The organism is Aerosakkonema sp. BLCC-F183, assembly GCF_041929145.1.
Taxonomy (GTDB): domain Bacteria; phylum Cyanobacteriota; class Cyanobacteriia; order Cyanobacteriales; family Aerosakkonemataceae; genus Aerosakkonema.
On the sequence record NZ_JBHFNU010000087.1, the window covers coordinates 173,015 to 288,357 of the forward strand.

At 44.8% G+C, this 115,343-nt stretch carries 101 protein-coding genes and 1 pseudogene (2 of these 102 running past the window's edge); 51 read left to right on the forward strand and 51 right to left on the reverse strand.

Annotated elements, in window-relative coordinates; translation table 11 throughout:
• On the reverse strand, positions 1-950 hold the 5' portion of the coding sequence (locus tag ACE1CD_RS25720) for a methyltransferase (protein ID WP_374826684.1). The gene continues 169 nt to the left of window position 1, outside the view; only the first 950 of its 1,119 coding nucleotides appear in the window; its start codon is at positions 948-950; its stop codon lies beyond the left edge, outside the window.
• Between the two features lie 579 nt (positions 951-1,529).
• Between ACE1CD_RS25720 and ACE1CD_RS25725 the strand changes: the two genes are divergently transcribed.
• The 3 genes from ACE1CD_RS25725 (at position 1,530) to ACE1CD_RS25735 (ending at position 6,788) form a co-directional block, all read left to right on the forward strand.
• A complete protein-coding gene (locus ACE1CD_RS25725; protein ID WP_374826685.1) occupies positions 1,530-3,089 on the forward strand; it encodes a hypothetical protein in 1,560 nt (519 codons plus the stop codon).
• A gap of 220 nt (positions 3,090-3,309) precedes the next feature.
• A complete protein-coding gene (locus tag ACE1CD_RS25730; protein ID WP_374826686.1) occupies positions 3,310-5,427 on the forward strand; it encodes a hypothetical protein in 2,118 nt (705 codons plus the stop codon).
• A 92-nt stretch (positions 5,428-5,519) separates the two neighbouring features.
• On the forward strand, positions 5,520-6,788 hold the full coding sequence (locus ACE1CD_RS25735; RefSeq protein WP_374793444.1) for a lipid-A-disaccharide synthase: 1,269 nt from the start codon (positions 5,520-5,522) through the stop codon (positions 6,786-6,788).
• Positions 6,789-7,046: 258 nt separating this feature from the next.
• Here the strand turns inward: ACE1CD_RS25735 and ACE1CD_RS25740 are convergent, their stop codons facing one another.
• The 7 genes from ACE1CD_RS25740 to ACE1CD_RS25770 form a co-directional block, all read right to left on the reverse strand.
• On the reverse strand, positions 7,047-7,628 hold the full coding sequence (locus tag ACE1CD_RS25740; protein ID WP_374826688.1) for an ABC transporter permease subunit: 582 nt from the start codon (positions 7,626-7,628) through the stop codon (positions 7,047-7,049).
• 108 nt (positions 7,629-7,736) lie between these two features.
• On the reverse strand, positions 7,737-8,936 hold the full coding sequence (locus ACE1CD_RS25745) for an RNA-guided endonuclease InsQ/TnpB family protein (RefSeq protein ID WP_374826689.1): 1,200 nt from the start codon (positions 8,934-8,936) through the stop codon (positions 7,737-7,739).
• Positions 8,927-9,541, reverse strand: a complete 615-nt coding sequence (locus tag ACE1CD_RS25750) for an IS607 family transposase (protein ID WP_374826690.1) — start codon at positions 9,539-9,541, stop codon at positions 8,927-8,929. Before ACE1CD_RS25750 ends, ACE1CD_RS25745 begins: the two co-directional genes overlap by 10 nt.
• Positions 9,542-9,994: 453 nt before the next feature.
• Positions 9,995-10,375: a hypothetical protein gene (locus ACE1CD_RS25755; protein WP_374792831.1), complete on the reverse strand. Its 381-nt coding sequence runs from the start codon at positions 10,373-10,375 to the stop codon at positions 9,995-9,997.
• A 207-nt stretch (positions 10,376-10,582) separates the two neighbouring features.
• Positions 10,583-11,383: a PspA/IM30 family protein gene (locus tag ACE1CD_RS25760; RefSeq protein ID WP_374826691.1), complete on the reverse strand. Its 801-nt coding sequence runs from the start codon at positions 11,381-11,383 to the stop codon at positions 10,583-10,585.
• Between the two features lie 286 nt (positions 11,384-11,669).
• Positions 11,670-12,389 (reverse strand): PspA/IM30 family protein, encoded by a 720-nt coding sequence (locus ACE1CD_RS25765; RefSeq protein ID WP_374826692.1) that lies wholly within the window; start codon positions 12,387-12,389, stop codon positions 11,670-11,672.
• Positions 12,390-12,752: 363 nt separating this feature from the next.
• Positions 12,753-14,063 carry an SPOR domain-containing protein gene (locus ACE1CD_RS25770; protein ID WP_374826693.1) on the reverse strand — a complete coding sequence of 437 codons (1,311 nt, stop codon included), beginning with the start codon at positions 14,061-14,063 and terminating at the stop codon, positions 12,753-12,755.
• Between the two features lie 170 nt (positions 14,064-14,233).
• Between ACE1CD_RS25770 and ACE1CD_RS25775 the strand changes: the two genes are divergently transcribed.
• Entirely contained in the window at positions 14,234-14,491 is a 258-nt protein-coding gene (locus ACE1CD_RS25775; RefSeq protein ID WP_374826694.1) for a hypothetical protein, read from the forward strand.
• Between the two features lie 363 nt (positions 14,492-14,854).
• Entirely contained in the window at positions 14,855-15,211 is a 357-nt protein-coding gene (locus ACE1CD_RS25780) for a hypothetical protein (RefSeq protein WP_374792841.1), read from the forward strand.
• Between the two features lie 346 nt (positions 15,212-15,557).
• Here ACE1CD_RS25780 and ACE1CD_RS25785 read toward each other — a convergent pair whose 3' ends face one another.
• Both ACE1CD_RS25785 and ACE1CD_RS25790 read right to left on the reverse strand, forming a co-directional pair.
• A complete protein-coding gene (locus ACE1CD_RS25785; protein WP_374826695.1) occupies positions 15,558-17,888 on the reverse strand; it encodes a DUF4335 domain-containing protein in 2,331 nt (776 codons plus the stop codon).
• A gap of 179 nt (positions 17,889-18,067) precedes the next feature.
• Positions 18,068-18,658: a DUF3038 domain-containing protein gene (locus tag ACE1CD_RS25790; protein ID WP_374792844.1), complete on the reverse strand. Its 591-nt coding sequence runs from the start codon at positions 18,656-18,658 to the stop codon at positions 18,068-18,070.
• A gap of 777 nt (positions 18,659-19,435) precedes the next feature.
• On the opposite strand from ACE1CD_RS25790, the gene ACE1CD_RS25795 reads away from it, so the two are divergent.
• Positions 19,436-21,025: a glycoside hydrolase family 57 protein gene (locus tag ACE1CD_RS25795; protein WP_374792846.1), complete on the forward strand. Its 1,590-nt coding sequence runs from the start codon at positions 19,436-19,438 to the stop codon at positions 21,023-21,025.
• Positions 21,026-21,352: 327 nt separating this feature from the next.
• Here the strand turns inward: ACE1CD_RS25795 and petA are convergent, their stop codons facing one another.
• The gene (petA, locus tag ACE1CD_RS25800; protein WP_374792848.1) at positions 21,353-22,342 is read right to left on the reverse strand and encodes a cytochrome f; all 990 of its coding nucleotides are present in this window, start codon (positions 22,340-22,342) and stop codon (positions 21,353-21,355) included.
• A 121-nt stretch (positions 22,343-22,463) separates the two neighbouring features.
• Positions 22,464-23,003 (reverse strand): cytochrome b6-f complex iron-sulfur subunit, encoded by a 540-nt coding sequence (gene petC / locus ACE1CD_RS25805; protein ID WP_374792851.1) that lies wholly within the window; start codon positions 23,001-23,003, stop codon positions 22,464-22,466.
• A 226-nt stretch (positions 23,004-23,229) separates the two neighbouring features.
• Between petC and ACE1CD_RS25810 the strand changes: the two genes are divergently transcribed.
• Both ACE1CD_RS25810 and menB read left to right on the forward strand, forming a co-directional pair.
• Positions 23,230-23,538, forward strand: coding sequence for a DUF3067 family protein (locus tag ACE1CD_RS25810; protein ID WP_374792853.1), 309 nt, complete (start codon positions 23,230-23,232; stop codon positions 23,536-23,538).
• 26 nt (positions 23,539-23,564) lie between these two features.
• On the forward strand, positions 23,565-24,398 hold the full coding sequence (menB, locus tag ACE1CD_RS25815) for a 1,4-dihydroxy-2-naphthoyl-CoA synthase (protein WP_374792855.1): 834 nt from the start codon (positions 23,565-23,567) through the stop codon (positions 24,396-24,398).
• A gap of 188 nt (positions 24,399-24,586) precedes the next feature.
• Here the strand turns inward: menB and ACE1CD_RS25820 are convergent, their stop codons facing one another.
• Entirely contained in the window at positions 24,587-25,126 is a 540-nt protein-coding gene (locus ACE1CD_RS25820; protein WP_374826696.1) for a hypothetical protein, read from the reverse strand.
• Between the two features lie 226 nt (positions 25,127-25,352).
• Here ACE1CD_RS25820 and ACE1CD_RS25825 point away from each other — a divergent pair, with 226 nt between their 5' ends.
• Positions 25,353-25,574: a type II toxin-antitoxin system HicB family antitoxin gene (locus ACE1CD_RS25825; protein ID WP_374826697.1), complete on the forward strand. Its 222-nt coding sequence runs from the start codon at positions 25,353-25,355 to the stop codon at positions 25,572-25,574.
• A gap of 4 nt (positions 25,575-25,578) precedes the next feature.
• Positions 25,579-25,788 (forward strand): hypothetical protein, encoded by a 210-nt coding sequence (locus ACE1CD_RS25830; protein ID WP_374792861.1) that lies wholly within the window; start codon positions 25,579-25,581, stop codon positions 25,786-25,788.
• 123 nt (positions 25,789-25,911) lie between these two features.
• Here ACE1CD_RS25830 and ACE1CD_RS25835 read toward each other — a convergent pair whose 3' ends face one another.
• Positions 25,912-27,294 (reverse strand): ATP-binding protein, encoded by a 1,383-nt coding sequence (locus tag ACE1CD_RS25835; RefSeq protein WP_374826698.1) that lies wholly within the window; start codon positions 27,292-27,294, stop codon positions 25,912-25,914.
• 200 nt (positions 27,295-27,494) lie between these two features.
• Here ACE1CD_RS25835 and ACE1CD_RS25840 point away from each other — a divergent pair, with 200 nt between their 5' ends.
• Entirely contained in the window at positions 27,495-27,923 is a 429-nt protein-coding gene (locus ACE1CD_RS25840) for a hypothetical protein (protein WP_374826699.1), read from the forward strand.
• Between the two features lie 100 nt (positions 27,924-28,023).
• Here ACE1CD_RS25840 and ACE1CD_RS25845 read toward each other — a convergent pair whose 3' ends face one another.
• The 11 genes from ACE1CD_RS25845 to rpmI all read right to left on the reverse strand — a co-directional run bounded on the left by ACE1CD_RS25845 (position 28,024) and on the right by rpmI (position 32,790).
• Positions 28,024-28,491 (reverse strand): hypothetical protein, encoded by a 468-nt coding sequence (locus tag ACE1CD_RS25845; protein WP_374826700.1) that lies wholly within the window; start codon positions 28,489-28,491, stop codon positions 28,024-28,026.
• A 1-nt stretch (position 28,492) separates the two neighbouring features.
• Positions 28,493-28,957, reverse strand: coding sequence for a hypothetical protein (locus tag ACE1CD_RS25850; protein WP_374792870.1), 465 nt, complete (start codon positions 28,955-28,957; stop codon positions 28,493-28,495).
• Between the two features lie 35 nt (positions 28,958-28,992).
• Positions 28,993-29,208, reverse strand: a complete 216-nt coding sequence (locus tag ACE1CD_RS25855; protein ID WP_374792872.1) for a hypothetical protein — start codon at positions 29,206-29,208, stop codon at positions 28,993-28,995.
• Between the two features lie 161 nt (positions 29,209-29,369).
• Positions 29,370-29,570 carry a type II toxin-antitoxin system RelE/ParE family toxin gene (locus tag ACE1CD_RS25860; RefSeq protein WP_374826701.1) on the reverse strand — a complete coding sequence of 67 codons (201 nt, stop codon included), beginning with the start codon at positions 29,568-29,570 and terminating at the stop codon, positions 29,370-29,372.
• Between the two features lie 92 nt (positions 29,571-29,662).
• The gene (locus tag ACE1CD_RS25865) at positions 29,663-29,848 is read right to left on the reverse strand and encodes a hypothetical protein (RefSeq protein ID WP_374826702.1); all 186 of its coding nucleotides are present in this window, start codon (positions 29,846-29,848) and stop codon (positions 29,663-29,665) included.
• A gap of 193 nt (positions 29,849-30,041) precedes the next feature.
• Positions 30,042-30,278 (reverse strand): DUF2283 domain-containing protein, encoded by a 237-nt coding sequence (locus tag ACE1CD_RS25870; RefSeq protein WP_374792878.1) that lies wholly within the window; start codon positions 30,276-30,278, stop codon positions 30,042-30,044.
• Positions 30,279-30,291: 13 nt separating this feature from the next.
• Positions 30,292-30,558: a hypothetical protein gene (locus ACE1CD_RS25875; RefSeq protein ID WP_374792879.1), complete on the reverse strand. Its 267-nt coding sequence runs from the start codon at positions 30,556-30,558 to the stop codon at positions 30,292-30,294.
• A gap of 121 nt (positions 30,559-30,679) precedes the next feature.
• On the reverse strand, positions 30,680-31,210 hold the full coding sequence (locus ACE1CD_RS25880) for a tetratricopeptide repeat protein (RefSeq protein ID WP_374792881.1): 531 nt from the start codon (positions 31,208-31,210) through the stop codon (positions 30,680-30,682).
• A 108-nt stretch (positions 31,211-31,318) separates the two neighbouring features.
• Positions 31,319-32,116, reverse strand: a complete 798-nt coding sequence (locus ACE1CD_RS25885; RefSeq protein WP_374826703.1) for a transporter substrate-binding domain-containing protein — start codon at positions 32,114-32,116, stop codon at positions 31,319-31,321.
• Between the two features lie 30 nt (positions 32,117-32,146).
• On the reverse strand, positions 32,147-32,500 hold the full coding sequence (gene rplT / locus ACE1CD_RS25890) for a 50S ribosomal protein L20 (protein WP_374792884.1): 354 nt from the start codon (positions 32,498-32,500) through the stop codon (positions 32,147-32,149).
• A gap of 92 nt (positions 32,501-32,592) precedes the next feature.
• Positions 32,593-32,790, reverse strand: a complete 198-nt coding sequence (gene rpmI / locus ACE1CD_RS25895; RefSeq protein WP_374792886.1) for a 50S ribosomal protein L35 — start codon at positions 32,788-32,790, stop codon at positions 32,593-32,595.
• Between the two features lie 449 nt (positions 32,791-33,239).
• On the opposite strand from rpmI, the gene ACE1CD_RS25900 reads away from it, so the two are divergent.
• From ACE1CD_RS25900 to ACE1CD_RS25910, 3 genes are all read left to right on the forward strand, one after another.
• Positions 33,240-34,223, forward strand: coding sequence for a hypothetical protein (locus ACE1CD_RS25900; RefSeq protein ID WP_374826704.1), 984 nt, complete (start codon positions 33,240-33,242; stop codon positions 34,221-34,223).
• Between the two features lie 71 nt (positions 34,224-34,294).
• Entirely contained in the window at positions 34,295-34,879 is a 585-nt protein-coding gene (locus ACE1CD_RS25905; protein WP_374792890.1) for a DUF2269 family protein, read from the forward strand.
• Positions 34,880-35,095: 216 nt separating this feature from the next.
• Positions 35,096-35,305: a hypothetical protein gene (locus ACE1CD_RS25910; protein ID WP_374792892.1), complete on the forward strand. Its 210-nt coding sequence runs from the start codon at positions 35,096-35,098 to the stop codon at positions 35,303-35,305.
• 4 nt (positions 35,306-35,309) lie between these two features.
• Here ACE1CD_RS25910 and ACE1CD_RS25915 read toward each other — a convergent pair whose 3' ends face one another.
• On the reverse strand, positions 35,310-35,984 hold the full coding sequence (locus ACE1CD_RS25915; protein WP_374792894.1) for a cysteine hydrolase family protein: 675 nt from the start codon (positions 35,982-35,984) through the stop codon (positions 35,310-35,312).
• Positions 35,985-35,988: 4 nt separating this feature from the next.
• Between ACE1CD_RS25915 and ACE1CD_RS25920 the strand changes: the two genes are divergently transcribed.
• From ACE1CD_RS25920 to ACE1CD_RS25960, 9 genes are all read left to right on the forward strand, one after another.
• Positions 35,989-36,384: a glutamyl-tRNA amidotransferase gene (locus ACE1CD_RS25920; RefSeq protein ID WP_374826705.1), complete on the forward strand. Its 396-nt coding sequence runs from the start codon at positions 35,989-35,991 to the stop codon at positions 36,382-36,384.
• Between the two features lie 142 nt (positions 36,385-36,526).
• On the forward strand, positions 36,527-37,747 hold the full coding sequence (locus ACE1CD_RS25925; RefSeq protein ID WP_374826706.1) for a BMP family ABC transporter substrate-binding protein: 1,221 nt from the start codon (positions 36,527-36,529) through the stop codon (positions 37,745-37,747).
• Positions 37,748-37,836: 89 nt separating this feature from the next.
• Positions 37,837-38,949, forward strand: a complete 1,113-nt coding sequence (locus ACE1CD_RS25930) for an ABC transporter permease (protein ID WP_374826707.1) — start codon at positions 37,837-37,839, stop codon at positions 38,947-38,949.
• A 168-nt stretch (positions 38,950-39,117) separates the two neighbouring features.
• Positions 39,118-40,068: an ABC transporter permease gene (locus tag ACE1CD_RS25935; RefSeq protein ID WP_374792902.1), complete on the forward strand. Its 951-nt coding sequence runs from the start codon at positions 39,118-39,120 to the stop codon at positions 40,066-40,068.
• A 64-nt stretch (positions 40,069-40,132) separates the two neighbouring features.
• Positions 40,133-40,840 carry an ROK family protein gene (locus ACE1CD_RS25940; protein ID WP_374826708.1) on the forward strand — a complete coding sequence of 236 codons (708 nt, stop codon included), beginning with the start codon at positions 40,133-40,135 and terminating at the stop codon, positions 40,838-40,840.
• Positions 40,841-41,194: 354 nt separating this feature from the next.
• Positions 41,195-42,205 carry a BMP family protein gene (locus ACE1CD_RS25945; protein WP_374792906.1) on the forward strand — a complete coding sequence of 337 codons (1,011 nt, stop codon included), beginning with the start codon at positions 41,195-41,197 and terminating at the stop codon, positions 42,203-42,205.
• Between the two features lie 58 nt (positions 42,206-42,263).
• Positions 42,264-44,951 carry a cache domain-containing protein gene (locus ACE1CD_RS25950; RefSeq protein WP_374826709.1) on the forward strand — a complete coding sequence of 896 codons (2,688 nt, stop codon included), beginning with the start codon at positions 42,264-42,266 and terminating at the stop codon, positions 44,949-44,951.
• Positions 44,941-46,302 carry a response regulator gene (locus ACE1CD_RS25955; protein ID WP_374826710.1) on the forward strand — a complete coding sequence of 454 codons (1,362 nt, stop codon included), beginning with the start codon at positions 44,941-44,943 and terminating at the stop codon, positions 46,300-46,302. The genes ACE1CD_RS25950 and ACE1CD_RS25955 overlap by 11 nt, the downstream gene beginning before the upstream one ends.
• A 72-nt stretch (positions 46,303-46,374) precedes the next feature.
• Positions 46,375-47,070 carry a cysteine hydrolase family protein gene (locus tag ACE1CD_RS25960; RefSeq protein ID WP_374826711.1) on the forward strand — a complete coding sequence of 232 codons (696 nt, stop codon included), beginning with the start codon at positions 46,375-46,377 and terminating at the stop codon, positions 47,068-47,070.
• Between the two features lie 37 nt (positions 47,071-47,107).
• On the opposite strand, the gene ACE1CD_RS25965 is transcribed toward ACE1CD_RS25960, so the two are convergent.
• On the reverse strand, positions 47,108-52,666 hold the full coding sequence (locus ACE1CD_RS25965; protein ID WP_374826712.1) for an AAA family ATPase: 5,559 nt from the start codon (positions 52,664-52,666) through the stop codon (positions 47,108-47,110).
• Between the two features lie 752 nt (positions 52,667-53,418).
• On the opposite strand from ACE1CD_RS25965, the gene ACE1CD_RS25970 reads away from it, so the two are divergent.
• Positions 53,419-53,805 (forward strand): hypothetical protein, encoded by a 387-nt coding sequence (locus ACE1CD_RS25970; protein WP_374792916.1) that lies wholly within the window; start codon positions 53,419-53,421, stop codon positions 53,803-53,805.
• A gap of 6 nt (positions 53,806-53,811) precedes the next feature.
• Positions 53,812-55,623: an ATP-binding protein gene (locus ACE1CD_RS25975; protein WP_374826713.1), complete on the forward strand. Its 1,812-nt coding sequence runs from the start codon at positions 53,812-53,814 to the stop codon at positions 55,621-55,623.
• 137 nt (positions 55,624-55,760) lie between these two features.
• On the opposite strand, the gene ACE1CD_RS25980 is transcribed toward ACE1CD_RS25975, so the two are convergent.
• The 10 genes and pseudogenes from ACE1CD_RS25980 to ACE1CD_RS26025 form a co-directional block, all read right to left on the reverse strand.
• Positions 55,761-57,242: a mechanosensitive ion channel domain-containing protein gene (locus tag ACE1CD_RS25980; protein WP_374826714.1), complete on the reverse strand. Its 1,482-nt coding sequence runs from the start codon at positions 57,240-57,242 to the stop codon at positions 55,761-55,763.
• A 149-nt stretch (positions 57,243-57,391) separates the two neighbouring features.
• Positions 57,392-60,925 carry an adenylate/guanylate cyclase domain-containing protein gene (locus ACE1CD_RS25985; protein ID WP_374826715.1) on the reverse strand — a complete coding sequence of 1,178 codons (3,534 nt, stop codon included), beginning with the start codon at positions 60,923-60,925 and terminating at the stop codon, positions 57,392-57,394.
• A gap of 107 nt (positions 60,926-61,032) precedes the next feature.
• Positions 61,033-61,164: a hypothetical protein gene (locus ACE1CD_RS25990; RefSeq protein ID WP_374792924.1), complete on the reverse strand. Its 132-nt coding sequence runs from the start codon at positions 61,162-61,164 to the stop codon at positions 61,033-61,035.
• A gap of 163 nt (positions 61,165-61,327) precedes the next feature.
• A complete protein-coding gene (locus ACE1CD_RS25995; RefSeq protein WP_374826716.1) occupies positions 61,328-64,528 on the reverse strand; it encodes a response regulator in 3,201 nt (1,066 codons plus the stop codon).
• Positions 64,525-64,944, reverse strand: coding sequence for a four helix bundle protein (locus tag ACE1CD_RS26000; RefSeq protein WP_374826717.1), 420 nt, complete (start codon positions 64,942-64,944; stop codon positions 64,525-64,527). The genes ACE1CD_RS25995 and ACE1CD_RS26000 overlap by 4 nt, the downstream gene beginning before the upstream one ends.
• Before the next feature lie 137 nt (positions 64,945-65,081).
• Entirely contained in the window at positions 65,082-68,438 is a 3,357-nt protein-coding gene (locus ACE1CD_RS26005; protein WP_374826773.1) for a GAF domain-containing protein, read from the reverse strand.
• A gap of 10 nt (positions 68,439-68,448) precedes the next feature.
• Positions 68,449-68,517 (reverse strand): annotated as a pseudogene (locus ACE1CD_RS26010) (hypothetical protein); the annotation flags it as partial.
• A 214-nt stretch (positions 68,518-68,731) separates the two neighbouring features.
• On the reverse strand, positions 68,732-69,298 hold the full coding sequence (locus ACE1CD_RS26015; RefSeq protein ID WP_374826718.1) for a chemotaxis protein CheW: 567 nt from the start codon (positions 69,296-69,298) through the stop codon (positions 68,732-68,734).
• Positions 69,299-69,420: 122 nt separating this feature from the next.
• On the reverse strand, positions 69,421-69,783 hold the full coding sequence (locus tag ACE1CD_RS26020) for a response regulator transcription factor (protein WP_374792933.1): 363 nt from the start codon (positions 69,781-69,783) through the stop codon (positions 69,421-69,423).
• Positions 69,784-69,879: 96 nt separating this feature from the next.
• Complete coding sequence (locus ACE1CD_RS26025; RefSeq protein ID WP_374826719.1) at positions 69,880-71,169, reverse strand: response regulator; 1,290 nt, start codon at positions 71,167-71,169, stop codon at positions 69,880-69,882.
• 635 nt (positions 71,170-71,804) lie between these two features.
• Here ACE1CD_RS26025 and ACE1CD_RS26030 point away from each other — a divergent pair.
• A complete protein-coding gene (locus ACE1CD_RS26030) occupies positions 71,805-71,963 on the forward strand; it encodes a hypothetical protein (RefSeq protein WP_374826721.1) in 159 nt (52 codons plus the stop codon).
• On the opposite strand, the gene ACE1CD_RS26035 is transcribed toward ACE1CD_RS26030, so the two are convergent.
• Positions 71,947-74,220 (reverse strand): ATP-dependent helicase, encoded by a 2,274-nt coding sequence (locus ACE1CD_RS26035; RefSeq protein WP_374826722.1) that lies wholly within the window; start codon positions 74,218-74,220, stop codon positions 71,947-71,949. The genes ACE1CD_RS26030 and ACE1CD_RS26035 overlap by 17 nt on opposite strands.
• A 93-nt stretch (positions 74,221-74,313) precedes the next feature.
• Here ACE1CD_RS26035 and ACE1CD_RS26040 point away from each other — a divergent pair, with 93 nt between their 5' ends.
• Positions 74,314-75,702, forward strand: a complete 1,389-nt coding sequence (locus ACE1CD_RS26040) for a serine/threonine protein kinase (protein ID WP_374792940.1) — start codon at positions 74,314-74,316, stop codon at positions 75,700-75,702.
• On the forward strand, positions 75,699-77,369 hold the full coding sequence (locus ACE1CD_RS26045) for a glycosyltransferase family 39 protein (protein ID WP_374826723.1): 1,671 nt from the start codon (positions 75,699-75,701) through the stop codon (positions 77,367-77,369). The genes ACE1CD_RS26040 and ACE1CD_RS26045 overlap by 4 nt, the downstream gene beginning before the upstream one ends.
• Positions 77,370-77,489: 120 nt before the next feature.
• Here the strand turns inward: ACE1CD_RS26045 and ACE1CD_RS26050 are convergent, their stop codons facing one another.
• Positions 77,490-78,584: a RuBisCO accumulation factor 1 gene (locus tag ACE1CD_RS26050; RefSeq protein ID WP_374792944.1), complete on the reverse strand. Its 1,095-nt coding sequence runs from the start codon at positions 78,582-78,584 to the stop codon at positions 77,490-77,492.
• A gap of 133 nt (positions 78,585-78,717) precedes the next feature.
• On the opposite strand from ACE1CD_RS26050, the gene ACE1CD_RS26055 reads away from it, so the two are divergent.
• From ACE1CD_RS26055 to ACE1CD_RS26075, 5 genes are all read left to right on the forward strand, one after another.
• Positions 78,718-78,984 carry a zinc ribbon domain-containing protein gene (locus ACE1CD_RS26055; protein WP_374792946.1) on the forward strand — a complete coding sequence of 89 codons (267 nt, stop codon included), beginning with the start codon at positions 78,718-78,720 and terminating at the stop codon, positions 78,982-78,984.
• 10 nt (positions 78,985-78,994) lie between these two features.
• Entirely contained in the window at positions 78,995-79,942 is a 948-nt protein-coding gene (locus tag ACE1CD_RS26060) for a response regulator (protein WP_374793446.1), read from the forward strand.
• A gap of 103 nt (positions 79,943-80,045) precedes the next feature.
• Complete coding sequence (ubiE, locus tag ACE1CD_RS26065; protein ID WP_374792948.1) at positions 80,046-80,750, forward strand: bifunctional demethylmenaquinone methyltransferase/2-methoxy-6-polyprenyl-1,4-benzoquinol methylase UbiE; 705 nt, start codon at positions 80,046-80,048, stop codon at positions 80,748-80,750.
• A gap of 116 nt (positions 80,751-80,866) precedes the next feature.
• The gene (locus ACE1CD_RS26070; RefSeq protein WP_374792950.1) at positions 80,867-82,096 is read left to right on the forward strand and encodes a DUF445 domain-containing protein; all 1,230 of its coding nucleotides are present in this window, start codon (positions 80,867-80,869) and stop codon (positions 82,094-82,096) included.
• 116 nt (positions 82,097-82,212) lie between these two features.
• The gene (locus ACE1CD_RS26075; RefSeq protein WP_374826724.1) at positions 82,213-86,409 is read left to right on the forward strand and encodes an AAA family ATPase; all 4,197 of its coding nucleotides are present in this window, start codon (positions 82,213-82,215) and stop codon (positions 86,407-86,409) included.
• A gap of 1 nt (position 86,410) precedes the next feature.
• On the opposite strand, the gene rsgA is transcribed toward ACE1CD_RS26075, so the two are convergent.
• The 5 genes from rsgA to grpE all read right to left on the reverse strand — a co-directional run bounded on the left by rsgA (position 86,411) and on the right by grpE (position 91,758).
• Positions 86,411-87,514 carry a small ribosomal subunit biogenesis GTPase RsgA gene (gene rsgA / locus ACE1CD_RS26080; RefSeq protein WP_374792954.1) on the reverse strand — a complete coding sequence of 368 codons (1,104 nt, stop codon included), beginning with the start codon at positions 87,512-87,514 and terminating at the stop codon, positions 86,411-86,413.
• A complete protein-coding gene (locus ACE1CD_RS26085) occupies positions 87,511-87,768 on the reverse strand; it encodes a sulfurtransferase TusA family protein (protein WP_374792956.1) in 258 nt (85 codons plus the stop codon). The genes rsgA and ACE1CD_RS26085 overlap by 4 nt, the downstream gene beginning before the upstream one ends.
• A complete protein-coding gene (gene dnaJ, locus ACE1CD_RS26090; protein WP_374792958.1) occupies positions 87,765-88,898 on the reverse strand; it encodes a molecular chaperone DnaJ in 1,134 nt (377 codons plus the stop codon). The genes ACE1CD_RS26085 and dnaJ overlap by 4 nt, the downstream gene beginning before the upstream one ends.
• A 51-nt stretch (positions 88,899-88,949) precedes the next feature.
• Positions 88,950-90,914, reverse strand: a complete 1,965-nt coding sequence (gene dnaK, locus ACE1CD_RS26095; RefSeq protein WP_374792960.1) for a molecular chaperone DnaK — start codon at positions 90,912-90,914, stop codon at positions 88,950-88,952.
• A gap of 118 nt (positions 90,915-91,032) precedes the next feature.
• Positions 91,033-91,758: a nucleotide exchange factor GrpE gene (grpE, locus tag ACE1CD_RS26100; protein WP_374792962.1), complete on the reverse strand. Its 726-nt coding sequence runs from the start codon at positions 91,756-91,758 to the stop codon at positions 91,033-91,035.
• Positions 91,759-92,011: 253 nt separating this feature from the next.
• On the opposite strand from grpE, the gene ACE1CD_RS26105 reads away from it, so the two are divergent.
• From ACE1CD_RS26105 to ACE1CD_RS26125, 5 genes are all read left to right on the forward strand, one after another.
• The gene (locus ACE1CD_RS26105; RefSeq protein WP_374792964.1) at positions 92,012-92,212 is read left to right on the forward strand and encodes a hypothetical protein; all 201 of its coding nucleotides are present in this window, start codon (positions 92,012-92,014) and stop codon (positions 92,210-92,212) included.
• Positions 92,213-92,626: 414 nt separating this feature from the next.
• Positions 92,627-94,639, forward strand: coding sequence for a GspE/PulE family protein (locus ACE1CD_RS26110; RefSeq protein WP_374792966.1), 2,013 nt, complete (start codon positions 92,627-92,629; stop codon positions 94,637-94,639).
• Between the two features lie 152 nt (positions 94,640-94,791).
• On the forward strand, positions 94,792-95,892 hold the full coding sequence (locus tag ACE1CD_RS26115; RefSeq protein WP_374793448.1) for a type IV pilus twitching motility protein PilT: 1,101 nt from the start codon (positions 94,792-94,794) through the stop codon (positions 95,890-95,892).
• A 223-nt stretch (positions 95,893-96,115) separates the two neighbouring features.
• Positions 96,116-97,345 carry a type II secretion system F family protein gene (locus ACE1CD_RS26120; RefSeq protein WP_374792968.1) on the forward strand — a complete coding sequence of 410 codons (1,230 nt, stop codon included), beginning with the start codon at positions 96,116-96,118 and terminating at the stop codon, positions 97,343-97,345.
• Positions 97,346-97,432: 87 nt separating this feature from the next.
• On the forward strand, positions 97,433-98,020 hold the full coding sequence (locus ACE1CD_RS26125; RefSeq protein WP_374792970.1) for a hypothetical protein: 588 nt from the start codon (positions 97,433-97,435) through the stop codon (positions 98,018-98,020).
• 73 nt (positions 98,021-98,093) lie between these two features.
• On the opposite strand, the gene ACE1CD_RS26130 is transcribed toward ACE1CD_RS26125, so the two are convergent.
• Entirely contained in the window at positions 98,094-99,095 is a 1,002-nt protein-coding gene (locus ACE1CD_RS26130; RefSeq protein ID WP_374792972.1) for a saccharopine dehydrogenase-like oxidoreductase, read from the reverse strand.
• Positions 99,096-99,364: 269 nt separating this feature from the next.
• On the opposite strand from ACE1CD_RS26130, the gene ACE1CD_RS26135 reads away from it, so the two are divergent.
• From ACE1CD_RS26135 to ACE1CD_RS26180, 10 genes are all read left to right on the forward strand, one after another.
• A complete protein-coding gene (locus ACE1CD_RS26135; protein WP_190465588.1) occupies positions 99,365-99,574 on the forward strand; it encodes a DUF2997 domain-containing protein in 210 nt (69 codons plus the stop codon).
• 38 nt (positions 99,575-99,612) lie between these two features.
• The gene (locus tag ACE1CD_RS26140) at positions 99,613-99,999 is read left to right on the forward strand and encodes a DUF1257 domain-containing protein (RefSeq protein ID WP_374792974.1); all 387 of its coding nucleotides are present in this window, start codon (positions 99,613-99,615) and stop codon (positions 99,997-99,999) included.
• Positions 99,999-100,529 carry a ferredoxin gene (locus ACE1CD_RS26145; RefSeq protein WP_374792976.1) on the forward strand — a complete coding sequence of 177 codons (531 nt, stop codon included), beginning with the start codon at positions 99,999-100,001 and terminating at the stop codon, positions 100,527-100,529. Before ACE1CD_RS26140 ends, ACE1CD_RS26145 begins: the two co-directional genes overlap by 1 nt.
• A 165-nt stretch (positions 100,530-100,694) precedes the next feature.
• Positions 100,695-100,979, forward strand: coding sequence for a PqqD family protein (locus tag ACE1CD_RS26150; RefSeq protein WP_374792978.1), 285 nt, complete (start codon positions 100,695-100,697; stop codon positions 100,977-100,979).
• Positions 100,963-101,460, forward strand: a complete 498-nt coding sequence (locus ACE1CD_RS26155; protein WP_374792980.1) for a lasso peptide biosynthesis B2 protein — start codon at positions 100,963-100,965, stop codon at positions 101,458-101,460. Before ACE1CD_RS26150 ends, ACE1CD_RS26155 begins: the two co-directional genes overlap by 17 nt.
• A complete protein-coding gene (locus tag ACE1CD_RS26160; RefSeq protein WP_374826725.1) occupies positions 101,457-103,313 on the forward strand; it encodes an asparagine synthetase B family protein in 1,857 nt (618 codons plus the stop codon). Before ACE1CD_RS26155 ends, ACE1CD_RS26160 begins: the two co-directional genes overlap by 4 nt.
• Before the next feature lie 246 nt (positions 103,314-103,559).
• Positions 103,560-104,477, forward strand: coding sequence for a serine/threonine protein kinase (locus tag ACE1CD_RS26165; RefSeq protein WP_374792984.1), 918 nt, complete (start codon positions 103,560-103,562; stop codon positions 104,475-104,477).
• Positions 104,478-104,497: 20 nt separating this feature from the next.
• Entirely contained in the window at positions 104,498-105,640 is a 1,143-nt protein-coding gene (locus ACE1CD_RS26170; protein WP_374792986.1) for a 50S ribosomal protein L11 methyltransferase, read from the forward strand.
• Positions 105,641-105,719: 79 nt separating this feature from the next.
• Complete coding sequence (locus tag ACE1CD_RS26175; RefSeq protein WP_374826726.1) at positions 105,720-107,549, forward strand: ABC transporter ATP-binding protein; 1,830 nt, start codon at positions 105,720-105,722, stop codon at positions 107,547-107,549.
• Positions 107,550-107,591: 42 nt separating this feature from the next.
• Entirely contained in the window at positions 107,592-108,719 is a 1,128-nt protein-coding gene (locus ACE1CD_RS26180; protein ID WP_374792990.1) for a nucleotidyltransferase family protein, read from the forward strand.
• A gap of 96 nt (positions 108,720-108,815) precedes the next feature.
• Here ACE1CD_RS26180 and ACE1CD_RS26185 read toward each other — a convergent pair whose 3' ends face one another.
• The 5 genes from ACE1CD_RS26185 to ACE1CD_RS26205 all read right to left on the reverse strand — a co-directional run bounded on the left by ACE1CD_RS26185 (position 108,816) and on the right by ACE1CD_RS26205 (position 111,334).
• Positions 108,816-109,196, reverse strand: coding sequence for a YiaA/YiaB family inner membrane protein (locus tag ACE1CD_RS26185; RefSeq protein WP_374792993.1), 381 nt, complete (start codon positions 109,194-109,196; stop codon positions 108,816-108,818).
• A gap of 122 nt (positions 109,197-109,318) precedes the next feature.
• Positions 109,319-109,681: a hypothetical protein gene (locus tag ACE1CD_RS26190; protein WP_374792995.1), complete on the reverse strand. Its 363-nt coding sequence runs from the start codon at positions 109,679-109,681 to the stop codon at positions 109,319-109,321.
• Between the two features lie 94 nt (positions 109,682-109,775).
• Complete coding sequence (locus tag ACE1CD_RS26195) at positions 109,776-110,096, reverse strand: hypothetical protein (protein ID WP_374826727.1); 321 nt, start codon at positions 110,094-110,096, stop codon at positions 109,776-109,778.
• Positions 110,097-110,132: 36 nt separating this feature from the next.
• Positions 110,133-110,465, reverse strand: a complete 333-nt coding sequence (locus ACE1CD_RS26200; protein WP_374792999.1) for a CHAT domain-containing protein — start codon at positions 110,463-110,465, stop codon at positions 110,133-110,135.
• Positions 110,466-110,494: 29 nt separating this feature from the next.
• Positions 110,495-111,334 carry a pentapeptide repeat-containing protein gene (locus tag ACE1CD_RS26205; protein ID WP_374793001.1) on the reverse strand — a complete coding sequence of 280 codons (840 nt, stop codon included), beginning with the start codon at positions 111,332-111,334 and terminating at the stop codon, positions 110,495-110,497.
• A gap of 234 nt (positions 111,335-111,568) precedes the next feature.
• On the opposite strand from ACE1CD_RS26205, the gene ACE1CD_RS26210 reads away from it, so the two are divergent.
• Genes ACE1CD_RS26210 through ACE1CD_RS26220 form a run of 3 tightly spaced genes read left to right on the forward strand, consistent with a single transcriptional unit; the run spans position 111,569 to position 115,080 of the window.
• Positions 111,569-112,969 (forward strand): P-loop NTPase fold protein, encoded by a 1,401-nt coding sequence (locus ACE1CD_RS26210; RefSeq protein WP_374793003.1) that lies wholly within the window; start codon positions 111,569-111,571, stop codon positions 112,967-112,969.
• The gene (locus ACE1CD_RS26215) at positions 112,969-114,036 is read left to right on the forward strand and encodes a hypothetical protein (RefSeq protein ID WP_374826728.1); all 1,068 of its coding nucleotides are present in this window, start codon (positions 112,969-112,971) and stop codon (positions 114,034-114,036) included. The genes ACE1CD_RS26210 and ACE1CD_RS26215 overlap by 1 nt, the downstream gene beginning before the upstream one ends.
• A gap of 12 nt (positions 114,037-114,048) precedes the next feature.
• On the forward strand, positions 114,049-115,080 hold the full coding sequence (locus ACE1CD_RS26220; RefSeq protein ID WP_374793007.1) for a CBS domain-containing protein: 1,032 nt from the start codon (positions 114,049-114,051) through the stop codon (positions 115,078-115,080).
• 137 nt (positions 115,081-115,217) lie between these two features.
• Here ACE1CD_RS26220 and ACE1CD_RS26225 read toward each other — a convergent pair whose 3' ends face one another.
• Positions 115,218-115,343, reverse strand: the 3' portion of a protein-coding gene (locus ACE1CD_RS26225; RefSeq protein WP_374793009.1) for a Uma2 family endonuclease. It continues 435 nt past the right edge of the window; only the last 126 of its 561 coding nucleotides appear in the window; its start codon lies beyond the right edge, outside the window — the gene reads right to left on this strand; the stop codon is at positions 115,218-115,220.

Sequence of the window (115,343 nt, forward strand, 5' to 3'; positions counted from 1 at the left end):
ACAGGGCCATCTTCGTTATCGGAGGAGATGGAGTTGAAGATGATTACCGAACCACCTGGTTCCAATGCTTCATAAGCTTTACGAAGCAAGAATGTGTTTTCTTCTAATGTCCATATGACTAGCACATGGATAAACATGAAACAATCATGGCCTTTGGGAAACTCGTCAACGAAGATATCAACGCCACGAACGTGAATGCGATCGGTTAGTCCGTGTGCATCGATTTTCTTTTGTGCGATCGGACAGCTAGCAGGAATTTCCAGCAGGGTGATATCCAAGTTCGGATAAGCAGCAGCTACAGTTGTGGCGTTGGTAGCATCTCCACCACTCACATCTACCACCTTCTGGAATTTGGAAAAGTCAACATTTTTGATCAACAATGGATTGGCCAACCTTGACCAAGAACCCATATAGTTGTAGAATACCTTTTCGATTTCTGGGTGTTCGATAAAGCGATGATAGAGATCTGGCCCTTCTCCTGGGAACTGTCTCAAACCCACGTTGCGATTTTGGCGCAAGGACTCTACAAAATCTAGCTGTCCTACATAAACAATGCGAGCCTCAAACAGAACGGTATCGTAAAATTCTTGCCAAATGCCATCCACAAACAGCATTTGCATTACAAAACTGTTCCGATATGTATCGCCCTCTTTAATAACAAGTTTTAGAGCAGTTAAACCTAGCATTAAACACTTCGTCGGGTATGCTTCTAGGTTCAGCCGATCGCCAATTTCTTCTTTGGTAAGATCGGGTTCTCTAGAAAGCAATTCAAATACTCCCAACTCACAACCTGCATAGAGATATTGGAAAGCAGCGTGACCAAATAGCAACATGGTCAAGTCGCTCATTTTTAAGGAATCTTTGTTGTCCTTAAGCAACCTGAGTGTTTCCCCATCTACAGATGTTTTTTGAGAATTCGCTACATCCAAAAAGTTAAGTAAAGTCGTCATATTTACTTCTATCCTTTGTCTTCTCTATTTGGGGAAGGTTTCTGGGCTTATTAGTCATACCTAATCGTTTTTAAAGACTCTTTATAAACATATTTAATTGAGTCATTAATTAGCTCGTTTAGGTATCATTGTTGACTATCATCGCACCCTATTTTTAGATCCGTCAATACCAGCAGTCGCTGAGACTGCGATCTGCCAACTAATCCTTCTCATTCCTCCCAACACCCATCGCAGTCATCTGTTTTGTCCAACATAAGTGTTATTTCAAGACTGCTTTGCTCGGAGAAAAGTAGGAAAAGTATAGCAATTACATATATTTTTTGGTTACGCAGTACGGCAAAGTAACAAGTTTACTCAAAAATTGTATTTTAATACTCAATTACGAGAGCCAAGGTAGTATACGGTCGTGCCGACTTATGCCGAATATATCAAATTCAAGCTTTGAGAGGCCGATCCTAGAGGATTTTGGATTTTGATTTATTAGATAATTTAAATTTTAAATAGCTGAGTTTGCTGATAAAATTTATACTCAAACTCAGCTAAGTATGGGTTACCCAACTTTAATACAAGTAGAGACTGATGAACACGATAACCACCGAGATCCCGATCGCAAACCCAGGCTTTGAACTACCTTTTCTGGGAGACAACGAATTTACCGTTCAGGATGTACCCGGTTGGCAAATATACGACCCATCTGGGTTGATACTGATTCCCTTCGTTTCCAACTATGCCGTCTTAAATCCCGCCACCTACTCGTATCCGGGACAAGCGCCGCAAGGCAATAATGTGGGGGCAATTTTTTTGGGGCTCGACCCAGGTAGTGGCGAGGTGGCATTAACGCAAACCCTCAGCAGTGTATTGGAAGCCAACACGACCTATAATTTACAGGTGAAAGTGGGCAATGCCGCCCCGGATGAGTTTACTCCTTTTGGTTTCCCAGGCTACCGAGTCGAATTGTTGGCAGGCGATCGAGTAATCGGCCAAGACAACAACACTCAAAACCCCATCGAAGGCAGTTTTGGTATTTCGACCGTCAAATATACCGCCGCAGCCAATGACCCCAATTTGGGTCAACCTCTGCAAATTCGATTGTTTAATATTTTGCAAGGTACAGGTGCAGAAGTCGGCTTCGATGATGTCAAGTTAGAAGCAACTAAAACTACTATTGTCAACGCCGGATTTGAAGACCCTCCCCTTGTCAAAGGCGGCGAAGTCTCCTATTTAGTCATACCTGGTTGGGAAATCTACGACCCATCCGGCGTCATCGATCCGAACGAGGGATCGGGTCCTGCGGTATTCAATCCCGCACCGATTTTTTATCCCAACGGGGTATCGGAAGGCAATAATGGCGGCGGTCTTTTTAACACCAAAGGGCCGGGAAGTGGCATCCTGGGGATAACGCAGAAACTGCCCCTGACATTAGAAGCTAATACCGTCTACAATTTAAAATTTGATGTGGGCAATATCGCCCCCAGTCCCGATTTCTCCGCACTCGCGGGTTTCCCCGGTTATACGGTGCAACTGATGGCGGGCGACCGCCTGATTGCCCAAGACTACGATACTGTCAGGCCGGCGGAAGGTGCTTTTGTTCCCTCTTCCCTCACTTACAGCGCTGCTGCTAATGACCCGAATTTGGGCAAACAACTGGAACTGCGAGTGCTGAATTTGTCACTGGCGGAAGGTCAAGAAGTTAGTTTTGATAATTTCCGCTTAGATATTACTGGACTTCCGAAAGGATTGTTTAACGAAGCGTACTATCTGCAAAATAACACCGATGTCGCTGTCGCTGTAAGCTCTGGCAAATTTTCTTCGGGATTCGCTCATTTCGGTGCTTTTGGTTTAAAAGAAGGTCGGACATCCATCTCGCCATATTTCAACGAAGCTGCTTACTTGGAAACCTACAGCGATGTGGCAGATGCTGTCAGCATAGGCGTTTTTTCTTCTGGTCTGCAACACTTTATCGATTTTGGCTACGAAGAGCAACGCTACTCGCCTATGTCCGCAGGACAGATGGGGAACGCCCAAGATGCTTATTTGCAAAGATACACCGATGTCGCTCAAGCTGTAGCAGCAGGAACTTTCATCTCCGGTTACGATCACTATCTCCAGTCAGGCGCAGCTGAAGGCCGCATTTTCTAGAATGTTGATTTAGTTAGGAATGATGCAAAGAACCCGGTTTCTATGAAAAATTGTCGCTTGGGGATGATAAAACCAAGAAACTGGGTTTCTTTGCCCCGAAAACAGCTGGCTCGATCGTTTATTTCCGTAAATATCTGTATTATCTAGCCTAACTAATTTTTAAGTTTATGATAAATTTGTAAGTGTTTATACTTAACAAGAGGATTCAAGGTGAGGAGTGATGAACATTATAACCACCGAGATACCGATCGCAAACCCAGGTTTTGAACTACCCTTTCTGGGAGACAACGAATTTACCGTTCAGGATGTACCCGGTTGGCAGGTCTATGACCCATCAAACCTCATATTAATACCCTTCGTTTCTAACTATGCCGTATTGAATCCTGCCACCTACTCTTATCTAGGTGAAGCGCCGCAAGGCAATAATGTGAGTGCAATTTTTTTGGGACTCGACCCAGGTAGCGGCGAGGTAGCGCTAACCCAAACCCTCAACAGTGTGTTGGCACCCAACACGACCTATAATTTACAGGTGAAAGTAGGCAATGCCGCCCCGGACGAATTTACTCCTTCCGGCTTCCCAGGTTATCGAGTGGAATTGTTGGCAGGCGATCGAGTAATTGCCCAAGATAATAACACTCAAAACCCTTTAGAAGGCAATTTTGCACTTTCCACAGTCAAATATACCTCGTCAGCCAATGACCCCAATTTGGGCAAGCCTCTGCAAATTCGATTGTTTAATATTTTGCAAGGTACAGGTGCAGAAATCGGTTTTGATGATGTCAAGTTAGAGGCTACTACTCCGACCGTCATCAACAGCGGGTTTGAAGATCCCGTTCTGGCGGACAATGATTACACTACTCAACTGGTTCCAGGTTGGCAAGTATATGACCCATCCAACCTGATTAGCGTACCGGGGGTTGGTAACTATGCAGTGTTAAATCCTGCCACATACTCTTATCCACAAGAAGCTCCTGAAGGCAATAATGTGGGAGCTATTTTTTTGGGGCTACCACCAGGAAGCGGTGTCGTTGGCTTAACCCAAACACTTCCTACTGTCTTGACGGCTGACACCACATATCAGTTAAAAGTTAAAGTCGGTAATGCCGCACCCGATGAATTCACCTCTCCCGGCTTTCCTGGGTATGCGGTGCAGCTGTTGGCTGGCTCTCAAGTAATTGCCCAGGATAATAACACCCTCAATCTGCCGGAAGGGACTTTTGGCGAATCAACTGTCACTTATTCGGCTGCTGCTAATGACCCCAATTTAGGCCAACTATTGCAAATTCGTTTGCTCAATATCTTGCAGAACAAAGGTGCAGAAATTGGTTTCGATGATGTCAGATTCGACATTACCAAACTGCCGCCAAAGTTATTTGACGAAGCATATTATCTGCAAAATAACCCCGATGTGGCGGAGGAGGTTAAGGCGGGCAAAATTACTTCTGGATTAGCGCATTTTAATTTATCCGGTCGGAAAGAAGGCCGCACATTGATATCGCCCTATTTCAACGAAGCTAATTACTTGCAAAAATATAAAGATGTGGCAGATGCTGTCGCCGCAGGGGTTTTTTCTTCTGGGCTGGAACACTTTATCTATTTTGGTTACGATGAGGGACGGGCTCCTGATGTAGGAGTTCCCGGTTCGGGCGATCTTTATTTACAAAAATACCCTGATGTAGCGACAGGAATAGCAAACGGAACTTTCAAGTCTTGGTACGATCATTTTCTCCAGTTTGGCTTGAAGGAAGGACGATCGCCCACTTATTTCTACCCTGACGATTATGAAGGGTATTACCCCGATGTCGCTGCGGCTGTAGCAGACCCAAACGACAATATAGTATCGGCTTTCGATCACTTTGTCCAAATTGGGCAATATGAAAATCGACTTCCCATTTTCAGCGGTACTAGCGGTAATGATGTCGTACAAGCTTTTGGATTAAAGCCATTTTTATTCGGCATTGATTTTAAGGTGCTGGGCTACGATCCTGTAGATTATATATCGGCAAGTACTGGTTTGGGCGAGATCGATATTCTGATCGGTTCGCCTGGTGCAGAGGTTTTTCAGCTGGGTCACGGTACTTCCCCATCTAATCCCAATGGCATCCAGTATTATATTGGTGGCGGTGCAAATGACTACGCGATAATTCGCAATTTCGAGAAAGGAGTTGACGTCATCGAGAGCGTAGATCCTAACCTTGTGCAACAAGTTCAAGATGGAAATCTCAGACTCTTTTCCAGGGGTGACTTAGTTGCGGTTTTGGAAGGGGTAACAACTCAATTGACTCGCACGAGTGGAGGTGATTTCGTTTTCCTACAGGGAACTGTTTTCTTCACCTAAAAAGGTTTTCATGTCGATCGTTCGCGGTTCGTTGCACATTGTTTATTGTCGATTACCATTAACTATGAACTATGAAAGATGAACCGCAAACGATGAACGCCGATATCGTAATTCTCTCAAATGGGCCTGGGGAGTTGGCAACCTGGGTGCGTCCGGTGGTGCAACAACTGCGACAACTACTGGGATACGATCGCTCTCAAGTACGCATCTCGGTGGTGCTATCCCCTTGTCCCAATGCTAGCGGCAAAGAGGTGGAAATTGCACGCAGTTACCCTGAAGTCGATCGAGTTCAAGGTGCAGAACATTTTTTTCCATTTTTATTATGGGGTAAGACTCCTGAAGATTGGGACTGGCGCGATCGCGGTGCGGTTCTTTTTTTAGGTGGCGATCAGTTTTTTACTGTGCTAATTGGCAAGCGTTTAAACTATCGTACCATCGTTTACGCTGAATGGTCAGCGCGTTGGCATAATTGGATCGATCGATTTGGCCTAATGAAATCGGAAATTCTTGCTAAAGTTTCGCCAAAATATCATCGGAAATTTACTGTCGTTGGGGACTTAATGGCAGAAGTCCCAGTTGAAAGGATAACAGAAAAAGACGCTCAATCTCATCTAGAATTAATTGGTTTATTACCGGGATCTAAACCAGCAAAGTTATTTCAAGGTCTGCCTTTTGTATTAGCGAGCGCCGAACGTATCCACGCTGCACGTCCTCAAACTCGTTTTGCGATTTTTCTTGCTCCCACTTTGGATATTCAAACATTAGCACGTTTTGGCGATCGCCAGCACAATCCTCTCATTCAGCGTCTGGGATGGGGAAGTGGTGAATTAGTTATACCTCCTCACCCAGAACTTCCTTTTATCAAAACACCAAGCGGTTTGCTGGTACAATTATATACGCAATCACCAGCCTACAAATTGTTATCTCAATGTCGTTTATGTCTGACTACGGTGGGTGCTAATACAGCTGAATTGGGCGCTTTAGCAGTACCCATGATTGTGTTGCTTCCCACGCAACAACTAGATGCAATGCGAAGTTGGGATGGTTTGCCTGGACTGCTTGCCAATTTACCCGGTTTCGGTTCTATTTTTGCTAAAATTATTAACTGGTCGATCCTCCAACAAAAACGTTTGTTTGCATGGCCGAATATTTGGGCAAAAGCCGAAATTGTGCCGGAACTTGTCGGTAAATTGCAACCTCAAGATGTAGCAGACTTGGTTTTGAATTATTTGAACAATCCTGTCAAATTGGAGGATATGCGCGATCGTCTTCGCCAAGTGCGAGGCGAAGCAGGTGCAGCGCAAAAGCTAGCACAGATAGTTTCTGAAGAACTTTCATATGAGAAAATATCTGTGGCGTAAAATTGATGGGTCTTTCGAGTTTATGGTGGAAAATATTTGTTAGTGTTACCCATGTGTGATATCATATCCGGTTACATTGGTAGCCGAAAAAATTTGCGATACGTGCTTCGCACACGCTTCGCGATCGCATCTGCGTTCCGAAGCGTTCATCTATCTTTATCTGCGGTAAAAATTTAACCCCTGATTCCCGCTGATACTCCTCAACATCATTCATCTACTACCGATGATAACCGCACACAATATGATCGTGGCTTAAGTTTACAGGTTATTTTTTTCATCGCTTCCAAATGGACGCATGACGAGATATCCTGCTAAATCCAAGACCCCATCTAATAAAAAGCCAATAATACCAATATACAGTACTCCCTTGAGTACTTGTTGAGTTTCATTGCTATTATAGGCATCCCAGATGAAAAAGCCTATTCCTCTACTACCAACTAAAATTTCTCCTGCGATGACGGTAAACCATGCTAATCCTATCCCTATTCTCAACCCAGTAAATATATGTTCGATCGCAACTTTCATCCCATTTTCCTCTCGCCGAGACTTTCTCACCCCTGTTGCTGTGTTAATGGCAATTTGCCAAATAGCACTGAAAAATACGAGGAAAAGTACGCTGCTGAGGTTATCTTTAAATTGGATTAGCGCGATCGGCAATAACGCGATCGCCGGAATACTCGCCGGGAACTGCAAAACTCTCTTTAATATCTCGTAGATTATATTATTCTTTCCAATCACGATTCCTATGCCAACCCCCAAAACAGCTGCTGGTATGTATCCTTGGCATAACATTTGCAGGCTGGCCAAAATTAATGAATAAATGTTATTTCCTTGCTCCATAACCTACTTTAAACTTCTTTGTGTGAAACTTTCTTTAAAGAAGGGGGAAACCGTTTGACGAAACCTACTAAAATCTACGTTAGTAGAAATGCAATGTAGTTCCCATCTTTATAAAGGTAAAACCTTTAATGGGGCGACGGCTGCCCTCGCTATCCCTTCTGCTGTGTAAGCATTAGGGAATACTTTTCTAGCGATCTGTAGAGAGCCATTAATATCTGCATTTATCTTTATTCCAGAGTGGGACTGGAACAATCCTCGCTTTACACGCTTACCTAGATAAGTTTCATGTTGACAAGGAGATTCTAGATCTAAAGCAGATGTCTTGCTGGTATAAGATTCCTCAGTCACAATCACCTTAATTCCTGCTAATTGACATTTATAAGTTAGTTGGTCAATAAATTTGGCATGAGGAATATGTGTAAATGACTGATTATTCTGCTTGCCTATATTGATATTCTGCTTCCAGTTATCGTTTTTGCCAATAACTAAAGTACCAATACCATGAGCTTTGATAGTATTAACGATCTGCCTACTTGTGTTGTGTAAATAGTTGTCAACATAGTTATTCCTATAAGCGGTTAGTGATTGAATACGTTGACTAGATTTGCGTCTGTCTCCTAATTGTGATTGCAGTTTGGATTTAGTTTTGTTATAGAACTGATTGACACTTTTTAGCGGTCTTCCGTTAATTAATAGTGGTCGAAAGCCACCTTTATTTGATGTCAGTGCCACTAAATTGGTTAAGCCAAGGTCAATAGCAGCTATATAATTACTATCAATTTGCTGCTCCTCTTGCTGCTCATAAACAATTTCTACTATGTAACAAGTCGGACGAGGTACTAATCTTACTTCTACAACATTATCTACTTTTGTAGGTATCTTAATATCACTCATTGACAAGTGACAAATTCCTTGCTTCAGTTCAGCTTTGGATATTGATTCGTGATAGTAGATAACAGCATTACGTCCCTTGGTCTTGTGCTTATATCCTGGTATTCTAGGTTCTCCTAAGAACTTTGATGGACACTTATTCCATTCTTTATGTGCTTCAAAGTATCCAGTCCAAGTAGAGACTAAACGCTTAACGATCTGTTTGCTAACTTTGGTGGGTAATGCTCGATAATCAACCGAATTCTTGACTAGATGATAAAGTTCAGCCAGTTTATACTTCTTGCCTGTAGCAAAGAAATATTGACGACATATATAATTGGCGGCATTATATAAATTCTTAGACAAGAATGATAATTTATCTATTTCTTGCCAGTGTTGATGTGTATGCTTAATAATATGTCTTTCCACTAAGAGCATTTCTGACTTCTCCTTTCTCCACTTCTCTTGCCATAGATTTTGGCACTAAAGGAAGACATTAGAGATAACATATCTTCTATTAATTCTGCTTCATAGCTTTTTGGTAATGTCTCTTCGATGTATTCAACTTCTACACCATGTGACTCAAAGAATAGTTTAAGTATGTTGAAATTAAACCTGATTAAACGGTCTTTATGCTCAACAATAACTTTCGTTATCTTGCCTTCGATAGCTAGCTGCATTGCGCGGTTTAGCTTGGCTCTAGAATCGTTCATCCCAGAACCTACTTCAGTAAATACGTAAGATACTTTGTAATTCTTCTTAGCTGCGTATTCAGTTAGTCTTGTATTTTGGCGGTCTAAGTCGCCTTTGGTCTTCTGTTCTGCTGACGAGACTCTGCTGTAAAGCAATACAGACTGCTCTTTAACTTTTACCGCTGTTTCAATGCCTATGAATTTGATGATATCTGACTCTCTGTATCTTCTTTGATTACCAGGAGTCCGAATTGCTTGTAATTTGCCAGATTTGTCCCAAAGTCTCAGTGTTTGAATGCTGACATTAAGCGCAACACAAACCTGAACAGGGGTCAGTAACTTCTCCTCCATTGGTCATTTCCTCAAATATAGAGAACCAATGGTCGTAATGAGCTTGGAACTCTTCAAGTGTTGGAACTTCACCGAGTTCAACGCTATGAGGATATACGGTTCCATCATCCAGTTCAAATTCCGTCTTTGTAACACGGACTACTTTCTTCCTTTGCATAGTAAATTGCTCCAGAGTACATTTATTATAACATAGCATTAGAAGATTTTGTGAGGATTTAGTAGATATTATGAGGTTTATGCTTTACTGTTACCAACCCCTTGACAGGATCTTTTTTTTAAATTATGATAATCTTGATGAGGAAGAACTATCTTGTAATATTTGATTTTGGTAATATCTCCATTATTTAAGAATACCACCAAATAGCACCCCTGTACAGCCCTATCTACCCTATTCTTTAAAGTCGGCCCAGCGGCACAGGTCTTTTTGACTTTTGACTTTTGACTTTTGACTTTTCAATTTTGACCATCGCGGCGTCCCAGCTCGTAGATGCCACAGCCAATACAGGCTAACATACCAACACTAATTGCCCAGCTGCGTCCCAAAGAAAGTTCTACGCCCCAGTTGCACAAACTGCCCACAAGCAAAAATGGAATAATACTAAAGATAGAAGCGTAAAATGAGTTTTGAGCTTCTCTAGCACGACGGGTGCGTTCAAATTCTGCGTCCGAAGTATAGAGCGATCGCTCAGCAAAATTAAACCAGCGTTTCAGTTGCTCCATCAGCCACTCGCTGACTGACCAAAAGCCCAGATACAAAGCCAGCGACCACAAACCCGTACCGGCGATCGCAGTGGCATCCAACGCCAACTTAAAAGGAAAAAGTTCTTGGAGCATAGGGCAAAGAGCGGTTGGGAGGAGTTAATGGAGTAATATTGCCGAATTCGTTGACAGCACTTTTGCGATTGTAACGGAATTTGAATACCAATAGACTCAGCCCATCGAAAATACAGCCTGGACATTACTCTAAACCCAGTCTTAACTAGAAGAATAGAAGTAACTATCCAGACTGATATTGTTGAACTATGCGATCGCAGCTCCAACCTAGAGCCCATCGATTTGCTTTCGCAGCTCTTCCAAGTCCCGGTCAACTGCCGAACTGGATGAGGAAGCAGATGGAGAAGTAGATGATGAAGTAGATGATGAAGTATTTTGTGCAGAACCGGGTAAAGCCGCTGGTGGTGAAGAACCAGTCAAAGCTGCTTTCATCGCCATTAATTCATCATCAACATCGCTACTGCCTTCCAGAGCAGCAAATTTCTGTTCTAGAGTAGTACCGGTTAATTCTTGTGCCGACTGAGCCCGCGCTTCCATCATCAAAACCTTTTCTTCCATCCGCTCAAAGGCACCCATAGCGCTGCTGGTACCTAGCTTACCCACCGCTTGTTGCAGCTGCTCGTTAGCTTTTGCCGCCGCCACCCGCGCCTTGAGCATATCCTTCTTCGTCTTCGCTTCGGAAATCTTACTTTCCAGAGCGATCAAATTGCGCTTGAGTGTATCCACCTGAGTAGTCTGCTGATCCAAAGTCTGCTTGAGGGCAGTTGCCGTATCGGCAAGAGATTTTTTCCGCAGCAGAGCTTCTCTGGCAAGATTTTCATCTCCTTTTTGCAGAGCCAGTTGAGCGCGACTTTGCCAGCCATTCGCTTCGGATTGAGCTTGATTGTACTGTTGCTCGGTGCGTTTTTGAGTAGCGATCGCCTGAGCAACTGCTTGGCGCAGTTGCACCAGGTCTTCCTGCATATCAACGATCGACTGTTCTAAAATTTTTTCCGGGTCTTCAGCTTTGCTGACAACATCGTTGAGATTGGCCCGGATTACTCGGCTCAGACGGTCAAACAGTCCCATAACTTTGTTTTTCCTTTTGGGGTGTACGAGGTCGGATGAAAGCCAGGTTTCTGGCAAAGGCTGACTTGCCGGAAAATGGAGTTAACTGTATGCTCAATTCGGTTAGCCCGAAACCATCATCCATATAGTTTCAAGTGTAAGAGGCTCTCTACAGGGAATTAGAAAACCTCGATCGAGCGATGGAAAAAAAAGATTGCTTATATTCCAGTTTAAAAACTTCCGACAGGGATCTGCACGTTAGTGCCTCGACTCAACCTAGAGGAATTAGGCAGTTTTCTAGTTTTCACTACATTTGGGCGTTTTTATGAGCAGATGACTGACTCGACGGTAACTGCGCGGCATTGTTACCGTTGAGCATATTTGCCTTCATCGCCTCCAGTTCTCTGTCAACCTCGCTACCGCCTTCTAAGGCAGCAAATTTCTTTTCCAGATCGTCAGTTCCCAGTTGCGCGATCGCCTCTGACTGCGCTTCCAGTTGCAGGACTTTCTCCTCCATTCTCTCAAACGCACTTAAAGAACCGCTGGGGTTGAAGCGCCCCATCATCTCATTTACTTTCTGAGATGCCTGTGCAGAGCGAGCGCGGGCAATATACATATCTTTCTTCGTTTTTGCCTCGGCGATTTTGCTCTCCAAAGTTCTCAAATCTTGTTTGAGCCGATCGATAATGGTGTTTTGGCTTTCCAACTGCCCCTTCATAGCAGAAGCCGTTTCTTGGTAAGATTTGCGTCGCGTCAAAGCTTCCCGGGCTAAATTTTCATCGCCTTTTTGCAAAGCCAGTTGAGCGCGGTTGTACCAAGAATCCGCGTTAGACTGAGCATTGCTGAGGTCTCGTTCGGTGCGTTTCTTGGTAGCGATCGCTCCAGCTATAGCCTGCCGCAGATCAACCAAATCCTCCTGCATATCCAGAATTGTCTGTTCCAGAATCTTTTCTGGATCTTCCGCCTCACCGATTAAATGATTGATATTGGCGCGAATCACCCGCAGCATACGGTCAATCAGTCCCATATCCGCTCTCCATTCCCTTGGTGCTTGAAAGTTGAAAGGGCATCAGCCGCAAGACTACCCTCATAGTATCTCGCTCTTTAACCAAAAAGTAAAAAGGAGGCAGGGGGGCAGGGGGGCAGGGTCGCGGGGTCGTGGGGTCGCGGGGTCGTGGGGGAGTGGGGGAGCGAAAGAATTAATATTTTCCCTTTTCTTTTTGACTTTTGACTTTTGACTTTTGCCTTTTGCCTTTTGACTTTTGACTTTTGACTTTTGCCTTTTGCCTTTTGCCTTTTGCCTTTTGACTTTTGCCTTTTGACTTTTGACTTTTGACTTTTGCCTTTTGCCTTTTGACTTTTGACTTTCCCTAACCCCTAACCCCTGCTTCTAAAGACGATAAACCTGAGCCGATATCCCTTGTTTTTGCAGTTCGCGAACCTTTTTTTGCGCTTGGGACTCAGAGGGGAAAGAAGCGACTTGGATGCGGTTGCCTTGGGGCAAGCGGCGGACAAAGGCTTCAGGGATTGTCTTTCGGACTTGTGCCAGAGAGCGATCGCTATTTTGTGCAGTCACAACCAAAAACTTATTCTCCTGTGCCGGTGTAGATTTAGCTTTTGGTGGATTTGGCTTGTTAGCAGCAGGTGCCAACCTAGCAATTCCTTGAGTAGCCTTGTTGGATTGGGCTGGTGGCGGCAGAGTAACGGGACGCCGATCCCCAAGCTGGGGCAAAACACCTGATTGAACTGACGAGGGTAACAGTGCTGCCGGTAAATCTATAGGTATAGCGTCAGCCACGGGACTGGGCAGAGGTACAGGTAGATTTACCGGCAACTGAGAGCTAGGTGTTGGTAATGGTGGAAGTTTTGCCAAATTTTTCGGCTTGAGGGTACTCAAGCTTCTCAAATTCAAATCCACAAATTCTTGGGAAGCCAGATTCGGCGAATTGGGAATCCCCTTTTCTCTTGCTTTTGTTTCCCCAGCACTTAGGTTTTTTTCCGCAGAGTTGGCAGCTGTTAAATTCCCAGATGCAAAAAATCTGCCCACAGATAGGTGACTGAGGCTGGACGGATTCATTGCTATGTAGCCCAAGGTGGCGCTGGAGAGCAATAACAGCAACATCGAGCCAACTCCCAAGGGACTGAGCAGGTTATCTGCAAAACTGCGTTCTGCTTCGACGGTCGCTTTTTGTTGTCCCAGATGTTCTAACGATGCTGGTGATGGTTCCAAGTACTCGCTGGGCGGCATCGGTGCAGTAACCGGAGTGACAAAATTGCCCTTTGCTCCTGCCAAAATAGGGGAATGTTCTAAATTAGGGGTTGAGCTGGGATCGATCGCAAGATCGGGCATTGCGATCGCCCCATTTGAGGTATCCGATTCGCGATCGCCAACTTCAGCTTCAATAGGAACATCATTTTTGCTCGTAAATGGTGGCAGGCTTTCAGGCGCTGTCGTTGCTGGAATTGGCGCTTCAGTTCTGCCGATTGTGGCTGGAATCGAGATCAGATCTAAAGTCTTGCGAACTTGGGGACGCCCAACAGGACGGGGTGGAACAGCTTTGGCAGGGCACAAACGCCGATATCGGGCTAGTTCATCCTCCAGCTGCACGTCCAAGCTAGTTAAAACACCTTGCAGGACAGGCGAATAGGGCTGAGTTGCTGATGAAGTGGCTCTTGGCTGGGTGGGGGACAGTTGACTCATTACACACTCCTAACCGGATATTTATCAGTAAAAAGTAAAAATCAAATAGCCTTAACCGAAGTTTTGCTTTTTTTACCTTTTACCCTAGCTGTTTTTATATCTCTCAGTGACATTTTAGGATTTTTGGAAAACCAGGTTCACTTACCCCACTCATTCTCATTGGGTAAGCGATGGCCATCTCTTCCGCTGTTGCAAGTCAAGCAGCCACATCAGCCAGCAAGGTCATTTTATTATCGGTAGAACAGGCAGCAGTCAATCTGCCAGATGTGACAACCTTGCGGGTTAGTTACAAGCCCCATCCCCTCGTGGGTGGGGCAGTTGATCGGTGCTTACGCACTTGTGGGCCACAAACCGAGTTGACAGAGCGGGGCATCCTAATTTTCCGTTACTTTTCGATCGTGACTTCTAACCTCTCACCTTGGATATGAGTATTCACCAAAAATCGCATTTTAGAGTAAAATTGTAAATCTTACTCTATCTTAAGATATATTTATTTTGGATTTGCCTTTTTGAGGACGAGCGAGCATCTCACACAAAAAGACCAGTTGACGTTTCCCTTGATCCCAAATTACTTTCTATAGAAATCCGTACAGTTATTCTCCAAATTTGTATAGTTTTCTTAACCGAAAAATGAAAAAAATCTAAAATTTATTTTTATTTGGGGATCGCTAAAACCCAGACAGGCTCGTGAGTTGATGGCTTCTATGGCTGCTGAGGGATTTGTCATAAATATAAAAGAAGATTAGAAAACTTACGCACCCAGGGGAACTCCTAAAAGGGAAAGAGGTTTCATGACTGTAAATCCTGTGGCTTCAGCCTGTCGGTCTTGTCGGTACTACACGCCAGAGGGACGCCGGGGCGGCAATTGCGAACAACTAGGCGTACACGTTCGCAGCACCTGGAAGGCTTGTTCTCTGGCGATCCCACCATTTGCTCCTTCTTGGGAAGGTTTCCAAGAGGTGCTGGATTGGCAAAAGGAAATGCTCTTGTTGCAGGAAGTGCTGCCCTTAGAAAGTTCTGAGTTAAAGGTTTCCGAGGCAAAAAGTGCCTCCACCCCTGGAACTGAGTTGCGTACAAAGATAGCAGATTGGGACAGCAGAGAAGTAGAGGAGCAGAGGAGGAGAGGGCAAACAGAGTTAGCTCTATGAATGCAACCTGGTATGACAAAAATGAAACCGCAAATGCTGAAGCATTGATTGTGTAGCCACACGGGAATCAACCCCTCTCGCTCAATATTTCAGTAATTTTTCAAATGGGTTGTTAATAAAGGCACATTAAAATCAATATAAATTTCCGTAATCTCCTAAACAATCTGCGAGTCTTATGGAGCCAAAAAAACTACTGTTTAGTCGGAAATTTAGATTTATTAAAGGGTTGCATTCACAGTCGCACCTTTTCCAGAAAAGAAGGTGCGACTTTTGGTTTAGCTTTTGTAACATTTCGGCGATCGCAATGCCCAAATGTCAAGCAGACGAGTTGCCGAATTCTCGTGGGTCAATTTAAAGATTCCAAGAATGTTTCGACCTTACCATCGGGGCTGAGAACTACTCGAATTTTAGGGCTGTGTTTTCCTTCAATAGGAGAAACAAAACTTTCACCCACCAAAGGCATCTCGGTGCGATCGATATAAGTTTTTGCCAATTGGCCCAGAGGAATTATCTGACGGATCGACCCATCATGATTTAATGTCAGACTGTATTCCAAACGTTGTGTCAAGCTTGCCGGAGGTTGCCAGCGACTTTGGAAATAATTTCTCGCCTCTCCTATTTGGGGGATCGCGTCAAACAGAGTGGTGCTGCTATTTCCCCTCGCTACAGCAGTGGCGCTGGGGCTTGGCTGGGCGGCGGGAGAGTTACTTCGCGCCCCAGCAGGCGGTTTAACATTAGCAGTTTGAGTAGGAGCTGTCGCAATTTGAGGCAACTCCCGAATGGGAGGCGGTGTAATCGGAGGAAATTCCTGAGTGTCAGGCGGTTTAATGGCGGGCATCTCCTGAGTGGGAAGCGGTGTGATGCGAGGTACTTCCTGTGAGGGTGCTGTAGCAATGGAAGGTACATCCTGGGCGGGTGGTGGAGTAATGCGCGGTAACTCTTGGGCGGGTGGTGTGGCGATGCGCGGTAACTCTTGGGCGGGTGGTGCGGCGATGCGCGGTAACTCTTGGGCGGGTGGTGCGGCGATGCGCGGTAACTCTTGGGCGGGTGGTGCGGCGATGCGCGGTAACTCTTGAGCGGGTGGTGCGGCGATGCGCGGTAACTCTTGGGCGGGTGGTGCGGCGATGCGCGGTAACTCCCGCGCTGGTGGCGGTGTGATTCGCGCCATTGGCTGAGTGGGAGTAGCTGTAACTTGAGGAGTTGGTTTGGATTTGGCTGAAACTGAAGCACCAGATGCCGTTGCAGTAACAGATTGGTTAGAACTGGATGCGACGGGACGTTCTTGACGTTGCGCTGGTGTTCGTGAAGGAGTTGGCTGAACTGAAGTGCGATCGCTCGGTTTTGAGGTTTGTACGATCGCACCATTAGGTGCGGGCGTCGCTGCTGTTGGTGAAGGAATAATTTGAACAGTCGTGCGCTCGGTGACAGGTTTTTGAGATCTTGTTTGACTTCCAGTTCCTGACTGCGATACATCGGAATTAAGGGGGAGTTTATATTGCTCGGACTGGGATGGACTGGAAGGAGGTGCTTGCCCATTTATACTCGCTGAGGGTGCAGTCGTAGAATTGGGCGGTGCTGGGGCAGTCACCGACGGGGGAACACTGGGAGTGGGAGATACACCACTTCCAGGTGATACTGTCGCTCCGGGAGTGGGAGGTACAGCACTTCCAGGTGGTACGATCGCTCCCGGAGTGGGAGATAGTGAAGATGCCGATGGCGGTAGTGCTGGCAACGTTTGCGGCGAAGACAGGGGTGGCGTTGGTACTCCCGGTGTTGGTACTCCCGGTGTTAGTAGGGGTGTGGGAACAACAGCAACTTGTGGCTGTTCGGTGGGAGTAGGCTGTGAAGTTGCTACGGTTGGGGATGTTTCTGGGTTAGTAGTTTTTCGATCCAGCATTTTCACCGCAGCTGTGCTTATGCCCACCGTCACCAGAGCCAGAGCGGCAATTTTTGCCCATACGACAGGAGTTTTAGTTCCTGCTGCGCTATTTAGATTGGGCAATAGCTCTAGTTCGGAGGTGTACTCATCTAAAGCGGTGGCTAAGTCAAATAATTGCAGCAAACTGAGATGAATAACCGATCCCGAACTCTCTGTAGCCAAGGAACCCAAATACAGGTCGTGAAAAAGCAAACCATTTGGTTGCAGGAAAATTTCGTCTGTTCGATCGACTGAAGCAGCTGTAGGATTGTTGCTGCTTTCTATTCGATCTGACTGCAAATGCTCTAAGTCTGTCGAGACAGAGCTTAGATCTGAGGATTGGGATATGTGATGTTGTGGAATTTCTTCACTATCTGCGCGATCGAATTCGGATATTTCCAAGGTGGCAGTTGTGTCCGCAGAACTGTTGGTCGCTCTGCCATCCGTGTCCGGTAATTCGGTTTCGTCAGTAGGTGCTGATGCCAATAACGAGGCATTCAAACGATCGGGCGATTGTCCGATAAAATCTTGCACATAGGTTTGAACTACGTCACAGAGCGCTTGCAGCTGGGTTCGATCCCCACGCACGGTAACTCGTTTTTCCTCTGGCACTCGCGGATCGTCGAAGTGCAGCGTAAACTTTAGCCGCTGCACTAGGGGGCGACCAACCCAGCGGGATAAGGGCGATCCCTTGGCTGCAATTTCTAGGGTACAGGTGGGTGGGGTGTAGCGTCGCAGAACTGAGGTGGACGAGTGCATAGGTTAGGGGTTAGGGATTAGGGGTTAGGAGTTAGGGGTTAGGGCGTCGGAAAAAGGGGAAAGGGGAAAAGGGGAAAGATTTATTCTCCCGCTCAATAGCTCCCCCACTCCCCCGCTCAATAGCTCCCCCACTCCCCTATCCACTTTTTGACTTTTGAATGAGTGACTTTTGACTTTCTCTATTTTTTACTTTTTCCCAGGAGTGCTAACCAAAGACGGCGGTGACCGCCGGGACTGCTATAAAACAGCAGATCGATCGAGAGTTTGAGAGCCAAATGTGTGAGAACTTCAGAAGAACAGTTGTCGCCATCCTCCATGCGCTCTTGGTATTTGTTCGTAAAGGTATCTATATAATCTCCAAGCAGGGCAGCTTGATGGGGTTTTTGGTTTTGCTCGGTTAGCTGTTCTAGGAGGGCGACGGCGCGACGGATTAGCTCTTGGTGTTGTTTGGCTAGGTGACAGATAATCAAAACTAGCGATCGCGCTTCCTCTACATCCAACTTTTTACGTCCTCCCTGGCTTTTGCGTAAGGGACTGGACTGGCGCAGACGCCACAAGGAAACTCGATCGGCAACGATTGACTCTAAATTCAGCTGCGCCGCAGCTGCGAGTATTGCTTCCGAACCAATTCCCGCTAATGCTTCTAGAGCTAGCAAAACTAAATCCAGCTGGGCTTTGATATTATCCAACTGCGTTGGGTCTGGCGAGGCGTTTAGAGTGAAGTCCTCCCAGTTAGGGGTTGGCTTAGCGGACAATGCTTTCGAGCGCATACCTTCAGAATAAAAGAGAAGACAGTCGATCGTCTGTCAGTTACAAGTTCTGATACAGGAGAGTGCCTGAGTTGAACGGATTTACCAGGATAAAAGGGGATTGCTAATTGGGCAATTGGGTATAGAACATAGGGTATTGGCAATTTGCGATCTGTTGATTTTCCTCTCCTGGGCTCTCCTGCTGTGAAAGTTCCTTTGTCAGAAAGATATTTAAATTTAAATGCACAATACCTTATTTAGATCGATTTATTGAAAAATTGGGTTGAAAACCCCCTCGTTCTACGACGGCTTTTAGTAAAATTGAACGCAAGCGGAACACAAGATGTAGTTGTGGCATACGAACTTACTCGCTGGATAAAGACTGATGCCACCAATCCTCTTGGGTTGCCCCAATGCCTCACTACCCTCTAAAAAAAATATGGCATAGGTGGGAGAAAATAGAAATTAAATACCGTAGGGAATACGGAAATGCACGCTTGGGGACTATTCCTAAAGAGTGCTTGCTGTAAAAGGTGTCGTCGGACTAGATATGAAACTGTAAGACCAAAGCTCAGTTTACTTAGTGGCGGCTGGATTCAGCCCAAGAATCCTCGTACCTTTAGGTCGAGGAGTGTCAAGGTTTATCCCAAAGAGCGATAACTATGAACCGCGAACCGGGAACAAAGCCATTCAGGTGATAATTCGGATACTACCGCTTTGGCCTTAAAATCTTAAAATACTGTAAAGCCCTTTGCGTCCGGCGTCCGTTCGACCTCAATTCACCTCAATCGAATCATTATGGCTATTGGCTATCTCGCTCTTGTACTTCACGCCCACCTGCCCTTTGTCCGACATCCCGAAAGTGACTATGTGCTGGAGGAAGAGTGGCTTTATGAAGCCATTACCGAAACCTACATTCCCCTATTGCGGATGTTTGAGGGATTGAAACGAGACGGGGTTGAGTTCAAAATGACTATGAGCCTGACACCTCCTTTGGTGTCAATGCTACGAGATCCCTTGTTGCAAGAGCGCTACGATGCCCACTTAGCCAAAATGGAAGAACTGGCCGAAAAGGAAATTCTACACAATCAGCATCACGGTCATCTTCGTTACCTATCGGAATTTTACGCTCAAGAATTTCACGAAACTCGTAAGGTTTGGGAAAGCTATAATTGCGATTTGGTTGGCGCTTTTAAACAATATTTAGATAGTAACAACCTGGAAATCATCACCTGCGGTGCTACCCACGGCTATCTGCCACTGATGAAAATGTACCCGCAGGCTGTTTGGGCTCAAATTAAGGTAGCCTGCGAACACTATGAGGAAAACTTTGGACGCCCTCCTAAAGGTATTTGGTTGCCGGAGTGCGCTTACTATAATGGATTGGAGCGGATGCTAGCCGATGCCGGTCTGCGCTATTTCCTGATTGACGGTCATGGGGTTCTCTACGGTAGCCCCCGCCCCAGTTTTGGCACTTATGCTCCTGTTTATACTGAGGCAGGTATCGCTGCTTTCGGTCGCGACCACGAATCGGCGCATCAAGTTTGGTCTACTCAACTGGGGTATCCGGGAGATCCGGAATATCGGGAGTTTTATAAGGATTTAGGTTGGGAAGCGGAATACGAATACATTAAGCCCTACATTATGCCGAACGGGCAACGCAAAAATATCGGTATCAAGTACCACAAAATCACCGCTCGGGGTATGGGCTTGGCAGAAAAAGCTCTTTACGACCCGTATTGGGCGAGGGAAAAGGCGCTAGAACACGCAGGCAATTTTATGTATAACAGGCAGCAGCAAGTGCAGCATCTCTACAAAGCTATGCAGCGGCCTCCTATTATTGTCTGTCCTTACGATGCGGAGTTATTCGGTCACTGGTGGTTTGAAGGGCCTTGGTTTTTGGATTTTTTGTTCCGCAAGTCCTGGTACGATCAAAAAACTTACGCGGTGACTCATTTGGCAGACTATCTCCGCACTCACCCGAAACAACAAGTCTGCCGTCTGGCACAGTCAAGCTGGGGTTATAAGGGATTCCACGAGTATTGGCTCAACGATACTAATTCTTGGATTTATCCGTACCTGCACAAGACGGCAGAACGAATGATCGAGTTAGCCGCTGGAGAACCGGTGGACGAATTGGAGTGGCGGGCGCTGAATCAGGCGGCGCGAGAATTGCTGCTTGCCCAGTCTTCTGATTGGGCGTTTATTATGAGGACTGGTACGATGGTGCCTTATGCGGTACGCCGGACGCGATCGCATTTGATGCGTTTCAATAAGCTATACGAGGATATTAAGGCAAGTAAAGTTGACAGCGGTTGGCTGGGAAAAGTTGAGGCAATTGACAATATCTTTCCGAATATTAACTATCGCATTTATCGCTCTATGTAATAGCTAGGCTTATCGCTCCCCACTTGTACGATCGCGTTAAGTGGGGCAGACACACGTTACGATCGGTGAGTTTGTTAACTTTATAGGAACAACTTAAAAGCTTAATCTATCTGCGATCGCTAACCTACTTAACCACTCCTACACTTATCCCGTGAGGTTATCTTCTTGGCACTTTTTTCACGGTTTAATTCGATGTTAGCTTATCGCAGGGAAAGCCTATATTTTTGCAAAATATCTATAAAAGATTGTGTGAATTTAGAATTGAAAAAGGACAGGCATATTGCCTGTCCCCAAAAAATTATTTTGTCGATGTGTGTCAAGTCAAACCTAGAAGTTCATCTCGGCGGCTTGCACTTTCTCGATTTGTTTCTTCTTCAGCACCAGTAAAACTTGGCTGAGCATGATGCCGGCGAAGAATATCATCAGCCACTTGATCCGCGAGGCGCTTTGCAAGACGATTTCGGTGTCAGCCTGACCGAATCCACCCACATTGGGGTTTACGGTTAAGGCTTCGCCTGCGGTTACGGGTTGACCTTCAGTAACGATCAATTCTGGGCCGGCGGGAATCGTATCGACGACTGTTTCGCCTGCTTCGGTTGTAATTGTTACTTCAGAGCTGCCGTCTTCAGCTTTGGCAATCTGAGTGATGGTACCAGCGGCGGAAGCGTTAAATACGTTATTGTTGGTGCGATCGCCGGTGGGGTAAACTTGACCGCGACCCCGATTGCCACCCACATGAACGGCGTATTTGCCATAGTGGATATTTTTGTCGGTTTCGGGATTGGGGGAAAGAACTGGGAAGACAATTTCTTGATATTGCTCGCCCGGTAGAGGCCCGACGATAATTACGTTATCCTGACCTTCTTTGTAGGTTTGGTAATACAGATCCCCGATTTTTTCTTTCATTTCCTCCGGAATGCGGTCTTCCGGGGCAATTTTGAAGCCTTCGGGCAACATCAGGACGGCACCGACGTTCAAACCGCCTTTGGAACCGTCGCCGATTACCTGCTGCACGCTGGTGTCGTAGGGAACTTTGACGACGGCTTCAAATACTGTGTCGGGGAGAACGGATTGGGGTACTTCAACTTTGGTGGTTTTAGCAGCCAGGTGACAGTTGGCGCAAACAATCCGCCCTGTGGGTTCGCGGGGCGTTTCGGGGGCGGTTTCTTGTGCCCAGAAGGGGTAGGCGGCAGCTGGCTTTGGAAGTGCTAAATCGCTGGCGAAGAAGAGGGTAAAGGTTGCGATCGCCAGCAGTGCTATTTTGGTAATCGCCCACTTACTGCTGAAGCGTATCGCCGATAAACAAACTTTTTTCATCTGTAATAACAACGATTCCGTGACCAATGTCAATTCAATAGGTATGCTCTCTGAGCAAGTCAATTTGAGATTTTGGATTTTTGATTGAATCTAAAATCTCAAATCTAAAATCTAAAATCGCTTACGCCCACCAGGGTTCTTCGCCGGTGCGGAAGTCAGTTTCTGTCCAAGGTGTCAAGACGAGTTTGTCGTCTTGAACGTTGGCGTGAACGAGTGCGAGCGATCGCGGTGCTGGCCCGCGCACTACCTTTCCGGTGCTGTCATACTGAGAACCGTGGCAGGGACATTTAAATTTGTTCTCGGCGACGTTCCAGGGTACGACGCAGCCCAAGTGGGTGCAGATGGCGTTGATTCCGTAATCGGCTATCGTTTTGTCTTCTTTTACCACAATGTAGGTGGGGTCGCCTTTGAGTCCTTGGGCGAGGGTGCGCGAGCCCGGATTATGAGCGGTCAAAAACTCACTCACTACGATCTCGCCACCGAGAGCGTCTTTGGCGGTGACGCCACCACCACCACCACCACTAGATGGGGGGATAAAGTATTTGACTACCGGATAGAGGGCTCCCAGTGCCGTTCCCGTGATGGTGCCAAATGTTAGCAAATTCATAAACTGACGACGCCCCATATCGGGTGCGTCAGCAGATCCCGAAACTTGAGCCATAACTTATGCTTGAGTGTGTATCTTTGTCAAGATTTCTGAGTCTAAGCTCAGATTTTTCCCACCATGCGTCGCGAACGTGCAATCTGCCGCTCTCTGGCAAGGTCTCAAAAATGCTTTGAGAAACTGGTTTACAACTATCTCAGGGGTATTATTACATTTTTTGACGCTCGTCTCATAATCTAGAGGCACGTTGTCTCGATCGAGAAAATTTTTACAGGTTTGGACTATGACCGGACAAGACTTACGCCAAATCATACTAAATAAATGGGGATACTCTTACGATGTGCAAGTGCGGCGCATTCAGGGCAAGATTTTTGTGCAGATTATGTGGAAATATCTGGAACAGGCGTCTTTTCCGCTTTCAGAGGCCGAATATATGGCGCATCTAGATACTATTGCCAGTTATGTTGAGGCTTGGGGTGCTAGGGCGCAGGTGGAACAATATATTGTGCAGACGCGGGAGCGCCCCCGACTCGGTAAGGCGGTGAGTATTCCGATTGATTTGGGCGATCGCTCTTCGGAGTGGATAATATAAGATTTCTGTCCTCTACACAATTATCTATGCAAGTTGAATGGCAAACTGCTAAAACCTACGAAGATATTCTTTACCACAAAACGGACGGCATCGCGAAAATTACTATTAATCGTCCCCACAAACGCAATGCCTTTCGTCCCAAAACTGTTTTTGAACTTTACGATGCTTTTGCCGATGCCCGCGAAGATACGAATATCGGTGTAGTGCTTTTTACTGGTGCTGGGCCTCACACGGATGGTAAGTATGCTTTCTGTGCTGGCGGCGATCAAAGCGTGCGGGGAACGGCTGGCTATGTGGACGATGCTGGTGTGCCGCGTTTGAATGTGTTGGATTTACAGCGGCTGATTCGCACGATGCCGAAGGTGGTGATTGCGCTGGTAGCGGGATATGCGATCGGGGGCGGTCACGTATTGCACATTTTGTGCGATTTGACAATAGCAGCAGACAATGCAATTTTCGGTCAAACGGGGCCGAAAGTTGGTAGCTTTGATGGTGGATTTGGTGCTAGTTATTTAGCCAGAATTGTGGGGCAGAAAAAGGCAAGGGAAATTTGGTATTTGTGTCGGCAATATGATGCCAAACAAGCTTTAGAAATGGGTTTGGTTAATTGCGTAGTGCCAGTGGAGGAGTTGGAAGAAGAAGGGATTAAATGGGCGAGGGAAATATTAGAAAAAAGTCCGATCGCGATTCGTTGTTTGAAAGCTGCTTTTAATGCCGATTGCGATGGACAAGCTGGTTTGCAAGAGTTGGCGGGAAATGCAACTTTACTGTATTACATGACTGAGGAAGGTGCGGAGGGGAAACAAGCGTTTTTGGAGAAACGGAAACCGGATTTTCGCCAGTATCCTTGGTTGCCGTAGAACCTCACCCCCTAGCCCCCTCTCCGTGAACGGAGAGGGGGGACAAGAGAGAGAAAAGTAGTTACTACGGAGGCGTAGGAGCAGTGATAATAAAAACTTATTTAATCGTAGGGTGGGTTAGGCACGGGCGATAATTTCAAAACTTTCAACCAATAATTAAGTTCCCGTGCCGTAACCCACCATCCCAGCTATCTGTAACATATACAAACATTTTCCACTATCAACCCGAAAGATTCAGTGGTTTTAAAAGCGGCTGGCTGAGTCAGCAAGACTTCATCAACTTCATCAATGAAAGCAATTGCTAGTTCTGGGCTAGAATTTGCCAAAGCACTTTCATACCATTCATGTATTACCGCATCAAGCCTATCTATAGCACCAGTTTCTAAACCGATTTGGCGAAATTCATTTTCTACTTCTGCGATTATTTCGCTTAATTCCGCAGCGTCAAATACTTTTAGCCATTCATAGGGATGATTGGGGTCAATTTGCTCTCCTAAGCGCAATCGGTAAGCAATATTTATCAGTTCAAATACAGTTTTAGAAACATTTGTTGCTTTCACCCAAAAAGCCATTTGTTCGCGTGGTAACAAAGCAAAATAGCGATCGTTGTGATTGATGGTTACAGGACGTTCTAATGCGATATCCAGAATACGTTCTGGTTGGCGATTTAATTCACTTGCGGTAACTATTTCATCACCGTAAACATTTGTTGAAGTTTCGATCGGCATAAGCTTTACATCTCTTGTTGGGGGCGAAAGGCTGGTTAAGCTATCTAAGTAATATTGTAGATATATGGTGGGCGATCGACATTCAGCGTTGTTCGGTTGAGTGAGATACTTTAGAAACCAGCTATACTGAAGCTTGGGGATGAGGCAAAGAAGTGGTGCGATCGGGATTTATGCCAGCTAAATTACCGTATATCAATCTTAAACTGGAAGATGAGGCAGAAAAGCAATGAAAGACGATCGCATCAACGTATTCTATAGCGAAGAAGATGAAGGTTATATTGCCGATATCCCTGACTTAAAATACTGTTCTGCTTTTGGCGAAACACCAGAGGAAGCAGTGCGGGAAGTGCTAATTGCGAAAGCTGCATGGCTGGAAACCGCGAAAGTTGAAGGAAAACCGATTCCCCTGCCTAGATATCGACCAGCTATATACCAAGTGGGAATATAAAATTATGTTGGAACTTACTATGATTCAAAAACCCCCTCTTCCCGATCTAGAGAAAGTCAAGCAAACTGTTAGTAGAATGCGCGAAGTCTGTCGCCAGTTCGATCGTCTTAATTTAGCGCTTGATGAACTGATTGCCCAAATAGAAGCGGATATTCGGAATAGTCCATTGACGGCTTATCGCTTGGGAAGAATGAATAAATCGGATAAATTATGAAAGTCGATCGCATGGTGTTGTATTCGCGATCGCCTATGGAAAACTGGTTTTTTTGTTGTTAATTTCGATATTTTTTGACGGATATGAAGAAACCCTTTGTCTGCGATTATTTTAGCTTCTAAATTATCTCATATACCGACTTTTAACATACTCTTTTATGACGGTATTTAAGCTAAAAAAAGTTGTTTTTTCCTCCTCCTTTCCCTCGACTAATAACCGCCTTCCTAGCGATCGCATCGCATTCACTAAATCCGATACCGATAATTCAACTATCTTTAAAATATCCGGTAAAGCAACAGGTTTGCCTTCCTTAGCTAACTGAGTCATTACTAATATTTCCTGCTGCGTTAAACGCTGAAATTGTTGGTCTAGTTGCGCTTGTAAAGATTCATCTAATATTGGCGCATCGCATTGCAAAAAATCAGAAACACTACCTGCAAATATATCTTCGATGGTACTGGCGGTCAATTCTAACCAGAGAGGATTGCCTTGGTAGATATCAATCAATGTTTCCCAAGTATCTTCATCTGATAAGTTACGCTCTTTCAGAATTTCTTTTGCTGCTAATCCTAAACTGCCTAAAACGAATGTTCGCACGTAGTTATTACTTTTCTCTAACTTGGCAATTTCTCTAGGTTTCTCCCAAGTATTGAGTAACAAACAACTATGATGATTGACTTCGGCAATTAATTTAAAAAATAACTGATAATCTTCATATCCAGTTTTATATTGACCCGCGAGTTGTCCGCTAGCAAAAAGCATTTGTAGGTCATCGAAGATAATTAAACAGCGATGCTGGCGTAGGTAATTGAGGACTTGGGATATTTGCGTTTCGATGTGTTGGGGAATGTCTGCTTCGTGGGGGAAGATTTGCAACAGATTGGTGAGTGTTGCGTTGAGTGTTGGGGAAAAGCGCAGACTGCGATAGATAATATAATCGAAGTTGGTTTTGATTTGTTCTATTAGTTGTAATGAAAGGGTAGTTTTGCCAATTCCGCTAATTCCGAGAAGCGCAATAAGACGAGTGCGATCGCATATTATCCAGTTTTCCAGGGTGGCGAGTTCGGTGGTGCGATCGTAAAATCTAAAAATTTCCGGCGCGTCACCTAAATCGATGTGCGGTTGAGTTGGGGTTTGTTGGGGTTGTTGTGTGGGGGAGTGCGATCGATGTTTATCTGTAAAAATATTAATATTATTAATTGTTGGATGATTTTGGCAACCTTTTGAATCTATCTGGGAAAAATTTTTGCTTCTTATGTTTTTGAATATACTTTTAAAATTAGCTTTAGTAACTTTTTCACCTAATCCTGATGATAGAAGGTTCCATAATTCATGTCCGACATTTTTTACATGACTTTCACTAAAACCATTATCTTTAGCAATTTCTGGGTAGGTTTGACCTTGGACAGTACCTTTTAATACAGTTTTTTGCAAACGATCTAAATGTTTTCCGGTTTTGGAAAAGACTAGATCATCTGCCAGTTCTAAGATTTCCGCAATATCCATACACCCAATAAATACTAAATTGAGGCTTATTATACCATACTTTTCGTACTTTTCGTACTTTTCATACTTTGAATGGGTGACGAAATGCCGTACTTTTCATACGGTAAAGTAGCGATCGCTTTCTTTAGGATAGGTTTGTCCTGAAACTATTAGGTTCGCAATCAACCATTTTATTGATGCGACAAAATTTAGGAGGTTAGATGGCAAAGTATCATTTAAAAAATAAACCGCTGGGAATTCTGCTATTCTTGTCAACCTTTGGTATGTCTTTGAATATCAATTTGGGACAAATAATTGATCAAAAAGCAATCGCTTATGAACCACATGAATTTGTATTTGTATCGGGCTTAAGCAATTTAGCAAGTATGTCTCAAGAGCAAGCAGATCAAACCTGTAAATACAACTTTCGTGAGCTTCGACAGCTAGGAATTTTCGATGACCTAGTTGAAAAGAATACTTGGCATATATGGGCGCACCGTAATAATCGGCAGTGTGTGATGAATGTTCATGTTAATAACCCCAGATATCGCAATAGTTATTGGACGCCAAGCAATAACCGTAATAAGCGTTTTCCGATTCGGATTCCAATATTTTCCGATGGGGAAGTTGATAGTATAAGGGCTTTTTGATGAAAGAGTTAAAAGGGATACCAGGCACTCTCATCTTTCTCCCCAAATGCGATCGTACTTCCATCTTCCCCCCAAAAAGCGATCGCACCTAAAAACTCAACTACTCATCAATAGCATTAGCGGAACTAAACTCGATCGGACGTTTGAGAATTTGACCGACAACTCCGTACCGATCTCCTGTTAATCCATCAAGTTCGTGTTCGATATCTTCTAACCAGCCAAGTTTACTTGTCCACTTTCCATTAGGTAATTGTCTGGCTGCATGAGTTGGAATACCATTAGAGTCAACATATATAGCTATTTTCTGATATCCAGTTTCCAATATTTCATCATGATCTGGTTCATATCCTAGCGTTTGATAAGCTTGAATATAAGCTTCTAGAGTCTCTTCTTGAGGAACACCATCAGGCCAATAAAATTGCTCTCCCGGTATAGGTTGCCACCAGCGATCGTCCTCTTCTACAGCCCATGCAAAACAGTTATATTCCTCTGACTTTGGACTGGTAACTTGATAATCAGTGCGAGACAAATTAGGCCATTTAATTTCAAGTTCAGGTCTTATATACATTTTATTCGATCGCGTAGCCTTGGTTTCTACCCCACTCTATCCAAGCTGATGCCATCTGCTTGACTCTTCCTCTTTGTTCTGGCTTAATAGGATTTTCACCTGTAATTGCACTCAACGCTGCTAACCAGTAAAGTGGATTCTTTTTCAGTTCTAACAGCAACAGGGGCAAGATTTTGGTTCCCATACTAATAATTTCCCGATAATGAGGATGCTGAGACATTTGGGCAGTAGAAGACATTCCAGCAACTTCATTTTCCCATTGCTTAGCAAGGGTATAAAACTTATCTACTATTTCTGGGTCAAGTTCGGCATTTTTCGTAGTATTTGGGATAGAAGCTTCTCGCTGTGCGACCAAGTTATCCAAGCTTATTAAGAGCAACTCTTCTATCGATACATTGAGGTCAGCGGCGACTTGTTGTAGCTTGTGCAAACGCTCATCTGAAATTGCAATTGTGATAGTATTCATCTGATTTATAAATTAGCCCGTATCTAAAAAAACAATCATTCTTTACTGTAAAGTTTATGTCCTGGCATTCGCACACTATCCACAATTTCTTTGAAAGATTCAAAGTAGCTTTCTCTTTGCTTTGATTCTTCTTCCGTAACTTCTTCTTCTATCCAGCCTTTCAGAAGTTTCATTGCCGCCAGATTCTTTTCTAATTGTTCTGCTTCTGTTTTTCCTCTGTGTTTTAAAAAAGGTGTCAAAGAACTACTCATAGTTTTAAAGTGTTCCCTAAGATTCAGATTTAATACCTAAAATAGCATTTTTTACCGTCATTAGCTACTGAGCGGGAAACCTTATAGTTAAAAGCGATCGCACTTTTCCATCTTTCTCCAAATGCGATCGCTTAGCCTGCCGTAGGTATATCACCATTCACTTAATAATCATAAATTTCTCTCCGGTGTCCAATCTGGTGAATAGTAATAACCTTTAAATCGTCATTAAAGGAATAAATCACCCGATAATCGCCTACCCTTAGTTTAAAAAATCCTGCTAGATTAGCCGATAACGGCATTGGAGTGATTTCTTCAAAATTTTCAGCCAACCAATTAATTTTCTTGTCGATCCGCTCTCGCATCGCTTGAGCTAATTTCTCTTCATTAGCAAGAGCTTATGCTGTCACTTCAATCGAATAGCTCATTTACGATTGTATACCGATTTTCCATCGATTCAGCCAGCCAGAATGCTGCTTTCTTCTGCTTGTGTACGCTTCAGTGAATCTAGCAATTTTTGTTTTACTTCTGTCTTAACTTCTAAACCTATATCAGGATCGCCAAAATATTCCTCTAAGCACTGTTCAACGGTATGCCGGATCAAGTCCCGCAGTTGCTCAACATTCATGTCTTTGACTTGCATATTTATCTCCTAGTCTGTGGGATTATCACTAATGTTTCTTTACATTTGTGGCTATTATTGTATTATACCATAACTTAAACTTGCAAAAAAAGTTTCCGCGAAGCTTACCGATCGCATCCCTTTTTTCTTCACCTTCCTAGTGATCGCACTTCCATCTTTCGCCAAAATGCGATCGCATCTATTGTACTTATCTTTATAAAAGAGCAAGTCGATGGATTACACCAACAGAAGCATCCTCGACAATTATTTCTTGTAGTTGTTCACCCAAAACTTGCGAAGCATCAAGGATTTCTAATCCAGCTAGTTTGCCATCAGGACTGTAATCAGCAATAATATCTTCTGTCAGTTCTCGATTTTCGGCTGTCCCTGGCGCTAATGGCAGTAACTCTATATAGAGTACATCAACTTCTGGATCGTAGTGGATCTTCATAGTTTTCTTCCTTCTAGTTGAAATAATAGACGTTTACTGTTACTACTAGAATTCTTCCCGGTTCCTCGGTAAAGATTGGCTTAACAGCTTTATAGCTGTAAAACTGTTGATTAATTGGCGAGCGATCGTTAAAATCAAATTGAGCGCGAGCCGAAAATTTACCTCGTTTGGCAGATTCCCATGAACCAGAACGAATGGCTGCAATAACCTCAACTTCTTCAGCACCCCGCAGTAGCATTCTCTCTCTGGAATGGGTCGAAAAGTAAATAGGTTTTACCATCCAGTTTAACCTCTTATCATTTAACAAGATAGTTTTTCTAGACAAGAAACCCGGTTTTTCTAAAAAACCGGGTTTCTCGAACATCTTAAAACTAGCTTGGTGGGCATTGCCCACCCTACTTTTAACTGGATGGGACGAGTCGTTTGCGGAGGGATTCGGCGCGGCGCTTAGCAGTGGAATTGTTGGGTTCGTACTTCAAAGCTTCGTCGTAAGATTGCAGTGCTTGTGCGGTTAACTTCTTTTTCTCGTAGGCATGACCTAAATTGTTGAGTGCAGTGGGATAATTTGGCTGGAGCTTTAGGGCTTCTTTGTAGTTGCGAATTGCCGCGTCGTATTGCTCTAGGGCAAAGTAGGCAAAGCCCAATCCGTTGTAAATGAGGGCAGTATTTTCGGGTGCTTCCTCTTCGGCGGCTTTAAGTGCCCTTTGGAAGACTTGGACGGATTGTGCGAACAGCTTTTTATCGAGATAAATGCTGCCCAATTCGTAATACTCTTGAGCTGTACCTTTCTCATTTTTCAGCTTGTTTTGCAGGCGCGTAAGTGTGGTTTCAACTTTGCGAGTTTTGAAGACTTGCTGAAAAATCAACCAAGCGGTTCCAGATAGCAGTGCTAGCAATATAGAGATATAAACAATGGGAAGCTGGCTTTGCATAGGTTTTTAAAGGGGGAATTTTCAGTGTTGGGTGTTGAATGCTGAGTGCTGAGTGGGAATTTTTGGTTTTGTAGAAAACTCAAAACACATTCCTCACATCTCAAAACTTTATTTTAAGGTATCCCAAGGCAGTCCCCAATAGATAGCTCGTTGCTGTAACCAACCGTCGGATTTCCAACGATCGATCGCCTGATTGACCCGCCGTCGCAATTCATCGTACTGCAATCCCTTGGGCATTACTACAGCTAGGGGTTCGGCGGAAAGCAGGGTTGGCACTAAGCGATATTGGGGATATTCCTGTACCCAACCGGTGAGGATGCTGACATCGGCGGCAAAAGCAACTGCGCCGCCAGCTTCGAGGAGCGATCGCGCTTGTTCATAGGATGCCACACCGACGAGCTGGGCGGCGGGTAACTGATACCGCAGTTTGGGGATGGTACTGGAACCGTACAGAACGGCAATTTTCGCTTGCCGAACATCATCGAGCTGTTGCACTGTGGCATCTTTTGTCACGAAGGCGATGCCATCAAAATAGTAGGGGGGGCTAAAATTAACCAAGCGGGCGCGGGGTTCGGTGGCCGTGACTCTGGCAATGGTAAGATCGACTTTGCCCCGCAATACAACGTCAAGGCGATCGCGATTTGCCACTGGCTCGAACTTGACAGCATCGGGACGCCCCAACAATTCTGCTGCCAAACCTCGCGCCAAGTCAATTTCTAATCCTTGCAGGTTGCCCGTCGCATCCCGAAAACCCAGAGGACGCAAGTTATCTTTTACACCAACAATTAAGTAGCCCCGTTCCTGAATTTCTTTGAGTTCGGCGGCATTGCTGGCAAAAGGCAAAAGTGTTCCCAGGCACAGCCAGGGAACTAGGTAAAAAGGCAAAACAAAGAGCAGATTTTTCAATCCTTTTTTTTGACTTTTGACTTTTGACTTTTATTTAGCTTTGGAAGCCAATTCGACAACTTTGCCGAAACTCTCCGGATCGAGGATGGCGAGTTGGGCGAGCATTTTGCGATTGAGTTCGATGTTGGCTTTTTTTAGGTTGCCCATCAATTGGCTGTAGCTGACGCCGTGCTGATGCGCGGCGGCGTTGATGCGGACGATCCACAGACGGCGGAAATCGCGCTTGCGTTTTTTGCGATCGCGATAGGAATTCCGCAACGCCTTCATTACTTGTTGATTGGCTGTGCGAAACAGCGTGGAGTGGGAACCGCGAAATCCTTTCGCCAGTTTGAGAACTTTCTTGCGACGTTTGCGAGCAACGTTACCGCGTTTTACTCTTGTCATATCGATTTTGGATGAGAGGATTTTAGATTTTGGATTACTTGTGTAGGTGCATTAGGCAAACTTAGTGCCGCGTAACGCACCGCCAGGAGTCCCTAGAGATAGGGAAGCATCAGGCGCACGTTTTCTTCGTCTCTTTCGTCCACAACTGCTGGGTTAGATAGATGACGTTTCCGCTTGGCGCTTTTGTGTTGTAGCAAGTGGTTCTTAAAAGAGTGGCGGCGCATGATTTTGCCGCTTCCGGTTACTCTGAACCGCTTTGCCGCCGATTTGCGAGTTTTGACTTTTGGCATGGGCTTACCTTTCTCGGACACAATCTATTATGCTACCATAAGCTTTATCTGTAATCAAGTAGATTCGAGTAATTGTAACAGATAGATATTCACAAATATAATAATTTAATTTTATTCACCGAAAAAAAGGGGTTTTAAAGCTTCCCATTTCAAAGGGAATCATCAAAAAATTTGGGTTTTTCGGGTTTATGGTGGAAAATGTTTGTGTATGTTTGCGATGGTGGGTTACGGCACGCTCGGAAAGGGAGAGGGAAGAGGGGAAATTTTGACTTTTGAATGCCTGACTTTTGACTTTTAGATCGCCCGTGCCTAATCCACCCTACGATTAGATAAGCTTTTATTATCACGACAAAAACTCATTGCAGAGCAAATCCAAAATCCCAAATCCCAAATCTAAAATCCTTGCTAGGTTGACTGGCGATCGCTGACCAATTACCAATGAAAGAAAAATGGATGTACCTACAATTGTTAATGTTGCCATAGGTTTGATTTTTATTTATCTGATTTTGAGTTTGCTCACTTCAGAAATTCAGGAAGCGATCGCGACTTTTCGCGAGTGGAGAGCCAAGCAACTCAAAAACTCTATCAGAACTCTTTTGAATAAAAACCTTACGGAACAACTCTACGCTCACGATTTAATTAAATCTCTCAATCAGGCAGGTCACAAAAGAAATTCCGTCGGCCCATCTTATATCCCTTCAGAAATGTTTGCTTATGCTTTAGTAGATATTTTAAATTTATATTTCAAAGGTTCGCAAAGCATTGCGGTTGTTGAAACAAAAATAACTAGCTCGGATTTGCCGCCCAAATTAAAAGATATTTTGTCTGCTTTTGCGAAAAAACTTCAAAATCAAGACCGGGGGATAGAACCGGCAATTCAAGATTTACAACATGAAATCGCAACTTGGTTCGATGAAACGATGGCGCGAGCATCGGGAGTCTACAAACGGAATGCGAAAGGGGTATCTTTCTTGATTGGATTAGCGGTTGCAGTTATGGCTAACGCCGATACAGTTTACCTGATGCAAAGATTGTACAAAGATGAAGTATTGCGCTCGACTGTGAGTCAAGTTAGTGAGGAAATATTGGCGAGAAACTCGGATGCGATCGTACAATGTTTAAATACTGCCAAAGACCAAGCAAGTAAGGATAAATGTTTGCTACCTTTGCGAGAAAATATTCATACAGCTTTAAATGATATCTCATCTTTTCCAATTGGTTGGAATATTGGTAACCCATTAAAGCAATTGCAAGAACAGCAATCGATTTCGCCGATGGGAAATTGGGATTGGCGAGGTATAGTTAAAGTAATTTGGGGTTGGATTTTAACGGCTATTGCTATTTCTATGGGCGCACCATTTTGGTTTGAGATCCTAAACAAAGTGGTTAATGTCAGGAACGCGGGAACAAAGCCAAAGTCCAGTTCTGAGTAGTTAGATAAAGCTTGTAGCGTTCAGGCATATTTTGAATACAAACACTTATCCAAACATGAGGAGATGCAAAAATGGCGAACAAATCAGTTGCAGTTAAGGAGAAGAAAGAGCAAGCGAGCAAAAAGCTAACTGGAACGGCAAAAAGCTGGCTCGTATCTGCTCATGTCGCTTCCGGAGCGATTTGGTTTGGGACTGGTTTAAGTATGGTTTTGATTGGGTTGAGTAACCTTCACAGCCAGAACGGAGATGAACTTTACGCGATTAATTCGGTTGTGAAGTTGCTGGATGATTTTGTGGTAATTCCTGCGGCGATCGCTTCTTCCGTAACAGGAGCATTACTTTGCTGGTTAACTGTTTGGGGATTCTTTAAATTTTACTGGGTAATTGTCAAGTGGATCGCCACAACTGTGCTGATTACCTTCGGTACATTCTGGCTTGGCCCTTGGGTAAATGCTATGACAGCTATTTCTGACGCCGAAAGAATCAAAGCACTTACCAATCCGCTGTTTATGTTTGATATCAAAGCGGTAATTACTGGCGGAAGTATTCAGACTTTTTGCCTGTTAGCGATTATTGCTATTTCGATTATCAAACCTTGGGGAAGACGGGATATGAAAGATAAAACTAAAGGAAAGCAAGCTGCTGGCGCTGCTTAATATTGATTTGATGGCGATCGCATCTGGAGAGTAAGGCAAAAAGAGTGCGATCGCCACATATCCAAAGTACACAATAAGATGATTTTAGATATAACTAGCGAAGTCAGAAGTATGTCTTTCAGCAATACCGAATATAAATATGTAGGTCTCGACTATGGCAATACCTATTAAGCGATTTTCTGCTAATATGAGGTAAACACCTCAGTAGGAGAATATATGGCTGAAATTACCATAGAGGAAAGCAAACTAAAAGATCTGCTGAAAACAGCGCTGGTTGAGGTACTTTATGAGCAGAAAGAGGTCTTCTCTGATTTATTGGCAGAAATCATAGAAGACATAGCCTTAGAAAAGGCTATTAGAGAAGGTGAAAATACCGAGCCAGTCAGCCGAGATGCTATTTTCAAGCTTTGGGAAGGTAAAGGATAAAAGGTTAACCAATCTTTTCCAATCCTTGCAAAACATTTTCAGCAGTTGTCGTCCAGCCCACAATACCGCCTTGAGCGCGAATCATTTCAATTGTAGCTTGTTTGAATTCGGGAAAATAACTTTCGGTCGCATCTTCTATTAGCAAAGACTCAAATCCCCGGTCGTTAGCTTCGCGCATAGTTGTCTGCACGCAAACCTCAGTCGTTACTCCACCAAAGAGCAGATGAGTAATGCCTTTATCGCGCAATAAAGATTCTAAATCGGTATGATAAAAAGCGCCCTTACCCGGTTTGGTGATTACCGTTTCATCAGGTAGCGGTGACAGTTCGGGAATAATGGCATTACCGGGTTCGCCCAACACTAAAATACGTCCCAAAGGGCCTACATCGCCGATTTTCAATTTGCCTTTGCCTCGGTTAAGCTTGGCGGGAGGACAGTCAGAAAGATCCGGTTTGTGACATTCGATCGTGTGGATAATGGGAAGATGGCGATCGCGAAAAGCATCCAATAATTTCCTCACAGTTGGTACAATGCTTTGAAGCCTTGTAACATCGTTACCCAAAGCTTCGCCAAAACCCCCAGGTTCGAGAAAATCTCGCTGCATATCGATGACAATTAACGCCACCTTAGTTGCATCTGGGAGTTCATAATCATAAGGTTGGGCAGAAATAAAAACCATAATTATGGAAACCGTACACTTGGCTGTTAATGGTACACTGATGCGAGGTTTGGAATTGAACCCAAACCTGTTGGCTGTGGGAGCTACTTTTGTGCGAGAAGCCTTGACAGAACCAGTTTATCGGTTGTGGTCGATCGACGATCGCCATCCAGCAATGATGCGGGTAAGTAATGGTGGAAATGCGATCGCCGTTGAAGTTTGGGCTGTTCCTACATCTGGCATTTGCACAATTTTACGGCAAGAACCGCCCGGATTGTGCATCGGCAAAGTGCGTTTGGCAGATGGCCAAGAAGTACTGGGTGTTTTAGGCGAATCGCTTCTTTGTGAAGGTAAGCGGGAAATTACCCAGTGGGGTGGCTGGCGTGGTTACATTGCCCATTTAGGCAAAGATAAAGCATAACTCGTGGGCCAAATGTATTGCAAATTACAAAATTCTATGCAATACAGTGATTAGATTGACTGGTTAACCGATTGATGTCATCTGTCTTAGAGCAGAACTTAATATAAAAAAACATTTACCCCTGTCAAAGGAGGGCTAGAAAGTGAGTATCAGACGCCCATTTAACCTAAATCGCCGTCAAGTCATACGCGGTATTTTAGCCACAACAGCGTTTGGAGTTAGTTCGCGTCTTTGGACTGGATGTACCCCAAACACACCATCGAATCCAACAAGTCCAGGAAGTTCAAGTAATTCAACTTCTACTTCAAGTTCAACTGGGGCAGTCAAACAAATAACAATGGGATTTATTTATGTCGGCCCCAAAGACGATTATGGATACAACCAAGCCCACGCGCAAGGAAAAGAAGGAGTTGCAAAATTACCTTGGGTGAAAACTGTAGAGCAAGCTAATGTTCCGGAAACTACAGAAGTACAGGAAGCGATGCGGAACATGATTGAACAGGACGGTTGTACAGTCTTGTTTCCCACGTCTTTCGGTTACTTCGATCCGCATATCTTGAAACTTGCCCAAGAATATCCCGAAGTACAATTCTTCCACTGCGGCGGACTCTACGAAGAAGGAAAACACCCGAAAAATGTTGGTAGTTACTATGGCTATATTGATGAAGCGCAGTACATCGCAGGAATTGTTGCGGCATCCACCAGCAAAACTGGCAAATTAGGATTTGTCGCCGCCAAACCCATCCCCCAACTAATCCGAAATATCAACAGTTTTACTCTAGGCGCACGCAGCGTTAATCCTAAAGTTACAACTCAAGTTATCTTCACAGGTGACTGGTCTTTGCCTGTTAAAGAAGCCGAAGCTGCCAATAGCATGATCGACCAAGGAGTTGATGTACTGACTTGTCACGTAGACAGCCCCAAAGTGGTGATAGAAACTGCTGAAAAACGGGGTGTTTTCTGTAGCGGTTACCATGCGAATCAAGCAAATCTTGCTCCTAAAGGATATCTTACAGGTGCGGAGTGGGATTGGACAAATGTCTATTCCAAATATGCAGAAATGATTCGCGATGGCAAAACTTTGATGAACGGAGGAATCCCCCATCTGGTGCGTGGTGGTTTGAAGGATGGTTTTTGTAAACTTTCAGACTACGGGCAAGCTGTTAGCGAAGCGGCGAAGAAGGAAGCAGATGCAGCTAAAGCGAAGTTTATGGATGGCAGTATGGTCATTTATAAAGGAGAAATTAAAGATAATACTGGAAAAACTATCATCGCCTCAGCGAAGGAGTACAAACAGCAAGACCCGGAACTGGAAAAGATGAATTGGCTGGTAGAAGGTGTGATTGGTAGTACTAGCAGTTAGGTAAGGCAAAAGTCAAAAGGCAAAAGGCAAAAGTCAAAAGTCAAAAGAAATAAGAGCGAGGGGCTGGGGTTAGTGCGTCAAAGTTAAATTTGAATAAGAAAAACTGGATTATGGCGATCGCACAAAATTGGCGGACAACGCTAGAAAAAATTTGCATTCCGGTAGCAGCGCTGGCGGTTTCGCTGCTAATATTCGGTGTGTTTTGTGCGGCATCGGGTGCTAATCCCTTTGCCGTATACGGATCGATTTATAAGGCAGCTTTTGGCAATTGGTATTCGTTCCAGAACACGTTAATTCGCGCCGCGCCTTTGATGCTGAGTTCCCTGTGTACGGCGTTACCTGCGCGTTTGGGTTTGGTAATTATCGGCAATGAAGGGGCGATCGTGATCGGTGGTTTGTCTGCTGTGGCTACAGGGCTGGCGATGCAGGGTACTGGGCCTTTTGTCGTGCAGTTGGCGATGGCTTTGGCAGGACTTATTGCTGGTGGTTTGTGGATTGCCGGCGTTGGGGCATTACGCCATTACCGAGGCGTTAACGAAACGATTAGCAGCTTGTTGTTGAATTATATTGCGATCGCCCTCCTCAATCACATGGTTGGTGGGCCAATGCGCGACCCCAGCAGTCTCAACAAGCCTTCCAGCTACCCAATTCCCGATGCCGATATGTTGGGAAATATACCGGGCTCTCGCGTTCATTACGGTTTAATTTACGGGATTATTGCTTGCGCGATCGCTTACTTCCTCATTCAGCGTACCACATTTGGGTTTGCTACCAGAACAGTTGGCGGTAATATTCGCGCTGCCAAAATCGCTGGATTGCCAGTAGGAAAACTAACTTTAATTATTTGTTTCCTCGCCGGTTCTTGTGCGGGTTTAGCAGGTATGGTGGAAGTGGCGGCGGTACACGGTCGCGCTAACGAATCGCTGAATGCTAATTACGGTTACAGCGGCATTTTGGTTGCGTTTATTGCGCGGCAAAATCCTCTAGCCGCCGTGGTGGTTTCAGTTATTTTAGGCGGAATTCTCGCCAGTGGTGGCATCCTGCAAAGGGCGCATCAATTGCCCGATGCAACTGTTTTGGTTTTCCAAGGTGTTGTATTTTTGGTAATTCTTTTCAGCGAGTCTCTGTACGGACGTTTTGCCATCTTTAAAGAAGGCGTTCGACCTCAAATATCAGCGCCAAACATCAACCCGCAAACCTAATTAGCTCTTCCGTGCTATGGCAGAGGGCAACCCCACCCCCAACCCCTCCCCGTTCCACAGGGAGGGGAGAAAGAGAGGGACAGAGGAAAAAAAGAAAAAGCATAGCAGATCGGAAAGAGTCGAACATCTCCAATCCAAAATCCAAAATCCAAAATCCAAAATCGTCTTATGACAGCAGAAAGTATAGGCTGGTGGGGAGTACCGCTGGCGATCGCAGCAGGAACAATCCGAGGTAGTGCGCCCTTTCTATTTGTGAGTTTGGGCGAATGTTTAACAGAAAAAAGCGGCAAAATTAATCTGGGTTTGGAAGGAACCCTGTTGATGGGAGCCATGAGTGCTTATGCAATATCTTACCTCAGCAGTGCCAACGGAATTCCACCTTGGCTCGCGCCTTGGCTTGGTGTTATAACTGCTGGTTTTGCAGGAATGCTGCTGGGTACAATTCACGCTTGGCTGGCACAACAACAAAAGGTAAACGATGTTGCTGTCGGCATTGCTATGATTATTTTTGGCAGCGGCATAGCCTTTTTCTTAGGGAAACCTTTTATTCAGCCAGTAGCACCGCAATTACCTGCTTTTGAGTTAGGTAATTGGAGCGATATTCCTTCAATAAAAGCGGCGCTGAAAATTAGTCCGCTTTTTCTTTTGGGTGTGGCGATCGCACCCATGATGCAGTGGTTTTTTAAATCCACTCGTTGGGGTTTATACATAAGAGCGGTTGGCGATAGTCCCGAAGCAGCTAAAGCAATGGGAATTTCAGTTTATAAAATCAGAATGCTCAGCATTATTGCTGGCAGTTTTCTTGCAGGTATCGGCGGTGCTTATCTATCTCTTTATTATCCCGGTAGCTGGTCAGAGCGCATTTCCAGCGGTCAAGGTTTGATGGCAGTGGCACTGGTAATTTTTGCCCGGTGGAATCCGATACAATGCTTGTATGCGGCTTTGCTATTTGGTGGGGCGCAAGCGATCGGCCCTGCATTGCAATCGGTTGGGGTCAATTCCTATTACTATCTGTTTAATGCCTCGCCGTATATCCTGACATTGCTAATCATGATTATCACTTGTTCGCCGAAACGGACGCTCAGCGGCGCACCGGGAGCGTTGGGTACGGAAAATTAGCGAGCGACGAAAATAACTGCAAATTGCATAAAATAGCGGTAATGAAGATCTAACATAAACGCTAATGGCTCAAGCAAACGGAAATATTGCCACCCTGACGGTAGACATCGGCGGTAGTGGCGTCAAAGTCATGGTTTTGAACGAAGATGGCACTCCTCGAACAGAACGCAAGCGAGTACCGACACCGCAACCCCCCAAAACAGAACCGATAATAAATGCGATCGCAGATTTAGCCGCAGGACAAGGTGAGTTCGATCGCATCTCGGTAGGCTTTCCCGGCGTAGTGCAAAACGGCATCATTAAAACGGCGGTAAACTTAGATCCGGATTGGATCGATTTTGATTTAGCAACAGTTCTTTCCCAGAAATTAAACAAACCTGTGCGCGTCGCCAACGATGCAGATATTCAGGGTTTTGGCGCAATTTCTGGGCATGGAGTTGAATTGGTAATTACACTGGGTACAGGCTTCGGATCGGCATTATTTATCAACGGTAAATTAGTGCCGAATTTAGAAATGGGTCACCATCCGTTTCGCAAAGGTCAAACCTACGAAGAACAACTGGGACGTGCTGCTTTAGACGACGTTGGCAAGAAAAAATGGAACCAGCGTCTGGAAAAAGCAATTTCTTCCCTAGCACATTTGTTCAATTACGACCACCTCTATATCGGCGGCGGTAACACAGATGAAATGACGATAAATTTGCCGCCTAATGCCAAAATAGTACCTAACGTGAGCGGTTTGTTAGGCGGCATAGCTTTGTGGCGAGAATAGCACTGTAAATCTGACTTTAAAATAGACAGGCTAGTGGGGAGAAAAAATTTTTCATTATTGTTGCAGGCATCGCGTCATACTTCTACTAAGTAGATAGTAGAATTGCTATTGCTTCAGTAACAAGATGAAAAACTCTTGCCCATACTTGCCTATGTAAACTTTTCCATATTTAGTTGCGGAACACTTCTGTATAATTGTATAACAATATCAATAATGTCAAAAAATACTCTCACCGAATTTTTTAGGAGGGCGATCGGTCAGACATTTTAGATAAAAATATTTTATCTATGGGAGAGGGCTCGCTGATTGGTAAGCGTCTGGGAATTTCACTGAAAATATAGGTATCTCAGCCAAATGCGCCGATTGATTATCTTTATAATATACCTATTTATAGGAATTCTACCATTTATTGCGATCGGCTGTGGCGGAGCGGATAGGCATACTGGTTCCAGTGTTGACTCTGAAATGTTAAGCACTTTTAAAGTCGCCGCGCTCCTACCGGATGCGATCGACGATGGCAGTTGGAGTCAGTCAGGGTACGAAGGGTTGAAGTCGATCGAGCAGCAACTGAGAGCCAAGATAGCTTACACAGAAAAAACCGACTATTTATCTGAAGCGGAAGTAACAAATATATTCAGGCAGTATGCCAAGTCAGGTTTCGATTTAATTATCGGTCACGGAGGCAGATTTGTTGCTGCTGCGGAAATTGTGGCCAAAGAATTTCCGCGCACTAAATTTGCTGTAGTGGGGACTTTTCCCGGTAACAATAAAAATTTAGGTGCGCTATCTTTTCAGAGTGGTGAATTAGGTTATCTGACAGGTGTAGTTGCTGCCCTTAAGACCAAAACTAATAAAGTGTCGTTTATTGGAGGTGTAGATTATCCCCATATAAAAGAAGGGGCTATCTTGTTTGAGAGAGGCGCAAAATTAACCAACCCAAATATAACTGTGATAACAGAATGGGTGGGAAATTGGACAGATACAAACAAGTGCCAAATGATTGCTGAAAAACAAATTAAACAGGGAGTTGATATTATTTCAAATAATGCCGATCCAGGTTGTCTACATTTACATAAATTAGCCCAAAAAAATGGGATTTACACTATTGGATGGATTCAAGACCTATATCAACTTGCGCCTGGTACTGTCTTGACCAGTGCCATCCAGGATTCTCCAAAGTTATTGTTACAGGCAGCAACTTTAGTTAGAAAAGGGCGATGGGAGGGTAAGCAATACAAGTTTGGACTGAAAGAAAAAGTGCAAAGATTAGCTCCTTTTCGAGGATCGCTGACTGCGGAACAAGAAGAGATAGTCAACAAAATTAAAAACGATATTATCACAGATAAAATAGACATTTCCCCCTAAATAATTTAGGTTTAAGGAAGTAAGCCAGTAGCTGCAATACTCTGACAAGGAGGCTCAATTGCATCAAGAAAATCAAAAGGCTAGTTCAGATAAATTAAACAGCAATTTAACTTGGCTGTGGAATTTATCCATCGCGAAACAATTGCGTTTTGGGATGGTCTTCTTGGTGGTATCGAGCTTGCTGACGACCGGAGTAATACTGATTTACTCTAGTTTCCAAACCCAATTAAAACAATCAAACCTGCTACAGCAAGCGCGATCGCGAGCTGCTGCTGAAACAATCGACGCCTACATGGACGATTTGATCAGAAAATTGGGTTATTTGGCGAGAGTGCAGGGTTTAACCGATCTACCTCTGGAAACCAAACAAACTTTGCTGGAAGGTTTAACCCGCCACAACGATGCTTACGAAATGGTGGCCATTGTTAATCGTCAGGGAAATCCAGTTGTAGTCGTTTCTCCCTACAATCGTGTTGGGCTGGGTAATCTGGCACTTACACCGCTATTTGTGCGATCGTTCAGGCGACAAGAAGATTATGTCGATGCTGTGAGCATCGATCCGGAAATTCATCAGTTAGTGACAACGATCGCCGTTCCCATTCGCGATCGACAAGATGAAGTGGATGGCATTTTACTGGCTAGAGTTAATTTAAAATTCCTGGATTTTGTGGTTTCCCAGACAGAAGTAGGAAAAACTGGCTATACTTACGTAATAGACGATCGCAACTTTATAATTGCTAAAAAAAGAAGTGCTGGAGAGAGATTTAAACTAGAAGACATTTCCCAGCGTCCGTTTATTGAAAATTTGCACGATACAGAGACACAAGCGCTGACAATCTACCGAGGTCTTCAAAATGAGGAAGTTTTGGGCGCGATCGCACCTATTGACAGCGTTGATTGGAGCGTCGTTGTCGAATTACCGACAGCCGAAGCATACGCCCCTGTCCGCAATCAGATTTTAGTAATGGTAGGAGCCCTCTCCCTCGCAACATTTACCGCCGTAGTATTGGGATTCTATTTCTCTCGGCGGCTCGTCAAGCCCCTAGAAAGTCTTACTGTTGCCGCCGCCCAAATTAGCGATGGAAATCTCGACACTCGCGTCTACATTCAATCACGCAATGAACTGGGGATTTTAGCGCGTTCTTTTAACCAAATGGCACAGCAATTGCAGGAGTCATTTAGAACTTTAGAAAAGACAAACGAACAGTTAGAAATTAGAGTCGAACAACGCACAAACGCGCTCAGGCAAGCTATGGAAGCTGCTGAGGTTGCCAACAAAGCTAAAAGCGAATTTTTGGCAAATATGAGCCACGAATTAAGAACCCCTCTCAACGGCATTTTGGGTTATGCTCAAATCCTGGAAAGAGCGCAAAATCTAACTAAAAAACAACTGCACTACATCAACATTATTTACCAGTGCGGCACTCATTTGCTGACCCTGATCGAAGATATTTTAGATCTTTCTAAAATAGAAGCTAAGAAAATGGAACTGTATGCAGAAGATTTCTATTTTCCTTCTTTCTTGGAAAGCGTAGTAGAAATCTGCCGCATCCGCGCCGAACAAAAAGATATCTCGTTTGTTTACCAACCAACTAGCGAACTGCCTATAGCCATTCATGCCGATCGGAAACGGTTACGACAGGTACTGATTAATTTACTCGGAAATGCAATTAAATTTACAGAAACAGGTGGAGTTAACTTTAACGTAAGTGTCATAAATCATCAGTCATCAGACACTAGAGAGTCAATCTCTAAAACTGAACGAAGACTAATAACAAAAATTCGTTTCGAGGTAAAAGACACCGGCGTAGGTATGAGTCCGGACGAATTGGAAAAGATATTTTTGCCTTTCGAGCAAGTGGGAAATGGCAAACATCAAGCAGAAGGAACCGGACTGGGATTGGCAATTAGCCATAAAATTGTTCAAATGATGGGCAGTAAAATCCAAGTAAAAAGTCAACTCGGTATGGGCAGCATTTTTTGGGTTGATTTGGATTTACCTGAAGCCCAAGACTGGATACAAACAGCCACTATTATTAAGCAACAAAAGATTATTGGCGTAGAGGGGAAAAGGCGGAAAATCCTGGTAGTAGATGATAAATGGGAAAATCGATCGGTAATTGTCAATCTGCTAGAGCAAATCGGGTTTGAAATGGCAGAAGCAACAAACGGTGAGGAAGGTTTGATTAAAGCAGCGGAGTTTAACCCCGACCTAATTATCACCGATTTAGTCATGCCTGTGCTGGACGGATTTGAGATGACACGCCGCATTCGGCAGTCACCGGAATTGAAGGATCTAGTGATAATTGTTTCATCTGCTAGCGTATTCGTAGCCGATCGACATAAGAGTTTGTCAGCTGGGGGTAACGATTTTATGCCCAAACCAGTACAGGCAGATGAACTATTTCAGAAGTTACAAAAATATTTGAAAATCGTATGGATTTACGAGGAAACCCCGAAGCCACAGCCAGCAGAAGAAAGCCAAGATACAAATGCCGAGCTTACTAAATCTCAAATTCCAGATGGCGAATTAATTCCTCCCCCAGCAGAAGAAATAGAAATCCTCTTTGAGCTAGCGATGAGAGGTAATATCAAGGGTATTGCCAGACAAACTGTCAAGTTAGAGCAAATGGATGAAAAACTTGTCCCTTTTGTCCAATATTTGCGTCAACTAGCTCACAACTTTCAGGAAAAAGAAATTCTGGAGTTCATTAGTAAATACAGGTCAGATCCAAATGAGTGCTGAATCTAGCGAAAAATCTATCCTGTTAATTGTTGATGATAACCCCGTTAATTTAGGGGCAATCACCGATTTTTTGGATGAAGCTGGATTTGAAGTATTGGTAGCGCGAGATGGGGAAAGTGCTATCCAAAGGGTAAAATATGCCCAACCAGATCTGATTTTATTAGATGTGATGATGCCCGGAATCGATGGATTTGAAACCTGCTATAGGTTGAAGTCAGACCCGGCAACTAAAGATATACCAGTAATTTTTATGACTTCCCTCTCTGACAGGGTAGATAAAGTCAAAGGTCTCAATTTAGGAGCAGTCGATTACATCACTAAGCCGTTTCAGCAAGATGAGGTATTAGCCCGCGTCAAATCTCAGTTAAAATTGTATAATTTGACGAAAATTATGCAACAGCAAAATTTGCTTCTCAAACGAGAAGTTGAAGATCGAGTTGCCGCTGAAATTTCTTTGCAAAAGCTGACGCAGGAATTAGAAAAACGGGTGGAGGAACGCACGGCTGAACTAAAGCAAACTATGCAAGAATTGCAACAGGCCCAATCTTATTTAGTGCATAAGGAAAAAATGTCCGCGCTCGGTCAATTGGTGGCAGGAGTGGCTCACGAAATTAATAATCCTGTAAGCTTTATTGCGGGTAATATCAGCCACGCTGAAGGATATATCCAATCTTTGATTGAACACTTAAGCCTTTATCAGCAGAAATTTCCAGAGCCAGGAGAGGAAATTGAAATTCATGCCGAAAAGATTGAATTAGGTTATTTAATAGAAGATTTGCCCAATTTAATTTCATCCTTGAAAACGGGAACCGATCGCATTCATCAAATTAGCGTTTCTCTGCGGAATTTCTCGCGAGCGGATACTACTGCTAAAGTGTCGGTCAACATTCACGAAGGCATAGATAGCACCCTCCTAATTTTGAAGCATCGATTGAAAGCGAAAGCAAACCGTCCGCCTATTGAAATAATTAAAGAATATGGAGAATTGCCACCAGTCGAGTGCTACGCCGGTCAAATTAATCAGGTATTTATGAATATCATTGCCAACGCCATTGACGCAATTGAAGAAATGGAATGTGGCAACCCTACGATTCGGATTCGTACCGAAGTTTCACAAAACAAAGATATAGCGGTTATTCGGATACAGGACAATGGGATGGGGATAGCACCAGAAGTGAAAGCTCGTATATTTGAGCCGTTGTTTACCACGAAGGTGGTTGGCAAAGGAACTGGTTTGGGTTTGTCGATCAGTCATCAGATTGTCGTGGAAAAACACGGGGGCGATCTGAATTGTATTTCTGCGCCCGGTCAAGGAACGGAATTTGTAATTACCTTACCAGTTAAAAGTTAAAAAGTTATTTTTGATACGCCGAAAAATGTCATAATTTAGTAGATATTTAAATATACTCAAATGCTGCTGAATATGGGATGTTTTGTTGAGTCCGATCCGTATCCCTATCCGTTCAATGGGGATTTGCGTCCAGAAAATACGGTTGTGCTGATAATTGATATGCAAACCGACTTCTGCGGCGTGGGTGGTTATGTGGATAAAATGGGTTACGATTTGTCGCTAACTCGCGCTCCAATAGAGCCGATTAAAAAGGTTTTAGAAGTGGCTCGCGCTCAAGGATTTCATGTGATGCACACCCGCGAGGGACATCGACCCGATTTATCCGATTTGCCGGAAAATAAGGGGTGGCGCAGCCGTCGCATCGGTGCGGGAATTGGCGATCCTGGCCCTTGCGGAAAAATTTTAGTCCGCGGCGAACCGGGATGGGAAATTATTCCAGAACTCGCACCTAAGCCAGGAGAAGTAATCATAGATAAACCGGGTAAAGGTTCGTTTTATGCTACAGATTTGGATTTGATCCTCAAAGGTAAAGGTATCCAAAATATCGTTTTAGGTGGAATTACGACAGATGTTTGCGTCCACACTACGATGCGGGAAGCGAACGATCGCGGTTACGAATGCTTGATGCTATCTGACTGCACTGGTGCGACGGACTACGGCAATTATTTAGCGGCATTAAAGATGATTAAAATGCAAGGGGGTGTATTTGGAGCGGTGGCAGATTCGGAGGCATTTATTAAAGCGATATCAACAGGGCGTCAGGGTTAAAAAAGTCAAAAGTCAAAAGAAAAAAAGGTAATAAAGGCTAGCGCGTCGGGGAAGGAAAAGCTCTCACTGGAATAGAAATAACAAACTCCGAACCTTCGCCTAACGAAGAATTAACCTCTAACTTACCGCCGTGTTTTTCCACAACAATTTGGTGGGCGATCGACAATCCCAATCCCGTTCCTTGACCGACAGGTTTGGTTGTGAATAGGTGATCGAAAATTCTTTGTTTGACTTCATCCGACATTCCCATTCCATTATCCTCAATCCGAATCAAAACTCTGTCCCCTTCTTTGCTGACGGCAGTTTGAATCGAGATTTGGTTAGGATTGACTTGAATTTCATTAAAGCTGCGTTCCTTATTTGATTCCTCCAAAGCATCGATCGCATTTGCCAATATATTCATAAATACCTGATTTAGCTGTCCGGGAAAGCACTCCACTAAAGGCAAATGGCCATAGTTTTTGACAACCTCAATCGCAGGACGGCGATCGCACGCTTTCAAACGATGCTTGAGAATCAGGAGAGTGCTGTTGAGTCCGTCGTGAATATTGAAAGGAACCGGACGAGCGGTATCTGACCTCGAAAACGTTCGCAAACTCGTACTGATGTCGCGAATGCGATCGACTCCCTCGTTCATCGACTCGATCGATTTTGGCAAATCTTCTCGCAAATAATCTAATTCTATTTCCTCAATTTCCGCCTCAATTTCCGCTCCCGGATGGGGAAACTTCTCTTGATAAAGATCGATGAGTTTAAACAAATATTTCACATAATCTTGAGCCGGTCGCAGGTTGCCTGAAAGGAAGTTTACCGGATTGTTAATTTCGTGAGCAACCCCTGCTACCAAATTCCCCAAAGCAGACATTTTTTCGCTTTGAACTAATTGCAGTTGCATCTGTTTGAGGTCGTGGAGAGACTGTTCGAGTTTTTGGGCATATTCCTGAGATTGCTGATAAAGCTGCTGAGATTGCTGATACAAACGAGCGTTTTCTAAAGAAATTGCTGCTTGCGAGCAGAGGATGTTGAGAATGGCAACGCGATCGCCAGTAAAAGCCCCAGTTACGAGATTATTTTCTAGATACAGTATACCGATCGTTTTGCCTTGATGGAAAATAGGAGTGCAAAGGACGCTCTTAGGTTGGTTTTGGATAATGTAGGAATCGGAAGCAAACATAGGTTGCTCGATCGCATCATCAAATACTAGCGTTTGTTTTGTGCGTTTGACGTAGTTAATCAAGCTCAGGGGAATTGCCGAACTATCCTCAAACGGCATTGATTCAACATGACAATTTTCGCGGTTAAAGCAGTAACCGACAACTGACCAATTGCCATTTTCGTTCAAAATCAACGCTCCTTTTTCAGCACCGGCATTTTCGATCGTTACTTGAATAAGAGTAGAAAGCAAGCGATCGATTTGCATTTCGCTGGAGAGAGCTTGAGAAGCTTTGATAACCGTTGGCAAATCTACTAACTCAGAACTGCTGGTAGTGCCGGTAATTGTTCTGCTAGAACTAGAAATTGATGACGCACAACTGGAAGTAAGAATTTCCTCGCGGGGATCGAGGTGAGTTTTATAGTTTTGCAGGATACTAACAAGTAATTCGGGATAGCGTTTTTCTAGATCGTCAATTTTCGATGATGCGCCCCAACGAGCGTAGGCGTAGTAAGCATCAATTAGATATACCTGAGCAATTTTTTCGTTTCTACATTCCAGGTAGAATTTAGCAGCTAGTTCATTCGCGAGAGCTTCTTCGTTGAGATATTCATTTTCTTTGGCGAGGGCAATTGCGCGATCGTAAGCTTTCATTGCTTTCATCTTTTCACCCTGTACTCGGAACATCTCGGCTTCCACTAAGTAAAATTTGTGGGAGAAATTCATCGGTGCATGATGCGCCCATTTTTGCAGTTTTTCCTGATTGCTTCGCACATGAAGCAGATGTTCCTGTTCCGAATGGCGATCGCTATTTATAGCCGCCAGCCGCACCAGCGAATCGTAGAAGTAGAACATCGGTACGTTCAGCATCCCCGTCACCGCGTCTAAATACTGTTCCGCTTGCCGAGCATTTTCTAGAGCTTGCTCAGTATTGCCGAACAGATAGCAAATGAGCATTTTGTGAAAGTGAAAATAATGGAGTCCGTTGCGATCGTTCGCCTGGATGTGAAACGGCAGCATTTTCTCTTCGTTATAGGCTTCACCTGCAAAGCGACAAGGATTTTCTGAGTGTCCTAAAAGATTTAATAGAGCTTGATGAACAATTTGAGTATAATTCAACGCAGCTTCTTGTTTGAATTGAGCGATCGCTTTACAGTAAGTGTCTACTTCCTGTTCTAATTCCGTCAGATTATGCGCGATTAAATAGGAATATTGAGAAATTTCTTTGGCTGAATATCCCAATTCTAACTCTCCAGTTTCTAATCCTCTGGCGTAACCTTCTTTTAAAAGGGGAATAGTCTCCTTGACGTGGTGTTTCCCATGTATAATGTGGACGCCGACGGTATAGAAAACTTTGGTTTTGAGGTAATTAGCGTTAAAGCGATCGACGATATTTAAAGCCAATTGACCGAATTGATATCCAGTTTCGATATCTAAAACTACACCGCTTAATATCAATCCATACAAACCGTAAGCAAATGCAGACAAAGGATCGTTGCCGTAAAAAATTGACAACTGAACCATTTTCAAAATTATCAGCGGCAGGAGCAAGGGAGCCGTGATATAAGCTGGAGAAACTATCCCCGATAAAATTCGCATTGCCGCCTGTTTTTCCGGGTCTGTCATGTCTGGCGAATTGACAAAATCGGCAATATTTTTGCCAGCAAAAAGCGCTGCGGTTTCTTCTAGTGCTTGCTGAATATCCGTCGGACTTGGCTGTTCGGGAAAGTTAATCCCCAAGAGTTTGAGAACTTCCAATCCCATTTCGACGGCTTGTTTCGGTTTGACTTGCGCCGTACAAGCGGAAAGCTTAATTTCATACACTTTCACTTTATCCAGCAGCGTTTTGGCGTTGTGCAACACTATTTCAGCTAACTCTTCCATCTGCTGAAAATCAGCGCTTAAATAGCCTATTTCTGCTGATAATACGTGCAGGTTGAGTGCTAATTCATACTTTGTTTGCCAGCTATCAAAGCCTAAAAGTTGCCTGCCAACGCTTAAATATCCGCGTGCTGCGGCATAAGCAGTAGCACTCTTTGCCTTGCGTCCTGCGATTAAATTCAGTTGAGCCAGTCGATCGCGTTCGGTTCGATCGACAATTAAATCGATACCATAATTCAACTGATTGACGATATCAAAAATTTTATCTTCTCTTTCAGCTTCAGGGATTTTATTCAACAAAAGTTGACCGATTTTTAGGTGAGTTGCCTGTTTTTGCGATTCGGGAATCAAAGCATAAGCAGCTTGCTGCACGCGATCGTGCAAAAATCGGTAGGTGGGAACCTGGGAATTAGTAATAGCTAACTGGGCAGATTTTTGTTGATTAGCTACAAGCGTTTCTCGCTCTTCATCTGCTTGGAAAAATTTGTAAACTTCACTCGTCGGCAGCACTAAACCATCTTGCAATGCTTTCCACAAATCTAGTGCTGTTTCGGATTGAGATTGCTCGCGGACAATGGCAAGTGTGCTTAAGTCAAATTGATGACCGATGCAGGCAGCAAGTTTCAATACTGCTTGAGTAGCTACTGGCAATTTCTGTAATTGCAGTGCCATAAATTCTACCACATCATCGGTTAGTGCCAATGCTCGCAATCGGGAAATATCGCACTGCCAATAACGCTCTTTAAAATTAAATTCGATTAGTCCATCTTCGTGGAGAAACTTGAGGAATTGAGTCAGGAAAAATGGATTGCCTTTCGTTTTTTGATAAACCAGTTCGGTGAGAGGCTTTGCCAGCGCGATCGCACAACCCAGAGTATCGGCAATCAAAACGTTTGCATCCGACTGCTGGAGCGGTTCTAAAGTCAGGGTGTTAACCGTTGCGCCAGTTTTTTGAATTTCTGTCAAAGTCAGCATTAAAGGATGCGCCAGACTAACTTCATTATCGCGATAAGCACCAATTAAGAATAGATAGCCGCGATCGCTCTGGTTCATCAGCAATTGAATCAAGTGCAAGGATGCTGAATCTGCCCATTGCAAATCGTCTAAAAATATGACAAGCGGATGTTCGTTTGTTGTGAAGACTTGAATAAATTTTTGGAATAAGAGATTAAAGCGATTTTGCGCCGCACTTCCCGATAGTTCTGCGACTGGGGGTGGCGCTCCGATAATTTGTTCTAATTCGGGAATCACTTCCACAATCACTTGCGCGTTGTCGCCCAAAGCTGCCAAAATTTCCGACTGCCACTGCACAAGTTTGGCATCGCTTTCGCTCAGCAATTGTCCCATCAAATCTCGAAAAGCTTGTACGAAAGCGGAGAAGGGAAGGTTGCGCTGGAATTGGTCGAATTTGCCTTTGATGAAGTAGCCGCGCTGCCGCACAATCGGTTTGTGAATTTCGTTGACGAGAGCGGTTTTGCCAATACCGGAAAAGCCGGCAACGAGCATCATTTCTATTTGGGATTTGCAATTTGAACTCCCGGATTCCGATTGATTGGCAATGCGATTCTCCGCAGGAGACGCTACGCGATCGAATGCCGCCAGTAGGGTTTTTACTTCCCTTTCCCTACCGTACAATTTTTCTGGGATAATGAAGCGATCGCACAAGTCTCGCTGCCCTAATTCAAAAGGTGCGATCGTTCCCGTATTTTTCCATTGCCACAAACAAGTTTCCAAATTGTCCTTAAGTCCCAGCGCACTTTGATAGCGGTCTTCCGCATTTTTCGCCATCAATTTGCTGACAATATCAGACAGTATTTGAGGAATTGCTGGGTCGATCTGATTTACCGGGATAGGCTGTTTGGCAAGGTGACAGTAAACTAACTCCATCGGGTCATCAGATTGAAACGGCAACTGTCCGGTAAGCAGTTCGTAGAAAGTCACTCCCAGAGAGTAAAAATCCGTGCGGTAATCAATACCTCGATTCATCCGTCCAGTTTGTTCGGGAGATAAATAAGGTAGAGTCCCTTCCAAGACGTTGGGATTTTGAAGAACTTGGTTTTCGCGAGGCAACAGCGATGCAATGCTAAAATCAATTACTTTGACTTGTTTGGTAGTCGGGTTAATCAGAATATTGGCCGGTTTGAGGTCTTTGTGGATGATCGAGTGGCGATAGAGTCCGTCGAGTGTATCGGCAATTTGAACGGCAATAGGAAGAAACTCGCTCACAGCTAATTCCCCTTTGCTTTTGCGATCCCCAAGTGATGCTATGTAACAAGATAAGGAAATTCCGCCAAAATCTTCCATAATCAGGGCATAGCGGTTTTCATAGTTTTCCAGGCTGTAGAGTTTGATAACGCCAGGAATATCGATGTTTTTCGCGATGATGTATTGGTTGCGAAATTGAACTATTTCGGTGAAGCGGGGAAACTCATTTCTTAGCAGTTTGATAACTACAGGTTGCCCATCTGAAGCTCGAATACCTCGATAAACCAGAGTTCGCGTTCCGGCATAGATTTGTTGGGTAATGCTGTAGCCCAGAAGATTAATTGTTGTGTCCGCCATTCCTACCCCCACCGCTGCTGCCGAACGTAAATAGTTACTAAAATTAATATTCCCTTAAACTCTTTAAGAATATCATTTTATTTTGATAAGTTATGTATCTTTTTTGCAAATATTCAGCAATGAATTAGATAATTCCTTTCTCTTCTGTCTGGTTTTCCCCTGACAATGAAGCTTTAAACTTAGTTATTTAGTAGGACTTATGCCATCTTCCATTTCAACAGCTATAGCTGTAGGGGTAATTCATGAATTACCCTTACAGCTAGACTATAGCAACCACTTTTATCTCAGTCTTATTTAAGTAATATTACTGGGGCTAGCACAGCGAAAGCCTTATTTTATAAGTAAATTCACCCTAATAATCTCATAGTTGATTTCTATACGTAAGTGTGATGACGATCGCAGACCTTTTCAAAATCGGTCACTGCATCATGTGACAAGCAAACAGATATTATGATGCAATCGTCATCTACAACAATATGAAATCATCGCTCTCCGGGATTCAGCCTAACTTTTATAGCTCGTGACAGTCAACCTTGATATCGCGAGTAACCGCTAGCGCAGAGGTAATCATCTCGTTTACATAAACCTCAGCAGCGAGATCCGACAATCACCCTGTCGGGTGAATCAATTGAATGAAGCGCGATCGCCTTGTGCAATCGTAACTTTAAGTTAGAACGCTGAATCCGGGGGAGAAACGATCGTCAAACTGGCGATCGCAACCACAAGACAGCATTCATCAGGGGATTAGCGACATGACTGTACAATTTACAGATTTAGAAATCTTAGCCCAACACGGTCTGGACTTAAAGCCGATCGAAGTACTAGCTAAGCAAGTATTGCAGTATCAGGATGCCACCCCACAAGAAATTTTGGAGCTGCTTGAAGAAGTCGCCCACAGCTATGCAGTTTTAGCGCCGACACTTTCGCCAAACCTGCGCTATAGTGCCAGAAAAGAAATCGAGTTTTTTGCATTTCTCTATCAAGATAGCCTCAAAAAGTTAACTAACCCCCACAAGGTACGGGAATCCCAGGAAAGCGTTCAATCTCTATCCCATTGTGTACGTGCCATAGTAGACGACCTGTTAAATTCAAAAAAGTGTCAAACCCTGCAAACTTTTGAAATTGCTCCAGTAACGTGATTCCCGATGCCTAACTACATACAAGCTTTACGAGACTGTTGCCAGGACGAAGCTGCTTTTGAACGGCTCAAACAAATCCTAGCGTCGGCGGTGAAAGACGAAGCATTTACAAAATTTCTCCTATCTTTAGATTCCCAACTCAGATCGAATGCTTCCTCCTTGCCAGACCTTGTATGTCAGCCTCCAAAACAGAACATCCCCAAATCCGATCCACCGGCAATAGCTCGTATTAGTGGGTATGAAGAAGAGGTAATTGGTAGTAGCTCAATTGAAATCAATGCTAGGGTGAATTCTCTAGATCGCCTGAGAATGGAACGATTATTGCAGTCAGAAGGAGCAGTCCACAACTTGGCATATGAGTTTCACAATAAGTCGGGTGAGGTATTGGTGGGGCTACTATCAGCAGAAATAATCAAAAGTAGCTTCGAGGAAGGTGAGTTCACCCTCACAACGAATATTATGGAACCGCAGCGAGCCCAAGTGCAAATGCGTGTATTGCCAAATCGCGATCGCGTCTGCACGACGCCGCCTTTTTCTCATAAAGCTTGGTGCAGCGCTCGTTTATTGGGCGAGATGGCTTTGCGAATTCGCAACTCGCTCAACCTCGATCGAATTCTCGATACCACAGTAGAAGAAGTTAGGCAATTCCTGCAAGCAGACCGCGTTTTCATCGGTGGCGTTAACGATTTCGGTAGGGGGCAAATTATAGCAGAATCCGTAGACCCCAAATGGGAATCCATCAAAGGATGGAAACTCGATGAAACTTATGTTAAAGAAATTAAATCTTATTACGAAGATCGTAATGTCCGGGCTATTGACGATACAAATCGAATCGAAAAAACTCCCTTTTTAAAGGAATACTATACCCGTTACCAGGTAAAAGCTGGCCTGGGTGTGCCTATTATTGTGGAATCAGAGTTTTTTGGAGTATTAGTTGCCAACCAATGCTCCAGCCCTCGTCATTGGCAGCCGTTTGAAATAGACTTACTAGAAAAATTAGCAACGCAAGTAGCGATCGCCATAAAACAAGCACAACTTTACAAACAAGTGCAAACCCTCAATGCCAACTTAGAACGCCAAGTCGAAGAACGTACAGCACAGCTACAGCAACGCAACAGAGAACTCCAAGAACTAAACAGAATTAAAGATGTTTTGCTGCATACAGTTTCCCACGATCTTCGCACATCGGTGATGGGAACGTTAATGGTATTCAAAAATTGGTTGGCTCGGTCAGAGGAAAATATATCTATATCTCGTAAATTATTAGAACGTATGGTTGCTGGGATCGATCGCCAACTGAAAACGATCCACTCGCTGCTAGAAACTCATACAAGTGAAGCACAGGGAACTATTATCCATCGCGAGTTTGTTCGATTCAATACCCTGCTACTATCTATTATTAAAGACTTAGAACCAATGCTGGCAGAAAATCAAGCCAGCCTGACCAATCTTGTCCCTGACAATTTACCGTTAGTAATACTCGATCCGACTCAAATACAGCGAGTTTTTGAAAGCTTATTTACCCATACTTTGAAACATAATCCGCCCGGATTGAGTTTAACCCTGAGCGCCACAGTGGAAGCGGGGACGATTTGCTGCCATATCCAGGATAACGGTACGGGGATGAGTCAAGTAGAGTGCGATCGCCTCTTTGACCTCCACGTCCGCGACCCTCAAGCACGATGCTCCACCGGTATCGGTCTAAAATTATATCTTTGTCGGCAAATTATTCAAGCTCACGGCGGTCAAATCGGCGTCACTAGCAATCGCGGTTCCGGTTCAAACTTTTGGTTTACCTTACCGATTGCCAATTGTTAGGGGCTAGAAAAAGTCAAAAGTCAAAAGTCAAAAGTCAAAAAAAAGGGGTTAGGGGTTAGGGACTAGGGAGGAGGGAACAGGGAAAAGAGAAAAGGGAAAATATTAATTATTCTGCTCCCCCACTCATCCCCTAACCCCTAGCCCTGACGCCCGTTTCCTGTCAAAACTAGCTCATTGCTAGGTATTTCGGTCTTACCTTGACCTAAACGTGCCAATTTCTTCCTTTCTTCAATAAATCGGTTCATTTCCGAGGCGAACCTGGGATATCGCTGTGCTAGGTCAAACACCGCATCACCTTGAATCAAAATCGCCTTTAAATCATTCGTAACGGTGACTGAAACTGGACTCGGTTCTCCTCGTAGCAGCACATTTTCACCAAAAAACTCCCCGGTTGATAGGCGGGCGATTTCTTGTTTTTGTTTGTTAACATCGGTCACGGAAAGGGTGACGCCGCCATTAACAATGATATAAAGTCCGGTATCGAAGTTTCCCTCCCGAACAATCTGTTCCCTAACACCGTAGTATTTTAAAGTCGCACCTTGAGCTAGTTGAGTGACGGTTTCCCGCTCTAGAAAGCTAAAAGAAGAGAGAGACAGCAAAGTTTCTGCGATTTCGTGAGAATCATCATGGGATTGCAAATCCTTGCGGGTGAGCAAGTAATGCTTTTGCGCCGGTATGGGACTATCTAGATTATTGCGTTTGGCGGCGTAATAAACATTTGTCATGAACTGACCGCGAATTTCCTCACTACGGGCAAACTTTGCTATGTAGTACTCGACTTCGTATTCAGCCATAACTTCTGAAAATTTGATCGGTCGAATTTCCGGCTCTGGATGAGACATAACGCCCTCAACCGAAAGCACCGCTTCTAGTAATATTTGCTTAACTCGGTTGGGCGGCTCTTGATTAGAAAAGTTTAAAACTACGCGATCGGCGTGCAACGGATCTAGCAGTGTATAGTTGTAAATAATATTTTGACCCAGCACTCCATTAGGGATAATCACAACATCTCTTTCTCTTGTCTTTAAGCGAACGGCACGCCAGTTAATTTCCAGCACTTCTCCCTCTTGCTCATCTACCTTAATCCAGTCACCTATCTTAAAGGGAGACTCAAAAATAAGCAGAAAACCAGAAACCAGGTTACTCAGCGTATCTTGCAGCGCTAAGGCAATCACCAGCGAACCTACTCCTAAAGCAGCGAAAACTTGACTCAGGTCAACTTGCCAGACATCTGCCAGCAGATAAGCCAGAACTCCCAGCACAACAGAAATGCGGGTCACTTGAAATAACAAACTGGGAACCTGAATCTGCCATAATTGCTGCTTTTTTCCATCTGTTAGTACCACATTTACTAACGAAAGTATGGTGTAAATTGCCGCAAAACCTAACACGGTTTCCACAATTTCTAGCGGGAGACCAGTAGCTTTGAACTCCAAAAGTTGCGCCATTACCAGCACAATTGCCAGAAGCGGCAAGATAAACACGCGGATGTTGTTAAAAAAGTTTTCCAGTGGATTTTCTCGCTTTGCTAGGTATTCGCGTCCCTCTCCCAGAGTGATGCTCAGGATGGGAAATCCGACAATTAATACCAGTCCCCAGATTAAATTCGATTTTTCCATTACCGCGATTAACCTTTCTGTTAATTAGATATTAAACACTACCTTGTAGGAAATAGCTGAGCTTGGCTGTCAGTAGCTATAATTCAGCAGTTGATTATTGCTGACTTCAGACTGTTAACCACTCTTAACTAATCCCTGAATGCAGTTTTTCATTCGGTTGTTTTTACGTCATCATCTTTTGTATCATCCAATTCATGCTGACCTAAATCGCTAGGTAGTTGCTCGCTCGTCGATGTGGGTATTTCATTGGTCTGATTTTCTTGCGTAGCATTTGTTTGTAGGTCTTCATTTTTATTTTCCTCCGAATCCTTTCCTTCTTGACGACGAAAATTGCTAGCAATTTGCCTAATATTTAAGTGCTTTTCTGGTGTTGTTGATGACAATTCAGACTGATATTTCAGCCAAGCTTTATGCTGGGATGCTTCTCTTAAAACATTTTGCAGGAAGCTTTCAGTAATAAAACTTTTTGTATCAGAAGGATCGGCAATCCTGGTTGGTTCTACCTCTTCATCTTTAATTTCCACCGACACTGACTGGTTTTGTCGTAAATCTTGGCGAAGTTTCTTAATTATTGACGTAGGTAATCCACCTGTTTGTTCTGCTGTCCGATCAGTTATTTGAGTATCTTCATCTGCCATTTCTTCGACTTCATTTGACTCTAATCGATCGCTAGCGATCGATTCCATCATTGACGCGGGCAATTCACCTGTCTGTAATAGTGGCTGAGCCGTTGTTTGAACTGACTCTTCTTTGATGTCATCCCAATCGATTTGCTCGACATCATTGGCGATCGATTCCATCATTGACGCCGACAATTCACTCGTTTGTTCTCCTGAATGAGCCGTTGTTTGTAAATCATCATCGGCAATATGCTCGAACTCATTGCGCTCTAATTCATCGCTAGCGATCGACTCAATCGTTGATGTGGATGATGCAACGGTTTGCTCTAGTGGTAGAACTGTTGTTTGAATATCTTCATCTGCAATATCCTCGACCTCATTTGGCTCTAAATCACTAGCTAGCGAGCTAATCTCCGATGTGGGTGATTCAACGGTTTCGCTCGCACTTAAAGCATCATTTTTTTCATCTTGAATGTCATCAAAATCATCAATACCTAAATCGCCAGTCAGTTGACCGAAACTTGTTGTTACTTCCGCAGTTTTGCTGTCGGCGAGCGCATCATTTCGCTCATCTTGAATGTCATCAAAATCATCAATACCTAAATCGCTGGTAAGTTGACCGAAACTTGATGTTGTTACTTCAGCAGTTTTGTTGTCGGCGAGCGCATCGCTTTGCTCATCTTGAATGTCATCAAAATCATCAATACCTAAATCGCTGGTAAGTTGACCGAAACTTGATGTCGGTGAAGAAGTAGTTTTATTGACTGGGGAAGCGGTTGTTTGTACGTCGTCTTTTGTAACGTCGTCAAACGCAGCTACACCGAAACTGCTAGTAAATTGGTTAATCGTTGATTTTGGTGGTTCGATCGGCTTGTTTGGTTTTATATCATCACCGTCGTTAAATTCATCAAAAGCATCGAGATCTAAACCACCTGTAAGCGCACCGATTAGATCTGTCAGCGCTCTCTTCCTCAACACCCAGGTATTTAGCCTGTTGCCTTCCACATCGATGGCTTTTCCATGTTCAAATTCGTATGAATCGCCCAAGCGATCGCGCACTGATTGGGTAACTACAATCGCGTTGGCTTCAGCTTGAGTATTCAGGTAACTGGCGATTACTACCGTCTCTCCCCACAAATCGTAAGAAAACTTTTGCGTACCGATGATACCTGCGGTCACTCTGCCTGCATGAATACCAATGCCCAGACCCAGCCTGGTATTAAGTCGGTTATTAATGCCTTGCGTAATGTCGAGTGCCTTCAAGGCAAAATCCATCATTCGTTTTTCGTGATCGAGACGGGGTTTGGTGAGTCCGCAAATGGCAATGTAGCGATCGCAGCCGACCTTTAATTTTTCTACATCGTAGCGATCGGCAAGTTCATCGAGGGAATCGATCAATTCGTTGAGTTGTTCTGCAACTGCTTTAACACCCTTATCTGCTTCTAACTTCCTTAAGCCAGTTATGCTGGCAAACATCACCGTCGCTTGTGGAATCGAGTCGTTAATTTCTTTTTCGCCTTTCTTGAGTCGATCGGCTACCGTCTTGGGCAATAATTTCGATAACAAGCTCTCGCTTTGGCGATATTTCTGTTCGACTTCATGATTTTGCTGGCGAAAGCCTTTAATTATTTGGTTAAAGATATCTGCCAAATCTTTGTACTCATCTTGCGTATCCACCACCAGTTCCACTTCTGGTTCTCCCGCAGCTACTTTCTCAGATGCTTCCACCATCGCTTTGATGGGTTTGACAAATTTGGCGGCGGCTACACCAGCCACAAAATTTACCACCAACACGAGGATTACGGTTGAGGTAAACAGGTAACTTTGCAGCGAATAAAGAGATTTATAGGCTTCGGCGATATCTATTTCCGACACAATTGCCCAGTCTAAGCCGGGTAGATTGAGGCGCGAGTAGGAACTGAGTACCTTAATACCGCGATAGTCTTGAGTGATTTTGCTACCTTCACCATGTTTGATGACCGCTTTTGCTGCTTTGGTGTCGATCTTCTGCAACAGGATAGAAGTGCCGATATTACTAATGAGTTGAAGGGTCTCTTCTTTTGTACCCCTAGCACGCAAATTTGCCTTGTATTCCTCCGGCTTTTCGATCGAAAAGCGGGAAGAAGATCGCATCAAAAAATCCGAACCCACCAGATAGGTTTCTCCAGTTTTCCCCAGCCCCACCCACTGGCGATGTCCTGTTACGATGTCGTTAATCTTATCCACCGGCATCTGCACGGCGAGAATGCCGACCAACTGGGAACCGTCTAAAATCGGGCCGGCGATAAATGCCGCAGGTGCCCCATAGGAGGCGCGATAGAATTGGAAATCGACTACTTTAATCGCGTTGCGATCGGGATTATCCTGCACAGATGAGATCGCATTCGCTAAATTGCTGCGACTGTAAGGGCCATCACTCAGATTTGTGGCAAAATCCGTCTCTTTATCAACCGAGTAGACAATTTCCCCGTTTTTCGGATCGATCAGGAAGAGATCGTAGTAGCCAAACTTTTTGATGATATCCCGAAATAGCCTGTGGTACTGGGTATGAATATTGCTGTACTTGCTATCGTCTCCCGCATTCTGCAACGCATCTTTTTCCCCCACCGGATGCGGGTTATGGGCAATGTAGTGATATTGGAGATATCGAGCTGCTGGACTTTGTGGCGCGTAGGTTTCAAAGTTGGGTGTTCCCAGAATGTTTTTAGACAGCCGAGGTAAAAATTCCTTGCTGTAATATGTTTTAATTGCCTTATCCCACTCCGCAGGAATACTTTTTTGGTTGAGTTCGTCGTATGCCTCATTGAACTCCTTCATTGCCGTCACCACCATCCGATCCTCACATAGAGTCTCCAGGTGGTTCTGTAAGTTCGTGAAGTAGGATTCCAGCCGATCGGCTTTGGCGCTACGGATACTGACCAAATGATCGAAGACAGTCTCTCTCAGCTCGGCCCTTGCCCAACTCCAGCCCAGGTAGCCAATCACCAGTATGGAAATCATACTCACTATCAGGAGCATGATTTGAACTTTTGCTTTAATACTTAAGCGCTTGAGTCCAAGCATAAGGAATTGCCGTTAGATACTTTACTAAATGATTTCGATAAATTTCAAATTTAAATAAAATTGCCCTTGGCAATTTTAAATCTGAAATTATCATTGTTTTTTTGCTTTTAGGCGGCAACTGTTGGGATTTTCTGACGTAATCGCTTTGGGTAATGGCAGCAAGTTACTGCTGCCGATCGATAAGCCACCCTGATGATGTTACCATCTTTGGCCGGAACTCGATCGTCAAAATATGTCATCTACTTGTGAAGAAATTCTTAAATGCTAGGCTGCTAGAGCCTCAGTCAAGTAATGCTAGAAACTGGGTTGCTGACACAAGTTCGGAAAAAGCGTAAAAGGGAGAAAAGGAGAAAGGGTTTTTCCCCTTTTTCCTTTTCCCCCTTGTTCGCATTTTTGGTTCTCTTAGGAAGAGATGGCAGCGGGAGCTTTTTGGGTGAGCCAGTCAGCGATCGCACCCAAAAGTTCGTCGTTGCGATAGGGCTTGGTAAAGTAGCCCACAGCCCCCATTTCTAAGCATATAAGCCGATATTTTTCACCTTGGCGAGAAGTTAACATAACCACAGGCACTTTCGCTAAATCTGGGTCTTGACTGCAATTGTTTAAAAATTCAAAACCATTCATCACAGGCATTTCAATATCGCAAATGACTAATTGAATACCTCGATTTTGTTGCATTTGTTGTAGTGCCTCTCGACCGTTCTGTGCTTGTAGCACTTGGTAACCCGCTCTTTGCAGAAGCAATGCTAACGTTTGACGCACGCTAATCGAATCATCTACTATCAAAATTTTAGGAGAAGAAGAGGCGATAGAAGCAGAGGGAGAACGAGGCAGAAGAAGAGGAGCGCTCGCAGATGGTTTTAATTTCAAATTTGAAGTTTCAGATTGCAGATTGAAGGTAGGATTTTTGTGATCAATTGGCAATTTTAGATCGGAAATCTGCAATTTTACTGTTAATTGATTAAACAAGCGATCGACCAACGCAGTACCGTCAATCACAAGTGTGAGGCGACCGTCAGCAAGAGTACTGCCACCGTAGACATAGCTGGGAGGTGCGATCGCTTTACCTAAAGGTCTGATCACCAGTTCTTGTTCGCCCAAAATTTGATCGACTTCCAACCCCAAAAGTTCTTGATGTCGGCGTAGCAGCAGCAGAGGAGTGTAACCCGGTGCTTGAGAATAGTAACTGTAGCCCAGCAATTCAGCCATATTGTACACAGGCACCATAACTTGAGACTCGCCCCTACTCCAGCGCAACACTTTTTGACCTTCTAATTTTTGAATTTGCTCTGATTTGGGGATAATTATCTGTTCAATAGCATCTGATAGCAAGGCATACACAGCACCACCTACCTCACAAACCATCAATTTCCCCATTGTTAAAGTTAGCGGAAATTGCAGAGAAAATGTTGTGCCATGCTCCGGTTCCGAGCGTACTAAAACCGATCCGTAAAGCGCTTGCATTTGGGAACGGACAACATTTAAACCAATGCCGCGACCGGAAAGATCGCTCAGTTGCGTTACGGTAGAAAATCCCGGTTCAAACAACAAATCTAACACGGCATTTTCCGACAATTTATTAGCTTGTTCCGCAGACATCCATTGCAGTTCGATCGCACGCCGCCGAATCCGATCTAAGTCTAGCCCCTGACCGTCATCGCTGACTTCAATAATTGTTTGATTGCCTTGATGATAGGCACGAATTTCAATGTTACCTGTTTCTGGTTTGCCTCTATGAGCGCGAATTTGAGGTGCTTCGATCCCGTGATCGAAGGCATTGCGAACTAAGTGCAGTAACGGGTCGTACAGCTTTTCTGCTAGCGCCCTATCCACCAGCACATCTGTACCCCGCAGCGTCAGTTCTACTGGTTTGCGATGAGCTGTCGCCAGTTGTTGCAAGAGTCGAGGAAAGCGACTGAAAATTTCCCCTACAGGCAACATTTGTGCCTCTCTCATGTTATCTTGCACGTTATTCAACAGGCGGCGCTGTTTTTCAATAATTTGACTTGATTGTCTCGACAAAATATCTGTAGAATCTGTCGCTTCTTCTAGTTGTACGATTTCTTCTATGGCTGATTGCAAAAGTACGTGAAGTTCGCTGTAGCGATCCAACTCTAAGGAATCGAATTTAGCGCTAATTTCAGATTTCAGATTTAAGATGGCAGAAAAAAGTTTTGCTTCGACCTTTGGCAATTTAAAGTCGCCAATCTGCAATTTGGCATTTTGACGCTCTTGGGCAATGAATATCTCATCGCACCAATCGCGCAGTTCGCTCATTGTTTGCTGGTGTCGTCGCAACCGCAAGCGCGATCGCCCCACAGACTCCTGAATTTGCTCGGCAATATTAGCGAGGCGATTTTGATTGATCAGCAATTCCCCTGCTAAGTGACTCAGGCTTTTTAGCAGATCTAAATCAACTCGTACAGATGGGGAAACTGGTTTGGGATTTGGGATTTGGGATTTGGTAACTATGCGTTGATAATTTTCCCCATCTTCAGTGCTTTCATTCACCTCTGCTACATTGGCAGCCGTGACATTCGCCGTCTGTTTTGCGATTGGGCTAATTTCAGTACTTTGAGCTATTGTATCGGCAACCAAACTGCCAAAAACTTCTTCTAAACTCGGATCTAAATCTGATTCTGGTAGCTCGACATAATCATCTATCTCAACAAAATCTTCTGCTTCATCTATAAAGCTAGAAAATTCGGAATCGGACTTTGAAAAGACAAATTCTTCCTCATCGTCTTCTCTTCTGTGTTGGACGGGGAGGGGTTGTGGGTAGGGTAGCTCCTTTCCTTCGATCGCCACTTTTACTGGTAAAATTGTCCCGGCTAGCTGTTGTAAGCTAAAAGAAGGCTCTCCACCACGAGTGCGATCGCCCGCCATCACCGCTGACCAGGCTTGCCAAAAATCAGTTATCGCTACCTTGGCAATATTACTTGCTTGTTGTGGATGAAGCTCTAAAGCAGCGATCGTTTTTTGCGCGATCGCACCAAACCCCGGTAAATTTAAAGATTCCGCCAAACCTACAAAAACTTCTGCTTGCTCTCGCAAAGCTGGCTCTACCTGCCAGGGTTGACAATTATTTAAAAGATTTATCAATTCTTCCAGTCTTTGTTTAACACCCACTTCAAAAATAGATTGAGTAATATCAAATCCCAACTCCACCGAAGTAGGAATATGCGTTTCGCGAGCAAAATAATCTCCTAATTTTTCTTGCAATTGGGCAAATACATAAACTGCCCGATCCAAAACTTCATTGTCATTTATATAACCACCTTGTATTTCCGCCATCAAAGGAAAGCGCAAACACTCATACCCTTCAATTAACAGCGTTTCTAACTCCGTATCGATCGACAAATCGGGGTTATATAGAACTTTAAATACATCCTCCAAATGGTGAGCGATCGTTTTAATCGTCTCCAGCCCCATATTGGCAGCCGCACCTTTAAGGGTATGCGTTGTCCTCATTAAGCTATGCACTTTAACAAGACTGTAATCTTCTCGCAAAGTCAGCAAATCTTGTTCGATCGCTTGCAAAAGTTCCGGTGCTTCTGCAACAAAATACTGATAACCCTGTTCGCGGATATTTGTATCAAGGCTCATATTGTAAATTTTGGATTTTGGATTTTGGATTTTGGATTAAGACCGTTTGTAACTGAATTCGATCTCGGTTTGTTACGTAGTGTTTTAATAGATGCAACTGTCATCGCTAAAATTTCATTCGTTTCCGACATCAGACTTTTGAGCTTGTCAGCAGAGATTAATCCAGATTCAACAATAAGCTCCATCCAATAAAGACTTTCATCTGCTTCTTCTTCTACAATGCTGAGTTTAGCAATGACATCAGCGGTTGACTTGCCCCGACAAGCTGACCGATAGTTAGCGCCCACAGATGTTGCCGAACGGATTAACTGCTTGCCGATAACCTCTGCTGTTCGGCTTTCTGGAAGTGCTTCTACTAGGCGGATAACCCGCAATGGCAGTTGTTTCGTTCTCTTCTTGAACTCTTGTTCGTTCATAATCCCAAATCCCCAATCCAAAATACTTTGTTTTAGATTTTAGATTTTAGATTTTAGATTTTTCGCTCGATACCTAAATTTATCGTTAATTGACAAATCTGCCAATAATCCAAAATCCAAAATCCAAAATCTAAAATTTAGCTGACTTTAAATCTGCCGACACTAGCCTGCAACTCTTCTGCCATTGCTACTAACTCTTTGAACGAAGCAGAAATATTCAGAGAATCCTCAGAAGTTTTGTTAGCGATCGCCGCCACACTCGTCATCGTTGCTGTCACCGATTGCGATTGTTGAGTTTGCAGCTGAGTTGCTTGGGTAATCTTTTCCACCAACTGCTGAATTTGTGCCGTAGCGCTCACAATTGCATTCAAACTTTGACGAGTTTCATTCACCAGATGAGTACCTTGCACCACCTGTTGAATACCAGTGTCCATCGCCACCACAACTTCACCAGTTTCTGCTTGAATTTCCTGCACCAACTGCTCGATTTCAGTAGTTGCTGTCGCCGATTGACGCGCCAAACTGCGTACTTCATCCGCTACCACAGCAAATCCCTTACCGTATTCTCCCGCTCTCGTAGCTTCGATCGCCGCATTCAAAGCCAACAAGTTAGTTTGTGTAGCCAAATCGCGAATCAAATTCACCGCTTTGGAGATTTTTTGCGATGATTCGCTCAAACGTTTAATTTTCTTACCTGTTGTCGCCACAGTCTCGCGAATGGTGATAATTTCTTCCACCGTGCGGTTCATCGCGGCATCGCCTTGCCGTACAGTTTGGTTAGCTTGCTGTACCGCAACTTCCACTTGTTGCGCGTTTGTTGACACTGCTTGGGTAGAATCTACCATCGCCTTCACTTGTTGAAGCGCCTGGGTAAGTTGCTTAAACTGATGCTGCGCTTGCTGAGACAACTCTCCAATAGACACGCCGCTAACTTGAGAAGTATGTTGCACTTTTCCAGTGGCAGTTTGCACCTGCACGAGGATTTTGCGTAAGCTCTGGATGATGTTATTGTAAGCATCTGCGATCGTACCCACTTCATCAGTTGTAATGGGAACCCGCACCGTCAAATCGCCCTTCAAAGTCGGCTGAATCGCGCTCAACAACTGAATTGCTCGTTGTTGCAACTGCTCTTTTGCTTCTTTCTCCCGTTTCGCCGCCGCCGCTAATTGCTCGGATTGCTCCTTCACTTGTTCCACATATTTCGCTTGTCGCAAAGCCACACCCATTTGGATACCCACTTGCGCCAGCAAATTCACTTCTGCATCTTCCCAGTGACGCACATCGGAATGTTGATAAGCAGCTAGCAAACCCCAAAGCGTATCGCCAAGAAAAATCGGCACAATAATATAAGCTTTGATTTCAAAATGCTGCAACATTTCTACGTGACAGCGCGAAAGACCGATCTTAGTGACATCGTGAGCTTTGGAATAAATATCCTCAACGGCAAACCTTTCATTTTTACGATAGCGACCGCCTTGAGTTTCTTGCAAGTGGCTATCTTCCCAAACAGTTGTGATGTCCGGGCCTACCCATTTTGTCCAGCTACCGCCTACCGATTCGGCGATGAAAATACCACTCCAATCCGGTTGGAATTGATAAACTGCTACGCGATCGCAATTCAGCAACTGACGCATTTCTTGTGTAGTCGTCCTGAAGATCGCATTCACATCTAGCGACTGCCGAATCTTGTCAATAACTTTAGTTAGCGTTTGCTCCCGTTGTGCGATTTCGGTCAGTTTTTCCGATTTTTTATGCAATTCTTTGAGACTGTCACTTTGCAAAAAAGCTACTCCCAATTGGGTGCCAATCTGAGTCAGCAAATTTATCTCAGATTCTTCCCAATGACGAGAACCTGTATTTTGATACGCACCTAACAAACCCCAAAGCGTTTCCCCCGCAAAAATCGGCACAAGCACATAAGCTTTAGCTTCAAATTGCTCTAAAAGTTCCACGTAGCAATCTGGAAAACCCGCTTTGGAGACATCATTAACTACAAAATTGTGGCGTTCGTGGCGATGACCTCCACGAGTTTGCTGTAAATAGCTATCCGTAACTCGGAATTTTACTCCCTTTCGTTGTAGTGTGCCGCCATAATCAACAATATCGTCTACGTAGTGGTTATCATCTGAATGGTTGTTGAGTAAAGATGTCCAGCCAGTAGCGACTGATTCGGCTACGAAAGTACCGCCCCAATTGGCATTAAAGCGATAAACTACTACTCGGTCTGCATTCAGCAAGCGTCTGATTTGTTGAGTAGTTGCTTTAAAAGTTGTGTCGATATCTTGGGAGTGCTGAATCTTATCGGCGATCGATTGTCCAACTTTACCGATAATCTGAATAAAGTTTTTCTCCCGTTCCGCTACAACTGCTAACTGCTCGGATTTATCTTTCAGTTGTTGCAGGTAGTTAGCTTGTCCCAAGGCAACCCCAAACTGAGCGGCAATTCGCTTAGCAAAATCAATTTCATGAGTTTGCCATTCACGCGGGCCATTGCACTGGTGAACGCAGAGCAATCCCCACAGTTCATCTTTGTCGATCAGGGGCACAATTAAGTTAGCTCGGATTTGAAATTGCGCGAGTAATTCGACGTGGCATTCGGACATTCCCGAATTGTGGATATCTGCAACTGCTTGGATGCGACCCTGGCGATATTGAGAAGCAAAGTTTTGTCCGAATAAGTGGTCTCGGACTTTCAATCCCACTGTAGAAGTATAGCTTGGCAATACATCTTCGGAGATAAATTCTCCTTCGTCAAAGCCTTGTTCGGGGAAGAAACGAAATACAGCCACGCGATCCGCATTTAGTAACTGTCGAACTTCCCGACTCGTTGCTTTGAATAAGCTGTCCAACTCCTGAGATTGCCGGATACGTGCGATTATTTTATTCAACGTTTGTTCTTGTTCTACTTGGCGTTGCAGCTGCAAGCGGAACTCATAGGGTTGCAGGAGATGGGCAAGTTCTGTGCCTATTTGATAAACTAAGTTGATTTCTGTTTCCAGCCAATGACGCGGTGAATTGCATTGTTGAACTACTAGCAAACCCCAGACTTTTTCATCCATCAGCAGGGGTACGCTCAAACTTGCTTTTACTTGCAGATTTTCCCGCAACTGCATTTGAGAAAGGGTAATCTCGCTAGCAGAAATGTCGTCAATTGCCACAACTTGCTGAGTTAAATAATCTGTGGCTTTTTCGGCTCCAAAACTACCACTGGCAAGACTTTGGCCCAAAGATGGCGTCAATTCTCGATCGATCGCCTCCGCTACGACTACACCAAAGCTATCGCCGTTGAAGCGATAGATCAGTACCCGATCTGCTTGCAGGCTTTTACGTACTTCGATAACAGCCGTTTTCAGCTTGGCATCCCAGTCTTTAATTTGGCGAATTCCAGATGCGATCGCAAATACTTTCTCTCTTTCATTTTTAAATTGTGCCTGCACGGCTGCATCCCAAGTGGCTTTAAATTTGTGTTCCACGTTAGCCACTAGACTTTCCATTCGCAGCACTTTATTTTGGATGTCCGGAGTTTTCCATACTACTGTCTTTTCTAAGTCCGATTTTAAACTTCCGAATGCTGTAGCAATTATTTTTATAGGCGAGCTACCGTTTCCCTGGTTTCGTTCGCCTTTGTTCCCATTATTCTCTTGTTCGTTCTGGTTTGTTTGGTAGTACGCAGTCATCGATTCAACCTCTGTAATCTTTAATGAATTAGCAATGTAGCGACCAATTAAATTGCAAATCTCAGATTGATAATTTTAAATCTTATTTTGATTTAATTTTTTCCTGAAATTTACAATTCGCCATTAATTCTGTGCATTTGCCAAAGGGGAGCCTGTGCGATCGCCTCCCCATTCAGTACCATCAAAACTTCGCTATTTTCGGTAATTAAATAACCTTGCAAATAGGGCATTACTTCTGGAGCAAATAATCCCATAGAAGGAACTTGCATTTGTTGGCTATCGTGCAATTCGATATCGTTTATTTGGGGAACGACTAATCCGAGAGATCGATCGTTAACTTGGATAGCGATCGTCATGAGATCCCCTCCAACTCCCCCTTTACCAGCAGAAGGTTCCCACAAGGTCGGAAATCCCACCAGCTGACCGATATCCACTAACCACAACATCTCGCCGCGCCAGTTATAAATACCCAAAACGCAAATAGGCATTTGAGGAACTGGCAGAATTTCAGACCCAGGTACTCGCATCACTTGATAGATAATGTTAAGAGGTAGCAAAGCTTTACCCTCTGTTCCTAGCTGAAAGCGTAAAAACTTTTCATCCTCTGATGAACTTGGGGCTTTGGGAGGAGAAGCAACGCGAGCAAGTGCAGAACCTTTTTTTACAGAATCAATCATAATTTTTGTTAGTTGGGCATTGGGCATCTGTCATCGGTCATCGGTCTCGGTCTCGAGCGAACATTTTCTCGATCGCATTCTTTTTTTTTGACTTTTGACTTTTGACTTTTGACTTTTAATGACTACTTAATTAGTTGTCTAATTGTACGCAGCAGTTCTGTCTCCTCTACCGGTTTTGGCAAGTAGGCGTCCGCACCCAACATATTGGCCCACATTTTGTCCACATCAGTATCTTTTGTGGAACAAATGACTACTGGGATTTCGCTAGTGTGCGGGTCTGTTTTAATTTCTCGGCACAGTTCAAACCCACTTTGACCCGGCAGGACTACATCAAGAATGATCAAGTTTGGCTTGTGCGAATGCAGTTTTTCCTGAGCTTCTTCACCGCTGTTAGCACTAACCACAGCTAAGCCTGCCTGTTGTAGGTAATAAGTCATGAGTTTCATGTCTGTCAAGCTATCTTCAACTACTAATACTGTGGCCATATACTCCTCTCAAATCGGGAAAAGGTGACACGAAATCGATCTTGGTCATCGGTCATGAGAAACCAACTCAGGCTCCTGACAAATGACATCGAACATTTAAGAAGTTTGATAGCGTAATAATTGAGGCTCAGACTCTGACACTGGTGAAGAGTTCAAATGTTTCCGTAGGGCTGCCAGTACTTTGTTAGCTACTACCGGTTTAGACAAAAAGTCAGTTGCTCCCACCATTTTGGCGCGAACTCGATCGACTATCCCGTCATTGCCCGTAAGAATAATCACAGGTGTGTTTTTAAAAGATGAAATTCTGCGAATTTGGGCGCAAATTTCGTAGCCGTTGGCAACTGGCATTACCAAGTCCAGAAAAATTACATCTGGCTTGTGTTGCAGCAGCAATGGCAAAGCTTGCATGGAATCTTTGATACTCAAAAATTTATAGCTAGCTTTAAGGAGAATATCCTCCATTATTTGGCAATCCAGCGTACTATCCTCCACATATGCCACTAAAGGTCTTGATGGTATTGAAACTGTCGGTGGTGGGGGTGACGGCGGTGAGGATAAAGGTTTGGCTATTGGTATTTGCTGCGGGGGTGCCGTGGGAGGAATTTCTGTTTCGCCTCTGCTTTGTGCGGTTTGTGGGGGTGGATCTGTGGCGGTTGTGCCCGGTTTGGGCAAGTCCGCAATTTCCACGAGTCCGATGATTTTTTTTCGGATATAAGGGGTGAGCGATCGCACTAGCGTTAGTAAATCTTGCTTAACAAGAATCGCCAAATCTCGCAGACTTCTTTTTCCATCAATCACCTTCACCAGCGTTTGGTAAACGCGAGGGGAAGCCAACTTTTGCAGTTCATCCGCTTGTTTCAGCACAGGCGCTAAATTGGGCGATAAATTCACCAAACCAACACTTCGCCAAGTTTCCCAAGCTTGTTGGGACTCTTGCAAAGCTTGGGCTGGGCTAATTAGGGTTAGCGACGCATCTAAAACTTCTTCTTGAGTACAAGTGTAAGTCAGTTGTTCTTTTTCTTGTTGCTGTATAATATCGAATAATACTTCTGCTACAGCACTCTTGATCGCAGCTACAGCCTGTTCTCCGGCAATTTTCTGCCTCTTCACCAACACGGTTAAAATTTGATACTCCCAGTATCTGGTTATATCTGTCTCTCTGAGGCGAATGCTGTTTGGTGCTATCTGGGGAAAATACTGATTCAGATACCTGTACCACCGCCTGTGCGGATGTACTCCCCCAGCAGCCCAGACAAGGCGACCAAGGCAAAAGTAAAGGCTCCAAGTCGTCGATCCCTGTACATCAAGCCTCCCACTGAACTGCCTCTGGCTGTAAGTTTGTATTTGGTCGCTCAGCTTGTCAATCGCTAAATCGTTGGTAGTCATCCTGGTTCCTTAGCGGCATTTTCAAAGAATTTCTGCGATCTGGATTACATATCTATATCTTACTTTTGATGGGTGTTAAAAAACTAAATTTTATAATTCTTAAAAAAATCTTAACAAAAAACAATGCAATCTGGAAACTAACAAATCCCCTTACCGTTATTTCTCCAGAGCATGACATCAAATTTATTGTTAAATCTAAGTACTAACCCTGAAAAAATAAGTTTTTAGCACTGTATTAACTCTGGCTACATCCAAAATCCACTCAGCTATAGCCCAGCCCAAAAAAATAGCCGCAATTTCCTTCAACAAACTGTAGTTTGTCAACGTTTCTTAACGATGTCCGCTTCCCCACCCCGCTCAGATCGCCGATTTGGTTCAGTCATCAGGGTGTAGTGAAGTCTTGGTAGCCAGTTGTGAGTTTAAAAAAAGCCCTCAATAGAGATATTCTTATATTATCGCTTATTTTCTGAATTGGAAACGAGCATTTTACCTAAATAGGACATTGTTATGGCAGCTAACAAGATTGGTAAATGATTTCTACTGTCAAGTAATTTATCAATCAAATTGACAAAAAATTTTGGATCGGGTTTTTGCGTTATGAACAGTTTTAATGCTTGATTTACGCCACTTTCTGCATGGCGAAGTACTTAGCTAAAGTTAGGGCCAATCCCGATCCTGTTCCTCAATCTGTTCCGAAACATCATATGGGATTGACTTTACTTGCATTTAGTGGTATTGGTACGAGTGCGGTACTGAAACGCAAACAGAAACGCTTGTTCAACTCGACACCATAGACAAAGAAACAATCGATCGCGGAAATCTACTCTTTAACACCGGAATCACCGGACAAGGCAACTGCTCCTGCAAATTCTCCGGCTTACTCCAAGTAAAAGGCGCTTGTTTGGCAGCAGACATCCACAGCAAACGCTTCCCCCGCGTCATCGCTACGTAGAGAAGACGGAATTCTTCAGCTGTTTTCAAATATCCCGCCTTCTCCCAAGCTTCGGTAACTTCCGGTAAGGCAGATTCACCGTGAAGGCTGGCGCGAATTTGCGCCCGCGCCACCTCTGCTAAAGTAAAATCACCGAGAAACTGAGTCGGTGTCGGTATCCGCAGATTGCCGGGAATCATTGCCGCGTGCAAAAACGGGATAAAAACGTAATCCCAATCTAGCCCTTTCGCTTTGTGCATCGTGACGATCGTCAGTTTTCCAGGTTGAGTGTACTGGCTATCGTTGCCTTCCGTATCCACAGGTTCAAATCTTTCCGAACTGACAATTTCGCTGAGGGCATTGAGAGTACTCGGCATCGAATTGTCACCCGCAGTTTGTCGCACTACCCGTTCGGCTAATTTGTCAGCCGTGGCAAGTTCCGTTGGGTCATAATTTAAAGCTAAAGCTAGAAAAGTAATCAACTGGTAATGGGGCAACTCTATCCTGGCGCGAAGTAACTTGCTACAGAAACGACGCGCCTTCAGCACTTGTTCTGTCTGCGGTGGGTCGAGAGGGCCGGGATAAAGGAATTGTTCTGGTAAACTGGCAAGCGCGTTGAGGTCTTGCGGCGGAATTAACTGACGTTGTACCAGCACTTCTAAAGCAGCTTTTAAGTAGTCGGGAGAATGGGGTCGATCGACAAATTGCAGCAGAGATAAGATTTCTGCCGGCACTTTGGTGTAGAGAGTGTGCTGAACGACATCATATATATCTATGCGATCGCCAAACTCTTCTTTTAGTTGTTGATGAACAAATCGCCCTTGGTCATTTGTCCGCACTAACACTGCTGCCGATCGCTTCTCCGTGGGATACTGGGCGAATAACTCCAGCACTCGCTCACCGATTAACTTAACTGAGTGATGAACATCGCGAGGCGTGTAAATTTCCAATCCCCGACCGACTGGATCTGGGTTAGCATCCGGTTGCGGGTCATCCGCTGTCACGGGCAGAATTTTCTGAGGGCGAAAAGGTTGTTCTGTACCTGCCAACTGGGAAGTATTCACCCACTCAAGCACAAAATTAGCCGCATCGATCATAATCTGGCTGCTGCGACCGGCTCTATCCATTGTTGCCAGCAACCCATTTGATTCGCAATCAGAACAAAAACGACGAAAATAAATCGGATCGGCAGGAGTGAAGGTGGAGTTGATCGCTTGATTGGGGTCGCCAACGCGCACTAAATTCGGCGGTGCGTTGGGATTACTGGGGTCGGTGGCGAGAATTTCCAATAATTTAGTTTGTAAGGGAGAGGAATCTTGCGCTTCGTCTTCAAAAACGGCAAAAACTTGGTTTTGCCAGAGACGACGTATATTTTCGTTTTCCAATACTCGCAAAGCAGCGAGGATCATTTCGTCGTAGTCGATGAAATCGCGCGATCGCAATAAATCCTGATAATTCTCGTACAATCCCGCTGCGATCGCTAAAATTCCATAATCATCCCGCGTTTGTTCGCTCAATTCCCACAACTTTGCTGGCAAATAGCCGGAACTTTTTGCTTCGTGAATCACCGTTTGTGCTAAAGAAGGTAACACCTCTGTACGCAAAACCGACTGACGGCGCAACCGTTCCGTTTCCTCACCATCAAATTGCTGCCCTTCTACTAAAATTTGATAGCGACGGGGATTTGCGGCGATCCATCGCTCTACCGCAGCGCGAATCAAACGGTGACTGCGATCGGGCGTTACTACCGTTACGTTATTTAAATTTAAACCGGATAATTGGGGATGGCGGCTGGCAATATTCAGCGCTAAACCGTGTAACGTCTGGACAACAAAGCCTATTTGCGGTAATGACAAATCCTCTCGCAAATATCTGCGAATTTTAGCTTTGATATTGGCAGCAGCCGAACGGGTAAAAGTGACAACCACAAGTTGACGACGGCTATGCAGTTGGTTACGTGCGATCGCGATCGCCGCCGCACCCGCCATACCCGTAGATTTACCCGCACCGGGAACCGCAGAAACCGCCAGCGGCCCTTTTTGCCAATCTGCCATTTGGCGCTGTCCCGATCGCAGACGATCGCGAATCAGCTGCAAAGCCTGCTCTTTGTTGTGTGTCATTTGTTAAAAGTCAGTTGTCAGTTGTTTGAGGTCAGTGTCAGCTTCTGACCGCTGACATAAGATCGGAGTACAACCCACAGCATAATAAGCTTCATGGAACTGCTGCACCAGCCTCAAGATATCGTTGCCCAACGATATCGGATAATTGACATTTTAGGGCAAGGTGGAATGGGGACAACTTACGAGGCAGAAGATTTGGAAACTCGTAAGCGAGTGGCGATTAAAGCGCTGTCTCTCAACCGTATGGCTGACTGGAAAGTCTTAGAGCTGTTTGAAAGAGAAGCCAGCGTCCTTTCCCACCTCAACCATCCCGCCATTCCTCGTTATATAGATTATTTTCAGGTAGAAACAAACAATAACCAGTCTTTCTACCTAGTGCAAGAATTGGCAGAAGGGCGATCGCTCTTTTCTTTGGTGCAAAGCGGTTGGCACGCCACCGAAACCGAGGTGAGACAGCTAGCGGGTCAAATTTTAGATGTTTTGAGTTACCTACACGCACTTACACCACCAGTTATCCACCGCGATATCAAACCCCATAACATCATCAGAAGAGAAGACGGACAAATATTTTTAGTGGATTTTGGTTCGGTAAAAGCCACTTATCAGAATACAATTACTGGTGGCAGTACGGTTGTGGGTACCTACGGCTACATGGCACCAGAGCAATTTCGGGGCCAAGCTTTCGCCGCTACCGATCTCTACGGTTTGGGGGCAACTTTGCTGTTCGTTTTGACTCATCGATCGCCAGCCGAATTTCCTTCTCGTCAGCTGAAGATTAATTTCCGCTCTCAGTCACAATTTTCCTCGGAATTCGCGGACTGGTTGGACAAACTGCTGGAACCGGCAGTAGAAAATCGATTTTTATCAGCCAAAGAAGCACTTTCTGTGCTAAAAGGCAATGGCCTTCTCGTCCCCAAACTCCGCCGTCCCGCAGGTACTCGCGTTGCTTTGACAAAAACCGATAAGCTTTTGGTGGCAGAAATTCCCCGTCAGGGATGGCGATACTGGGATTTGTTCAATTTTGTGTCTGGATTGATGTGGCTGGCAATCTCATCTTTTCTGTTTTCTTTTTACCGCTTGGTTTTTTACAGTCCATTTTTCTGGCTGTTTCCGCTAGGGGCAATTCTTTTAGGAATGTTCGGTTTAGTAAAGCTGAAAGATTCGGTGTTTAAATTGCTGGGTCGCACAAAACTGGAAATTGACAGGCAAAACTTCCGACTGCGATGGTCGTTTCTGGGAGTGTTCTACCAAGTGCAGGGACGCACTCAGGATATCGATCGCGTAGAAGTGAGTAAATTTGTGTCTCCAGAGGATGAGCTGCTGGCCAAATTGAAAGGCCAAATACCTCGATCGGTGACAGCTTGCGCCTTCGTGGAAGGAGTTCGCACCCATCGTTTCGGTTTTTGGTTAACGCCGATCGAAAAAGACTGGTTGACGCAGGAAATAGCAGCTTTCGTGAAGAAACCTCTGTTACTGGGATGAAAATTTCTCGTCATTACCTGGGGTTGGCAATAGTTTTCGCGCTGGGAATTACTCTGAGATTTTGGCATCTCGATTTCAAACCTTTTTGGCTGGATGAAGTCATCACTGCTTTAATTACATTGGGACGATCCTACAGCGATGTGCCCGTAGAAGTGGTTTTTCCCATCAGCCGCTTGCCGGAAATATTTACTTTCAATTCAGCTGCTACTTGTCCGGATATTGCCCGCACCCTTGCTACTCAGTCTACTCATCCACCTCTGTTTTTTTGTCTGATGCACGCCTGGGTAGCAAAATTTGGCACTCAGTATTCAGAACTGAGGACAGAATTGCGATCGCTACCCGCTTTGTTTGGAGTGGGTGCGATCGCTGCCATATACTGCCTGAGTAGAGTTGCTTTTTCCCCGAAAGTTGGGTTAATGGCAGCAGCTTTAATGGCAGTTTCTCCCTTTGGCGTCTACATCTCCCAAGAAGCGCGTCATTACACTCTGCCTGTATTGCTGATAACTTTATCTTTGCTGGTACTGATTCAAATCCAGCAAGATATTCAACAACAAAAATTACGGCCAATAGTTTGGTTTAGTTGGGTAGCAATCAACACTACTGGCCTTTACGTTCACTACTTTTATATCCTTGCCTTACTCGCCGAGTTCGCTACTTTAATCGTTTTTTTACTCAAAAGGCCACAACTGAAAGCTTTTTTTCCCACCTTACCCATCATTCCACTGTTGGCAATGTTTTTGCCATTTGTCTTTTTCATACCCTGGCTACCGATATTAATAGGACATTTCGGGCGTCCGGAAACCAGTTGGTTACCCCCACCCCAAAATATTGCTCCTTTATACCAAACCATAGCCGCTTGGTTGCTGATGGTAATTGCACTGCCGGTAGAAAACCAGCCTCTGTGGATAGCAATTCCTGCCGGTTTGTTGATGATTGTATTTGGTGGGTGGTTGGGATGGCACGTTTTTCAGGGGATAAAGCAACTTTGGCAGAACAAAGAAACCCAGATGGCGACCCTAACTCTGGCAAGTTTCTCCTTTTTTGTACTGCTGGAATTATTGGCGATCGTCTATATTTTGGGTAAAGATATCACCATAGCACCTCGCTATAACTTTATCTATTATCCAGCTATCTGCGCTTTAATCGCAGCGGCACTTGTCAACAAGGAAAGTGAGAAATTTTCTAACTCAAAACTCTCTCCTACTCTCTTACTCGCTGGCATTCTCAGTTGTATTTTTGTCCTTTACGGTTTGGCTTTTCAAAAGCCGTACAATCCCCAGCAAGTGGCCCAAAATATGCTGCGGGAACCTAATGTTCCTCTCATGGTTGTGATGGGATATAACGATTCTCAGGATATTGCTTTGGGATTGAGTTTCGCTTTGGGAATCGATCGAATCTCAGCAAATCGATGTGAGGTAAATGCAAGTATTTGCCCGAAATTTGCTTTTTTCAAATTGTCTCCGGGATATGATTCAGTTTGGCAAAATTTATCTCAATTACCCACGCCACAAACACTACCCCTAAATTTGTGGATAGTTGCCCCCGGACTTAGACAGCGCGATTATCCATCGCAATTAGCACTTTCGAGTAAAAGCAATTGTGCGATCGATCCGTCTGAATACCACCGCATCGGTATTCCCTATCAACTTTATCGTTGTTATAGCTAGGGATTAGGGCGTCGGGAAAGTCAAAAGTCAAAAGTCAAAAGTCACTCATTAAGAATTTCTTCCCACTATTTCGTTCTCCCGCTCCCCCGCTCTTCCCCTAACCCCTAACCCCTTAAAAACCTATTCATCAATTTGCCAAACGTCCTTAGTAACATTTTCATCCAAAATTTTCTTAGGACGCAGCACCAGAACAACTCGTCCCAGCAGCGATTCTTCTGGCGAATCTTCAAACCAGTGAATTTGCAACTGCCCTTCTTGTTCGGCAATAAAATAATTATTACCATCCCATTGTCGATCGGCTCTATCTACAACTACAATCACTTCTTCGTGCAAATTATTGATTTGGTTAGGAAGTAGATTGCTATCGCACAAAATTGCGACGGGATCTTCTGCTTTGAGGATAACTTGCCAACCGGGTACGGGAACCCATGCCCCCGCCCCGGAAAACTTGACAACCCGAAAAGGCCCACTTTCCTCAATCAAAGGTACAGCTTTTAAGTCTTGAGTGGAGAGCGGGAATTTGCCAACTACAGGTAGGATGCGGGGCAATTCTTCCTCTGCTTCCAGTCGATAGATAGGCAAGCGAGGAGCGGGACGGCGCGGCACAACGTTAAAATCGGTCAGCAGCTTTTCGATTTGTTGCCTAGCAGAGTCGCTGCTCGCATATTTTAAGCCATTAGCGATGAGGCGCGATCGCTCTTGCAAGTCTGATTGTTCGCGGGCAAATTTCCAATACTGGTAGGCGAGGGCGTCGCCCGCACTATCTGTAAAACCGGGTGGCAAGGTACGCATCCGCGATATTTCTTTCATCGCTTTGGCTAATTCTTTTGCGGCTATCGAGTCAAGCTTTTGTGCCACGGCGAAGGTAGCGGCGGCGGCGCGTTCCGTTTGGGTGAGAATGCGAAATTCGTACAGACTATCGCTACCGGTACGTTGGAAGTGCGATCGCACCTCATCCGATACACCAACATTCACCATACTGGTGTAAACTTGTGACGCCACGATAACCTGATTCTGCTGGATCGGCTCAAACCCAGTCTCCTCAAAAATTTTCTGCGGATTGTAACCTGCCTTTTGCAATGTCTGGCAAGCTTGTCCCCAGAAAACCCAGGTGCCTTCTTTGCGCCGGAGGCTACGCAGTAAATCTTCAACTTCGCCAGTTGCGTTAGTTGGCTGCGGATGAGAGTTGGGAGCATCTGGTGTTAGATCGGTCATAATGGCAGAAGAAGAAAATAAACGATATATTTGTTAGAATTCCAGCTTTGGGTTCAACAGAAGCGATCGACTGGGGTTGCACCCATCTTTTTCAAATGTAAGACAAAATCAGCGAGTGGCTCAAAAAGCAGAAATGACCAATACAATTGTCATTACAGGTTCAGAAGTTTATACTTCTAAGACTTGTACCGAGTGTGGTCATATTCATCAATCCTTGGGTGGTGACAAGGTGTTTAAATGTCCATCTTGTAATCATACTTTGCCACGAGACATGAATGGTGCTTTGGGCTTTATGCTCAAAGCTTTGCGGGATACCGCCTTCACCATCCTTCAGATGGTGTTGCTATCGCTGCATTGTCCGGGAGTTTCCCGTACTGTGTCGCGTGAATGTATCAGTTGATTCAGATAGTATGGATAATGGCATTCCAGAGCTTGAGAGCATCCGGCGTCAACTTATGAGCTTAGAACGACGGAAAAAGCCCAAGATGCTGGTAGTTGACGATGAGCCAGATAACTTGGATCTGCTCTATCGCACCTTCCGGCGAGATTTCAACGTCCTCAAGGCAGAAAGCGGTGTTCATGCCTTGGAGGTGCTAGCAGTCGAGGGCGAAGTAGCTGTAATTATCTCCGATCAGCGAATGCCGGAGATGAAGGGAACTGAGTTCCTGAGCAAAACCGTGCCCCAATTTCCGGACACGGTACGAATTATATTGACGGGATTTACCGATATAGAAGATCTCGTAGATGCCATTAATTCCGGACAGGTGTACAAATACATCACCAAGCCCTGGGACCCCCTCGAACTAAAAGGAGTGGTACAACGGGCAACGGAGACATACGAACTTCTCAAACAACGAACAGAAGAGTTGCGTCGCGCCCAAGCCCAAACGGCTTTGCTTTACTCTGTTGTCCAGGTCGCCCAAGCAGCTTCTGGACTAGAAGATTTTCTGGAGCCAATAGCCGAGGCGTTTGGCGAAAATTTCCGGGCAGATGGCTGTATTTTGCAATTGGTGCAGGGCAATACTTTAGATTCTGGCCAAGGTATCTACAGCGCTGATGTCCCGGTGTCGAATTGGCTGGCCCAAGATCCTCTGGCCCAAGAAGCGATCGCCAGCAAGCAAATGCAGGTATCGGTGAATGTGCCTGCGGATACAAACTTATCTGGTGTAGAACACTACCCGGCATCCGGAGTTCAGGCACATTTAATTATCCCAATTACTTACCGATCTCAAGTGCTAGCCGTTTTGTCTCTGCAATGGAAACGTCCGTTGCAACTGCGAGAAGATGAAATTAAACTAATTCATCTATCAGCTCAACAGATTGCTCTAGCCCTATTAAGTACCCGCGCTGCTTTTTGAAACAACCAATTTTAGATTTTAGATCCTCGATTTTAGCTAAATGTCGGCATAGGTCAATCTAAAATCTAAAATCTGAAATCTAAAATTTAAAATCTCAAATCGGATGACCCTCAATAGTCGTGCCACTGAAATTCGCAATCTATTTGACCGCATTGCGCCGGTTTACGATTCGCTCAACGATTGGTTGAGTCTCGCCCAGCATCGCATTTGGAAGCAAATGGCCGTAAAGTGGAGCGAGCCCAGCCCTGGAGATATCTGTTTGGACTTGTGCTGCGGTAGCGGTGATATCAGTCTTATGCTGGCGCGTCAGGTGGGAAGTGCTGGAAAAGTGTTTGGCGTGGATTTTTCTTGCCAGCAGCTGGCGATCGCTTCTGAGCGCACCCAAAATTATTATCCGCCTCTCTCTGTTACCTGGGTAGAGGCAGACGCCCTCAATCTGCCTTTTCCCAATAACCATTTCGACTGCGCCACAATGGGTTATGGTTTGCGGAACGTCACCGATATCCCCGGCTGTCTGCAAGAGTTGCACCGCGTCCTCAAATTAGGTGCCAAAGCCGCCATTCTCGACTTCCACCGTCCCAGTAACCCCACTTTACGCAGTTTTCAGGAGTGGTATCTGGAAAACATTGTCGTCAATGCCGCCAAACATCTGGGGTTAACTGAAGAGTACGCTTACATTGCCCCCAGCTTAGACCAATTTCCGATCGGCTCAAAACAGGTGGAGTTGGCTCTTCAAGCCGGATTTGCCACCGCCACGCACTATCAAATTGCCAGTGGCATGATGGGTGTTTTAGTAATTGCAAAATAGAATAAAAGTAAGTGGGTAATCGGTAATGGGTAACTGGTAGTAGGTAGTGGCTATCTACTTGCTACTAATTGCCTATTACGTACTACCTAATAACAATTATCGATTTGCAAATAAAGTTGAATTTGTCCAACATCTGGCTTTACATTAGCCCTCCGATACTAGGTGCAATTATTGGCTATTTTACCAACGATATAGCCATTAATATGCTATTTCGTCCCTACCGACCTATTTACATAGGTAAGCGACGGCTACCTTTTACACCCGGTTTGATTCCTGCCAATCAAGAGCGACTGGCAAAGCGCATTTCTGACACGATCATGGGTTCCCTCCTGACGCCAGAAGAATTGCAAAACCTGGCGCGAAAGCTGCTGCAAACAGAGCGCGTTCAAGCGGGAATTCTGTGGCTGCTCAAGCTCGCGTTGGATCAACTTCAAGCCGATAAGGAACAAAAAACTGCCAAAGTTCTCGCTGGGATTCTACGCGATTTATTGGGGGAATCTTTGCCTCGTCTGCTTAAAGTTTTAGCGCGTCGCGAAGATTTTCTAGAAGTTCAAATAAACCAAATTTTTGACCAGGTTTTGTTGGAATTCCAACTGACGGAACAACAAGCAAGTCAGTTAGCAGATTGGCTGCTGCAAGTAGTGCTACCTCCAGATGTTTTGCGTCTGGCGTTGATTGATTTTTTGACCGATCGCAATATTCAAATTATTGATGAGGGCTTTCGCGAAAAAACCAGCGGCACTTATTGGGTGGTAGCAAATTTATTCGGTTTAAAAAATACCTTAACTCGCCTGCGAACTTATTGCTTAGATGAAAAAGAGGAAACAAATGCGCGTTTGCGGGAATTAATTCAATCTTTGGCAGTTAAAGAACGTTTGAGAGTATGGCTGCAAAATCTATCTTTGCAAAATTTGCCAGTTTCGACAGTGCGGCAATTGCGGAAAACGATGCGGGAAAGTATTCGCAGTTATATTCAAAATCGCGGTGCTGAATTACTCCAAGGATTAACTGGTTCTATCAACTGGGAAGAAACAGCTTTTTTAGTCCTCAAACGACTGCGAAATTCTGCCGTTGTGAATACTTCTTTGTCAGTTGTCAGCAACGAATTGGCTTTGGTTTTGGAGCGATATCTGGAACGAGATTTAGAAAAAATTATGGAGCAGGTAATTCCTATTTTGAATATAGACCGAGTTATTATTGAGCGGGTAAAAGCGACTTCGCCAAAAGATTTAGAAGCAGCCATTCAGGGAATTGTGAAAAGTGAATTACAGGCGATCGTTAATTTAGGAGGAATTTTAGGTTTTGTAGTGGGTTTATTGCAAACAGTCATACTTTTTCTTCAATAAAGCTTCTTTTTGCCCTCAATCCGTCGTTTGGCGAATTGTTTCTCATCTAGTCATGGCTCTAAACTGAATGTGGGCGAAAGATCTACATTCAGCCTGGTTTGGGCAAAAGAACCTCCATGACTCCATTCATCGAGATTCTCTCCAGTTACGTTCCCGCACACACCCTGCGTCGCGCCGAGGCCAACCCCACACCCCTTACCGCGCCAGTGCTGGAACGCTTTCCGGCGGCAGTTTTGTTTGCCGATATCTCCGGCTTTACTGCCCTAGCAGAAAAACTAACCCAACGCAGCCCAGCTGGGGTCGAGGAACTGACAAAGCACCTCAACGCCTATTTTGGCCAGCTGATTGCCTCGATCGCCTCTAGCGGCGGTGATGTCATCAAGTTTGCTGGCGATGCGCTGCTGGCCATCTGGCCAACCACCGACGAACCGCTAGATACAGTGACTCATCGCGCTGCACAGTGCAGTTTGGCGATTCTCACCGAACTGAACGATTATAGGGCAGATGATGTTTGCCTGAGCCTGCATATTGGCATGGCGGCGGGGGAAATAATCGGTTTGCACGTCGGTGGAGTCAAAGGGCGTTGGGAATTTCTGATTGCGGGAGAGCCCCTCGTCCAAATGGCCAGCGCAGAGGCTCATGCCAAACAAGGAGAAGTCTGTATCTCTCCTGAAGGCTGGGCGCTTATCCAAGACAAGTTCGAGGGAACTATCCTGGAATCGGGCGATGTGCGATTGGAAGCTGTGCGAGAGCCACTGCTACCCCGTCGAACTGAAGTGCCGATGGTATTGCCGGAAATGGTAGCGGCGCTGCGGGGCTATATTCCATTTGGCGTTTTAGAGCGCCTTGATGCGGGACAAACTCAGTGGCTAGCCGAACTCCGCAACGTGAGTGTGCTGTTCGTGCAAGCAAAAGGAATCGATTACACAGATGTTGAAGTCCTCGATCTCCTCCAACAGGCAATGCAGGCGATGCAGAGATGCGTGTATCGCTATGGAGGTACAATCCGGCAGTTGATCGTGGACGACAAAGGCAGCGTCCTCATCGCAGCGTTCGGGCTACCGCCGTTCGCCCACGAAGATAATGCCGTGCGAGCGGTGCAGGCAGCTGTCGCTATTCGCGACAACCTCTGGGAGCTTGGTTTGCCCAGTTCCATCGGTATCACCACTGGCTGGGTTTACTGCGGTAAGGTCGGCAGCGACGCACGCTGCGAATACGCGATGGTAGGGGATGTGGTGAATCTGGCGGCTCGATTGATGGTGAAGGCGTTCGATCGGGTGTGGTGCGATCGCGCCACGTATCAGGCAGCTCGCGGACGCCTTTATTTTGAAACCTGCCCACCCATTCAGGTGAAAGGCAAGGCGGAGCCAGTGCCTGTTTATCGCCCACTCGATCTGATGCAACTGACCGATAGTTCGCAAATGCCCGTCGTGGGGCGGATACAGGAACGGCAACTCTTGCTGGGTAAGCTTCGAGCTTTGCTAAAGGGTGCTAGTGGTGTCATGGTTCTAGAAGGCGAACCGGGCATTGGCAAATCGCGGTTGCTCAATTACCTCTGCTCGAGAGCCCGAAGGGTGGGGGTAACGGTATTGGTAGGTGCCGGTGACGAGATCGAAAAATCTACACCCTACTACGCTTGGCGTTCGGTCTTCAGTCAGTTGTTCGGTTTGGAGGCACTCACCGATTTGCAAGCGCGGCGCGATCGCGTTATGGCCTTCTTTTCATCGCAAGAGCATCTTTTGCCGTTTTACCCGTTGCTAGATGCGATATTACCCTTGGAATTGCCGGAAAATGAAATCACAGCCCAAATGAGCGCTAAAGTTCGGGCAGACAATACTTGCCAACTGTTAGTGCAACTGTTGCAAAAATCCGTCAAAGAATCGCCCGTACTTCTGATTCTCGATGATGCACAATGGTTGGACTCGATATCGTGGCTGTTATTACTTGCCGTTATCCAACAAGTTGGGCCTCTGCTGTTGGTTATGGCCACCCGTCCCGTGACCGGGACTAAGCCGCTCGAATACGATCGATTGCTTCAAATGCCCAATACCGAGTACCTGCGGTTGGAACCTCTCCCACCTGAAGATAGCCTAGCACTGGTGTGCCAGCGCTTAGGAGTGACAACTTTGCCGTCAGCAGCGGCCAAACTGATCGGAGATAAGGCTGAAGGCAATCCGTTTTTTAGCGAAGAACTGGCCTACGCCCTGCGCGATGCGGGCTCGATCGTCATTGTTGATGGGGAGTGCCGACTAGCCACCGATGTAGAAAACTTTAACACTTTCACTTGGCCGGATACTGTCGCGGGGGTCATCACCAGTCGCATCGATCGGCTCACCCCTTTGCAGGCGCTGACACTAAAAGTGGCTAGCGCGATCGGGCGTGTATTTGCGTTTCGCATTCTGCGGGACATTTACCCGATTGAGGCTGATAAAGAGCATCTGGCTGACTACCTTTACACTTTGGAAAAATTGGATATAACGCTACCGGAAACACCACAACCGAATTTGGCTTACATTTTCAAACACATCATTACCCAGGAGGTAACTTACAACACGATGCTGTTTTCCCAGCGTCGGCAGTTGCATTACGCTGTGGCTCAGTGGTACGAACAGAATTATGGTGATGATTTATCTTTGTTCTATCCAGTGTTAGCCCATCACTACAGCCTGGGGGTAAATATCGGTCACAGCCGAACGAAAGAAGTATCGAAGGCGATCGATTATTTGGAGAAAGCCGGGGAGCAAGCTTTGGCTAACTACGCCAATCAGGAAGCAGTGCGCTTTTTCAAGGATGCTCTGGCGCTGCACGATCGTACTGAGTCTAGCAGTAGCAAGCTCCTATGTCCGCTTCGCTACTCGATGAGAAACGGCTCGGATGGCGAGAGCGCTTTCTACCTCCGCCCAGCACGCTGGGAACGACAGTTAGGGGAAGCTTATTTGGGATTGGGCCAGTTAGCGGAAAGTCGGGAACATCTGAAGCGATCGTTGGTACTTTTGGGCTACCCGATGCCTCGCCACGGTGCTTTTTTGGTGACTCACCTGCTGTGCCAATTTCTCCAGCAAGCGACGCACCGTCTGGGATTTCTTCGTTTTCAGTCTTCATCTTTGGGGCTGCAAACTATTCTGCTAGAAACAGCAAGGGTCTTAGATCTGCTTGCAGAAGTTTACTACCACGCCAACGAGACGGTTGCATCGGTCTACGCAACGATGCACAACCTGAATGTGGCCGAACGTGCTGGGCCTTCGACTGAGTTAGCCCGCGCCTATGCCAATAGCTGCTTTGCTGCGACGGTGATGGCGCTGCACTCCCTGGCCCAGGAGTATAGCGATCGGGCTAGATCGATCGCCCAAAGCCAGGAGCGGGCAATGGCAGATGAAGCGCGGGTGTCGATCGTAATCAGCGTTTATAGTATCAGTGTCGGTCACTGGGATCGAGTCCGAGACGATCTTACTCGCGCTAGAGAGATTTGCGAACGCCTTGGAGATCGGCATCACTGGGGATATTGTTTGACGATTATGGCAAAGGCTGCCTACTTTCAGGGCAATTTCAATCTTGGGATCGAACTGTGGGCAGAAGTTTACGCAGCCGCTCGGCAACGTGGTGATATCTTACAGCAAGCTTGGGGACTTAACGGTCAAGCAGAAGGGCTATTGCGGTTGTTTGAGGTGGACAAAGCTGTGAGGTTGTTGGAAGAGTCTTTAAAGCTGTTCGCTCAAACTGTCGATCGCGTTTCGGTGCCTGCTACTTATGGGGTGTTGGCGATGGCACGTCTGTTGCGAGGGGAAGAGCAACTTGCTAGAGAAGCAGTTCTGGCAACGCAGGAACTCTTGATCCAATTACCGCTGCCCAATTCATATTATTTTATTGAAGGATACGCTGGTGTGGCCCAAGTTTACCTGGCTTTGTGGGAAAATAGTTGCTCTAGAGGCGCTAAGGATGAGTTAAAAGCACTCAAAGAATCAGCCTGCCGAGCCTGCAAAGCCTTAAACAAGTTTGCGCGAGCCTTTCCCATCGCTCAACCCCGTGGCTGGCTTTGTCAAGGTCTGTACGATTGGTTGACTGGCCACCACGCTCGCGCTCGCTCATCTTGGCACAAAAGTCTGGCTGTGGCCGAAAAGCTGGCGATGCCCTACGAGCAAGGATTGGCACATTATGAGATAGGACGACACGCAACTGGTTTCGATCGACAAAAACACTTGAAAAGTGCATCTGAATTGTTTACTCGGCTGGGTGCTGCTTTTGATTTAGCTCGCGTTCGAGCTGCTTTGGCAAAGGATGAAACTTTCGACCCATTAGCGATCGCGCTTGATTAAATTATATATCTGTGTCTTCTTCATACAACTCCTGTAACTTTTGTTGCTGAGTTTTTCGAGAAGTACGGCGATATTTTTTCGCTTCTAATCTGGGTTCGTATTTACTTTTACCTTTACCTTTAGTTTTCAATTTTAAAACCGCATCTGGATCGGCTTGTCGATCTAATTCCTCTTGATAAAGAATTGCCTCTTCTAACAATTCCAAATAATAGTCGTATCTTTCCCAATCTCCCCGCACAGCACAGTTCGGTTCATCCCGATGCAGACAATCGCTAAACTGACAGCTTGCAACTTCTAAACGCTTTTGTATTTCTGGAAAATATAAAGCTAACTCCTCTGGACTACAATCCAAATCTGGCTGGTTAAAACCTGGAGTATCTGCCAGCAATCCACCACCCGGTAATTCAAACAATTCTATATGGCGTGTCGTATGTCGTCCACGATTGAGTTTTCCCGAAACTTCTCCCACGCGCACGTTGACATTGGGGATTAAATAGTTTATGATGCTAGACTTACCTACGCCAGAAGGCCCAGCCAGAACGGTAATTCTATTATTTAGCTGCTGATACAGTTCATCTAAGCCTGTATTGCTGAAAATGCTGATAAATAGAGGTTGATAGCCCCACTGGGAGAGGCAATCGCGCCATTCCTCGCTCTCCTGCTCACTGACCAAATCGCTTTTATTCAGACACAAACAAACATCTAATTCTGTAGACTCTGCTTTGATCAGAAAACGAGTTAGTTGGTAAGGGTCTAGAGGAGGATCTGCCACGGCGAAAACAAGTACAATTTGATTGGCATTGGCGATCGGCGGACGGTCTAGTTCGGTTTGGCGGGGTAAAACTTCTGCGATCGCACCTCTGCCCCCACCCCAGTCCGGTTCTTCGATCTCCACTCGATCTCCCACCATCACAGCCACCCCGATTTTTTTCAGACGGGTACGGCGGGTGCAGAGTAAAGTGGTAAGCGAAGCATCATTCTGTTGAGAAGTTGTGCTGGAAGTATCTAAGCGCACCCAGTAATAATTTGCCTGTACCGCCAGCACAGTTCCCACCAGCGGTGAAACTGGTGATGACGCATTTGCTTGTGCGATCGCCAAACTCATGCTCGGTCTACAGGTCGTCGTACTAAAATGGCAAAGAAGCCGCTACGGTCTTCAATTTCTTCGATTTTATAACCTTCTATGAGCAGGCTGTGGGGAACCTGCTCGATCGGCTCGCCTGCATCTAGCCACACTTCCAACAAAGAACCAGGAGACATTTGCTCCAGGCGGAGTTTGGTACGTACAAAATTGATAGGACAAGGAGTACCGCGCAGGTCTAACTGCGCGTCAGGTGATGATAGGGCTGGGTTACTCATTTGTGGAAAATATTCCCAAAGAATCCTTCTATACCGCCTTTGCCAGTGCGATCGCCCCTAATTTTAGCCAATTTTTCCAAAAGTTCGCGTTCCTCTGGTGAGATGCGATTGGGAATTTCCACTTCGATCGTAATCAAATGATCGCCCCGACTTACCGGATTACCCAGCTTGGGTACACCTCGATTTTCCAACTTCAGAACCGTATTTGGCTGCGTGCCGGGAGGAATCGCCAGTTCTTCTGGCCCATCGACCGTATTTACCTCAATGCGACTGCCTAAAATTGCCTGCAAGTAGCTGATCTGAATTTGAGACAGAATGTTGATTCCATCTCGCTGAAACTCCGCATCTTCATTGACAAACAAGTAAACGTAGAGATCCCCCGGCGGGCCACCCCGCTGTCCCGCATCTCCTTCGCTGGCTACTCTCAAACGGGTGCCATCATCAACCCCGGCTGGAATAGTGATTTTCAGCTTCTTAGTGACTTGCTTTTGACCCCTGCCGTCACAGGATTCGCACTTATCTTCAATTACCTGTCCGGTACCGTTACAGCTAGGGCATACAGAAACTTGGGTAAAGCTGCCAAAGGGAGTCCGAGTCACGCGGCGAACTTGACCGGAACCGCTACAGGTTGAGCAAGTTCGCGGTCGAGTTCCCGGTTTAGCTCCCGACCCGCTGCATACTTCACAAGTTTCCAGATGGCTGATGCGGATTTCCTTTTCCCCACCAAAGACTGCTTCGCGGAATTCCAGCTTCAGATCCAAACGCAGGTCGTCTCCACGGGTCGCTCCACCAGGCCGTCGCCCAGTCCGAGTACCCCCCATTCCGCCAGCAAAGCCTGAGAAGAAGCTTTCAAAAATATCGGCAAAGCCACTCATGTCGCTCATATCTTGGAAGCCGGCTCCAGCCGCTGCTCCACTCACGCCTGCTTCGCCAAAGCGATCGTAGCGTGTACGCATTTCCGGCTCTGAAAGCACTTCGTAGGCACGATTGATTTCTTTAAAGCGCTCCTCAGCCCCGGGTTCTTTGTTGACGTCCGGGTGGTACTTCCGAGCTAGGCGACGGTAAGCTCGCTTGATTTCTTCTTTATCGGCGTTGCGAGTAACTCCGAGAATTTCATAGTAGTCGGCCATAGAGAGCGCTTTGCAGAGGAATTTAAAATTTACAGAGATATTGCAGCAAAATTATTCAACGGCCTCGTAATCCGCACTGACCGTGTTTTCTTCATCAAAATTAAAGTCGAAATCTTCGTCTCCTTCAGAGGTAGTTTGTTGCTCGTCCTTCGACATTGGCATTGAGTCTGCAAAAGGTTGGTCGGCATACTCATCTTGATTTTGGCTAGCATTGCCGTATACCTCAGCACCGAGCCTAAACAGCATTTGTTGGAAGCTATCGATCTCGTGCTTCATGTCCTCTAGCGTAATCGAGGGATCTGCAACTGCGGCTCGCAGTTCTGCCGCCTTTTGTTGGCCCTGCGCTTTGAGTTCCTCGCTGATAAATTGACTGTTTTCTTTAAGCGTAGTGTCATAACTGTAGAACAAGCTATCTGCCTGATTTTTAAGTTCGACGACTTGCTTGCGCTTACGGTCTTCTTCGGCGTATACTTCTGCTTCCTGGCGCATCCTTTCCACTTCGCTGGCACTCAAGCCACCGGTGTTGGTAATGCGGATGCTTTGTTCTCGACCCGTGCCTTTATCTTGAGCGGAAACTTTGAGAATACCATTGACATCTATCTCAAAACTTACCTCGATTTGCGGCACGCCGCGTGGTGCTGGCGGAATCCCAGCCAGTAGGAATTTGCCCAGACTCTTGTTGTCGCGAGCCATTGCCCGTTCGCCTTGGAGGACGTGAATTTCCACCGATGTTTGTCCGTCTGTTGCTGTGGAGAATACCTGAGACTTGCTCGTCGGGATGGTTGTATTCCGTTCGATAATTTTTGTAAACACCTCTCCCAGGGTTTCGATCCCCAGAGACAACGGCGTCACATCCAACAGCAGCAAGTCTTTGACTTCGCCACCCAAGACACCACCTTGAATTGCCGCCCCCAATGCCACAGCTTCGTCTGGATTTACGGAGCGATCTGGGGCTTTACCACCAAAGAACTGGCGCAAGCCCTCTTGAACTGCCGGTATCCTGGTAGAACCTCCCACTAAAATAATTCGATCGATATCATCCGGTGTCATATCGCAGTCTCGCAGAGCCTGCTTCATCGGTTCGATCGTACTTTCTACCAAATGACTTACCAGTTCTTCAAATTTTGCCCTTGTGAGCGTCATTTCCAGATGTTTTGGTCCCGTCTCGTCTGCCGTGATAAATGGCAGATTGATCGAGGTATTGAGCATACTGGATAATTCTATTTTGGCTTTTTCTGCCGCTTCCCGCAGGCGCTGGAGAGCCATTTTATCCGTTGATAAATCAATGCCCTCCTTTTGTTTGAAGTTGTCTATCATCCAGCGCACCAGACAATTGTCAAAGTCATCGCCACCCAAGTGGTTGTTGCCGGAGGTAGCTCTGACTTCAAACACGCCGTCGCCCAACTGCAAGATGGAAACGTCGAAAGTGCCGCCGCCCAGGTCAAACACGAGTACGCGCTGCTCTTCGTCTTGTTTGTCCAAGCCGTAGGAAAGCGCTGCTGCGGTGGGTTCGTTGATGATTCTCAGCACTTCCAATCCCGCGATCGTACCTGCATCTTTAGTTGCCTGCCTTTGGGCATCTGTGAAATAGGCAGGCACTGTAATCACGGCTCGCTCGACAGGTTCTCCCAAGAAGTTTTCCGCATCCTGCTTGAGTTTTTGCAGGATCATGGCTGAGATTTCTTGAGGGGTATAAGCTTTTCCTCGCACTTTGACATCGACGGTATCGTCTTTGCCTTTGACACAGTTGTAGGGCACCTGCGATCGCTCCATTGCCGTGTCATCCCAACGACGGCCTATAAAGCGTTTGATGCTGTAAATTGTGTTTTCAGCATTCATTACCGCTTGCCGCTTTGCGAGTTGACCGACCAAGCGTTCCTCCCCTTTTCCAAATCCCACTATGCTGGGCGTGGTTCGCCCTCCTTCTGAGTTGGGTATCACTACAGGTTGACCGCCTTCTAGAAAGGCGACACAACTATTAGTGGTTCCCAGGTCGATGCCAATGACTTTTCCCATAGATCGCGGCAGTGTGGTGGATGCTTTTGTTGCGGGTTGTTGTTTGCTTTGATTTCGATGCCAGATTTGAGATTCAATCTAAAATCTAGAATCTCAAATCTCAAATCGCCACTTCCCATCAACTTTCCGATGACTGAGCCTGACTTTCCTCTGAGGTTACCACGGGCTCAGGAGCAGCAGCAACTTTTACCATAGCGTGACGCAGCACTTTTTCTCCCAGGTAATACCCCGGCATCAATTCCTCGATTACGGTTCCTTCAGGATATTCATCAGTTTGTTCCCGCATTACCGCATCGTGGAGATTGGGGTCAAATTCTTTCCCCTTCGGACGCATAGGAGACACTCCCAGGCGTTTCAGACTGCCTACCAATTGTTTGTAGACACTCTGATAGCTCTCGTGAATGCTCTTCTCCTGCTCTGTTTGGGTTTTTATCTGCGATCGCGCCCTTTCAAAATTATCGACCACTGGTAGTAACTCATTAATTGTGGCGCATTTTACCTGTAGTTCCAACTCTTCCTTTTCTTTGTGCGTGCGCTTGCGGAAGTTTTCAAAATCTGCCGCAATTCGCACGTATTGGTTTGTCCGCTCTTCTAGCTGTGCTTTGAGCGTTTCCACTTCCTGTTCCAGCGCTGCTATTTCAGCTTCGATTTCCCCTCGATCGTAGGTATCTGCTTCTGCTTCTACCTCTGAGAGGATATTTTCCTCAATAGCAACTTCTTCAGAGTTTAGCCCAGGTTTTGCCTGCGAGTCCATCTTTGCGGTAGCACTGTCGCTTAAGATTTCCTCTGGAGTATCCCGAGTTGGGTTTTCAGTTTTATCTGTCTGCTTAACTTCGTCAATCATCGTTTACTTTTCCCGGTTAAGAGACTGCTAGCGAGAGCGACCCAGTTCGTATAAAGAAAGCGCTAGCTCCCCCCTTAACTTTACTTTATCCTTTTGAGGCGCACGATAGCTTATGCCAATTTGTTTTTAACTTATTTCCACTACCAAATCTAGATTGACCAAGTTATCAGCCTAAAATCGGGTATTTTTACCGAATGGCTGCCATCCAAAATTCTGATAGCATTTATGGTAGCAACTTAGTGACTACCAAGCGATGCCGCGAAAAAACGGTGTTTGGATTAACTTTCAAGCCAGCCCCGACGAGAAGGAAAGACTGCGGCAGTACTGCCAGCAAAGCCAACGCTGTCAAAGTGATGTGCTGCGAGAATTAATCCGTTCTTTGCCTGAAACCAAATCTTGTGGAGAGGTTACATCGGTTCGAGCGGTCGTTCATCCTACTCAAGAAAGTACTTAGGGGGTTAGAGACTACCCAGCCTATTTCTGTAAAGGCTATCATCTTGAAATACAGACGAAAAACGAAAAGTTTTTCTGTCTTTGGGCAGTCGAGCCCACAGCTTCTCGCAGACCCTGCCGCCCAAACCGGGCATCCTCAAATGCTGTTGAGGCCATAGACGACCTTGTATAAACCATCGAAAGGAAGACCAATCCTGAGTGTTCGAGTTCCGGGTATACGCTTGGGTGCATTTGTTCGGTCAATTTTTCTAGATCGGCCTCCTAAGACAACCGTACCAAAAAATCTATGCTTACCAAGCTGTAATTTGTACAAGAAAAGTCTACTGACCCTCATTGAGCCGCAAATATTGCCCAGTAATGCAATTTTGCCAAAAAATTTTGGGAATACTTTATAAGGAGAGCTTCTGGATCGGATATGACTAACTCCTCATCATCGCCGCGACGCAGCACCAGCCTGATTGCGCTGAATTTCTCGCCTTTCGGCAACAAGCTAATTCAGTCTGGCTATATCAATCCTGACGATATGAAGAAGGCGATGATTGAAAGTCGCCAGTCAGGGAGGCCGCTAACGGAAGTACTAGAATCAATTACGGGGCGACAGTTACCGCCAGAGTTACTGCGTCAATACAAAAAACAACAGCTATTTGAACTAAAAATCCTTTTCGGGGTTGAATGCTTAGATCCGGAAATCACTCAAATCCAAGCCAATAATCTGGGAGAATTGATCGATACTTTAATACCGATCGATATCTGCCGTCGCTATCGCTTAGTACCCCTCTCCAAGAACGAAACGACCCCACCCAGCGTTTTGGTGGCAATGGTCAATCCCGACGACCTAGAAGCGCTCGACGATCTTAACCGCATCCTGCGACCTCAAGGTCTGAGTTTACAGCGGATGGTTATTACTCGTGAAGACTACGAACAACTCATAACGCAGTACTTGGACGAACAAGCTCAAAAGTTAGCCAAGCGTGCGGCTGAAGACCGCGAAAAAGAATTATCGGTCAACGAAGGAGAATTCGAGAACGTCGATATCGACGATGCTCCCATCGACGCGGACATGGACTTGGATGCGGCTTTAGGGGAAGCAGAGTCGGCTCCGATTGTCAAAACAGTCAACAAAATCTTAGCCAAAGCTTTATCAGATGGGGTATCGGACATCCACGTGGAACCTCAAGAAGAGTTTCTCCGGATTCGGATGCGTAGAGACGGGGTGCTGCAAGAACCTTTTCCACCGCTACCGAAGAAGGTCATACCGGCGATTACCTCTCGCTTCAAAATTATTGCCAACATGGATGTGGCAGAACGCCGTCAAGCTCAAGACGGTCGGATTCGGCGGGTGTTTCAGGGACGCACGGTAGACTTTCGGGTCAACTGTTTGCCTTCTCGTTACGGCGAGAAAATCGTATTGCGGATTTTGGATAACTCGTCTACGCAGCTGGGTTTGGATAAGTTAATCACCAATCCGGAAACACTGCAAATGGTCAGGGAGATGGCCAGCCGACCCTTCGGGCTGATTTTGGTGACAGGGCCAACCGGTTCGGGTAAGTCAACCACTCTTTACTCAGTTTTGGCAGAACGTAACGACCCGGGGGTCAACATTAGCACGGCTGAAGACCCGATCGAGTATGCCTTGGGCGGCATTACTCAGTGTCAGGTCATCCGGGAAAAAGGTCTCGACTTTTCGAGTCTCCTGCGGGCGTTCTTGCGGCAAGACCCAGATGTGATTCTGGTGGGTGAGACGCGAGATAAAGAAACGGCAAAAACAGCTATTGAAGCGGCGCTGACCGGACACTTGGTATTGACGACGCTGCACACCAACGACGCTGCTGGCGCAATCGCTCGCTTGGATGAAATGGGCGTGGAACCGTTCATGGTGTCTGGTGCTTTACTCGGTGTCTGCGCTCAACGCTTGATGCGGCGCGTTTGCTCGGAATGCCGCATTGCCTATACCCCCACACCGGAAGAACTCGCCAAGTTTGGTTTATCTGCTTCTGGCGAACTGGAAGTGACTTTCTACAAAGCAAACACCTTACCGCCAGACCAAAGGAAAGCGGAGATCGAAGCCGGGACTGTGTGTCCGAAATGTAATGGTGTCGGCTACAAAGGTCGTTGTGGTGTGTATGAAGTGCTGAAGGTAACAGAACGGTTGCAAAACTTAATCAACCAAGGCGCTCCCACCGAACGGATTAAAGAAGCCGCAGTCGAAGAGGGTATGGTGACATTACTCGCTTACAGCTTACAGCTGGTTCGCGACGGCGCTACTACATTTGAAGAAGTGGAACGGGTCACTTTCACCGACACGGGTCTAGAAGCAGAATTGAAAGCAAAACGCAAGAGTTCTCTTACCTGTCGCGTTTGTTATGCCGAAGCCCAACCAGAATGGCTAGAGTGTCCTTACTGTCTGACACCTCGCTTTGTTGATTAGTCCTTGACAAATTTAAAATTTCAAATTGCAGATTGCCAGTTTATTTGAATCTAAAATTTGAAATTTTAAATCTGAAATTCTCATAAGCTATGACTTCTTGCAACTAACAACTAAAAGCTGATAATTACTCTAAAGGAGACAGCCCAATGCCGATGGAAATGATGATTGAAGACGTAATGGAGTCCCTGATCGAGCAAGGCGGCTCGGATATGCACATCCAAGCAGGAGCTCCTATATACTTCCGGATCAGCGGCAAACTCACGCCTCAGACTCAATTCGGTGAAGTTCTGGCTTCAGACGATTGTCAGAAACTGATCTTCAGTATGTTGAACAACTCCCAGCGGAAAGATTTGGAGCAAAACTGGGAGCTGGACTGCGCCTACGGAGTGAAGGGATTGGCTCGTTTTCGTGTCAACGTCTACCGGGAACGCGGTTGCTGGGCTGCCTGCTTGCGAGCTTTGTCTTCTAAAATACCCGATGCCGATAAGCTGGGAACGCCGATGGTACTGCGGGAACTGACGGAAAGACCTCGCGGAATGTTGTTGGTGACAGGGCAAACTGGTTCTGGGAAAACAACTACGATGGCGGCGCTGATCGATTTAATTAACAGGACGCGCTCGGAACACATTCTCACAGTAGAAGACCCGATCGAATACGTTTTTCCGAACATTAAGAGCTTGGTTCACCAACGGCAAAAGGGAGAAGATACCAAGAGCTTTTCCAACGCACTTAAAGGTGCCCTGCGTCAAGACCCGGACGTTATCCTAGTAGGGGAAATGCGCGATTTGGAAACTATTGGGCTAGCGATTTCGGCGGCTGAAACCGGTCACATGGTCCTCGGTACGCTGCACACTAACTCAGCAGCAGCCACAATAGACCGGATACTGGACGTGTTTCCTCCCATTCAACAACCCCAAGTGCGATCGCAGCTGTCTAACGCGATCGTCGGTGTTTGCTCTCAAAACCTAGTGCCCAAAATCGGCGGCGGTCGAGTCTGCGTTCAAGAAATTTTGGTGGGGACGCCAGCTATTTCCAACTTGATCCGCGAAGGAAAAATTGCTCAAATTTACTCGGCCATCCAAACCGGCGGTAAATTGGGTATGGTGACAATGGAAATGGCAATTGCTACCGCATACAAAGAAGGCAAGATTACTTACGATGCAGCTATGTCCAAGACTTCTAAACCAGATGAATTGCAACGCCTGATTGGGCCTGCACCGGTGGGAGGAGGGCAAAAAGTGGCGGCGCACTAGAAAAGAAAAGAAAGGGCAGTTTTGTGAAACTGCCTGAACTCTTTGTCGCCTAATTACTGACTGAGAACAACTAATACCAAGTGCGGTTAAAACTTTAGTTCCTTAAGTATGCGGTTCGCCGGCCCTCACAATCAACAATGAACGGCAAACCACAAGCAATAAAAAAATTCGGCATTACATCTGCAACTTGGTAAAAAACAAATTTTAATATTGGATATAAACTATGCCTACCTACGTTGCTACAGTTAGGGATTCTAAAAAACCCGAAAAAGTCGAAGCAAACTCTCTGGCTGAAGCGAAAGAGAAACTGATGCGGAAAGGTCTGATCGTACAAGACCTGAAGGAATCGAAAAGCTTTCAAATGCCTGACTTGGGTAGTTTGCTTGCCAAGATCACGGTCAAAGAATTGGCGATGTTTTCTCGCCAATTCGCCGCCATGTTCAACGCGGGAGTACCGATGGTGAGATGTTTGTCCGTGTTGACCGATCAATGTACCAATCCAAAGCTTAAAAAAGCTTTGACGCAAGTTAGCGCTGATGTGAATGAGGGTGTCAGTTTAGCAGATTCTTTACGTAAACATCCGGATTGTTTTGACGGTTTGTATGTGGCGATGGTGGAATCGGGAGAAACTGGCGGTATTCTCGATGAAGTACTTAACCGGGTCGCGAAAATTTTAGAAGATTCTGTCAGACTCCAGAACCAGATTAAGTCAGCCTCGGCTTACCCAAAAATGGTGGGTGGTTTGGCAGTGGTAATTTTTATCGCGATGACAACTTTTTTGCTGCCCATCTTTGCCAAGATATTTGAGGATCTTGGGATGGAATTGCCCGCGTTGACTCAGTTTATGCTAGCCATCAGTAAATTTTTGCGGGGGCCGACTTTACCAGATCCAGACAGAAATTTCAACATATTTATTGGTATTGCTGCTGTGATGGGAGCAATCTGGGGTTACAAGCAATACTACAAAACTCCGGCTGGTCGTTGGCAAATAGATAAAGCAATGTTGAAACTGCCAATAGTTGGAGAACTGATCAGAACAACCGCAGTGGCTCGTTTTTGTCGCATATTTGGGATGTTAACTCGTTCGGGCGTACCAATGCTGACATCAATGGAAATTGTGAGAGATACAGCAGGTAACGTTATTGTTGCTACTGCTATTGAGGACGCTCGCAAAGAAGTAGAACAAGGTGGCATGATCAGCATTGCTTTGCAACGAGCGAGTGTGTTTCCCGTTTTGGCAATTCAAATGATGAGCATTGGGGAAGAAACGGGAGAACTCGACAAAATGCTGCTGAAGTTGGCGGAATTTTACGAAGATGAAGTGGAGCAAGCTGTTAAAGGTCTTACCAGTATGCTGGAACCGTTGATGATGGTTGGTATCGCGGGTATGGTGGGTATGATCTTGCTCTCTATGTATCTACCTATGTTCAAAGTTATGGACGGGATCGGCTAAGAAAAAAAGATTTTTGGAAGCCTGATTCGATCGGCCTGAGTAAAATACAGAAATGATGGTGTAAATTATGGGAGTCCCGATCGGGTGATGTCTGTCAAACCATCTCATTACGAAGCTTTACTGGCGGAGTACAGCAGCCAAATGGGAGCGATCGCGCTTCTGAAGCAACATCGTCCCTATTTGGAGCTGATCCCCAGCCTGCGACGACCGGATGAAAGCATAATTGCTATTCCTTTGCCGTTGGTACGCATTAATCAGGCTTTATCGCCCACAAAGCAAATTGGTGTTATCAATACCACAAAAGAGACTATTTGTCTACCTTGCGATGTAGCAATTTTAATGTGCGACCCGGAATGGAAAATTAAAACAGGGGTAGAAATTCTCGTTTTTATTCATCGCCCTCAAGAAGATTTTTCCGATCTGCTCAGTCGTTGGCGGCAGACTCAGGTGCTACTGGAACGAGGTTATGAGTGGGTGATGCCCTCTCGCTACAAACACGTTCTCAGTGAGGAGGCGGAAAACATCCATCCTCTGTTTGTTCTTTTTGCCCAAACTCCAGAACGGATTATACGGGGGCTGAGCGGAGCTTATCTACCTTTTGTAGTTCAGAATCTCGATAGTTTTAACGAGGAAGAAACTCCACCCGCCTTGTCGTCGGAAAGTCCAGCCGTATAGGGAAAGTCAAAAGTCAAAAGTCAAAACAAGGAATTTTTTCTCTTTTCCCTTTTCTTTCCCGACGCCCTATCCTCTATCGGACGAACTGGGGCATGATTTCTGCGGCGGTAAACAAGCCGTATGTGCCCTGCTTATGCAAACTTGTGGCTGCCTTGAGATAACCAAAGGCGGGGCCACATACATTTGCTGCCATACTGGTTTGATCTCCCAGAGTGAAGGTATGGGTCGAGATTTTGCCCTCAAAAGTGCGACCCGTTATCTGGACGTTAGTGCTGAGGGGTTTTTTCGCATGGCGGGTATCGACGACGCCGCCTACGGAGACGCGATCGCGCGAGCAAATTCCCGCCAGTTCTAACATCACGTCGTCGGCGTGTTCCATATTTTCTAGGGTAAGTATACCATCAGTCCGATCCAGAAGCGCTTCTACTTCCGCATCTGTCATCGCTCTGGCTTTCTCAACGTTATAACCGGGCAAATGGGCAATATCTTCGCGGATAGTAGAGCGGTAAGCTTCCCAGTTAGCAATTCCGACACCAAAAGTAATTTTGACGCTGTGAATTTCCGCATAGCTTTGTGCAGCCAGGGCAGCTGCTGCTGTCAGCAGTCCGGGAGTTGCTCCGCATCCAGTCATGTAAGTAATTCCTGCTTGTCGCAGGGTATCTTTTAATTCCAGCAGTTGCTCGACCGCCGAAGTGCGTTTGATCGCATCTACCAAAACTCCCTGCCAACCCGATTGGATAAACTGATGCACTACAGAAGCGATAAACGTGTTTGGTAAGTTTGGCAAGGCTAAGAAATATCCATCCACAGAGGCTTGTGCGATTAAATCTGGGATGCTGCGATCGCTGAGTGTGCCACTTGGCTGCAAGTATCCCACGGAACCTCGTGACTGGTAAGTGGCAATACAGGTATCTGCATTTAACCCCTCTTTAACATAGGCATAGCCTTCTCGATCTGCTGCGGCTACCCAAATCATCTCTTTTTTGGGGGCCAGCACCCTGGCGGCAGCTTGCCCCAACCCGCCAAAACCCAGTACTCCGACACGAATGGGATTTGCGATCTGCTCTGCACTCATAAGACACCTTATATTCCGACAACCTCTCATTATCCTGGGTTATATGTCATTGGATATCTTGACTGCTGTGGCTAGTTAAGCGAAACTGACAAATAATTGAGGACTTAATCGCTTAATTAATAAGTTGTGTTAAGTTTTGATTCGCTTTAACCTGTATGGGTAAAGTGAAATAAACAGAAGCTTTTGCCGAATAGCCTTTGTGCCAAGGCGGGAGCCTGCTACCAGATCGATCGCTGATTTCAAGTAGTCTTTAGGGTTCAGTTAAGAGCATGGAGACACTAGAGTTTGTCATTTATCCCGACGGTCGGGTAAAAGAAAAAGTTACTGGCATTGTGGGCTACTCGTGTGCTGAGGTGACTGCTGCTATTGAAGCTCAGCTCGGACAGGTACTCAGCCAGGAGCAAACATCTGAATATTTCGCAGCAGTGCTGGAACAGCCTGCGACAGCGACAGCCCAAGCCACTTTTAGCGAGTGGTAATTTTTTTTCAGTCTAGTTTGATTTATTTACCGGAGCATATGTCACACTTTAGCCAAATCAAAACTCAAATCCGCAATCTTGCTTCCCTACAAGCTGCTTTGACAGATTTAGGGATTGACTGGAAAGAAGGCCCTTGCCCGGTGCGCGGTTATCGGGGTCAAACGGTAAATGCGGAAATTGCGATCGAACAAGATAACGGTTACGACATCGGTTTTAGCTGGAATGGCAACGAGTACGAATTGGTGGCTGACTTACAGTTTTGGCAGCAAGCGTCCTCTGTAGATAGATTTCTGAGCAAGGTGACTCAGCGTTATGCTTTTCAAACGGTATTGAACGAAACCGCTAAGCAAGGTTTTCAAGTTGCGGAACAACAACAAAATGAAGATGGTTCGATCCGGCTGGTAGTACAACGCTGGAGAAGCTGATGTCTGACTTTTCTGGCCCACCAGGAGATGATGCCACGAATTTTTCTCAACCATTGGCAGACAAAAATTCGGTAGGCGAGACGACAGACTCCACAAGGTCGGGTTTGGAACCGGAACTGGGTGGTGTCTTTCGAGATGAGCCAGAGCGATCGGGTTTTGAGCCGGAACTGGGTGGTGTCCTGCGTCAGAAAGGTGTTTATGTAGATGAGATTACTTGCATCGGCTGCAAGCATTGCGCTCATGTAGCCCGCAATACTTTCTACATAGAACCAGACTACGGTCGCTCTCGCGTCGTTCGGCAAGATGGTGACTCGGAAGAGCTGATCCAAGAAGCGATCGATACTTGTCCGGTCGATTGCATACACTGGGTAGACTATACAGAGTTGAAGAAACTGGAAGCGGAACGAGAGGAGCAAGTGATACCGCCTGTGGTGGGATTTCCGGTCGATCGGGCGCTCCTTACTACCAAACGCCGTCAGCAAAAGCGGAAGCCGAAGAGAAATTCAGAAGGCGTCGGGCATCGAAGCTAGAAGCTTCGTCAAGCGAATGAAAAAACCGGTTTTCTCGACTCCTATAGGAGGATATCAAGGTGGGGCTGTATCGCTCGGCCTTTTTTTTGTGAATGTTGGTTTTTTTTGCTCTTATAGATAAGATAGCCTTAGAAATAGGAGTATATAGGAGAGGTAAGGCGAGTTTTGACGATTTCTTTGAATATGCGGATTTCGATCGCAGATGATGTCTTGTTTCGAGAACTAGACGGCGAATCAGTTATTCTCAATCTTAAAAGCGAACGTTATTTTGGCTTGGATGAAACTGGCACTCGTATGTGGGCATCTCTGAGTAGATATGATTTGATACAGGAAGCTTACGAAGCTTTACTATTAGAATACGATGTAGCTCCGGAACAGCTACGTAGTGACTTGTATCGTTTGATCGAGCAGCTACTGGAGCATGGATTGGTGAATGTCAGCAATCAGTAGTTGGCACAAGTTACGGAAATTATCTAAGGCAGAGCTGACGCTACTGCTTTGGGCGATAGTGCTGCTGCCCCTGATGGCTTTGTCTCTAAAGTTTTTTGGCTTCCGACGCATATATTTTGCCATCGCTAAGCTTAGTGGGGGTGAAAGGTATTTATCGCCGATGGTGGAGAAAAGCCAAGGGCGGGATGAGAGCAAATGCCTAACTAAGGCGCATAGGATCGCTCGGATCGTGGGTATAGCCAGCCAGTACGGTTTCTATAGCGCCAACTGCTTGCAAAAGTCTTTAGTTATCTGGTGGTTACTCCAACGGGAAGGTATAGAAACTGACCTGCGTATAGGTGTACGCAAACAGGAGGAAAGTTTAGAGGCTCACGCTTGGGTAGAATATTTTGGTGTGGTGCTGAACGATCGCAGCGACGTTCGCGAGCGATTTGCGCCTTTTGCGGATGCTATCTCACCAATGGGGGCAAAAGCACCATGAGCGGTATCGTTGGGATCGTTAATTTGGACGGTAAGCCAATCGACAAGCAGCTGTTGCAGCAAATGACTGCATTTATGAGCTATCGAGGGCCAGATGCACAGAATATCTGGTTTGATGGTAATGTAGGTTTCGGTAATACGCTGCTGCGGACAACAACAGAGTCTGCCAGAGAGCAACAACCTTTTAGCTGGGACGATCGGGTTTGGATTGTCGCTGATGCGCGGGTAGATGGTAGAGCAGAACTGATTCAAAAGTTGAATGGCACTATAGCGCTTGAGACAGCGACGGATACGGAACTTATCCTACACGCTTATTGCCTTTGGGGGGAAGATTGCCTGGAACACTTGCTGGGCGACTTTGCTTTTGCGATTTGGGATTCTAGAGAGCAACGGTTATTTTGTGCCAGAGACCATTTTGGGGTGAAACCGTTCTACTATGCCCGTGTGGGAAATTGTTTGATATTTGGCAATACGATAAATTGTATACGGATTCACCCCTATGTCTCGGATAAGCTGAACGATTTAGCCATTGCAGATTTTCTGTTGTTCGGTGATAACCAAGAGCCAGATACAACTGCTTTTGCAGATATCCAACGTCTACCGCCCGCACATTATTTAACTTGGTCTAATCTTGGGTTAAATATCAAACGTTACTGGACACTACCACTAGATGGTTATATTCGATACAAACGACGGGAAGAATACGTCGAACATTTTAGAGAGTTGATGGCAACGGCTGTTGGTGACAGACTGCGAACAAACCGCGTTGCTGTATCGATGAGTGGGGGGATGGACTCTACAACCATAGCCGCCACTGCCTGCCAATTGTGCGATCGAGATACTTTTGATTTAAAAGCGTTCACTGTCGTCTATGACAAATTAATTCCAGATCGAGAACGTTATTATGCGGGACTGGTAGCAGAAGCTTTAAATATTCCCATATACTATCTAGTTGCAGACGAGTATACTTTGTTTGAGCAAGCGGAACAACCCCAATGGGGTCATCCCGAACCTACCAATGTCTCTATGTTAGCCATTTTTGCAGATCGACTCAAACAAGTTGCAGCCCATAGCCGAGTTCTGTTAGATGGGAATGGTGGCGATCCGGTTTTTTATGCTTGGGGAGTTTACTTTTATTTTGCGTACCTCCTGAAAAACGGGCAACTAGGTCGTTTGATCGTAGATACGATTGAGTATGTTGTGTCTCATCAACGGCTACCCCCACCGGGAGTGCGATCGAGGGTGAAGCGATGGTTGGGAATTCGTCCCCCGGTGCCTGCTTATCCCAGTGCGATCGACTCTGATTTTTCCGCGAAATGGGATTTGCCTGCGAGATGGGAGCAATTTTACTGTGAAAAACCGCTGATTCATCCAGTCCGCCCAGAGGCATATCAACAGCTTACCAGTTCGAGTTGGTCGTTTTTGTTTGAAAGGTACGATCCCGGAGTAACCGGTTTGCCTGTCGAGGTACGATATCCATTTTTCGATCTGCGTCTGGTAAATTACTTATTGGCAATTCCACCAGTACCTTGGTGCTTGCATAAAGAACTGATGCGGGTGGCAATGGGGGGGATTCTACCAGAGTCGGTGCGTCTGCGTCCAAAATCGCCACTAGCTGGCGATCCGATTAGCTTACTATTAAAGCAAGCTGGTTCGCAGTGGATGGATCGATTTGACCTGGCACCAGTGCTGACCAAATATGTGAAGCGAAATGCTCTGCCGTTGGTTTCTGGAATAAAGCAGGATATTAATGAAGTATGGATCGATCTGCGTGTGTTGAATCTCAATTACTGGTTACAACATTTGCAGACATTTAATTACACATCAGCAAAGGAGGAAAACTATGCTTTCTAATCATGAGAAATTGAGAAAGAAACCTTATAAAAGTCCCAACTTGTTTGTCTATGGTGATATCAGAGAAATTACAAAAAACTCCAGCGGCCCGACTAAGAACTTTGATAATTTTACTACTCCTGACTCCAGCCACAAGACAAATACGTGATGTAAAAGACCGCAACCTATCGGTACCAGAAGAAACCCGTGCTTTTTTATTCTGTCTATGGCCTACAACTGTATTCCAATGGGCTTATTCCGGGGTTAGTGCCTTCGCAAATTAGGTCTGAAGTAGATGTTCGGGTTTGGTTGTCTTGTGTGCCGCCTTGGTGGGAAGATATTCCAGAAGGACGACATAGAGTTGGTTATGTGAGTCCTTACCAAGACGAATGCGGTCAGCCGACGTTGCAGGTTTGGAAAGTTGACGATCGCTATTTCCGGCTTTTATACTGCGATCGCACCGAATTCATCGTTGACCGATCGGGCACGGAAATTTGGGCAACTTGGCCGGATAATTTAAGCTTGGAAGATACGGCTACCTACCTGCTAGGGCCGATATTGGGATTTTTGTTGCGTTTGCGGGGTGTGGTTTGTCTGCACGCCAGTAGTGTCCAAGTTGGCGACAAATGTATTGCTATTGTTGGCCCAGCAGGTGCGGGTAAGTCCACAACAGTAGCTGCTTTTGCTAAAGCTGGTTTTCCGATTTTATCAGATGATGTGTTACCGCTTTTGGCGCGGGATAATAGTTATCTAGTGCAATCGGCTTATCCGCGAGTGCGCCTGTGGCCTAAATCGGTAGAGATTTTATACGGTATGCCGGATGCCTTGCCGTGCTTGACACCGAACTGGAATAAACGTTATCTGGATTTAACTCAAGCAGGTTATGAATTTCGGCACCAACCGCTTCCGTTGGGTGCTATTTATATGTTAGGCGATCGCATTACTTCTTCGGCTGCACCCTTTATTGAAACAGTGGCTGTCCATACTGGTTTAATTACCTTAGTGGCAAACACATACGCAAGCAATTTAATAGATAAATCAATGCGCGGTCAAGAATTTGACTTGTTGAGTCGAGTTGTAACTAAGGTTCCTTTACGGCGAGTTACGCCTCACGCAGATCCAGTCTATCTCTCAAAACTCTGCGATCTGATTTTAGAGGATTTCGAGAGATTGCCTAATAACTAATACCTTATTACCGGTGACCAATGTATAGCATCTCCGGATTTGGTAGTATGATTGCTGACAAAGGGCGAATGGATGCCTACGTTAAAGCACTGCGCCAATCTGTAAAACCTGACTCAACGGTACTGGATATCGGTACTGGTACGGGAATTTTTGCCTTGCTTGCCTGTCAATTTGGAGCTAAAAAGGTTTATGCGATCGAGCCGAGCGATGCTATCCAAGTGGCGCGAGAAATTGCGGCAGCCAATGGGTATGCTGACCGGATTGAGTTTATCCAAAAGCTATCAACTGAGGTACATTTGCCGCAATTAGCTGATGTAATTATATCAGATATACGCGGCATATTGCCACTTTTTCAGCAGCATATTCCCGCGATTGTTGATGCGAGAAAACGTTTGCTTTCTCCCGATGGCATACTCATTCCTCAATGCGATATTTTGTGGGCAGCAGTAGTGGAAGCACCACATTTATACAGTCGCATTACATCTGTTTGGGATGATAACGCTTATGGACTTGATATGAAGGCGGCAAGGCAAATTGTCACTAATATTTGGAGTAAAGGTTGGGTAGCACCTGCACAACTTTTAACTACTCCACAATCTTGGGCGACTTTGGATTATTCTACAATAGAAAGTCCCGATGTTAGCGCCCAAATAAATTGGGATGTGGCGAGAAGTGGAACGGCTCACGGGTTAAGTGTTTGGTTTGATGCTACTCTGGCAGAAGGGATAGGCTTTTCTAATGCACCAGGAATGCCGGAACTGATCTACAGTATTGCTTTCTTTCCGTGGACAAAACCAGTTTTTTTAGAAATTGGCGAGCGAGTTTCTGTTAGTTTACAAGCTAATTTAATAGGCGATAATTATATTTGGCGTTGGCATACTTTTGTGCTAGATAATTCAGGAAATTTCAAGGCAAAGTTCCAGCAATCTACATTTTTTGCTATGCCGCTATCGCCAGCAGAATTGCGTCAAACATCTGCTAATTATGTAGGGACACTGAATGAGGAGGGAGAAATCGATCGCCTAATTCTGGAATTGATGAGTAGTGGTAAGGAGTTGGGAGATATTGCGGTTCAAGTGCAAGCGCAATTTCCCGATTATTTTGCTAATTGGCAATCAGCTTTGACGCGGGTGGGGAATTTATCAAAAAAATATAGTAAATAGAAATATAAGTTGATGTCTAAATAAAATTTTAGATATTTTTAACCTTAGATGCACGCAGATGAAGTATTAAAGCTAGAGAATGAAAAGTTTGAGACATTTAAAGATTAAGTTAAAGGGTGGTTTGACTCAGTTGCCTTATTTACTGCGAAGTCTGACGTTAGTGTGGGCAGCTGCTAAAAAGTGGACTATTGTCTGGGCGATACTGTTGGTAGTGCAGGGATTATTACCAGTAGTGACAGTTTACTTAACTCAGCAACTTGTGGATAGTTTAGTGCCAGCTTTAGGTGCGGGTGCTAACTGGGAAAAAGTGCGATCGTCCCTGACTTTAGTTGCTTTAATGGGCGGTATTATACTATTATCTCAGGTACTTGGCAGTTTGCTAAATTGGGTTCGTACTGTTCAATCAGAATTAGTTAGAGATTATATATCTAATCTTATTCACGAAAAGTCGATCGCGATCGATTACGCTTTTTACGAAATACCAGAATATTACGATCGCTTGCATCGCGCCCGTCAAGATGCTTATTTTCGTCCGGTGACGTTACTGGAAAATGGTGGCAATTTGCTGCAAAATAGTATAACCCTGATGGCAATGGCAGCGGTGCTGACGCGCTTTGGTATTTGGTTACCTCTAGCGCTGCTAATCAGCACTCTGCCTGCCTTTTATGTTGTTGTGCGCTACAGCAGCCAAAATTATCAATGGTGGCTGCGGACAACTGCTGACGAACGTCGTAGCTGGTATTATTATTGGCTGCTGACAGAAATGCAGTATGCGGCTGAATTGCGCTTGTTTGGATTAGGAGAACATTTTAAATCAGCTTATCAGATTTTGCGACGAAAGTTACGTTCGGAACGGGTGCAGTTGGCGAGGAATGAGAGTTTGGCGAATTTGGGTGCTAGTGCGATCGCGCTTTTGCTGACCGCAGTTGCTCTCGCTTGGATGGTGTGGCAAGCTATTCTGGGAAGGGTAACGCTGGGCGATTTGGCCCTATTCTACCAGGCATTCGATCGCGGTCAGAATGTGATGCGAAGTGTTTTGGGAAATCTCGGCCAAATTTACAGCAATATGCTGTTTTTGGGCAACTTGTTCGAGTTTCTGGAATTACCACCCCAAACGATCGACTCTCCGTCAGCGCGAATGACACCCACAAGCTTGAAACGGGGAATCCTTTTCGATCGAGTTACGTTTCGCTATCCGGGTAGCCAAAAGGCAGCTTTACAAAACTTCAATCTTGCTATTCCGGCTGGTAAAATTATAGCGATCGTCGGTGCTAACGGTGCAGGTAAAAGTACACTGCTGAAATTGCTATGTCGATTGTACGATCCGCAGGAGGGTAATATTAAATGGGATGATGTAGATTTGCGCGATTTTCCTATCCAACACCTGCGACGATTAATAACTGTTCTATTTCAACAACCAGTTGGCTACAATGCTAGCGTAGCCGAAAATATTGGTTTTGGTGATGTCACGGCGTCTGCTAGTTTGTCTGAAATTATCGATGCTGCGCGAGGGGCGGGTGCGGAAGAAGTTATCGATCGCTTACCAAAAGGTTACCATACTTTGTTAGGCAAATTGTTTGAAGGTGGTACAGAACTTAGCGGCGGCGAATGGCAACGGATTGCCCTAGCAAGAGCTTTTCTGCGTCAGGCTCCTTTAATTATATTAGATGAACCGACTAGCGCAATGGACTCCTGGGCTGAAGCAGATTGGATGGAAAGATTTCGGCAATTGGCGCTCTTTCGGACAGCAATTATTATCACTCATCGCTTTACTATAGCCAGACGTGCTGACATTATTCACGTTATGACAGACGGTCAAATTGTAGAATCAGGTAGCCACGATGAGTTATTGGTTCTGGGAAAAATGTATGCTCAATCATGGCAGGCTCAAATCAATGTTAATAGCTAATTGCGTTCATAAATATTGATAAATAGCAATGAAATATCAACTATGAAGAATGAACAATTTATACTTTTTATTTTACGCGGAGGCTCGAATTCAGAGGTATTACAGGCAGCACGAGAAATAGTTTCTAATAACGATATTAATTGGCAAAATTTGCAGGAAATTATCGATGCTGAGGCTCTGACACCCCTGCTTTATCATATTGTACGCGGACAAGATGTAGTTCCGGCATCGGTAGAAGCAGTTTGGCGTAAAGCTTACTATCACAATGCTTGTCGTAATGCACTGATATTGCAGGAATTGGGTGATGTGCTGCACAAGCTGGCAGCTGCGGGAGTAGATGTTATGGTGATCAAAGGTGCTGCTTTGGCTGAAACGGTATATGGTGATATTGCAGCGCGATCGATGAGTGATGTAGACTTACTTATTCATCCGGAAGACTTAGCAACGACTAGACAAATTTTGGCGGATTTGCGTTACAAACCTGCATATGTGGAGATGCAGACTGGCTTTACGGAAGATTTCCGCAATGAAGAGATTTTTCGTAAGGAAGGACTTGTAGATATTGTGATTGACCTGCACTGGCGACTTATCGCTCCTATTTACTATCAACGCACGTTTACAACTGATTGGTTTTGGGAAACTTCTTTGCCTGCTAAGATTAATTTAGCACCAGCGTTTGTGTTGAGTTGCGAAGCGCAAGTGGTTTATTTATGCGCTCATTTGATGTTACATCACGGTGGTAAAAGTTTGCTGTGGTTGCACGATATCGCTGCTGTTATAGATTTTTATAAACAACAGATAGATTGGGAAAAAATTATCGCTAAGGCTAAAGAATATAAATTGGATTTGTCAGTACAGCAAATGTTACTGCGCGTTGCTGATGATTGGAACGCTCCTATTCCTGCGGAAGTTATAGAAAAATTGCGTGCTTTGCAACCTTCACGCGATGAAGTGCGGACTTATTCATGGCAACATCAAACAATGGCTTTGCGTTTGTTTGCTGATTTAGCAGGTACTAAAGATTGGCGTCAAGGTTTGCGTATTGCTTGGGATACCTTATTTCCAACTCGCGAATATATGCAGCAACGCTACAAAATTCCTCACCCGTTTCTTGTACCTTTATATTATCCCTATCGTTGGTTGCGAGGTATGAAGCGCGTACCGAATTAGGAGGGGGGAGTGGGGGAGTGGGGGAGCGGAAGAATTAATCTTTTGACTTTTGACTTTTGACTTTTGACTTTTGACTCCCCCACTCTCCCCTATTCCCTATTTAAGAGGATGGTGTTCGCTGAGTATTTTCTCGACTCTAGCTTCATCAATTCTAGCTGTTAGTTTTGTAGCTTCATAATTATCTCTGGTGGTTTTGGCTAGAGTAAAAGTGGAGCCAACTGAAAATAGTAAACCCATACCCATATAACCTTTTACCCAGCCATCTACAGGTAGGTAAATTATCCCGACGGAAGTTGCGGAAACGGAAAGAACAAAAGAAGCCCAAACTTGAATAATCCAAGCGGCGGTATCTTTTTGTGGAACAATTGGTGGTTGTGGCATAAAGGCTTCCAATGGTAGGATGAAAACTTTTTGCTGATTAGCTTGTTTCCACAATCTTCTAATTATTTCTTGTGGTAGATGGATTTTAAGTGACACTTTGTTAAGTGAATCTTGGAAAATCTCTCTATTCAACCACAACTAGGGCTTTCCAAGGTTTGATAACTCTTACTGTGTTGGGACGGTTTTGCAATTGGCACACGATATGTGCGATTTTAGAGTTAATTTTGTTTATCTTTTGTTTTTTGCCAGAGGCGCACACCCCATCCAGCTACTACAGCAACTATAACGCTGAGAAAAAAGGCTGTCAGGAAAGGATGCAGGGGACGAGAAAGGGAAGGAGTTTGCCAAGGTTGTGTGATTAATCCTGATGTAGAAGCCATTATCGCACCTGCGCCGATCGCTATACCAATGGCTTGTATTTCGTTTTGTAAATCTTTGTCGGCTTTGGCTAGCTGGCGATCGATCCGCGTTTGTTCTATTTCAACGATACCTCGGATGGAAGCGATCGCGCGATCGAGCCTTTGTACGTAGTTGGGCTTTAGCCCTCTTATGCGAGGTGTAATAAGAGGGCTAAAGCCCAACTACGTACCTTTAGGGGCTGAAGCCCAACTACGTACCTTTAGGGGCTAAAGCCCAACTACGTACCTTTATGTACATAACTAGCAACTTGTCTTATTAATTACTTTGAGATTGAGTGACTTTACTTTTCACCGCCTCTCGCAATTCTCGGAAACGGTTTGTCAGCATTTCCTCTTCACTAGCTTCTACTTTACGCACATTTTTGATTTCTCTAAAAGATTGGGCGAATAGAGTCACGTTTTCTTTGAGTGGGCGAGTTTGTTTGCTAACCCATTCTTTGATTTCTTTGGTGACAATATGGATATTTTCGTTTTCTAATCCAGCTAGTTTGCGATCTAAATCTTGGATCGTTTTAGCAGGAAAAAGGGTAGGGGTAGATTTGAATACTTGCAGTAAAGCGGGAATAGTTTGATCCATTTTCGTCGGTTAATTTGATCTAAAGTGCGATCGGTTTTATTGCCCAATGGCACAGAAAGCAGCCCAGTAAACGGGATGGGCAAAAGGTGCTTCATCCAAGTTGAACACTTTCAGTTTAGCTTGGATTTCCTCTATCCAATTGTTACCTAAATTGAGGCGATTAGTCCACTGTAAAAATTCTTTCTTGCTGACATGGCGCAGCCAGATTTGGGCTTGGTTGAGGGCGATCGGTACGGATGTATAATAATGTAACTTCTTATACAAATTAATCACTAAAAATGCGGTTGACAAATCGCCCACACTCCAGAGAATACTCAGGGCGCTAGCTAAGCAGATATACTCATCAGAGAATGCGATCGCACTTGTCATCCCCTCCCAAGGTTAGGTCATCTCTAGCTCTATCCGTGACTCAAAATATCGAGAAACTCTTGGACAACGCGATCGGGTTCTTGGCTACACCTGTTAAAGTCGCAATAGTGGATGATGCAGATGCCATGAGTTTCAAAAAGGCGATCGCGGTCTTCAGCTTTTGCTTTATCGGGATGTGATAATTCTAAAATACCCCATTTCCCTTGATGGAAAATTAGGAAGTTGAGTTCTTGATTTTGTCTGCCTTCTGTTGTGGTAAGGCGTGCTTTCGAGTTGGGGAAGAAGAGGATGTTGGCGCGATCGAGTGCTTCGGCTATTTTTATTTGTTCTTCGGAGTAGAAATATAAATCATTCCAACAATAGATTTTTTCTTCTGGGCTAGAGTCAATTTTCTGCTTATCTTCTTCTTCAGATTGGATAATTTCTTCTGAGGAGTCAGCGTTATCCAATAATAATGCTTGTTCTAAATCTTCCTGACATGAGTCTGCTTCACCAAAGTTTGTAAATAATAGTCTTGTTCCACTTAGGCTTGCTAAATTTAATGTTGCTCCGCTCAGATTTGCACCGCTGAGGTTTACTTCTATTTCCTGAGTTCGATGCAAAGTTATTTGATTTCGTCGTAAGTATCGTTTAAAAACCGACTGTAAATTATTCTTTTTTACTTTTTCGTTAAAAGCCTCTGAGAGTTGTTTCCAAAGTTTAGCAGCAACGTATTTTATATATTCATCATCATACTTGGAGAGTTTAGCAATTTCCTCATAAGAGCATCTGCCTGACCAACATTGTTTAAAGATGAGTTCTTGCACGTCGTTTAAGCCTTCGCCATCGAGGACAGTTTCTGCGATCGCAAGAGCTTCATCAACGGTCATGGGTCAATTCTCCTTATAAATATTTTTTCTATATTTTACCACGCGCAGAAATATCCGATCGCTTTTGATCACTTTTGATCACTTTTTGTCACTGGTAAAACGCAATCCGAGTTGCTATCCTTTTAAAAATTAGCTAAAGCTTTGAAATCTCAAGGGTTCCAGCCGTTAACATTTTGTTACATAAATCGGCTATTTTTGTCCAGGTAATTAGATATAAATAGATATTGAGAAACTATGCCTTATAGCAATGAAAGTGTATATACGGGAGAATACAACAAAGAACCAGATCTCAACTTCGATCTATATGCAGAGGAATTATGCCGGATAGCTATAAAGGCAACTTATAAAAGTGAAGAAGCTTTTACAGTTGGTATTTTCGGTTCTTGGGGCAGTGGGAAAACTACCTTGATGCGTCGCATTAAGGCGATCCTAGAGAATGAAGACATTTTTAAACAATTATTTATAGATGGAAAACAACTAACAAAAGAAGAAGAATTTAAGCCTAAAAAACGTAAAATAATTTGGTTTAATCCTTGGAAGTATGATAGCAAAGAAGATACTCGAAATGCTCTAATCCAGGTAATTTTGATTGAAATTTCTAACGACACAAAATTGGATGTAGACAAACGAAAGAAAATCATGGAAAAAGCTCTAACTTTCGGTTGGTCTATGGCTAAACTTTCAGGACACATAGGTAGAGGTGTGATTAAAACAGCTACATTAGGCTCTATTGATACTGAATACATAAGTAAGGAAATCGAAAAAGCTTTTCAACAAGAAGATAAACCAACAATTAATCCTTACCAAATCCTAAATAATTTTGAAGAAGATTTTAGAAATATCGTTTTGGATTGTGTTGATAAAAACGGCAGACTTATAGTTTTTATTGATGACTTAGATCGTTGCTTGCCAGAAAATGCACTAGCTGTACTTGAATCTTTAAAGCTCTATTTGAGTCAAGTCAATTGTATTTTCTTTATAGGGCTAGATAAAAGAGTTATTGAACAAGCAGTTAGTCAAAGGTACAAGGATATTAAGATAACGGGGAAAGAGTATATTGAAAAAATTATACGTCTTAACTTTTTCTTGCCTGATAAAGACCCCAAGGAAGTCGGAAAGATTTTTGAGCGTGTTCCCATGATCATTGGTAATTATGACATCCAAGGACAACCAACACAGAAGGAAAAAGAAGAAGTAGAAAAGCTCTGGAATATGATTTTGGCAGCTACTCAAGCAAATCTTCGCAAAGTAGAGCAGTTTATTATTGCTTTTGAATTGATTGAAAAAATTGTAGAAGGAATCAATAAAAAAATAAATCCAGCGCAAGCCAGCGAGAAGATAAAATGGAAAGAAAATTATCCAATGTTGGCTAAAGTTTTGCTGATACAAATGAATTTTCCTGATTTTTATGATGCCTTAGAAAAAAATCACACTTTAATGGAGCAAATACAAAAGATTTATAATTTAAATAACAATGGAGATGAAGATGCTAAGTTAAAGGCAGTACAAGATAAATATCCATCTTGGTCAGATCCCCTTTTAATTAAATTTATTGTCGATCACTTTGAGTATGGAAAAATTAGTAACTCAAACGATTGGAAAATTATCCATAAGTTATCTGTAATTTACGAGTGATGATAAACATAATTAAACGGCTATTCCAAAAGTTGAACTATTTATTTATTAACATAAAGAAGGAATTTGGACTTGTTAAAAAAAACACTTCGCAAGATGCTTTAGAGAAGCCTCCTAATTCTGAGAAACATCCCATGTCTGCAACTCCTGATTTATTAAGTAGCATTGAAAAAGTCATAAGTAATGACTTTTGCGTTTTAAATACTTCTGATACTCTATCGGATGCTTTAGCCTTGGTGATACTACAAAAAGCTGGCGATATACTCATTGTTGATAATAACGGTAAATTTGCTGGCAGCATTAGCGATATATCTGTTCTTAGCCAAGTACCTCCACAGGTTTCAGACGTTCCAATTAGATACCAGATTAAACTTTCCAGTATCCGCAAACAAGCCAATGATGCTCTCGTTAGTACGATAAAAAAAAACATCGGGGATGTCTTTCAGTTGAAGAAAGTAACTCGCCGCTTCTCTAAGGATGGATACCTGATCTATCCTTTGGAAGAATTAACGAATCCTTATAAAACTTCTGCCGATCCTAAAATGGTGCCTATTCTGAACAATGACGAAACAATTGCAGGTGTAGTTTCGTATCAAGGAATATTAGAGTTTATTAAAATTGATCCTTTTTGGGTAGAAACGAAAGTAGAAAACTTGTTTTCAGTCAAGTTAGCTGTCGAAGGTATTTACAAACTTTTGCCAGAGGATACATTGGACAAAGCTTATTTTGCAATGAATTATCTACCCATCAACTTCATTTTGCTCTGTGATAGCAACAATAATCTCTTAGGGATGGTAAACAGACATCAAATTACTGCCTTGGCTCACCCTCTCTACTTTCACTTAATGGATATGCCTTTGAGTGAAATAATGAAGCCTTTAGATAGTTTGTACTTAGTTGAGTCTTGTCAAACTATGAAAGGCATCATAGACAGTTTTTTAGATTTGGAAATTACAGTTGCGATTGCCGTAGAAAGGTCAGGTAGTAAAGTACATCCCAAGTCAGTGATAACGCCAGCTAACGTTATACAGCTTTACCTGCAACATTTTCGAGAAAATACCAATTAAAGGAGACTTATCATGCCAGCTAATAATCAATTTCTGCAACTCAATTCTCCCATAGTCGAGATATTTACAGAATTAGGAGAACGTAGCAATGCCGAGAAAATGAAGTGGCGGAAACCAAATAGCCGAGTATCAATGCTTCATGCAACTTTCAAGCAGTTTCCCATCAGGCACGTTCCGATTATGGAGTCTAATCCCGGAGAGCTAAAAGCTTTAATTAGCCGTGTCGATTATGCTGCAATGATGACACCCCCAATAGAGAAACTCCCTCTCGATCGTTTGAATGAAAAAGAACAGAAAGATGTTAATGACTTTATTAAAAATATAGCCTTTCAACCGATTTCAAACGTGTTTGAAAAGTTTTTCATAGGGGAAACAGAGAAGTTATATTCTACCCACAGTATTTTGAGGGATGCGATTAAAAAACTGAGTGAAAGTCAGGTAGATAAAACAAACAACATAAACCGCCGATACCGAACTTTACCTGTATTTGACGATAACAAATTGCTAGTGGGTATGCTCTCATACACCAACATACTCAGAAAGATTCAAGAGGAGCAAGGATGCACTCCCTTTCGTAATAAGAAACTTAAGGAGATATTTAAGGCAGCGGAAGAACTTACAACACTAGCGGGTGACAGAACGATGACAGACGCAGCTATGCAACTTGATGGGGCTCCATTCACCCATATTCCGATAATGAAAGCAGATAATTCCAGAAGTGTTACGGGAATTGTTGATGATTTGATCATCGCCCGCTATCAACACCCGTTACTGGTGAATTGCTTTGAAGAGCTTTCGTTAGATGAGATTAAAATTACAGTTGGAGAAGACAATACAGTTAAAGACACTGACACCGTTGGAGATATCATTGATAAGTTTTTGACGATAACTTATCCAGAGCGACCAACAGCAATTGTGGTCTGCCAAAAAAATAACAGTGGAGATTTTGTGTTACAAGGAATTGTTAGCTACACAGACATATTGAAGAAATTTTTATCTTGGAAAGAAGGTAATACTCAGCCTCAGTCTCAAGAGAAACTTTAGTCTCGTGTTAGCTGTACTGCCCGCTCGCAAGTTGCTCCTCCATCAAACACAAAGAGCTTTACAATAACATTCAATAAATTTGAAACGCCCTAGCTTCAGGGATATATTCACCTTCTGTTTGCCAAGTTTCAAACCCGTTATCCCAGGATTTCATCAACTGTAAAATTAACATCGGAAAAAGCTTCTATAAAAATAGATTGTCCGCGCTGAAATATCTGCACGCTTTGATAACCATTCGCTGAAGGTTGTCGATAAACTTCGAT

Coding starts and splice junctions, on each gene's coding strand:
- ACE1CD_RS26060 (WP_374793446.1), top strand. CDS start 78,995: ATGGATAATGGCATTCCAGAGCTTGAGAGCATCCGGCGTCAACTTATG.
- ACE1CD_RS25795 (WP_374792846.1), top strand. CDS start 19,436: ATGGCTATTGGCTATCTCGCTCTTGTACTTCACGCCCACCTGCCCTTT.
- ACE1CD_RS26015 (WP_374826718.1), bottom strand. CDS start 69,298: ATGATTGATTCTGTAAAAAAAGGTTCTGCACTTGCTCGCGTTGCTTCT.
- ACE1CD_RS25750 (WP_374826690.1), bottom strand. CDS start 9,541: ATGGAGGAGAAGTTACTGACCCCTGTTCAGGTTTGTGTTGCGCTTAAT.
- ACE1CD_RS25880 (WP_374792881.1), bottom strand. CDS start 31,210: ATGCAAAGCCAGCTTCCCATTGTTTATATCTCTATATTGCTAGCACTG.
- ACE1CD_RS26030 (WP_374826721.1), top strand. CDS start 71,805: ATGGCGAAGTACTTAGCTAAAGTTAGGGCCAATCCCGATCCTGTTCCT.
- ACE1CD_RS25745 (WP_374826689.1), bottom strand. CDS start 8,936: ATGCTCTTAGTGGAAAGACATATTATTAAGCATACACATCAACACTGG.
- ACE1CD_RS26105 (WP_374792964.1), top strand. CDS start 92,012: ATGCCGCGAAAAAACGGTGTTTGGATTAACTTTCAAGCCAGCCCCGAC.
- ACE1CD_RS26175 (WP_374826726.1), top strand. CDS start 105,720: ATGAAAAGTTTGAGACATTTAAAGATTAAGTTAAAGGGTGGTTTGACT.
- ACE1CD_RS26215 (WP_374826728.1), top strand. CDS start 112,969: ATGATAAACATAATTAAACGGCTATTCCAAAAGTTGAACTATTTATTT.
- ACE1CD_RS25955 (WP_374826710.1), top strand. CDS start 44,941: ATGAGTGCTGAATCTAGCGAAAAATCTATCCTGTTAATTGTTGATGAT.
- ACE1CD_RS25855 (WP_374792872.1), bottom strand. CDS start 29,208: ATGAGTAGTTCTTTGACACCTTTTTTAAAACACAGAGGAAAAACAGAA.
- ACE1CD_RS25900 (WP_374826704.1), top strand. CDS start 33,240: ATGGATGTACCTACAATTGTTAATGTTGCCATAGGTTTGATTTTTATT.
- ACE1CD_RS26220 (WP_374793007.1), top strand. CDS start 114,049: ATGCCAGCTAATAATCAATTTCTGCAACTCAATTCTCCCATAGTCGAG.
- ACE1CD_RS25845 (WP_374826700.1), bottom strand. CDS start 28,491: ATGTATATAAGACCTGAACTTGAAATTAAATGGCCTAATTTGTCTCGC.
- ACE1CD_RS26170 (WP_374792986.1), top strand. CDS start 104,498: ATGTATAGCATCTCCGGATTTGGTAGTATGATTGCTGACAAAGGGCGA.
- ACE1CD_RS25840 (WP_374826699.1), top strand. CDS start 27,495: ATGGCAAAGTATCATTTAAAAAATAAACCGCTGGGAATTCTGCTATTC.
- ACE1CD_RS25860 (WP_374826701.1), bottom strand. CDS start 29,570: ATGCGAGAGCGGATCGACAAGAAAATTAATTGGTTGGCTGAAAATTTT.
- ACE1CD_RS26040 (WP_374792940.1), top strand. CDS start 74,314: ATGGAACTGCTGCACCAGCCTCAAGATATCGTTGCCCAACGATATCGG.
- ACE1CD_RS25830 (WP_374792861.1), top strand. CDS start 25,579: ATGTTGGAACTTACTATGATTCAAAAACCCCCTCTTCCCGATCTAGAG.
- ACE1CD_RS26035 (WP_374826722.1), bottom strand. CDS start 74,220: ATGACACACAACAAAGAGCAGGCTTTGCAGCTGATTCGCGATCGTCTG.
- ACE1CD_RS25945 (WP_374792906.1), top strand. CDS start 41,195: ATGCGCCGATTGATTATCTTTATAATATACCTATTTATAGGAATTCTA.
- ACE1CD_RS25875 (WP_374792879.1), bottom strand. CDS start 30,558: ATGGTAAAACCTATTTACTTTTCGACCCATTCCAGAGAGAGAATGCTA.
- ACE1CD_RS26000 (WP_374826717.1), bottom strand. CDS start 64,944: ATGAACGAACAAGAGTTCAAGAAGAGAACGAAACAACTGCCATTGCGG.
- ACE1CD_RS26050 (WP_374792944.1), bottom strand. CDS start 78,584: ATGACCGATCTAACACCAGATGCTCCCAACTCTCATCCGCAGCCAACT.
- rsgA (WP_374792954.1), bottom strand. CDS start 87,514: ATGAGTTTGGCGATCGCACAAGCAAATGCGTCATCACCAGTTTCACCG.
- ACE1CD_RS25760 (WP_374826691.1), bottom strand. CDS start 11,383: ATGGGACTGTTTGACCGTCTGAGCCGAGTAATCCGGGCCAATCTCAAC.
- ACE1CD_RS26125 (WP_374792970.1), top strand. CDS start 97,433: ATGTCTGTCAAACCATCTCATTACGAAGCTTTACTGGCGGAGTACAGC.
- ACE1CD_RS25910 (WP_374792892.1), top strand. CDS start 35,096: ATGGCTGAAATTACCATAGAGGAAAGCAAACTAAAAGATCTGCTGAAA.
- ACE1CD_RS26085 (WP_374792956.1), bottom strand. CDS start 87,768: ATGAGTAACCCAGCCCTATCATCACCTGACGCGCAGTTAGACCTGCGC.
- ACE1CD_RS25825 (WP_374826697.1), top strand. CDS start 25,353: ATGAAAGACGATCGCATCAACGTATTCTATAGCGAAGAAGATGAAGGT.
- ACE1CD_RS25735 (WP_374793444.1), top strand. CDS start 5,520: ATGAACGCCGATATCGTAATTCTCTCAAATGGGCCTGGGGAGTTGGCA.
- petA (WP_374792848.1), bottom strand. CDS start 22,342: ATGAAAAAAGTTTGTTTATCGGCGATACGCTTCAGCAGTAAGTGGGCG.
- ACE1CD_RS26115 (WP_374793448.1), top strand. CDS start 94,792: ATGGAAATGATGATTGAAGACGTAATGGAGTCCCTGATCGAGCAAGGC.
- petC (WP_374792851.1), bottom strand. CDS start 23,003: ATGGCTCAAGTTTCGGGATCTGCTGACGCACCCGATATGGGGCGTCGT.
- ACE1CD_RS26110 (WP_374792966.1), top strand. CDS start 92,627: ATGACTAACTCCTCATCATCGCCGCGACGCAGCACCAGCCTGATTGCG.
- ACE1CD_RS25730 (WP_374826686.1), top strand. CDS start 3,310: ATGAACATTATAACCACCGAGATACCGATCGCAAACCCAGGTTTTGAA.
- ACE1CD_RS25770 (WP_374826693.1), bottom strand. CDS start 14,063: ATGAGTCAACTGTCCCCCACCCAGCCAAGAGCCACTTCATCAGCAACT.
- ACE1CD_RS26055 (WP_374792946.1), top strand. CDS start 78,718: ATGACCAATACAATTGTCATTACAGGTTCAGAAGTTTATACTTCTAAG.
- ACE1CD_RS25995 (WP_374826716.1), bottom strand. CDS start 64,528: ATGAGCCTTGATACAAATATCCGCGAACAGGGTTATCAGTATTTTGTT.
- ACE1CD_RS26140 (WP_374792974.1), top strand. CDS start 99,613: ATGTCACACTTTAGCCAAATCAAAACTCAAATCCGCAATCTTGCTTCC.
- menB (WP_374792855.1), top strand. CDS start 23,565: ATGCAAGTTGAATGGCAAACTGCTAAAACCTACGAAGATATTCTTTAC.
- ACE1CD_RS26130 (WP_374792972.1), bottom strand. CDS start 99,095: ATGAGTGCAGAGCAGATCGCAAATCCCATTCGTGTCGGAGTACTGGGT.
- ACE1CD_RS26200 (WP_374792999.1), bottom strand. CDS start 110,465: ATGACAAGTGCGATCGCATTCTCTGATGAGTATATCTGCTTAGCTAGC.
- ACE1CD_RS25870 (WP_374792878.1), bottom strand. CDS start 30,278: ATGAAGATCCACTACGATCCAGAAGTTGATGTACTCTATATAGAGTTA.
- ACE1CD_RS25980 (WP_374826714.1), bottom strand. CDS start 57,242: ATGGAAAAATCGAATTTAATCTGGGGACTGGTATTAATTGTCGGATTT.
- ubiE (WP_374792948.1), top strand. CDS start 80,046: ATGACCCTCAATAGTCGTGCCACTGAAATTCGCAATCTATTTGACCGC.
- ACE1CD_RS25985 (WP_374826715.1), bottom strand. CDS start 60,925: ATGCTTGGACTCAAGCGCTTAAGTATTAAAGCAAAAGTTCAAATCATG.
- ACE1CD_RS26145 (WP_374792976.1), top strand. CDS start 99,999: ATGTCTGACTTTTCTGGCCCACCAGGAGATGATGCCACGAATTTTTCT.
- dnaK (WP_374792960.1), bottom strand. CDS start 90,914: ATGGGAAAAGTCATTGGCATCGACCTGGGAACCACTAATAGTTGTGTC.
- ACE1CD_RS25935 (WP_374792902.1), top strand. CDS start 39,118: ATGACAGCAGAAAGTATAGGCTGGTGGGGAGTACCGCTGGCGATCGCA.
- ACE1CD_RS25725 (WP_374826685.1), top strand. CDS start 1,530: ATGAACACGATAACCACCGAGATCCCGATCGCAAACCCAGGCTTTGAA.
- ACE1CD_RS26045 (WP_374826723.1), top strand. CDS start 75,699: ATGAAAATTTCTCGTCATTACCTGGGGTTGGCAATAGTTTTCGCGCTG.
- ACE1CD_RS25850 (WP_374792870.1), bottom strand. CDS start 28,957: ATGAATACTATCACAATTGCAATTTCAGATGAGCGTTTGCACAAGCTA.
- dnaJ (WP_374792958.1), bottom strand. CDS start 88,898: ATGGCCGACTACTATGAAATTCTCGGAGTTACTCGCAACGCCGATAAA.
- ACE1CD_RS26135 (WP_190465588.1), top strand. CDS start 99,365: ATGGAGACACTAGAGTTTGTCATTTATCCCGACGGTCGGGTAAAAGAA.
- ACE1CD_RS25905 (WP_374792890.1), top strand. CDS start 34,295: ATGGCGAACAAATCAGTTGCAGTTAAGGAGAAGAAAGAGCAAGCGAGC.
- ACE1CD_RS25740 (WP_374826688.1), bottom strand. CDS start 7,628: ATGGAGCAAGGAAATAACATTTATTCATTAATTTTGGCCAGCCTGCAA.
- ACE1CD_RS25920 (WP_374826705.1), top strand. CDS start 35,989: ATGGAAACCGTACACTTGGCTGTTAATGGTACACTGATGCGAGGTTTG.
- ACE1CD_RS26120 (WP_374792968.1), top strand. CDS start 96,116: ATGCCTACCTACGTTGCTACAGTTAGGGATTCTAAAAAACCCGAAAAA.
- ACE1CD_RS26205 (WP_374793001.1), bottom strand. CDS start 111,334: ATGACCGTTGATGAAGCTCTTGCGATCGCAGAAACTGTCCTCGATGGC.
- ACE1CD_RS25835 (WP_374826698.1), bottom strand. CDS start 27,294: ATGGATATTGCGGAAATCTTAGAACTGGCAGATGATCTAGTCTTTTCC.
- ACE1CD_RS25970 (WP_374792916.1), top strand. CDS start 53,419: ATGACTGTACAATTTACAGATTTAGAAATCTTAGCCCAACACGGTCTG.
- ACE1CD_RS25865 (WP_374826702.1), bottom strand. CDS start 29,848: ATGCAAGTCAAAGACATGAATGTTGAGCAACTGCGGGACTTGATCCGG.
- ACE1CD_RS25790 (WP_374792844.1), bottom strand. CDS start 18,658: ATGCGCTCGAAAGCATTGTCCGCTAAGCCAACCCCTAACTGGGAGGAC.
- ACE1CD_RS25820 (WP_374826696.1), bottom strand. CDS start 25,126: ATGCCGATCGAAACTTCAACAAATGTTTACGGTGATGAAATAGTTACC.
- ACE1CD_RS25765 (WP_374826692.1), bottom strand. CDS start 12,389: ATGGGACTGATTGACCGTATGCTGCGGGTGATTCGCGCCAATATCAAT.
- ACE1CD_RS25755 (WP_374792831.1), bottom strand. CDS start 10,375: ATGCTCCAAGAACTTTTTCCTTTTAAGTTGGCGTTGGATGCCACTGCG.
- ACE1CD_RS26210 (WP_374793003.1), top strand. CDS start 111,569: ATGCCTTATAGCAATGAAAGTGTATATACGGGAGAATACAACAAAGAA.
- ACE1CD_RS26020 (WP_374792933.1), bottom strand. CDS start 69,783: ATGGCCACAGTATTAGTAGTTGAAGATAGCTTGACAGACATGAAACTC.
- ACE1CD_RS25775 (WP_374826694.1), top strand. CDS start 14,234: ATGGCCATCTCTTCCGCTGTTGCAAGTCAAGCAGCCACATCAGCCAGC.
- ACE1CD_RS26160 (WP_374826725.1), top strand. CDS start 101,457: ATGAGCGGTATCGTTGGGATCGTTAATTTGGACGGTAAGCCAATCGAC.
- ACE1CD_RS25785 (WP_374826695.1), bottom strand. CDS start 17,888: ATGCACTCGTCCACCTCAGTTCTGCGACGCTACACCCCACCCACCTGT.
- grpE (WP_374792962.1), bottom strand. CDS start 91,758: ATGATTGACGAAGTTAAGCAGACAGATAAAACTGAAAACCCAACTCGG.
- ACE1CD_RS26075 (WP_374826724.1), top strand. CDS start 82,213: ATGACTCCATTCATCGAGATTCTCTCCAGTTACGTTCCCGCACACACC.
- ACE1CD_RS26155 (WP_374792980.1), top strand. CDS start 100,963: ATGTCAGCAATCAGTAGTTGGCACAAGTTACGGAAATTATCTAAGGCA.
- ACE1CD_RS25915 (WP_374792894.1), bottom strand. CDS start 35,984: ATGGTTTTTATTTCTGCCCAACCTTATGATTATGAACTCCCAGATGCA.
- ACE1CD_RS25975 (WP_374826713.1), top strand. CDS start 53,812: ATGCCTAACTACATACAAGCTTTACGAGACTGTTGCCAGGACGAAGCT.
- ACE1CD_RS25810 (WP_374792853.1), top strand. CDS start 23,230: ATGACCGGACAAGACTTACGCCAAATCATACTAAATAAATGGGGATAC.
- ACE1CD_RS26195 (WP_374826727.1), bottom strand. CDS start 110,096: ATGGATCAAACTATTCCCGCTTTACTGCAAGTATTCAAATCTACCCCT.
- ACE1CD_RS26180 (WP_374792990.1), top strand. CDS start 107,592: ATGAAGAATGAACAATTTATACTTTTTATTTTACGCGGAGGCTCGAAT.
- rplT (WP_374792884.1), bottom strand. CDS start 32,500: ATGACAAGAGTAAAACGCGGTAACGTTGCTCGCAAACGTCGCAAGAAA.
- ACE1CD_RS25780 (WP_374792841.1), top strand. CDS start 14,855: ATGACTGTAAATCCTGTGGCTTCAGCCTGTCGGTCTTGTCGGTACTAC.
- ACE1CD_RS25990 (WP_374792924.1), bottom strand. CDS start 61,164: ATGACATATTTTGACGATCGAGTTCCGGCCAAAGATGGTAACATCATC.
- ACE1CD_RS25965 (WP_374826712.1), bottom strand. CDS start 52,666: ATGGCGGACACAACAATTAATCTTCTGGGCTACAGCATTACCCAACAA.
- ACE1CD_RS26025 (WP_374826719.1), bottom strand. CDS start 71,169: ATGACTACCAACGATTTAGCGATTGACAAGCTGAGCGACCAAATACAA.
- ACE1CD_RS26005 (WP_374826773.1), bottom strand. CDS start 68,438: ATGGAAAGTCTAGTGGCTAACGTGGAACACAAATTTAAAGCCACTTGG.
- ACE1CD_RS25960 (WP_374826711.1), top strand. CDS start 46,375: ATGGGATGTTTTGTTGAGTCCGATCCGTATCCCTATCCGTTCAATGGG.
- ACE1CD_RS25940 (WP_374826708.1), top strand. CDS start 40,133: ATGGCTCAAGCAAACGGAAATATTGCCACCCTGACGGTAGACATCGGC.
- rpmI (WP_374792886.1), bottom strand. CDS start 32,790: ATGCCAAAAGTCAAAACTCGCAAATCGGCGGCAAAGCGGTTCAGAGTA.